We start from the raw sequence: 112,444 nt of genomic DNA, 5'->3' as shown, positions 1-112,444 counted from the left end.
CCAGGGAGCTCTTGCCCGCGCCGGACACGCCGGAGACGCAGGTCAGCGCGCCGAGCGGGAACCTCGCGGACTGGTCGACCACGTTGTTGCGCGTGATGGCCCGTACCTCGGCCCAGGGCGCGCCGGCCAGGTCGGTCCGTGTGCGCGACGGCCCGTCCGACGCCATCGCTGTCGCCGTCGGCGAGTCGCCGGAGGCCAGCAGGTCGGCGTACCGGCCCTCGAAGACGACCTCGCCGCCGCGGGATCCGGCTCCGGGCCCCAGCTCGACGATCCAGTCGGCGGCACGGATCACCGACTCGTCGTGCTCGATGACGATGACCGTGTTGCCGAGATCGCGCAGCCGTCGCAGCGAGGTGAGGATCTTCCCGGTGTCGGCCTCGTGCAGACCGGCGGTCGGTTCGTCGAGGACGTACATGACCCCGGTCAGGTCACTGGCCAGATGCTGCGCCAGCAGCAGCCGCTGCAGTTCGCCGCCGGAGAGGGTGGTGACCGGCCGCTGCAGCTGCAGGTGTCCCAGGCCGACGTCCTCGATGTTCGCGCTCTGTTTGACGATCGCGGAGGCGAGCTCGCGGACCTGTGCCGGCACGTCGCCGGTGGCGAGCCCGTCGCGCAACCGGGTGATCGAACGCGACAGCTCGTCGCCCTGGAAGTCGTGGAAGGTGTGCCCGGCCACCGTCGCCCTGAGCGACTCGGGGCGCAGCCTCCCTCCGTTGCACGCGGGGCAGACTTCCCGGCCGAGGTAGTTGGTGAAGGCGTTCTTGCGGGCGGCCGACGACGCGTTGCGGTACGCGCGTTCCAGGAAGCCGAGGATGCCCTCGAAGCGGAAGTCGTTGGTGACCTTGCGGATCTTGAGCGTGTAGATCGTGTCCGAACCGTGCAGCACCCGCTCGGTCTGCTCCGGGCTCAGCTTCTCGAACGGCAGGGCGAGGTCCAGGCCGATGTCCGCGGCCATCGCCTCGAAGGCCTTGCGCACGTTGGGAACGGCGAACGTTCCGGGGTCGGCACCGTCCCAGATCTCGGTGAGCGTCTTCGACCGGTCCGGGATGATCTTCTCCAGCGAGAAGCCGACGAGTTCGCCGATGCCGTCGCACTGAAGGCACTTGCCTTCCTTGCGGTTCGGGCTGAAGTGCTTCGCGGAGTGCGGTTCGGCGAAGCAGCCGCAGTCGTCGCAGAACAGGTCCGGGCCGGTCGGGCCGAGACAGGCCGGGCAGACCGGCCGGGACCCTGCGCCGAACAACAGCCGGTACAGCCCGTCGAGTCCGGTGAGGGTCCCCACGGTCGAGCGGGGGTTGGAGTAGCCGCCGTCACGCTGGCGCAGTGCCACCGGGGGCTGCGTCCCCGCGATCCGGTCGAACTGGTAGTCGCCGTCGCCCATGTCGAGGGACTTGCTGGACAGGGCCCCCAGGTAGAGCGTCTTCGAGTGTTCGAAGAGGGTGTCGATGACAAGGGACGACTTGCCCGACCCGGAGACGCCCGCGGCGACGACCAGCTTCCCCTTGGGGAAGGAGACGTCGACCGACTTGAGGTTGTGGGTCGTGACGCCCTCCAGCCGGATGCTGTCGAGACTCATGTGGTGTCGTTCCGCCCTTCGGCCAGATCGCGGGCCTGGTTTTCGCAGCGCTGCAGGTCGGGATATCGGGCATAGAGCATCGAGCGGACCCGGGCGGGATCACCGCGGTTCCACGTCTCGTACAGCTCCTGGCGCATCCCGAAACGGTCGACGGCCAGATCGGCGGCGAGCCGGAAGATCCGGGACTTCTCGTCCACGCTCATCTCGCGCCCGCACATGTAGGTGTCCAGTACCGCGCGCAGCTCCGAGGTGCCCAGGTCCGCGTCCGAGGGCTGCATGATCAGTCCGGACGCGCCGATCTGCCGGATGATCTCGGAGCCCCGCGTGGAGAAGCGTCCGGCGACGGCGTCGAGCGCGGCCGTCGAGCCGGGGGCGAGCAGCCCGGAGGAGGTGGGCCGGCACTCGGCGTCGATCGCGGCCAGGCCGAGCCTGACGATCTCGACGTACGAGGTGAGTTCGCCGAGAAGATCCGTGACCTGCCGGAACTTGTCGACGCCGATCGCCTGGGCCAGCAGCGACGCGACCCCGAGCAGGGTGCGCAGCCGGTGGTAGTAGCGCAGTTGACCGGTGTAGAGGGACCACTTGTTCAGCTCGCCGAACCCGCGGACGGCCGCTTGGGAGTCGTCGAGCAGGAAGACCCGGTTCATCGGGATGAACACGTCGTCGAACACCAGCATGGCGTCCTGCTCGTCGAAGCGCGCCGAGAGGCCGCCGGAGCCGTCGGCGTACGACCTGCGGCACAGGACGCGAAGGCCCGGTGTCGCCAGCGGAGCGGCGAACCAGCAGACGTAGCTGGGGTCTTCGCGCAGGTAGTTCGCGGGAGAGAGGTAGATGAGCACTTCGTGGGCGTACGGGGCGAGGGTGGCGATCTGTTTGGCTCCCCGCACGACGATGCCGTCGGCCCCGCGCCGCACCACCCTCAGTCCCAGTTCCGGCCGGTCGGCGGGGGTCGAGGAGCGGTCGATCTGCGGGTCGCCCAGGCCGTGCGTCAGCGTGAGGTCGTTCTCGCGGCAGTAGTGGTAGTAGTTCTCGGCGTTGCGCCCGAACTCGGGGTCGACTTCGGCCAGTTCGAAACGGTAGTCGTACAGGCCGACCACGACGTTCGACATGAAGTCGGGTATCCGGGAGAGCTGGCCGTAGGAGGCCTCCGCCCACCGGTGGGAGTTGGCCCACTTGCGGCTGAGGCCGTCCCGGTCGGCCGGCGCCAGGTACGACAGGCTGACGAGGTTGCCGGACGTGTCCGACCGGTGGAGCATCTCCTCGGCCCGGCCGGGCAGGTGCTGGGCGTCGTAGAGGCCGGCCAGCGTGGACAGCATGGGCCGGAAGCCCGGGTCGCCGGTCACGTCGACCCGGCGTCCGTCGCACCAGACCTCCCGCTCGTCCTTGAGGCTGGCGACGTACTCGCTCCCTCGCCAGGCTCCGCCGGAGGAGCCCGGCAGCAGGGTGATCTCGTCGGGGGGCATGACGCTGTCAGAGGGTTTGGATCCTGTGGTGGTCACCGTCCGCGCTCCTACGGGTTCCGCTCGGCCGCACCGGACCGGAACGGCTGGTAGCTCTGCTCTTGCACCTGGGGGAAGTACTCGCGTGTCGCCTCGCCCACGACCCGCATCAACTCGGAGTCCAGGGAGCTGGGATCGGTGATGAGCTTGGCCAGCGGCGAGTCCGGCACGGCGTTCGCCAGGGGCGTGCGGCGTGCCCGGTGGATCACGGCCAGTGAGTGCTGGGCGTTGGCCGCGTCCCGCATCTTGTAGACCGCCTGGGGCCCGTCCGGTATGCCGATCATGGACTTGGTGCCGCCGCTGCCCAGGCAGTTGCGGGGCATGTGCAGGTGCTCGTGCCGCCACTGCTGGTGAGCACAGTGCAGTTTGAACGCCTGGTCGACGACGGTGTGCCGCAGCCATGCCTCCGGGTCGTCGTGGCGGCGTGCGTCGATGTCCCGGACGGTCTCCTCCAGTGAGGCCTCCCCGAGCGAGTTCAGCCAGGTCTCCAGGTCGTTCCACATGTGCTTGAACAGGTCGCGGAACATGTGCTGTTTGATCGAGAGCGAGTGCGTGCCGCTCGCGGGTCCCAGGTTGGTCCGGAACCCGTGGTACTCCCCGGTTGCCAGGTGCTCGGCCATCACCCGCTGCGCGTCGACCACCGGACCGAGCAGTTCCCGGCAGGCCGTCAGGTGCTGCGCCGCCCGGCTCAGGGCCGAGGCCCGGATGGCCCGGATCGCGACCTCCAGGTGGTCGTTCGCCTCGGCGCAGAGAATCTCCGGTACCTGGTGCAGGGCGACGAACTCGCCGTGCAGGGTGTCCGCGTTCAGCTCGGTCGCGGCGACCGCTCGCGCCAGCGTCTCGGCGGAGATCAGCTCGTCGGTGCTCCGGCTCACCCCGATGGGTACGGCTGTGAGGTCGCTCTCCCACTTGGTCGCGTCGTGGCAGCCGGTCCGGATACCGTGCAGCACGCGGTACAGCGAGTCGTCGATGCTCTGGGTGGCGATCGTGGAGCGGGTCAGTTCGGGCGCACCGGCCAGCAGCGACCCCTTGGCGACGTCCTCCAGCCCCCGGAGCGCCTCGACGTAGGCCGCGTAGCCGGAGGACTCGGAGACGCTCACGGTCGTGGCCCCGGCGGACACGCCGGCCCCGAAGATGCCGCGGGCGCCGAACGTCACGGTGCCGAGCCCGCGCAGCAACCTGTGGAAGCCGACGGCCCACTGGACGTAGCGGGAGGCGGCCGGGATGTCGCCGGCCAGCAGGCACGCCTGGGTCCTGCGCGCCAGCCGGGCCAGGTTGAGCAGGCACACCTCCGACGCCTGGAGGACGGCGCACACCGTCGAGTCGTACGTGCCCTCCGGCACTCCCCGTGCGGCCCGCGCCTCGCCGAGCAGGTCGATGCGGTGCAGCTGGTCGTAGCTCTCGGCGACCGGTCCCAGTTCGGTCATCTGCCGTCGGCCGGCGCACATGTCGGCTTTTACTGGATCGTCCAGGCTTGACATAGCGCCATCACTCCCCGCTAGGTGCCGCTGAGTACCGGATCGATTCGGTGGGGCAGGATTCGAATGCGTCGAGGACCCGCTCCAGTTCGTCGGGTGTCTCGGGTTGTTTGCACACGTAGTGGACGTCGTTGTCGAGGTCGGCGTCGAAGTTGTCGGGCGCCAGGTCGTTGCAGAGCTTGCAGTCGATGCACGTGTCATCGATCTCGAAGCGCCCGTCGACCGGCATGCGCGTGGGAAGCGGCAGTTCAACCCTCACCGGCGGCCCCTCCTCCCCCGTAGGCACTGAAGTTGCGCATCGTCGGTTTGGCCGAGGTCCGCAGCGCCGTCTCGAACCGCTCGGTGTCCAGCGGCCGGAATCGCGCGGACGCTCCGAGACGGTCGCGGACACCGGCCGCGATCGAGGCCCGGGTCGCGTCGTCGGCGTCCGACGGCGGCAGGGCGATCTCCAGGACGTCCCCGTCGATGTCGAAGGCGAAGTAGTACGGCCCGGCGGTCATGGCGCCGAGGACGATGTCCTCGATCTCCAGCTGGGACGTCCAGCGGTCACCGACCGGGATCCGGTCACCGATCCGGCCGCGATGCTGCAGCCTGCGCAGCGGGGATCCGCAGCCGCACGGCGCCGCCTCGATCCGGCACACGTCACCGGTGCGGTAGCGCAGCAGCGGCATGGCCCGGCTCGCCAGCGTCGTCACGGCCAGCTCACCGACGGAGCCGTCCGGCAGCCGCTCGCCGGATCCCGGATCGACCACCTCGAAGAACGTCCGTGTCTCGACCAGGTGCAGCTCACGCTCGCGGCAGAACATGGCCAGCGTGTTGGTCTCGGTCATGCCGAACATCGAGTAGGCGACGGCGTCCCACTGATCGGCCAGGCGCCGCTTCTTGGCCGCAGAGGCGCCCTCGCCCGCCATGAGGATCTTCGTGACCGCGAGGTCGCGCCGCGGGTCGATGCCGCGGCGGCGGGCGATCTCGCCGAGGAACAGGGCGCGCGTTCCGGAGCACACCAGGGTGGTCGCGCCCGAACGCAGCAGGGCGTCGACCATCCGGTCCGGGGTGCAGGACGGGGAGGCCGCGCCGAGCGGCACGATGGTGCACCCGAGGATCTCTATGGCGCGGTCGAGGTCCTGGCCCACCCCGGCCAGTTCGTAGGGGACGGCGATGGCGGCGACGTCCCGCTGGTCCAGCACCGCTGCCAGCAGCCCGGCGACGGTGAGGTTGTTCTCCAGCCAGTCCGCCATGGTGAAGAACGCCGCGATCGGGCGCCCGTTGCCGGTACCGGAGCTCTCGTCGAACCGGATCACCTCCCGCCGCGGCACGGCGAGCATGCCGAGCGGGTAGGCGGCGGAGAGGTGTTCTCGCGTCGTGAAGGGGAGGGCCTCGAACGCGTGCGGGCGGCCCTGTACGACCGCCCGGGCGGCCTCGGCCGGGACGAGGCCGGCGTAGAACGGCGAGTTGCGGCAGGCGTGTTCCACGGTCGCGGCGAGCGCCTCGGCGGCCCACGCGTCGAGCGCCTTCCGGTCCAGTGACGTGACGGCGGCGACCTTCCGCGCGATGTCGACGCGGGAGACGAGGGTGTCGCGCAGCCTGCTGCGCGGGTCGTGCCCGGTCGGCCGGGCGAGGGTGGTCATCGGGACGCCTCCTCCAGCCGGGTCATCGCCGTGCGCTCCTCGGCCGCCAGGGCGTCGACGATGGCCGCGGCCTCGTCGAGTGATCGCCGGGCACCGGCGTCGTCGGCCTCGCGCAGCAGGTCCGCCACGTCCGTCCAGCGCCTGGCGATGCGGCGGTACTCGACGGCGGCCGCGTCGTAGGCCTCGATGCCGGTCAGTTCGTGCGCCTCTTCGAGGAACTGCGCCCACAGCGTCCGGAAGAGTCCGCCGCCCGTGCCGCCTTCCTCCATGCTGGTGCCGACGAGGCCCATCGCCTCGACGGGTCGGTCGAGCCGGTCGTGCCATCCACGCATGAGCGAGGCGGTCTTCGCGATGCCCTTGAATCCCATGTTGGTGATCGGCGGACTGAGGAACTCCTGTGCGGTGGCCAGGATCGAGGTCTGGCAGGCCTTCGCGAGGATCGACTCGTCGTATCCGCGCGGGTCCACCCGGACCGACAGGTTGCGTGAGGACATCGGTCCCTTGGCGGACCGGGCCCGGGCCAGGCTCTCCCGCGACGTCGACTGAACGCCGAGTGAGCGGGTCTCGACGACGACGAACCTGTCGTCCTCGTATCCGATGCAGGCGACGTAGTGTGCGGCGAAGTGGTGGTTCTCCCGCGCGTAGTCGAGGTGGTAGCGGTCGAGCTTGAGCCCCACGACGTCGCCTTCGTCGAGGGCGTTGATCAGGGTGGCTTCGGCCTTCGCCGGTGAGGACGTCTCCTGCGCTCCCAGCTGGAGCGATAGCGCGCCTGCCACGTTGCGCATCAGGTGGTCGGGCTTGACCCGGCCGGCGAGGAACGGGTTGGGCATCTGTTTGGAGTGCCAGTACAGGAACGACAGACCTTGTCCCAGCCCGAAGATCAGCGGCTCGCTCAGCTCGATGTCGTGGTTGCGGAGCATGTTGAGCAGCGCGGTGGATTCGCAGTGGTCACCGGAGTACGGCGAGATGTCAATGACCGCCATCGCCGTGCCCCGTTCCGCCGCGCGGCGCCTCGTGGACGATCTCCAGCACGGACCCGCTGTCGTTGTTGCGCAGGTGCCCGTAGGTGTGGCCGAGTTCGTCCGCCTCGGTGAACGCGATGTTCTCCAGGTGGTCGACATCGCGGTCGAGGACGTCCAGGAGGTAGCGGACGTCGGCGTCGGTGTGCACGTCGATGGCGACGTGCGACATGAGACGTCCGCGTTCGTCGGCGGAACGGTCCGCCCAGGGGCCGAACCGGCGGCACGCGAACATCTCGATGACGCGTCCGTCGGCGAGGGTGATCGAGTTCCACCATCCCGGCGTTCCGTACTGCCGGGGCGAGATGTACGACGGCCCCATCTCGACGGTGGTGATCCCGCCGGAGGCCCGGAGGTCGTTCAGGTAGGCGTTCCAGCCGAACACCTGGTCGTCGCTGTCGTAGTCGCCCATGTAGACGCCGACGTGGTTGACTCCGGCGAACTTCTCGACGACGTGGCCGGGTGCGTATCCGCACCAGGCCGACAGGTACTGCCCGCAGTCCAGGTTCCGCCAGGTACTCGACGTCTGCAGGAGTTCTTCCCAGGAGCGGTCGAAGCCGTGGCGGTCGGGGAAGCGCCCGTCGCGCGTGGCGGTGATGGCCGGTGAACTTCCCGCGAGTGCGTTCATGGCGCTTCCTTCCTGCCCGTGATGACGATCCCCATCTGCACTTGCGTCACGACGGCCGTGTCGAGCGCGGTGCCTCGCAGCAGTTCCTCGATCTCGCTCTTGACGTACGAGGACCGGATCGAGGTGCGGAAGCCGGGGCGCATGTCGGCCGCGATGTTCGCCTTCATGAACTGGAACGTCGTCCGGTCGACGTCCCGGCGCAGGTCGGAGACGCAGTAGCGGCCACCCGGCCTGAGCACGCGGTGCATTTCCGTGAGGGCGGTCGCCGGATCGGCCCATTCGTGCAGTGAGGACGCGCTGATGACGTGATCGAAGCGGTGGTCCTCGAACGGCAGGGCCAGCACGGTGCCGCATTCGTAGGCGCAGCGCTCGGCGACGCCGTATCCGGCGGCGTTGGCGCTCGCCCGCCGGAGCATCGCCGGTGAGATGTCGAGGCCGACGAGCCTGGCGGAGTCATCGGCCTGGGTGAGCCATTCCAGGCCCAGGTAGCCGGGTCCGCATCCCAGCTCCAGGACTTCCCCGGAGCGGATGTCCGCCGCCAGGATGTCGTCGATCTTCTCCTGGAGCCAGCCGTTGTCCCGGATGTGGCGTTGCATCTCGTCGTACTTGAGGGCCAGTTCGTCGCCCTGGAGGCCCTCGTCGGTTTCCGGCACCCGGGCGGCGACGGTGCCCCGCGCGCTAGCCACGGTCCGGCTCCGGTCGCCGTATTCCCACTGCTACACCTCTCATCGTCGCGCTCCCCATGTGCACGTCGGAACGGTCGTTGGTCGTCAGGAGATTGACCGAGGATCTGAGCGACTCGTCGGTCGAGGGCTCCCCCGGATACCACCAGCCGGCGTCCGCCATCACGACGTTCGGTGCGACGGAGTCGGAGATCTTGACCGTCATGCGCACCCCGCGCGCACCGGCCCGCGAGAAGAGGTCCACCTCTTCGCCGTCTGTCAGCCCCTCCCGCCGCGCGGTGTCTGGATGGACGGTCACCCGCGGCGTCGTCTGGCTGCGCGCGGTGGTCGGCAGTTGGTGGAACTCGGTGTTGTAGAACTGGCGCGGATGGGCGCTGGTCATCACGTACGGCAGGGCCGGGTCCGCCTCCGGTGGGCACCGGAAGACGGGGAACGGCTCGTAGTCCATGGCCCGCAGCCCGTTGTTCATGAGGTTCACGCGTCCGGACCGGGTCCCGAATCCGCCGTCGCGGTATTTGCGGTACCGCTTCTCGTTCCGGATGTAGCCGATCTTCGTGAACTGTTCCCAGGTGAGGTCGATGCCGGCCAGCTTGGCGTCGAGAGCGGCTTCCAGCGAGGGATAGAAGTGCCGTTCCAGGCCGAGCCGGGCGGCGAGTTCGAGGATGATCTCCTCGTCCGAGCGGCAGCCGCCGACCGTGGCGATCTTCTGCCGGGCGGCGATGTAGGAGTTGAACTCGACGATCTGGTCCCGCTCCAGCCAGCTGGAGGTCGGCAGGATCACGTCGGCGTGCCGGGCGGTCGGCGTCATGAACAGGTCGCACACGACGAGCAGGTCCAGCTTGCCGATCGCCTCGCGGACCAGCTCGGTGTTCTCGTGCGAGGCGAGGATGTTGCTGCCGAAGATCACCATCGAGGTGACCGGGTACGGAACCCCGGTCACGATGGCCTCGTGCAGGTCTCCCGGCGCGACCCAGCCGGACATCGAGAGGATCTTGTGCTTGTCGCCGCCGATCCGCTTCTTCGCCTGTTCCTCGGGCAGCAGGTCCGGGCGCGGGAAGGCACGCCGGCCCTCGATCGGCATCGGTTCCCAGATCACGTCGCCACCGGGAGCGTCGATGTTGCCGCAGATGGCGGCGAGGATGGCGATCGCGCGGTGGGTGTCGAAGGAGTTCTCGTTCTGCGACAGACCGGTTCCGGCCTCTATGCACGCCCGTGACGCGAGGGCGTAGGTGCGGGTCGCCTCGTGGATGAGCCCGGGTGTGAGTCCGGTGATCCGCGCGACCCGCTCGGTGTCGTACGCCTTCACGTGTTCGGTGAGTTCGGCGAACCCGGAGGTGTGCGCGGCGACGAAGTCGTGGTCGTACCAGCCCTCGTCGATGACGATCTTGATCATGCCGAGTGCCAGTGCGCAGTCGGTTCCGGGCTGGACCGGCAGGTGCAGGGCGGACCGGGCCGCGGTCTGTGTCCGTCGCGGATCGACGGTGACGACGCGGCTGCCCCGTTCCATGGCGCGCAGCAGCTTGACGCCGATCACGCCGTCCGAGTGGGTGCTGGGCTTGTTGCTGCCCCAGAGCAGGACCACCTCGGGATCGCCGTCGTAGTCGCAGAACGTGAAGGCGCCGTACGTCATGATCGAGGCCATGACCCGCGGGTAGAAGCACACGTGGGCCGGGCCGACGACGTTCGGCGTCCCGATCGCGTTCGCGAGCCGGAACACCCACTCCTGGTAGTTGCGGTCGGTCCCCTGGCCGAGGACGACGGACTCGGGCCCGTGCCGGCCGATGGTCGCGGCGAGTTCGCCGGCGATCCGGTCGAGGGCGGCTTCCCAGCTGACCGGTTCGAACGTCCCGGAGCCGCGCGGACCGGTCCGTACCAGCGGTGTCGTGAGCCGGTCCGGGCTGCGCAGCAGGTCGAGCGACGCCTTGCCCTTGATGCAGAAGTAGCCCTCGCTCGTCGGGTTGTCCGGGTCTCCGTGGATGTCGGTGGGAACGCCGTCCACGAGTTCGACGATGGCGCCGCATCCGCCGTGGCACATACGGCAGACGGACTTCAGCCGGGTGACGGTCAAACCGGCTCACCCGCCCGCTTGGCGGCCGGCACGAGCAGCTTTTCGAAGACGGCCTGTTCGGCGTCGGCGATCGCGTCCAGCCGGGCCGCGACGGCTTCGAGCTGCTTTCGCCCGTCGTCCGCGCCGCGGTAGGCCATCAGCATGTCGATGACCTCGTCCCACTGGTGCTGCACTTCGCCGAAGTCGCGGACGAACGGGTCGAGTTCACCGTCGCCGTACAGCTGCCGCGCCTCGATGAGGAACGCACGGTAGAGCTTCCGGAAGTTCGCTCCCCCGGTTCCCGCGAAGCGCCAGAAGCGGCCGACGCCTTGCACCATCTCGTCCGCGGGGGCGAGTGTGTCGCTCCATCCGGCGATCTCGGAAGCTGCCCGCCGCAGGGCGCCGATGCCGTGTCGCGGTCCGCGGTCACCGGTCATCCGCTCGGCGGTCAGCCGGATGGCGTTCCAGATCCCCTCGCGCAGGACGGCGTCGGTGTCGGTGGTCAGCCGTGCCGGCAACTGCTCGATGTACAGGTGCAGATGGGGTGATGGCATGAATCCTTCGCGGGAGGCGCGGGCGCGGCGCAGTGACTCGGTCGGAAGTGTCTGCGCGCCGCCCTGCTGACCGGTGTCGACCACGTGGGCGAGGGAGTCGTCGAGCCCGTACAGGGCGATGTAGTGCGATGCGAAGTGGCTACGGGACGAGAAGTAGTCGAGGTGGAAGATGTCGACGGACATGCCCACGACGTGTCCCGCGTCGAGGAGCTCCACCGCCGCGGCGAAGGCCGATTCCGGGTCGGGTGGTTGCGCTTGGTGAAGTTCCACACCCAGGGCCGAGCAGGCGTTGCGGGACACCAGGGCGGGCTCGATCCGGCCGGTGAGCATCGGCGCACCGCGTCCAGGGTCCGGAGCATCCCAGTACTGGAAGTCGATCCCCTGGCCGAGGCCGAACAGCATGGGTTCGGATATGCCGGCGCCGGCATGGTGGATCATGTTCCTGAGGGTGGTCGTCTCGCAATGATCGCCGAGCTGGGGCTGAAATGTCGCCAAGCGCATGTGGCTTCCCAATCGCAAGGTGCAAGATGCCGTGAACGATGGTGCGGCTATGCGTCGAGCAGGACTTCGCCGTATCCCTGCAGGTCGAGGAAGCCTGAGCCGCTGGCCAGGACCACGATGACCGGTTCGAGATTCTGCGCGTCGGCCTTGGCCACTACGTCCAGGGCCGCGGCGACCGCGTGGCCGGCCTCGGGGGCGAGCAGCAGGCCCTCGGTCTGCAGCAGGAGCCGGCCTGCCTCCAGCGCTGTCCGCTGGTCGAAGGCGACGGCGTCCAGGACTCCCTCCCGTCGCAGCAGGCTGACCAGGGCGGAGCTGTGGTGGTTGCGCAGGCCACCGACGTGGTTCGGCGGTGGGATGAAGCTCTCCCCCATCGTGTAGCCGAGTACCTCAGGCGTGAATCCGCCCAGGTCGGTGCGACCGTACTCGTAGACGCCCTGAGTGAGCCGGGGCGCCGCCGTGGATTCCGCGGCCAGGAAGCGCAGATCGGCTCCTTCGGCCCTGGCCCGCAGGTGGGGGCCGATGAGACCGCAGAGGTTGCTTCCGCCTCCCGAGCACGCGATGAGGTGGTCGCCGCGCCCGTCAACGCCCAGGTCCTCGCCATGGATTTCCCTGAGCTGCTTGGCCACCTCCAGTCCGAGCAGCGTCTGATGGAGGTACACGTGCGGCATCCCGCTGCCGGCGAGATAGGCGGCTGAGGGCTTGCCCAGGGCATGCTCGATCGCGTCGCTGATCGCGGTGCCGAGACTGCCGGGGTGGTCCGGGACTTCCCCGAGGATCTTCCGCCCGATCGCCGTGTGAGTCGACGGCGACGGCCGGACCTCGGCTCCCAGGAGCTCCATGTAGTGACGCCGGTAGGGCTTCTGGTCGAGCGAGCACCTGACCATGAAGATCTCGGCCCGCAGACCGAACATCTTCGCCGCCAGGGCGACACTCATGCCCCACTGGCCCGCTCCGGTCTCGGTGACGAGGGTGGTCCGCCCTTCCTCGGCCGCGTAGTACGCCTGGGCTATGGCGGTGTTCAGCTTGAAGCTGCCGCTGGGAAGGACGTCTTCACGCTTGAGGTAGATCCTCGCGCCCGTTCCGAGGTGCTTCTCCAGCCGGCGTGCCCGGTGCAGCGGTGTCGGCCTGCCGCATTGCCGCAGCCGCTCCACGACCGGTTCGGGTATCGCGACCCATTGCCCGTCAGGAGCGTTCTGCTCGATGAGAACTCGAGGCCGGACCTGTGCGGATATCTCCGCGGCGGTAGGGATTCCGGAGTCCCTGACCACGGGCATAGGGCCGGGCAGGTCTCCCAGGAAGTTGTACCAATGGGTCGGCATTTCCGGTAATTCCACATCGCTACGAATACCGGGTTGAGGCACGGGCGATTGCTCATGCCCAACACGGCTTGGGCTATACGAAGTCACGTTCCCCCCGCTCCCCCGCTTCACATTGTGTGCGTCATCGTACGAAGCGATCGAGCGCCGCGCAACCGTTTGAACCTCAGGTCGAAACTTCAACAATTGCATCTTTCATCGGGTGGGTCAGTTCCGGTTGATCAGCTTCCGGAAACCACCGGCAGGAACTCCATCGAAACAGACGTCGACATGGTGGAAGTGTTGCCGAATACGGCAACCCCGCGTATTGCGGCAAGTTCGCAAGGAGCAGGAAGGCGATGTCGACGGATTCAACCGGGGCGCCGAAACAAAGGCATTGGAAACGAGTCCGTCTGAAAGCGGCCGGACGCTACACGTCAGCGTCCCGGGAATTCATTCGCTCCGTCAAGGATTCCGCCAGGAGCTGCCAGCTCTCGGCGTGGTGCCGTGCCAGCTCGGCGATCAGGGGCGCGCAGTGGATCGGGAGGCTGCTCGCCATCGCCGCCCACTCGTGCGGCTGCGGGGCCGAGGGGTCCAGTGTCCGCAGCAGCTTGCGGCCCACCTCGGTGAAGCGAAGTGAGGGATCGGCCCGCAACCGCCGGACCGCCGGCGCGGGGTCTGTGCTCACCGGCTGCTCCCTGGGACGTTTCCCGATCGGGGGCCGGCCGACGGCCTCGCGCTCCTGGGCCGGCCCGGGGTTCTGCTGCACCGTCGCCTGCGGCTCTTCCCGAACGGTGCGCGCCCGCTTTCGCGCGTCCTTCGCCGTGGTGAGCGAAATGTGGGCGACGCGCGCCACCTCCTGCGCGGACGCGTCGGGATGCGCGGCGAGGTACGTCAGGGCGCGCCTGCGGCCTTCGCCCGCCGCGAGCGGGTAGGCCACCCCGTCACGCCCGAGTCGTACGGCGGTCGGGTGCGGAAGTTCCGCACCCGACCGCCGCCTGAGCGCTGCGATCGTCTTGTCCGACAGGCCTACGACCCCCGCCAGCCGCCGGTTGGACCACTCCGGGAAATCGGCGAGCATGTGGAGGGCGGCGGCCTTGCGGTCGGCCGGGGAGAGCGGCAGTCCGTGGTTGCTGTTCAGCTTGACCGCGAGCACGAAGGCTTCTCGCTCGTCGCCGTTGAAGAGCACGGCACTGATGTGCGTGGCACCGCTGTTCTCCACCGCCCTGAGCCGGTGCACACCGTCGATGACGGTCATCGTCCTGCGGTGAATAACGATCGGCGGCAGTGCGGAGCACACCTCGGCGAGCGCATTGATGTGCCGTGGATCCTCCCCGACGGTGCGGAGTGAGCCCACGACCACGATGCGGCTGATCGGTACCCGGGTGATCTCCGATAAGAGTCCGCCGAAGTAGGAATCCGGGTGACGGAAGTGTTGTCGTATCGGATTCTGTACGGATGCGGAGACACCGTCCATCGCTCTTCCTCCCCAGTGGGCCTACCGGCTGGCGTGAGATTCATCCGGAGCGGATGGCGTCAGGCAGCGGGGCCGGCCACCGGCCGTGGACAGAAAGAGCTTTCATGGGCCATCGGAAAGATGTACAACATCGAGTCTCCCCCGTGACGCAATGCCGAGAACCGACTCCCGAACCCTGTCAGGAGTATGGAGTTGGCGCAAGGGCTCTGCATGTCGACCCAGTTGGGGAAGTAGATCATTCCTCGAATGTTGATTAGGCAACGACTGGAGTGCAAAGCTCTCCCGTAGACGGAATGATCTGCTCCTCGTAGGCGGACTTGGAATATCCTCGCTGATGAACGCATGATCCGAATGGGTCGTCGGGATCACACGGCCCGTTCTCTTGGCCGGCGTGAAGAGCAAAGACGAGAAGTCCGGGTATGCCGCCTGCGACTGGACTGTTGCGTTCTCTGCATGCCGAGTCCGGATCCGCTCCTGGGGCAGGAGTGCGGGGAACGACGCGTGCGTCGGGGTTGAACGATCCAACGAGGAGCGGTTGGCCGCGATCGTCCCACAGTTCGCGACGACCACGGACTTTCCCCCGGTCGCCGGGCGCGGTCGCCACCGTGCCACCGTGCCACCGCATGCGTACCGGCTGTCGGCGCGAGAAAGGTCGGAGTCGCGGGCGCGGCGGGGGCGTGCTGTCCTGGGACAGTACGCAGGGAGTGCACCGATGCGGCATCTCCGGACTTCCGTCCTCCTCTCCGCCAGGTCGCCCGCGCCCACCGGAGCGGGCGGAGGGCTGATGCCGGCGCGGGAACTCGTGGTCGCCTGGTCCCTGGTCGTCCTGATCGCCGTGCCCGCCTGGGTGCTGACCGTCGCGCAGGCCCGGGACATGGGAGCCGAACCCGGCACGATGGGGCTGGCACTGCCGCTGTTCCTGCTGCTCTGGGTCACGATGATGGCGGCCATGATGCTGCCCTCCATGGCACCGGTCGCCCTCACCTGGGTGCGGGGGATCGGGCGGCAGACGTCCGGGTGGAGCCGGGCGGGGCGCACCGTGGAGTTCCTGGTCGGGTACCTGCTGGTGTGGACGGCCTTCGGGCTGCTCGCCCACGTGGCTCTGAACCTCACCGGCAACCTGGTGGGCGATCATCCGGCGGCGGGACGCTGGATCGGCTCGGTCGCCTTCCTGGTGGCGGGCCTCTATCAGCTGGGCCCCCTCAAGAACGTCTGTCTGCGGCACTGCCGTGACCCCATGGGTCAGCTGGTGCGCTACTCCGGGTTCCGGCAGCCGGCCCGCGATCTGCGGGTGGGCCTCCACCACGGCGCCTACTGCGTCGGCTGCTGCGCGGGACTGATGGTCGTCCTCATACCGCTCGGAGTGATGAACGTGGCGGCGATGGCCGGACTGGCGGTTGTGATCTTCGTGGAGAAGCTGTGGTCCAGGGGGCCGCTGCTGGCGGGAGTGGTGGGTGTTGTCTTCCTCGTCCTCGCGGCGCTGGCGCCGTTCCAGGACTCGCTGGGGCTGCAGGAATCTGCGCCGTCGATGGACGACATGTGAGTGTCCGCGGCAAGCTGGAAGAAAGGCCGCTTCGCGATCCGCGTGCGGCTCGGGACGTGCGGTCTCGCCATTCCGGAGGAGCTCCCCCGGCTCGACGGGAGGGAAGCGAGATGACGGAACAGGACGGCACCGGGACCCGCTGGCATCTGGCCGGCGACTGGTTCGACGTGTGCAAATGCGCCATACCGTGCCCCTGCACGTTCGCGCAGCCCCCGACCTACGGTGACTGCGAAGGCGTGCTGGTCTGGCACATCCGTGCGGGCAACTACGGCGACGTACGCCTCGACGGTCTCAACGTCCTGATGCTGGGCGCCTTCGTGGGCAACGTGTGGGCCGGCGAGCACACCGACGCGTACGCCGCGGTCTTCCTCGACGAACGAGCCGACGACCGGCAGCGCGCCGCGCTCGGGACGGTGTTCGGCGGCGAGGCAGGAGGCTGGCCGGCACAGTTCGGCCAGATGCTCCGGCCCGAGATGCGCGGCATGGACTTCGCGCCGATCCGCGTGAAGATCGACGAGGATCTGGCCACCTGGAGAGCCGAGATCCCCGGCCGGGTCACCGCCACCGCCGAAGCGCTCACCGGCCCGACGACATCGGAAGGGACCCGCGTCCAGGTCCACAACGCCCCGGGCGCCGAGGTCGGGCCGGGCCAGGTCGCCACCTGGGGGCGGGCCACCGCCGACAGGGCCGACGCGTTCGGCTTCTCCTGGGAACGCTCGGGGAAGTCGAGCAAGTACTTCCCCTTCGACTGGACAGGACCCGACTGAGCGCAGAGGCCGACCAGCACCGGACGGTGGGGTGTCGGCGGTCCCTCGCCTACGCGGCCGACGCGTGGGGCCGCACGTCCGAACAACACGACCGGCCCCCACGCCGTCCCCGCTCTACGCCGACCCGGCGTCGCTCATCGCCGCGCCGCCGAAGAAGCCGTTCATGAGCTTGTCCAGGTCGAGCTTCGTGGCACCGGCCGGAGCAGTGGGCTTGATGCCCTCGCGCATCCGCAGGGTCAGGCCCAGCTTCTTGACCTTGGCGCTCTCGGCCAGCTCGGCGAGGTCCACCTCCACTTGGGACAGCTCGCCGTTCTTCAGCGTGAAGTCCGCCGTCACCTTGGCGTCGGGAGCCTCCTTCAGGTCCTTGTCCGTCGGCAGTTCCACGCCCGGCGGCAGGTCCTTCACCAGCGGGCGGATCTCGCCGAACAGTTCGGTGACCAGCGTGCGCAAGGGGGCCGTCGCCGTGACGTGCTCGGTGCCGTTCCCGCCGTCGGCCGTCTTGAACTTCACCTCACGGGCGATGACCCCCCGGAGGGCCTTCACGAGCTTCTTCTGCGTCTTGGCGTCGAGGGACGGCGCGGGCGCGGGACCGCCCCTGGCCTTCCGGCTCTCGCCGGTGACCTTCTCCATCTCCTTGGTGTTGATCTTCACCCACTTGCCCTCGATGACGTCCTTCATCGCCCCGGCCTCCGGGGGCAGATCGTCTGCGTCCGGCAGAGGGCTGCCCGCCATCTCGCCCATCGCGGCCATGTCGGCACGGACGTAGGTGAAGTCACCGATCACCCGGTACTCGGCGAGTTCGCCGTCCGGGGTGCTGACCTTCAGGGCCGTGCCGAGGAGGTCCTTCTCACCGGACTCGTCGAGCGGCTTCTTCGACTGCACGGTCACAGTGATCTTCGCACCACTGAGCAACTCGGCGACGTGTTCCGGGATCTCGTCACCGGGCGCGGGGTCGGACTTGGCGTCCAGCGCCTTCAAGGACGCGACGTCCGTGTCCAGGTCGAGCTCGAAGGAGAGTGTCTTCTTCTTGCCGAGCTCCTCGAAGGCCCGGTCGAGCTTCTGGCCGGCGGAGAGCTGCTCCACCGTTCCGCAGGCGGCCGCGCCCGCGAGTACGGCACCGACGACGGCGGTGGCGATCAGGGTCTTGCGTATGGGGTTGATGATGGTCTCCTCGTGGCTTCGATCACGACGTGATCGATCAGAAGACTCGCAACGCGCCCACACGGTTGTGCCGTACAGGTGACGAGTGCTCAGGGAGCGGGGGCGCCCCACACCGAAGCACCTGGGACACCAGGCGCCGGAGCGGCTACGGCTGCCCACCGTGGGCGGATGCGGTGGCCCACGGCATGATGCCTCGGGTGGACGCGAGGAATGACACGTCGGACCGGCCCCGACCGCGTTGGGGAGTCTTCAGCCAACCGGATTTTCGCCTGCTCTGGGTGGGCGAAACCGTGAGTGGCTTGGGCAACAGCATCACCGTGGTGGCCTTGCCCTTGATCGCGGTCGTGGGGCTGGACGCCGGCTCCACCGCTGTCGGCCTGCTCACCGCGGCGGTGTGGCTGCCGTGGCTGCTCGTGGGTCTCCCGGTAGGGGCATGGGTGGACCGGAGGCGTAAACGACCACTGATGACGGCGTGTGACGTGACAGCCGCCGCGGCGCTGGTGAGCGTCCCGTCGGCGGCGTGGCTCGGCGCGCTGACCTTTGGGCAACTGGTCGTCGTCGCGTTGGTCTGCGGTACGGCGTCGGTGTGTTTCAGCACCGCCTACCACTCGTACATCCGCGTCGTTCTCGATGGCCGCGACCTCCTGGAGGGCAACGCCAAGTTGCAGGGCAGCGAGGCCGCCACCCAGATCGCCGGACCGGGAGTGGCAGGGCTCCTGGCCCAGGCACTCGGCGCGGTCACCGCGCTCGTGGCCGACGCCGTGACGTTCCTGGTCTCGGCGGTCTGCTTGCAGCGGATCAGCGTCGTCGAGCCGGACAGTGCTCCGGAAGAGGCACGTGCCTCTCTCCGGGGGCAGATCGCGGAAGGGCTCCGCTTCGTCGGCCGGGACCGGTACCTGCGGCCGATGGTCACCTGGGGCGCCGTGATCAACATGGCGCTGATGGGCTATCAGGCGGTCCAGGTCGCCTTCCTGGTCCGCACGATCGGGCTGAACGCGGGCCTGGTCGGGCTGCTGCTCACCAGCGGCAGCACCGGTGGCATCGTCGGCGCGCTGGTGGCCACCCGTCTCACCCGGCGTTTCGGCACGGCGCGAGGGCTGCTTCTCCTGCAGCTCGCCACCTCGCCGTTCGTGCTGCTGCTGCCGATGACCACGGCAGGGCCGGGGCTGCTGCTGTTCGCGACGGGGTCCTTCCTCGTAGGGATCGGGGTCTCCGTGGCCAACATCGTGGTGGGCACCTTCCGGCAGACCTACTGCCCGCCGCACATGCTCGGCCGGGTCGTGGCGACCGCCATGATGATCAACCACAGCACCATCCCGCTCGGATCCCTGCTGGGCGGCATGCTGGGGGATGCCGTCGGGTACCGGCCGGCCATGTGGATCATGACCGGTGTCGTCGCGCCCTCCTGGCTCATCCTCGCCATGAGCCCGATGCGCCGCATGCGTGATCTTCCGCGGACCGGGAAGCCGGAGCGGGCCCACCTCAGGGGCTGAATTCCCTTTCACGCGGCTCCTGGTGACGCATCCGATGGTGTCCTCGCCGCCCACCGCACATCCTGCTGGAATGCGCTTCTCCATCAACATCCCCAACTTCGGGGACTTCGCGGACCCGCGGAACGTCGCGACCGTCGCGGCTGCCGCCGAGCAGGCCGGCTGGGACGGGCTCTTCGTCTGGGACCATGTGCTGCACCGGCATCACCAGGGCCGTCCTTTCGCGGACCCGTGGATGCTGTTGACCGCGGCGGCGCTGGCGACCTCACGCATTCGGCTGGGCACCTTGCTGACGCCGGTCCCCCGCTACCGTCCGCAGCAACTCGCCCGCCAAGTCGCCACCCTGGACCGGCTCAGCGGCGGCCGGGGGACCTTCGCCGCAGGTCTGGGCGGTCCGGTCGAGGACGAGTACCACAGTTTCGGCGACACCGCCGACCCGCGCCGGCTCGCCGAGCGCCTGGACGAGGGGCTGGAGCTGCTGAGGCGCTTCTGGACCGGCGAACCGGTGAACCACCACGGCCGGCACTACGCGGCCGAGAACGTGACGCTGCTGCCCGCCACCGTGCAACAGCCGGGCCCACCGGTGTGGATCGGCGGATTCTGGCCACGCCGCCCGCCCATGCGGCGGGCAGCCCGCTGGGACGGCGCGGTACCGCTCTTCGAGACGGCCCGGCATGGTCACGTGCCGGATGTGGCCGAAGTCCGAGAGGTGGCCGCATACCTGCGCGAGCACCGGCAGGCCGGCAGCGAGCGCCCCTTCGAGTTGGTGCTGGGCGGCGCCACACCCCAGGACGCGGCCAAGGCCAGGGACGTCATCGGTCCGCTGCGCGACGCGGGCGCGACCTGGTGGGACGAGCGGCAGGTCCAGACCGGCCCCGATCTGGACCGACTGCCACCGGTACTGCGCCGCACGGAGGCCGGCCCACCTGCACTTCAGGTGATCTTGTGCGGCCTCAATCCTCAAGGGCGAACGCCAGCACCCTGCGCAGATCCTCCGGCTCGCGATAGTGCACACCCGTCATGCCCAGCGCCACAGCGGCCTCGACGTTCTCCAGCCGGTCGTCGACGAAGAGGCAACGCTCGACACCGGTCTCCGCTCGCGCGGCGGCGATTTCGTAGATCTCGCGGTCGGGCTTGGCCACTCCGACCCGGGCACTGCTGACGACATGGTCCGCCAGGTCGGACAGTCCCAGGGATTCGAGGTCGCTCTCCAGCTCCAGGGTCGCGTTGGTGACCAGGACGAGCGGCATGTGTTCCCGTATCCGGCGAAGCATCGTGACCACCACGTCGTCAGCCCGGAAGGGCGCCTCGGCCAGTGCCGTTCCCAGCTCACGGGCCTGCGGCTCCGAGACCGCAGAGACCAGACCCCGCACGATGGTCTCCACCCACTCCTCCTTGCCGATCTTTCCGAGGAGCAGCGGCAGGTCCGTCTCCGGCGCATAGGCCACCCTCGTGGTGGTCCCCTCGGCCAATCCGGCCAGCTGTTCCAGCCCCGCCAACCGGGTCAGGTCATAGAACCGGATCACGTTGTCGAGGTCGCACAGCACCGCGTCGAACGGCCGGCCACAGGGTTTGATCAGCGTCATCGCCCTTGAATAGCACAGGGACTCCTACCGGCCGGCCGGCTCAGCGGAACCTGTGGGCATTCTCCGCGGCCCACCGCCGGAACGGCCTGGCGGGGGAACCGGTGATCTGCGGCACCGTGTCGCGCACTGCCAGCAGTTCGTCATTGACGTCTCCGCCCGTGACATCGAGCACCGCGTCCGCGGCCTCCTCCCCGAAGACCGCGGCCATCCCACGACGGGCCTCCCGCCGGCTGATCTCGATGAACGGCACATCCCGCCCGAGCACTGCCGCGATGGCATCGACCTGCTGCCGGGCGGTCACCGGCTCCGGACCGGTCAGGGCGTACGTCCGCCCCCGGTGGCCGGGTTCGGTCAGCGCGGCCCGCGCCACCGAGGCGATATCCGCGGGGTGGATCGTGGGCAGCCCGGTGTCCGCATACGGCGCGCGGACCGCCACACGGTCCCGAATCGGCCCGGCCCACATCAAGGCGTTCGAGGCGAACTGCGTCGGCCGGAGGATCGTCCAGTCCATGCCGCTGTCCTTGAGCAGCCGCTCGACCGCCAGGTTGTCGGCGGCGGGACCCAGGTGCGGATGGGTCTGGACGGTGATGGACGACACCAGCACCACGTGCTCCACACCCGCCTGCCGGGCCGCCGCGAGGATGTCCGCGTCCGGGCCCGTACGCGACAGGAGGAACAGCGAGCGCACCCCGCCCAGAGCGGGCCTCAACGTCTCCGCCACCGCGAAGTCCCCCTCCACGGCCTCGACTTCCTCGGGGAACGCCGCCCGTGAAGCGTCACGGGTGAACGCTCTCACCGGCCCCGCACCGCATGCGTGCAACTCCCTCAGCAGCGCACTGCCGATATGTCCGGTGGCTCCGGTCACGAGGATCATGAGCGCGTTCTCCCGCCGTCAGAGATCAACTCCCGGACACGCTAGAAGCTCAATCGGACTTCAGGTCAAGGAGGCGGGCGCCCGTCCCGTACCGGCATCCCAACTCATCGACACATCAATGGGTGTGAGGGCCGACGGCTTTCAACCGGCCCGAGTCCGCCTTGGGTTGATCGAGCCGCCGCCCAGTCGGTGCGCCGAGGACCGGTCCCGGGCCGTCACCGACGGGCCGTGTCCTGCTGTGCGTCACCCGTTGCCCCCGGGAAGAAGTCGGCGCCTTGGACGTACGCCATCGCTGCGGTCCACTTCGGGTCGTGGAGGCGGCGTTCCATCTCCTCCGGGCTGACGTCCTCCACCCGCGTCTGGAGCCACCACAGGTTGCCCAGCGGGTCGCGTACCCGCCCGATTCGGTCGCCGAAGAACAGATGCGTCACCTCGGTGACGGACGTGCCGCCGGCCGCGACGGCCCTGCGGTGCGCGGCATCGGCGTCCTCCACGTAGAGACGCAGGAAGGCGGGCGTCGGCGGCCAGTTGGGCGGTGCGTCGAAGGGCATGACGACCGAGCCCGATCCGCACCTCCGCGTGCCCGATCCGGCCGTCCTCGCCGACGACGCAAGCGATCTCCTCGGCGTCGAACGCCTCCTTCAGATAGTCGATCAGCCCGGCCGTGTCGCGCGAGATGATCCAGGGCGTGACGGTGTGGTAGCCGTCCGGGATCGGTTTCACGGTCATCCGCTTTCCTCCTGAGTGGGTGCTGCTCCTTCCGAAGCTATGGGGGCAGTAGGTCAGGTCCTGACCTACAGGTTCAGTCGTCGGGAAGTGACTGCTCCGCCCAGATGACCTTGCCGTTGGGTATCTGACGGCTGCCCCAGCCCTGGGTGAGCTGGGCGACGAGAAGCAGGCCGCGTCCGCCTTCGTCGAAGGTGCGGGCCCGGCGCAGATGGGGTGCGGTCGTGCTGCCGTCGGAGACTTCGCAGATGAGGGTGCGGTCGTAGATCAGTCTGAGCTCGATGGGCGGGCGGCCGTAGCGGATGGCGTTGGTCACCAGTTCGCTGACGACCAGCTCGGTGACGAACACCGCGTCGTCCAGGTTCCACGCGGCCAGTTGCCGGCAGGCGGCTTTGCGCATCTCGGCGACCGCGGCGGGATCCGGCGACACCGGCCAGGTCGCCACGTGGGAAGCGTCGAGGGCTCGCGTCCTCGCGACGAGGAGCGCCACGTCGTCGGAGGGGCGGTCCGTGAGGAGGTTGCTCAGCAGGGCGTCACAGGTGGCCTCCAGATCATGTGCCGGTCGCCGCAGCACCTGGCGCATGGCCGCGATTCCTTCGTCGATGTCACGGCCGCGGGTCTCCACGAGCCCGTCGGTGTAGAGGACGAGAAGGCTGCCCTCGGCCAGCTCCAGCTCGGTCGACTCGAAGGGCAGGCCGCCCAGGCCGAGAGGTGGCCCTGCTGGGACTTCGAGAAACTCGACGGTGCCGTCAGGTGTCACCAGGGCGGGCACGGGGTGGCCTGCCCGTGCGATGGTGCAGCGGCGGGAGACCGGGTCGTAGACGGCGTACAGACAGGTGGCGCCGATGGCCCCGTCGAGCTGCGCCGTGCTGTCCCGCCCGCCGGCCAGGCGGTTGACCTGGTCGTCGAGGTGGGTCAGCAACTCGTCGGGGGGCAGGTCGACATCGGCCAGTGTGCGCACGGCGGTGCGCAGCCGCCCCATGGTCGCCGAGGCCTGGATGCCGTGGCCCACGACGTCACCGACGACGAGAGCGACCCGGGCACCGGAGAGCGGTATGACGTCGAACCAGTCGCCGCCCACACCGGCCCGGGCGCTGGCGGGCAGATAGCGGGAGGCGACGTCCAAGGCCGCTTGCTCGGGGAGGTGTTGCGGCAGCAGGCTGTTCTGCAAGGTGAGCGAGGTGTCCCGCTCGCGGGTGTAGCGGCGGGCGTTGTCGATGCACACGGCGGCGCGGGCGGTGATCTCCTGACCGAGCAGCAGATCGTCCTGCTCGAAGCGCTGGGGCCGCTGATGGCGGGAGAACGTGGCCACTCCCAGGGTGAGACCACGTGCGCGCATGGGCACGGCCAGGACCGAGTGGAATCCGAACTGCCGCATGCGTGCGGCCCGTTGCGGGGCCGTCCGGTCCAGATCCTCCAGTGCGCGGGGGGTGATGTGCTCGATGACCGGCCGACCTTCCGCCAGGCAGCGTGCCGCTGTGGAACGCTCCGGGTAGTTCGCCACCGTCCCGAGCGGCACCACGGCTTCGGGGCAGCCCTCCAGTACCGACCGGGAGGCGACCCGGCGCATCATCACCGGACCGTGCGGAGGACCCTGCGGCGGGTCCTCGCCCCCTTCGATCGACGGCAGGAGGTCGACCGTGACGAAGTCCGCGAACCGGGGGACGGCCACGTCGGCGAGTTCCTGAGCGGTACGGGGCAGGTCCAGGGTGCTGCCGATCCGCAGGCTGGCGTCGTCCACCAGAACCAGTCGCTGCCGTGCGAGGAACTGCTCCGTGACGTCGTGCGCCGACAGCAGGACGCCTTCGAGTCGCCCGTCGGAGTCGCGCACCGGCACCAGGGACACCGACCACACGCTTTCCTGCTCCTGGCCTGCGAGGTGCAGCGCGGCTCCGAGTTCGTGGGGACGCCCGGTCCGCAACACGGTGCGCATGCCCTCCTCGGTCCGCTCGCTCTCCGGGTCGAGGACGATCTCCGTCACCCGAAGACCGCGCATCTCCGCCTCGGACAGGCCCATCACACGTTCCATGTCCCCGTTCGCCCAGCGCAACCGCAGTCCGGTGTCGTACAGGGCCATGGTGTAGGGAGCCTGCGCGAAACTGCGCCGCACGAACGCGTCGTCCAGCGGCGTAGGTGCCGGCCGGGCCGCCGGAGACACCAGGAGCCAGTCGTCGTCTCCGTCGCTCTCCCGGTGATGGGCCAGCAGGGCGACCCTGAGCCGGTGACCGTCCCGGTGCAGCAGGGTGGCGGTCCCGCTCCACCTCCGCAGGCCGGTCAGCGAGTCCGGCACGTGAGGGTGAGCGGTGTCCGCGAGAAGCCGGGCCCCACTCCTGCCGATCACTTCGGGGGCCCGGTACCCGAGCAGCCGCCGGGCCCCTTCGTTCCACGCGGTCACGACACCGCGGCCGTCGACGACGACCCTGGCCGTGGCCGCCTCGTCGACGCGTTCCGGCGACCCGTCGCCCGACGGGCCCTCGTCCCGGGCGGACGCGGATCCGATCATGACCTCATCCCGCCTCCCGCCTGGGGCCGTCCGCCGGGGTGCGCCCTGAACCCGAGGTGCGCCGCACCTTCACTTTTCATGACACTAGATAGCAAGCGTGACAGATGCGCGCGAACAGGTCCTCAGCAGGACGTGCTCCTCGTGGCGGGGCGGCGGTCCTCACGGCAGGGCGGCGGCATCGGTCCCGGACGGAGGGTGGCATCCATGGCTGTCATCGGCGAGAGGTGGCCGGACCGGGCCGAGTGGACCGGAAAGATCTACAGCTCGGGCTGGCGAGAATCCGAGGGCGGTACCCGTCAGGTGATCGAACCGGCGACCGGGGAGACACTGGCCGACGTCGGCATCGCGTCGCCCGCGGACGTCGCCCGGGCCGGCGCACGGGCCGCCGGGGCCGCCGGGGAGTGGGCCGCGACTGCTCCTTCTGATCGTGTCGAACTGCTGCTCAGGGCGTCCGGCGCCTTGCGGGAACGCAGCGACACCTTCCGCGAGTGGATCGTCCGGGAGTCGGCCGGCGTCCCCGCCAAGGGCGACTACGAGATCGCCGCCGCCCTCGCCCAGCTGACGCACGCCGCCGGACTCGCCTCGATGCCCCGGGGTGAGGTTCTGGCGCCGCAGGCCCCCGGTGGCACGAGTCTGGCGTGGCGGGTGCCGCTCGGTGTCGTCGGTGTCATCAATCCCTGGAACGCTCCGCTCCTGTTCGCGATGCGCGCGCTGGCGCCCGCGCTCGCGCTGGGCAACACCGTGCTGCTCAAACCCGACCCGCTCACGCCGGTGTCCGGGGGCGTCCTCGTCGCCCGGCTCTTCGAGGACGCCGGCCTGCCCGACGGGGTGCTGCACGTCCTGCCGGGCGGCGCTGAGACCGGGCAGGCGATCGCGGCGGACCCTCATGTCGCCATGGTCGTGTTCACCGGTTCCACGGCGGCCGGGCGCGCGGTGGCCCGTGTGGCGGGTGAAGGGCTGAAAAGGGTCCTGCTCGAGCTCGGCGGCAAGAACGCGCTCGTGGTGCTCGAGGACGCGGACGTGGAGGCGGCCGCCCTGGCCGGAGCGGTGAGCACCTTCGGGTACCAGGGGCAGGCATGCGTAGCGGCCGGCCGCCATCTGGTCCACACCGACCTGGTCGAGGCGTACACCGACGCTCTGGTCCGGCACGCGCGGGCCGTACGTGTCGGCGACCCCCGTGAGGAGGGTGTCGGCGTCGGCCCAGTCATCAGCGTGGGGCAGGCCGCCCGGATCGAGCGCATCGTCGACGAGAGCGTCGCCGCCGGGGCGCGGGTCCTCACGGGCGGCCGACGCGAGGGGTTCTTCTACCCGCCCACCGTCCTGGACCACGTCGACCGGGCCATGCCCGCGTACACGGAGGAGATCTTCGGTCCCGTCGCCCCCGTCGTGCCCTTCCGCAGCGACGCGGAGGCCGTCGAGATCGCCAACGACACCCCGTACGGTCTGGCGGCCGCCGTGCACTCCGGCTCCGTACCGAGGGCGAGGGCTGTCGCCGAGCAGCTGCGCACCGGCATGGTCCACATCAACGACGTCTCCGCCAAGGACGCCGCGAACGCCCCCTTCGGAGGCATGGGCGTCTCCGGCAACGGCGCCCGCATCGGCGGCACGGCCAGCCTGGAACAGTTCACCCAGTGGCGCTGGATGACGGCACCGGGACCGTCGTGACACCGGGCGCACTCCTCCGGGCGGCATCCCCGCCGGCCGCCCGCGCGGGGAACGGCCCGAAGCCCCTCCCCGAGGAAGGAGTGCCACCATGACGAAGCCGGTGGTGGCGGGAGTCGACGGTTCACCGTCAAGTCTGCACGCGGTCGAGGCGGCGAGCCATGAGGCCGCCGTCCGCGGGGCGCAGCTGCGGCTGGTGCACGCCTTCGGACGCTCGTCCTCACACCTCCCGGCCGGGGGACCACCGTGGAACCCCGCCGGGGCAGGGGTGCGCGAGCTGCTCGACGGCACACTGGCGGCGGCCGAGCGGCGGGCCCGCGGCGTGGCACCCGAGGTGGACATCACCCGCGACGTCACCGTGGGAGAGCCACTGACGGTGCTCGAGATCGCCTCGCGTTCGGCCTCGCTCGTGGTGGTCGGCAGCCGCGGTCTGGGCGCCTTCAGCAGCCTGCTGCTGGGCTCCACGTCCGGGCACCTCGCCGCACACGGCCGCTGTCCCGTGCTGGTGGTACGGGGACGCCCACGCCCCGCGGGTCCCGTCCTGCTGGCGGTCGACGACTCGTCCGCCTCCGAGGAAGCCGTACGTTTCGCCTTCACCGAGGCGTCCCTGCGCGGCGCGGACCTCACGGCGATGTACGTGTGCCGGCCAGGGAGTCCGGATGTCTACGACGGTCCGGCCGATCCCCCCTTCGTCACCTATGACGAGACGCACCTGCGGGAGCACGCCGGGCGCGTCCTGGACACGGCGCTGGCCGGCCGGGAGGAGAGGCACCCGGACGTGACGGTGGTGCGCAGACCGGTGGTCGGCCGCGTGCGGCATACTCTCATCGACGCGAGCACGGACGCGCAGCTGCTCGTCGTCGGAGCGCGGGGGCGGGGTGGCTTCAGGGGCCTGCTGCTGGGCTCGGTCAGCCAGGCCGTCCTGCATCACGCGCAGTGCCCGGTCGCAGTGGTTCGTCACCGGGGCGAGGGCCCCGGAACGGCAGAAGGCGGTGAAGGGGATCACCCGTAGACTGCAATGGGAAGACGCGCCCGCGAGCGCGTGGTGACGGTGGACATCGACTTCACGGCCTTCTTCGACATCACACCGAGCCCGTACCTGGTTCTGGACACGGGCCTGGTGATCCGCTACGTCAACCGGGCCTACCTGCAGACGACCGGCCGGACGAGCGGCGAACTGCTCGGGAAGTACTTCTTCGACGCCATGCCGCCGCGCCCTGGCTTCCCCGGCGACCCGCAGCAGGACGTGAAGGCGTCACTGTGCCGCGCCATGGACACCGGGGAACCGGACGTCCTGGTGCTCCAGCGCTACGACATCCCCGCCGCCGGCCGGCCGGCCGGATTCGAGGAACGATGGTGGTCGAAGATCCACACTCCGCTTCCCGGGCCGGACGGCAGGGTGAAGTGGATCGTCCAGCGGGCCGAGGACGTCACCGCCTTCTTCCACTCGGGCCGGGCCGGGCAGCTCGGCGCGGAATTCACCCCGCATGAGAAGGGCCTGGCCGCCGAGCTGTACGCGCGCACCGACGAACTGCACCGGCTGAACCGGGAACTGCTCCAGGCCCATACCCGTGAACGGCAGGTCGCGGTCGCGCTGCAGGAGGCCATGCTCTCCGCACCCGATCTGAACCGCCACGACAACATCGCCATGCGTTACCTGCCGGCGACCACCTCCTTGAACGTCTGCGGCGACTGGTACGACGTCGTCGACCTGCCGCCCGACCGCTATGCCGCGGCCGTCGGAGACGTCGTCGGCCACGGCCTGCACGCAGCGGCGGTCATGGGCATGCTGCGCAGTGCGCTGAGCGCCGTCATCCGCGCCATTCCCAGCCCCGCGCAAGCGCTCGAGGTCCTCGGCCTGTACGCCCGGTCCGTGGACGGCGCGATGGCGGCCACGGCGGTCAAGGTGCTCATCGACACCCGAAGCAGACTGATCATCTACAGCAACGCCGGGCACCCTCCGCCCGTTCTGCTCCACCGGGACGGGACCTTCGAGCTGCTGGACAAGGCCACCGACCCGCCACTCGGCGCACGCGAGCACCATGTCCCCCGCCCCCAGGCCGGCCTCACCTACACGCCGGGCGACACCCTCGTGCTCTACACCGACGGGCTCATCGAACGCCGCACCGAGGACATCGACGCCGGTCTGGCCCGCCTGACGACGGCACTGAGCGCGGGACGCACGCTCCTTCCCGGCCCGCTGGCCGATGCGCTGCTGGCAGACCTCGACGTCACCGAGGGCGGTCCTGACGACATCGCCCTGATCGTCATCCGCCTGTAGTTCCGTGCGCGTGCCCACCCGCTGGGCGGCCGACGAGGCGGGGCGGTCGCGGTCGGTCGGGTGGCCGATGGTCACATTCGGGTTCCTCCACGGTCCGGGAGGGTCCTGAACACGCCATTCCGTGGTGCAGTCGGGTCATGGCCTCACCGTCCACGGATGACCAGGACTCCCCGACGCCGACCCGGCGCGAACGCCCCTCCCGGCTGACCGACATCGCCGTCGCCCTGCTGCTCCTGGTCGCGGACGCCGTCATCGTCGTCGTCGCCGGGCTGCTGCTCGTCGCGGTCGGCATGGGAACCGCGCCGTCGCCACACTCCTCGTCGGCCTCGCACACCCGCGACACCCCGCCTGTCACCTGGCTCATCGTCTGGGGCGGTCCGGTCCTGGCGGCAGCCGGCGCCTTCGTGCACGCCCGTCTGAGGATGCCCGTCACCGCCGTCGTGCAGGGCCTGTTCACGCTCGCCTGCGTCCTCCTGGCCGTCGCGTGGACGCGCATGCTGCTGTCGTGACGCGGTGCTCTGCCCACCCGGCGATCCCACGCCTTCGGCGCGGGGGCCGGTAGGCGAGGAGTAACCCCGCACGGGGCGAACCGGCTTGTAGGTTCCGATTTCAGTTGTCGGCCGGTGGCGACGTGACCTGGTGTTTTGGGATGCTGTCCAGGCTTCTTGTCGGGGCTTTGTCCGGCCGATCTGTCGGATTCTTCAGGCCGCGTTGCGGTGTTGGGCTTCGTGGCGGGCGGCGCGGTGGCCCTCGGCTGTGAGGGTGTAGTAGGTGCGGCGCTTGCCGGGCCCCCGGCCTGGGGTGGCTCTGCTCATCCAGGTGGCGTCGTCTTCGAGCCGGCTGGTGAGCCAGCCTGCTCGTTCGAGCCGCTTGAGCTTGGGATAGACGGTTCCTGGGTCGAGTCCGGTGCGTGCGATGACCTCGGCGCCGTAGAACTCCTGTTGCGGGCGGGCGAGCAGATCGTGCAGGAGGGCGAGCGTTGGCTTGGTGACGCGGATGCGTTCGACGGCGATGTCGTCGAAGGGGGTGGGCGGGCCGGGGTTGCGGCGGGTCTGGAACTTGGCATGAGCGGCTTCCAGGACGTGGTCGTCGGGTGGGGCGGGGGTGTGGTCGTGCGGGAGCGAGGTGGTCATCAGGGCCTGGACGCGGTCGGTTTCGAGGTGCCGAAGTAGTCGTCGGCCCCGTGGGGTGGGCTGTTGAGGGCGGCCGAAGGCTGCCCTGGCGAAGAGGCGTGTGCCGATGTCGCGTTCCAGCCGCTTGCACTGTGTGACCAGCGCGTTGGGCTCGGTCTTCAGGTGGTGGGCGGCGCTGTCGAGGGACGGGAAGCGCATGGCGATCTGGAAGCGGTGGAGGCGGAGCCAGCCGTGAAGGGTGCCTTCGACGGCGGATCGGACGTCGCGGGGGAGGCTGGTGTCGATCTTGGCGGTCATGATGGTGCGGCTGTGCACTCCTGGGGGCCGGAGGGGGATGTTCAGGTGCTTGAGGCGTCGGCGGACCGTCTCGTCTTCGGTGCCGAGTTCTTCGGCGATGTCGAGGGTCGAGCGCTTGTGGGTGAGGTATTGCTCGCGCAGCCAGGTCTCGTCGATGGGGAAGGGTTTGCGGGTGCGGCGGACGGTGAAGCCGAGGGTGCGGGCTTGGACGACGGCGATGTGGCGGGGGATTCCGGTTTCTTGTGCGATGCGGGTCAGGGTTTTGTCGCGGTCGACGTACTCGCGTTGCAGGAAGCCGGCGGTGAGGACGTCCTTGGCCTGCTGGTGGAGGCGCCAGGAGCCGACACTGGATGACCTGCCCCACTCGCGGGGTTCGCGGGGGACCTGTTCGAGTGCGAACCGGATATGGGTGAGGGTGGTGTCCAGCTGCCTGGCCGCTTCTCGGGGCGCCCGCTGTTCGGTGATGACGATGCGGCGTACTTCTTCCAGGTCGATGTCGTCGAGGCGTCGGCCGGGGAGGTCGAGTCCATCGGCGCATTCTTGCGGCGGTTCCCAGGTCAGGGGCTCGTCGATGTTCAGGTCGTGCAGGATGCCGATCGCGTGCTGATGCAGAGCGTCTCGCTGGTCGAGGGTCAGGGAGGGCGGGAAGGCGAAGTACCGGGATCGGTCGGGTGCCGACCGCAGGACGAGGGGGTGGCGTGGATCGGTCAGGTCGGAGCCGGTGAGGAGCTGGTTGAGGTAGCGCTGGGCATTGAGGTAGCGGGGGGCCTGGGTGGTCTTGTTGTTGAGCTGTTCACCGGGCTGGGTGCCGGTGCGGAAACAGAGCTCGCGCCATTGGTCGGGGCTGATCGGGGCCGCGGGGACGAGGCGCCGGCGACGCTCGTAGTCGATGGGGCTGCCGTGGTCGTCGAGGTGGTGGGCGAGGTTGCAGAGTGCGGTGAGCACGTCCGGGTGGCCGGACTTGAGGGCTCGCTGCAAGGTGAGGGTCATGGCGTTCGGCAGGTGGGGTCCCAACCGGTCGGTGACGCCGCGTGCCCGCAGGACGGGTTCTCCGGGCAGCAGGAGCAGTGCGGCGGCGATGCCGCGGAAGAGGTTCTCCTGCATTCCCTCCCGGGGCATGAGCCGCACTGTCCAACCGGGCCAGAGGAGCTGCGGAACGTGCCGGATGCGTGCACTCGCGCTGTGATCACCGGGCTCGGGGACGCGGGCGTGTGGGGTGGAGGAGGAGAAACGGATGCGGTCCAGGGCGCCCATGATCTGGTCGCCGGCGTGCAGGAACCGGTGCTGTGTGCCAGGTGAGAGCTGGGACCACTGTTCGGCGGTCATGCCTCGGGGGATCACCTTGTTCGGGGTGTCGTGCCGGGCTCGCAGGACGTGGAGAGTGTGGGCGGCGAAGGTTTCATCGGATGTGTCGAGGAAGGGCAGAGCCGCGTGAGCGATGACGCCACTCACGACGGCGCCGAGCGGCTTGGCCCGGTCGGCGGGAGTCCGCGTAGCCAACGGCCTGCGGTGCCACTGTTCTCGGACCACCGGGCCCATCGCCTGGATGTCGTTGCCGTCGATCGTGTGCATCAGCCATGACGTGCACTGGTTCAGGTCGGCCAGCACCGTGTGGGCCGTGGACGGGCCGACGAGCAGGATGTCGACGCGGCGCTGGGCGGCGAGCAACGGGTGATCGGAGTCCAGCTCAAGGAGCTTGGCACTGGTCAGGTCGGTGCCGCAGACCGACGCGAGCCGGGAGCCGAGGGTGCAGGTTCCCGCCGGGAACCGGAGGGTGTGGCCCGGCAGCCTGACGCGTACTCCTTCGCCGCAGCCGGGGCAGGTGTCGTGCAGCATGGCCTGGTGGACGGTGCAGGCGAATGTCCAGGGCAGCCACCACTTCAGCAGCCAGCGTCCTTCCCGCTCGGCGAGGCACTGGGGACAGAACCGGCATCGTCGCTGCCGCCTGGGGCTGAAGGGGAAACCGCTGTCGATCACCGCGTGATCGAGACGGCCGGCCGGAAGACCGGTGCGGACCTCCAGCTCGCGCAGCACGGAGACGGGCAGGTCGCTGACCAGCAGGCGGGTGAGGTAATGCCGGGACAGGCCAAGGACGCGCAAGAACGTGGAGAACGTCAGGCCGTTGCGGCGGCTCATCGCCTCCAGCCAGCTGTCCAGACCCTCGCCGTCCAGGATCGGCATCCGCAGGGGCAGCACACGTGTTTCGGTCACGAGGCATCACCGAGCGCGGAAGTGATCTTCGCGTGGGCCATGGTGGCGGCCAGCTGCTTGCGGGCCTGCTCGGATGCCTCATCGAGTCGGATGCCGTCGAGGACCTCGCGGGTGACGGCTTCCGTGCCGGTGCGGATCGCGCGGTAGCAGCCGCGCATGAGCAGCGTGAAGTACGACCCGATGTGCCCGCTGGTGCGTTCGAAAAGGTAGTCGGCGTTGCGCAGCAGCATCCCGGGCCGGTGTTCGGCGAGGACGAGTCGGCGTTCAGGGGACTTGATCAGGCTCCGCCAGTGGCGTCGGCCCTGCTCGATGTCGAAACGGAACGGATCGACACCCAGGCGGGTCCAGCGGCGGGCGGTCTGGGCCAGGGCCACGTTCTTGCCGGTCAGGCCGTCGGCGAAGAACCGCCGCTCGGCCAGGCCGACACCGACATAGATGAAGGTGACCGGCAGCTCGTTGGCGAGCCACTTGAGATGGTTCGACACCGCCAGGCCGTCGCGGCGGTCCAGATCGATGAAGTGGATGTCGTCGATGATGCCGAGCTGGGTCTCGCAGGACAGGACGCAGTCCAGAGCGTGACTCGCCAGGGCCGCGGCGTTCGCCCGGTCGGTGGCAGGGTGGCCGTAGTACTCGCAGATCATCCGGTTCAGAGTTCGCAGGGTGGTGTTGGAGGTCAGACCGACACGGAAGACGGGGATGCGTTCGTGTCCGGCCTCGGTGACCGTGGACAGGCGGCGCATCTGCTGGCGGTCCAAGTCGCGGCCGAACAGGTTGGCGATGGTGGTCTTGCCCAGGCCCGGCAGCGCGTCGATGACGGCGGCGGAACGGATGCGGTCGCCGTCCTGTCGGTTGCTGGCGACGATCTGTTCGAGTTCGTCGTGGATGCCCGCGAGCTGCGGCGTCTGCACGATGCCGAAGTTCGCGTGCCAGTCGTGCCGCGAGTCGTTGTAGTCCTCGGCTGCCGCCTCGCCCAGCGCGGCCAGTTGGGCCCGGGTCAGGGTCTCGGGCCGCTGGCGCGGCGGGGCGTCGGCGAAGCGGCGCCAGCCCTCCTTGCGGGAGAGGCTGAACAGTTTGGGCTGCCTCACTCGATCACCTCGAAGGCGTCGGCGTAGAAGTCGTCGCCCTCGGGGGCGTCGAACAGCTCGTCCTCCTCGTCGCTGTCCCCGGCCGGCAGCTCGGGCACCAGCCTCAGCTCCGGGGGCGTCAGGGGGCCCGCCTGCTCGGGCAGCACCGGCAGAGACAGAGCGCCGCGTTCTGCCGACAGCCGCACCGCCATGCGGCGTTCGCGCCGGTCGGTGACCATGCCCTGGTCCCAGCGGGCCAGAAGATCCGCGAGCGCCTGCGAGGCGTCGACGTGCCGGCCTCGCGAGCGGCCAGACGGCGGGCGTATGCTGCGGCCTCTCCGCTGAAGGCCATCTTCAGCGCGGGAGCGTGTTCCCAGTGCAGCGGATGCCAGGAGTCGTCGGCCGGGTCCTGGAAGTAGACGAAGCGCACGTCGTCGGGGTTGACGTGGATCGGCCACTGCCGTCCAAGGCCGGTGTAGGGGCTGGGTGCGTTGCGGTAGCCGTCCAGCGAGGGACCGTTGTAACGCAGGCCATCGACCTCGACCCCGTAGTGCTGGATCGTGCGCGGTTTGACCGCGAGAAACTGGAAGGCCAGGTCCGGCGAGGCCGGCATGCGGAGACGCCCGGCGCGGGCCAGACCGATGCGCAGCATCTCCAGCGGCGACAGCGACAGCCTCGGCCACTGCGGGATGACCAGGCCGTCGTGCTCACGACGGTGGTAGACCTCAGTGATCCACTCGCGGATGACCTCCTCCACCTCGTGGATGAAGAAGAACGCCGCGTCCTCGACCGCCTGTCCGCGGCTGTGGACGTCGGGCCCCTTGTAGGCGGGAAGGTGCTGGATCAGCCCCTCCCGCAAGGTGCGGAAGAAGCGTTCGACGGTCGGCTTGTCCGTGGGCTTCTTGGGCTGGGCCGGCTGAATGGACATCCCCAGCCGCGTGCAGACCCCGATCACGTGCGCGGACATGAACGCCCGACCGTGGTCGATGACCAGCGTTTCCGGCGGACACAGCCCGCCGCCAGGGGCGGGCCCGTCCTCGGTGAACACCACCTCGTCCCACAGCCCGTGGTAAGGAGACAGCGCGGGCTGGATCGTGTCATCCAGCGGAGGGCAGACCGCCTCGAACAGCACGCCGGCGACGTCCACCGCCTTCGTCGAGCAGGCCGTCACCCGCAGGCCGACGATGCAGCGTGAGAACAGGTCCTGGGCGACGGTGAGCTGGAGCGGAACCCAGCGGCAGGTCACCGGTTCCATGGCGTAGATGTCCAGGTCCTGGGTGTCGAGCACGACGTACTCACCGGGCCGGGTGGCCCGCAGCCGCCCGTAGGTGCCCTGCGGCCTCTCCGCGATCGAGCGGCGGGCTTTAGCGCTGCCGGAGACCGCGTTCGTGCCCTTGGCCAGCCACGCGAGCCGGGCGTAGGCCGTGCTCCGGGACGGGACACGAACCGTCCCCTTCCCATACTCGCCGTTCAGCCGTTCCTCAGCCTGCAGCAGCAGAGCCGACCTCGTGGGAGTCGAACCGGCCACCGACTCCGCCATCACCCGACGCACCGCCTCCTCCCAACGGGGATCGACGCTTGAGACCCTCCCCGCGCGGGCATCGACGAGGCCGGCCTCACCGCTCTCCCGGTAGGCGGTCAGCCACCGCTGAAGCGTGCGAGTCGAGTTACCCAGCTCAGCGGCCTTGGCCGCAGTCCGGTCCTGCAACGGAAGACCGGGATCGTATGTGGGCCTGGGCTCCGTCGGCAGAGCACTGCCGGGGTGCCCGGACCGGTAGCCGCTGAGCACCTCGCGGACGTGCCCCGCCCGTTCCTCCAGACGCTGACGCTGGTTGGCCGACAAGCTCGCCAGCAGCATGCCAACCCCCTCCGCGGAAGCAGGTGCGGCCTCACCGATCGACCGGGCCCCGGCTGCGAGCCGCCCGAGCGGAACGGAGCTGTACTCACCCGTCCGTTCATTGCGGACCGTCGTCCGCAGACCCTCGACGTCCACGACCTCGACTACATCACCGCCGAAGAAGACCCGGGCCCCCGGGAACAGGGTCATCGCGTACGCGTTCATGCCGCCACCCCGATGCGGCTCGCACGGCTCAGCGGAGCACGCAGGTCGGTGACGAGCTGACCGGACCAGACCAAGTACAGGACGACCGGCCGGACGATCTCGCACGGCTGTCCGTCCAGCGCGGCCTCGATGCCGCCGATCGTCGGCTGGTCCACGGCAACCTCCAGCACACGCGCGAAGAGCGAGGTCTCCACCAAGTCGCGGCGCCGGTAGCCAGCCAGGAAGCGCACGTTCTCCACGACGGCAGGTTCGGCCCCCGACCAGGTCTCATAGACCCAGCCGCGGCGCGAACACACCTGACGTGTCCAGTCGAACTGAGCGATCACCTTGGGATCCTTCATGTGTGAGGGGGCTTTGACGTCCACGACGGTCACCAGACCGTCGGCATGGACGAGGAACAGATCGGGAACGTGGCGGCGGATGCGCGTACCGTCCGAGCCGACCAGTTGGAAGGGCTGGGCCGCGATCTCCGTGACGTCACTGGCGAAGTCGGCGATCAGGATGCGGGCGAGTTCCAACCGGCTCTCGTAGGCCACCATCCGGCCCGTCGTCGCGGCGTGGTACCAGCCCGAATAGTGCTTCTGGCCCCGGTACCAACGGAACTCGCGTACGGGCAGTCCTCTGGCGACCTCGTCCACCGGGACCCGGTCGAGCGCAGCCTCGACCAGCCGTCCGTTGCCCCGTCGATACGTGACCCGGACCGTCCGGCTATCTGTCGCGTCCTCGTCGCCCGTTCCAGACCCCATGGTCGCCCCTTCGTGTCCGATGTCTTCGACACCAGGACACTGGCCGCCACCAGCGCTAGCCTGAGCGGAAAGGCGGACAAACCAAACGAAAGACTGGACCGCGGACGGCCAGCGTGACGCTGGCGCCGAGGTGGGGGCGGCACGGGGCCGGAGAAGCTGCGAAGGTGCGGGATGTTAGCTTCCTTCCCATGGTGGAGCACCAGGAACAAACCAGGGCGGCCTACGACGGAGTCGTCGAGTTGTATGCGTCGATGTTCGCCAATCGGCTGGAGACGCAGCCGTTCGCGCGGAACATGATCGGCACCTTTGCCGAGCTGGTGCGCGGGACGGGAATCCCAGGGGCGGCCGACGTCGGGTGTGGGCCCGGACATCTGACGGCCATGCTGCACGACTTGGGGCTGGACGCCTTCGGACTCGACCTCTCCCCGGCTATGGTCGACCACGCCCGCCGGGCCCATCCGGCGCTGCGGTTCGACGAGGCGCGGATGGAGGCTCTGCCGGTCGAGGACGGCGCGCTCGGCGGCGTGCTGGCCCACTACTCAATGATCCATACCCCGCCTGGGGAACTGCCCGCGCTGCTTGCCGAGCAGGTACGTGTCCTGGCGCCTGGGGGCCTGCTCTTGGTCTCATTCTTCGCGACCGACGGACCGGAGCCGGTCCGCTTCGACCACAAGGTGACGCCTGCCTATAGCTGGCCGGTGGACCGGTTCGCCGAATTGCTGGCTGGGGCTGGGCTCGTCACGGTCGCCCGGCTGATCCACGACCCGGCCTCCGAGCGGGGCTTCCTCGATGCCCACTTGCTGGCCCGCCGCCCCTAGAGCGGGGTAACGACAGCGCATCGTGGGCGTCGCCTCGATCCGCATCTGGCCCCCAGACCCGGTCATATGGTCACGGGACAGGCCGCAGTAGAGACTCAGCTGAACGAGTCGGACGACAAGTCGATGACAAATCACTTGGACAACGACATCTCTATTCGGAACCTACACGGCTGACCGCTCGGGCGCCGCGAACCAAGATCGATTGTCAGTGGTGGGTGAGAAGGTAGAAGCATCAAACCGGAACACCGGAACGAGGGGGAGTTGTGATGTCCGGAAGCCAGAACTACATCAATCACGTTGCTCTAGTGCTCGATGCCAGCTCGTCCATGTCGCACCTGAGCCACAAGGTCGTCGAAGTCGCCGATCAGCAGATCGCGTACCTTGCCCGCCGGTCGAAGGAACTCGACCAGGAAACCCGTGTCACGGTGTACGTCTTCGCCGACAAGGTGAGTTGCGTCATCTACGACAAGGACGTGCTGCGCATGCCGTCGCTGAAGCAGCTGTACCGGACCGGTGGGATGACGGCCCTCCTGGCGGCCGCCCTGAAGTCGCAGCACGAGCTGGCCCAGACGGCCCAACTGTACGGCGACCACAGCTTCCTGACGTTCGTGCTGACCGACGGACAGGAGAACGCGAGTCACCGCTGCCCGGACTCCCCCGCCAGGGATCCCCGCGAACTGGTCCAGGCCGTGGCCCGGATGATCGAGACACAGCAGGACAACTGGACGCTGGCCGTCCTGGTGCCCGACCAGATGGGCAAGCGCGAGGCCATGCAGTGCGGATTCCCCAGGGACAACATCGCGATCTGGGACGCCACGAGCACGCAGGGCCTGGAGGAGGCCGGGCAGGTCATCCGTCAGGCCACCGAGAACTTCATGATGGGCCGCACCCAGGGCATCCGGGGATCGCGCGCGGTGTTCTCCACCGGTGCGGAAGCGGTCAACCAGGACACCATCAAGGCGGCCGGCCTCACGCCGGTCGATCCGTCGAAGTACCAGCTGATACCGGTGGCCCGCAACGCGGCCATCAAGGAGTGGGTCGTCGAATGCGGGCACACCTACCGGACCGGTGCGGCGTTCTACCAGCTGAGCAAGTCGGAGAAGATCCAGGCGCAGAAGCAGATCGCGGTGCTGGAGAAGAAGACGGACCGCGTGTTCACGGGACCCGAGGCACGAACCCTGCTCGGCCTGCCCGACGCGGAAGCCCGTGTCAAGCCGGACCACAATGACCACTTCACCATCTTCGTGCAGAGCACCAGCGTCAACCGGAAGCTCGTGCCCAACACGCGGCTGCTGCTCATGCTCTGACATGCCGTGAAGGTGATGGGGTGCCGGAGGCCCGCCGCCCCCGGCATCCCCTCTCGGCAACGCAGTCGGCCTTCGTCGGCGGTGACAGACCGAGCGTCAGTGCATCAGGGGTGACAGCCCGAGTTCGCGCTCGCCGAGCGGGGTGAAGAAGCGCTCGACATCGGTGTCGGTGACCTCGGCCAGGGTCTTCGGGGACCAGCGCGGCCGGCGGTCCTTGTCGACGACCTGGGCGCGGATTCCCTCCACCAGGTCGGGCATGTCCAGGGCAGCGCAGGAGACGCGGTACTCCTGGTTCAGGACCAGCTCCAGCGGGCCGAGCTTCCGTGCGCGGCGAAGGGAGGCGAGGGTGACCTTGAGGGCGGTCGGCGACCTGGCGGGCAGGGTCTCCGCGGCCTCTTCGGCGGCGGGGTCGCCGTGCGCGAGCAGCCGACGCACGATCTCCTCGACGGTGTCGGCGGCGTAGCAGGCGTCGATCCAGTCGCGCCGGGCGGCCAGGACGCCCTGCGGGGGTGTCCGCACATGGCCGTCCAAGGCGTCCTCCACGGGCAGCTCGGCCAGGGCGTCGAGGAACTCCGGCAGTGAGGCCGTCGGCACGTAGTGGTCCGCGAGTCCGCACCACAGCGCATCGGCAGCCCCGACCTGAGTGCCCGTCAGGGCGAGATGCGTACCCGACTCCCCGGGGGCCAGGGCGAGCAGATGGGTGCCGCCCACGTCCGGCACGAAGCCGATGCCGGTCTCCGGCATGGCGACCCGGGACCGCTCGGTGACGACACGGACGCTGCCGTGCGCGGAGACACCGACGCCGCCTCCCATCACGATGCCGTCCATCACGGCGACGTACGGCTTCGCGTAGCGGGCGATGCGCGCGTTGAGGCGGTATTCGTCGCGCCAGAACGCGGCGGAGGCCGTGCCGTCGCCGTCGCGGGCGTCGTCGTGGATGGCCCGGATGTCACCGCCGGCACAGAGGCCGCGCTCCCCCGCGCCGGTGATGACCACGGTCTCCACGGCAGGGTTCCGCTCCCACTCGGTGAGGGCCTCGTCGATGCGGCGGACCATGGTGTGCGTCAGGGCATTGAGGGCCCGGGGCCGGTTGAGTGTGATGTGGGCGGCGCGCCCGCTGGTGTGGAAGACGACCGGTTCCGGTTCTTCGGCTCCGCTCCCCGGGACGCCTCCCCGGGGCTCCGCGCCCCGATGGCGCGCATGGCTTGTCGATTCCCTTCCCATCACGTGGGGCTCCTTCGTCCGCCTCTGCCGGCGCCGGATCATCTCGCCGCCACCGCGGACCCTACGGTGCCTGACGACCGAGCGTGCCACGGGCCCCGCCTCGGGCCCGAGAGCCGGCGCGTCACCGTCCCGGCCCGGCGCTCCGCATCGAGGGGCGGAGGACCATGAGGGAGTGTTCCGAGGTCGCCACCATGGCGAAGGGGAACCGGTCGAGCTCGAGACAGAGCGCGACGTCATCGGGGTGGACGCCCCGACGCACGCCCTCCGCCAACTCGGAGGCGGCACGCGACTCACCGGCACGCCGGAGGAAGCCGGCTGCCTCCGTCCCGGCCTCGGTAGCCCTCATGGCGATGTACTGGGCGCACGCCAGGTCCTCATCGGCCTGCCCGTCCTCGCCGGTGACCACGAACGTGACGCGGTCGCACTCGCGCGTCCGCAGGACCCGGGCCGTTGCCTCCGCCACCACGAAGCCGGCGCACAGCACCAGCGACGCCTCCCTGACCGCGAGGGCGCCGACCGTCCCTGCCGTGGTCTTCTGCACGACGGTCCGCCCGGCGAGGTCGGCGGAGCGGAGCAGTCCCGGTGAGTTGACGGCGTCGAACCCGGGCGCGGGCGGACCGTCCTTGAGCGTCACCCAGTCGGGGTTGCGGGCCTTGAGCGCCAGGGCGTCGTCCAGCGACTGCGCGAGCACGATCTTCTCCGCCCCTCGGCCGAAGGCCCAGGCGGCCACCGTGAAGGCACGCATGACGTCGACCACGACGGCCACGGACGGGGCTTCGGCGAGCTCCGGAATGCCTGAGAACTGAGTCTCCATCGGATGATGATCGCGCATGCCCTTCCCGCGTCGTCCAGGATGCGGAGAACAGGCCGGCGTCATGGATGACCGGGCGCCGATCAACGGACTGAAGGTGTGCGCTACATTTTGCCTCTCCTTGATCTCTACGCTTCGGAGTTGGCAACCCCATGAGCGACATCGTCAACGGACTCGGGCGGGCCACCGCGTACGGCGGTCTGGGACTGGTCCTGTTGCTCCTCGGCATCGTCCTGGTCGACGTGCTGACGCCTGGAAAGCTCGGGCGGCAGATCTGGGAACAGCGCAACCGGAACGCGGCCACCGTCCTCAGCTCAGCGCTGCTCGGCATCGGCGGCATCGTGTTCACGTCGATCTGGACGACGTACGAGGACTTCGGCAAGGGGCTGGTCTCGACCGCGGCGTTCGGGCTGCTGGGACTGGTGATGATGGCGCTGGCGTTCCTGCTCGTGGACCTGGTCACACCGGGCCGCCTGGGTGCGACGCTGGTCGAGACGGAGCCTCACCCCGCGGTCTGGGTGACGGCCTCGTGCAACCTCGCTGTGTCCGCGATCATTTCGGCGTCCATCGCCTGAACCGCCGACGAGGCGATTCTCGACGCACAGTGAACGCACCGGCACTGTTCCACCTCTTGAAGGGCGGAAGCCCCCAACGGAGAGGAACGTGCCGTGCGTTCACCCAGACGTATACGCTCACGCCTGTACCCGGCCGGGTCGGTGGTCCTGGCCATGGCTGCCGCCGGATCCGTGCTCGCGGGGCCGGCCGGCTCCGCCGTCGCCGCCGAGACGGGCGTACGGGCCGATCTGCGGGCGGATGTGAACCGCGACGGGCGGGTCGACGTCACCGGGGGCAGCGACAACAAGGGTGAGGACAGCTGGTCCGTCGACCGCGGAGCCGTGTTCCTGCCCAACATCGATGACGACTCCAAGCGGTGCCCGGCGACCGCGCCCGATGGCGAGCCGCTGTCCGACGCCGAGCTGGCCGCGTGCAACGACGGCTCCGACACGAAGGTCAACGGCACCGCGGACGCGGCCGACCTCGCCCGGGTCCGTTCCGTGCCCCTGCCCGGCCTTGCCGCGGACGCCACGGGCAGTCTGAAGATCGGCACGGGAGGCAAGCACGCGCACCTCTTCCTCAAGCGTGCCGGCAGGTGGATCCCGGTGACGTCCGGGACCCGGCTGACGGCCGCCGAGTTGCGCGCCGGCGCGGAGTTCGGTGTCGAGGCCACCGACGTCGTCCGCGACACCGCGCAGTGGGACGGCCGTGCGGTGGTCCGGCTGACGGTGACGTCCGGACGGAAGTCCGCCTCCGACGCCGTGACCCTGCGCGTCGCGCCGCTGCTGACGCAGCATCACCTTCAGGACACCCGGCAGGTGATGGTGTCCAAGGTCCAGGGCGACGGCCCGGACAGCCGTCTGCAGCGCGAGTTCGTCAGCGCGTTCGAGAAGGAGGTCAGGAAGGCCGGGGTCACGACGCCCCTCATCACCTTCGAGATGTACGCCGACCGCTGGGCCCAGGACTTCGTCGAACCGGCCTACGTCAGCATGACCGGGCCGGGTGGTCAGCGGCAGGTGATGCGCGTGATGCTGCGTTCCGCCCAGCCGCACCGTGATGCGGGCCGGGAGCTGTTCGAGAGGATGCGCGGCCGGGACATGGGTGTCGTGGAGGTGACCGACGGGGCGGAGCCCGACGACTGGTCGCTCAATTCCATGGGGAACCTGGAGACCATTCCGCCCTACGCACACGGCGGACGCTCCTTCCCGGCCGGGCGGATCATCATGGGCGAGCGCAAGGACAGCGGGGCGCGCCCGTCGAAGGTGATGCGGACGATGCTCACGGCGCAGGGGTTGCAGAACCCGCTGCTGCTGGACACCTCCTGGCTGGGCGTGGGGCACGTCGACGAGTTCGTGCAGTTCCTGCCCGCCGACACCCCGCGCGGCTGGCGCATCGGCATCGCCGACCCGCGGTCGGGGCTGCAACTGCTCCGCGACGCCCAACGCGACGGCCACGGCACAACGAAGATGTTCTCCGTCCCGGGCCGCAGTGACACTCCGGCGCCCAAGGAAACCATCGACCAGGCGCTCGCCTCCCGTCACCTGGTGGCGGACAACGAGATGGCGGCGCGTCGCATCGCGGCCAACCTGGAGATCCTCAAGCGCGAGACAGGGGTCACCGACGAGGAGATCGTGCGGGTACCCGCGCTGTACACCCGTGACTCGGAGGCTCTGACCGCCGACGGACAGGAGGTTCCCGTGCCGCGTCTGACGCGCATGGGCGCCGGTTCCGACCTCGTGGACAGCCTCCGTGAGCAGGGCCAGCAGAAATGGCTCGCGGAGAACCCCGCCCGGCGGGCGGCGGCTCCGGCGACGGTGAGGACCAGCGCATACGTTCCCGGTGCGGTCAACGGCGTGCTCCTGGCGCGCGACCGCTACCTCGCGCCCCGCCAGTGGGGACCGGTCATCGGCGGCCAGGACATCTTCACGGAAGCCGTCACCGCCGCCTACCAGCGGGCCGGCCTGAAGGTCTCGTACATCGACGACTGGTACACGTACCACCTCGGTATGGGCGAGGTGCACTGCGGCACCAACACCCTGCGCGACGCGACGGCCGTATGGTGGCAGCGACCCGTGGCGAGTCGCAACGAGGCGTAGGCAGCGGCTGGTCACCGGCTGCGGATGCCGTCGGCTCGTCACCGCGCCGGATCAGTGCCCGGCCGCCGCCTTCACCAGGGCGACCGCCACACCGATCACCGCGTCCGCGAGGCCAGCCACAACCGCCGCCAGGACGCCGCCTCCCATCCGCAGCCCGCCCAGACAACCCCACAGGAAGAGGGAGAGGACACACACCCCCGCCGCCGTCAACAGCGCTGTGTTCAGGGACAGGACGTCCAGCGCGGCCAGAGCGATCAGTACGGCCGGGCCCACGGCGCAGGACAGCAGCGGGCTGCTGACGTACAGCATGCGGCGCAGCTCACGGCCGGTGGCGAGGTGGCGGTGGACCGTCCGGTGCGCCTGCTGGTCGGCGACGAACGCCGCGAGCCACAGGCCCAGTGCGGTCGTCAGTACCGTGGCGACGGCGCCGAGGGAGCCCACGTCACCGAGGGACAGTCCGACCACGACGGCGATCATCGTGATCGTCGCGTAGATCCGCTCCTTGAGACGGTCCGCCAGTACACCGGCCTCCGTGCCGGGCGGCACATCCGCTCGCCGGTCGTCCACCACCTGGTGCCCCTCACCTGTTTCAGGACGCGGGTCACGCGCGCCCGCTTCGTCGTCGCGGCATCCGCGTCGCGCGTACGCCGGTCGCGGCTACCAGCATGCCTCCCGCCGCCGCCCGGGACCGGTAACGCCGCTGCGTCCGGGCGGTGGAGCTACAGCTCTGCGGGGCGGGTGAACCCGTAGGCGCGCTCGACCTCGGCCACGTGGAGCGCGAACGAGGCGTACCAGCGCTCGCGTCCGCGCGCACGGGCCAGGATGTGCTCCGCGTGATTCCGCCAGGCCGCGATCGATTCCTCGTCCCTCCAGTACGACACCGTGATCCCCAGGCCGTTCGCCCCGCGGGCGGAGCCGACGCCGAGGAATCCCGGCTGGTCGGCAGCCAGTCTCATCATCCGCTCGCCCGTCTCCGCGTAGCCGTTGTCGCCTGCGGTCCGCACAGCGGTGAACACCACGGCGTAGTAGGGCGGGGCGGGCAGCGACGCGGGCGCGGCATCGGTCACGGGGGTCCTCCAACAGTGGTCGGCCGGCCGTGCCGACGGCCCCGAGGGCACCTTCACCCGCGCGTCCTGTCACACGGCTGAGACGACCCACCGGGCACTGTGCGCGGTCGCACCTCAGTGGCGGACCAGACAGAACGGATGCCCCGCCGGGTCGGCACAGATCCGCCAGCTCCGCCCGCCCGTACCGGCGTCCAGCAGCGTCGCTCCCCGGGCCAGCACCTGCTTCTCCGCCAGGTCCAGGTCGGCGACGGTGAAGTCGAGGTGGAACTGCTGCGGCCTGGCCGGGTCGGGCCACACGGGCGGCCGGTAATCCGCCGCCCGTTGGAAGGCCAGGACGACACCGGACGCCGTGTGCAACGTCGCCCAGGCGTCGCTCACCGCCCACCGCCGGTCCGGCTGGTTGACGGTGCCACCGAGAAGCGACCGGTAGAACGAGGCCAGCTCCAACGGTTCCGGGCAATCCAGCACCACGCACTGCAGATCAGCGATCACGGACCGATCCTAGGGCGGAGCGCTTCGCCGGCTCTCGGCAGGTCGAAGAGCCACCGCCCGGGTGAGACCGGGCCCGGGGGTGTCACCGGGTGCGGGATGCGAGGTACTTCTCGACACCCGGCGCGGTGTGGGCGTCCTCCACGTTCACCGCGGCTCCGACCGCCTTGGCATCCGGCTTGTGCACGTATGTCGAGGTGTTCGCGGGCCGCGCCTTGTCGGAGAAGTTCTGTGCGGTGCCGAGGCCGACGTCGACGCTGGACTGGGAGCGGTGGGCCTTGACCACGCCCTCGCGGGACAGGCTGCCGTTCTCACAGGCCTTCTTCAGATCCGTGCCCATCAGCTGAGCGGCGTTGTAGCCGGAGAGCACGCCGGAGTCGACGAGGGAGTCCGGGTACTTCTTCTTGTAGGCGGCGACCATCTCGCGCACTCCGGCCAGGTCGGAGCTGACCGCGGGTGCCGCGCTGACCACGTTCAGCAGGGCCGCCAGGGCGGGGGCGGCCGGAGTCTTCATCAGCTGCGGGGCGTAGCCGGGGGCGCTGCTGACGACGGGAACCTTCAGGCCCCGGGAGGCCGCGACGCCGACCAGTGAGGCCGTCTGGGCCGGTCCCGCGCTGATCAGGATCGCCTTGACGCCCTCCTTGCGCAGGGCCGAGACCTGCGCGGACAGATCGGTGTCCGTGGCCTTGATCTTCTGGCCGGCCAGCTTCAGTCCCGCCTTCTCCGCGGCCCATCGTGAGCCTTCCAGCGCGTTGGCGCCGTAGTCGCCCTCGAAGTAGACGTGGCCGATCGTGTCGCCCTTGGCGAGTCCCTTGGTGCGGGTGAGGAAGTCGACCGCGGCGATCATGTCGATGTCGTAGGTGGTGCCCAGGACCTGGACCGCGTCGCGGTCGAGCAGGGAGGCGGCCCAGGCCTGCGGGAAGGTGAGCACCCTGTCCCGCTCGATGTCGTCGAGCAGCGCGGCCATCACGGGCGAACCGATGACCTGCGGCAGTGCCACGACGTCCGCGGAGAGGTCGGCGTAGGCGGTGACGGCCTTCTGGACGTCGTAGCCGTGGTCCTTGACGACGATCTCGATGCGCCGGTCGCAGATGCCGCCGCGGGCGTTGACCTCGTCCGCCCACATCTGCTGGGCCTGCACGATGCTCTTGCCGAGGGTCGCGTAGGGGCCGGTGAGGTCCGTCAGGGCGCCGAGCCTGATGGTCTTGCCGGTCACTCCGGGGCCGGTCTTGATGCCGTCGGCGCCGTCGTCGGCGCTCCCGGAGGAGCCGGCCTTGGAACTGCATCCGGTGCCCGCGAGCAGCAGGGCGGCGAGGGCCGCGGCCAGGAGCGTTCCGGTGCGCGGTGCGGCGCGGTGCGTGTGGTGGTGCGTGGGCTTCACGGGGTGGGCTCCTTGGCTCGTACGGCCGACGTGGGCGGATGGGACGGGAAGGTGCTGCCGGCGGGTGATGGCGCGGCCCGGCGGCCGCGCAGGCGCGCGCGCAGGCGGCGGACCAGGCCGTGCAGGCCGTCGGGGGCGAAGAGGAGGATGAGGACGATCGCCGCTCCGTAGAGGTAGCGGGCGGCCTCGGTGGGGCCGACCGTGCCGTCGGTGGTGCCGGGCGCGGCCACCAGTGGGAGTTGGTCGGCGTAGCGGGTCATCAGCAGGGGCAGCGCGGTGACGAAGACGGCGCCCGCAGTGGCTCCGGCCACCGATCCCAGCCCGCCGATGACGATCATGGCGAGGTAGTCGACCGACAGCACGAGGCCGAAGTAGTCGGGCACGACGCGGCGGAAGGAGAGGGCGAGCATCACTCCGGCCAGGCCCGCGTACATCGACGACACCACGAAGGCCGCCGAGCGGTAGCGGGAGACGTTCACGCCCATCACGGCGGCCGCGGTCTCGCTGTCGCGCAGCGCCACCAGGGCGCGTCCCGGACGGCCGCGAAGCAGTCCGCGGGCGGTGAACCAGGTGACCGCGAACAGCGCGAGTCCCAGGTACCAGAGCCGTTCCTCGGCGCCGAACGGGACGCCCAGCAGGGTCAGTTCGGAGTCCGCGGAGAAGGAGAAGCCGCCCAGTTCCAGCGGCGGCACCGAGCGGCCGTTGAATCCGCCGGTGACGGAGTCGGCGGTCAGCAGGACGTGGTGGCCGAGGAAGACCAGGGCGAGGGTGGCGACGCCCAGGTAGATGCCGCGCACCCGGCCGGCGACGGGGCTGAAGATCCCGCCGGCCGCACCGGCGAGCAGCACCGCGAGCACGGCGGCCACGGCGGTCGGCAGGCCCGGTCCGGGCTCACCGGCCAGCCAGACGTACCCGTAGGCGCCCACGGCCAGGAAGAAGGCGTGACCGAGGGAGAGTTGGCCCGCAGTGCCGGACAGCAGGCCCAGGCCCACCGCGCCCACGGCCGTCGCCATGGAGAACAGGCCGATGCGCAGCCAGAACGCGTCGAGGTAGAAGGGCAGGGCGCACAGGACGGTGACGGCCGCGAGGATCAGGCCCGGGCGGATCGCGCCGGCGCGCGGGAGTCGCTCAGACACGGACCGCCGCCTTCCCGCCGAACAGCCCCGTCGGCCGCACGAGCAGCACCAGGACCATCACCGCGTAGGGGGCGACGTCGCCGAACCCCTCGCCCAGGACGTGCAGTTCGGACTGGTAGCCCGCGACGAGCGCCTCGGTCATGCCGATCAGCAGACTGCCCGCGAGGGCGCCTGGCGGTGAGGCCATGCCGCCGAGGATCGCCGCCGGGAACGCCTTCAGGGCGATCTGGCCCGTGGTGCGCTCCAGGCCCGGCGCGGGGAACGCGGCGAGGAAGACCGCCGCCAGGGCGGCCAGCGCTCCGGCCAGGCACCAGGCCGTCATGCGGACCCGCACCAGCCGTACGCCCATCAGGGAGGCCGCCTCGACATCCTCGGCCGCGGCGCGCAGCGACAGGCCCCACGTGGTGTACCGGAACAGGGCGAAGACACCGGCGATGACCACGGCGGAGACCACGATCGCGGCGATACGGCTGTCCGCCACGGTCACCGGCCCGAGCCCGCTGACCGAGTCGCCCCACGGGTCGCCGAGCGAGAGCAGATCGCCGCCGATGCGCCGCGACAGGTCGGTGAGGATGAGGATGTCGACGCCGATGGTGACGATGGTCTGCACATGGGCGGTGTGCGGGTCCGGCCCGCCGGCCTGGAGCAGGAAGCGGTCCATGGCTCCGGCCACGGCCGCCGTCGCCAGGACGGACGTCGCCAGGGCCCCGGCGAAGCCGAGGTCGTCGTGGAGTACGGCGGTGAGGTAGCCACCGAGCAGGAGCAGGGAGCCGTGGGCGAAGTTCATGACGCCGGAGGCCTTGAAGATGATGACGAAGCCGAGGGCGACGAGGGCGTAGACCGAGCCCAGGGCGAGGCCGTTGAAGACGTTGTCGAGGAGGGAGGTCATGCCGCGTCCTCCTGCTCGGCGCCGGTGCCCAGGTAGGCGCGCAGCACCTCGGGGTCGCTGCGGACCTCGTCCGGGGCGCCGTGCGCGATGCGGCGGCCGAAGTCGAGGACGGTGACCTCGTCGGCGAGCCGCATCACCAGGCCCATGTCGTGCTCGACCAGGACGACGGACAGGCCGAGTTCGGCCCGTACGGTGTGCACGACCTCGGCCGTGCGGGAGCGTTCGGCCGCGTTCATCCCCGCGACGGGTTCGTCCAGCAGCAGGACGCTTGGCTCCAGGCAGAGGGCACGGGCGAACTCCACGCGTTTGCGGTCGCCGTAGGAGAGCAGGGCGACCGGGTGGTCGAAGTGCTGCGCGAGGCCGGTGAGTTCGGCGATCTCGCGGGCGCGGGCGAGGTGCTCGCGCTGCTCGCGTCGGGCGTGGGGCAGGCGCAGTGCGGTGGCGGCGAACCCGGAGCGGGACAGGGCGTGGCGGCCGAGCATCAGGTTGTCGGCGACCGTGCCCTGGGTGGTGACGATGTTCTGGAAGGTGCGGGCGACGCCGAGGGCTGCGATGCGGTGCGGGGCGAGCCTGGTCAGGTCGGCGTCCCCGAGCCGTACGGTGCCGGTGGCCGGGCGGCACAGTCCCGAGAGCACGTTGAAGCAGGTGGACTTGCCCGCTCCATTGGGTCCGATGAGGGCGTGGACGGAGCCCGGGGCGACGGTGAACGACACCGCGTCCAGGGCGGTGAGTCCGGCGAAGCGGACGGTCACGTCCGTCACGGTGAGTTCGGGCGGTGCGGTGGTGCGGACGGTCACGCGGCTCCCTGCCCCTCGGTGGTTCCGGCTCTCTGCGCTGTCTCGGTCGCTTCGCCGGTGGTCTCGCCCAGGTACAGGCGCTTCACGGCGTCCGTGCGGGCGAGGTCGGCGGCGGGTCCGGAGAGCCGGACCTCGCCGACCTCCAGGACGTGGGCGGTGTCGGCGAGGGACAGTGCCATGCCGGCGTTCTGCTCGACGAGCAGGACGGCGGTGCCCTGGGAGTTGATCTCGCGCACGACCTCGGCGATCCGGTGGACCATCTGCGGGGCGAGGCCCAGGGAGGGCTCGTCGAGCAGGAGCAGACGGGGCGCGGCCATGAGGGACCGGCCGATGGCGAGCATCTGCTGCTCGCCGCCGGACAGCAGCCCCGCCGCCTGCCGGGTGCGTTCGGCGAGGCGCGGGAAGAGCGTGAAGACCCGCTCCCTGGCCTGGGCGACCTGGTCGGGGCGGCGCCGCCCGAGGCCGAGGCCGCCGGAGCGCAGGTTCTCGTCGACGGTGAGCCCGGCGAAGACCCGGCGCCCCTCGGGGACCTGGACGACTCCGGCGCGCACCGCGGAGACCGGGTCGCGCCCGTCGAGTTCCGTCGCGCCGTAGTGGATACGGCCGGCCGTGATCGCGCCGCGGTGCAGGCGCAGGGTGCCCGACACCGCCCGCAGCAGGGTGGTCTTGCCCGCGCCGTTGGCGCCGAGCAGGGCGACGACCGTGCCGTGCGGGACGGTCAGGGACACGGAGCGCAGGGCGGACAGGGCGCGCCCGTAGGTCACGTCGAGGCCCTCGACGTGCAGGGCGGGCTCGTCGTCCGGTGGTGCTTCGGGCATCACGGCTCCTCGGATCCGTGCCGTCGGGCACGGGTGCTTCGGGGGAAGGGCAGCTCACGACAGCACGGGCGTGGGTGGGCGGTACAGGCGTTCGAGCCGGGTGGCTGCGTGGTCCCAACGGGGTCCGGCGGGGATTGTGCGGCTGCCCAGGGCGGGGCCGCGCGGCACGGCAGGCCCGGGTGCGGGGCCGCGAATCCCGACCTGCTCGGGAGCCGGGCCGCAAGGCCCGGCCTGCCCGGGTGCGGGGCCGCGAGGCCCGGCCGACCCAAGGGCGGGGCCACGAGACCCGACCTGCCCGGGTGCGAGGCCGCGAGAGCCGGGCGGATGCCGGGCGGATGCCGGGCGGATGCCGGGCAGGGGTGGGCGCTGCCGCGGGGCGTCGGCAGGCGGTGGCGGCGCTGCCCTGGCTGAGGGACCGGCGGGACGCGCGCGGCGTGACCCTGCGAGGTGCGCGCCGGGGAGATTCGCCCACCGGCGCCGCGGCGCCGGTGGAAGTCCGGTCAGCCGCGCAGGAGCCGTCGGGCCGTCAGGGCGAGGCTGATCTCCACCACGTCGTGCGGACGGGCCAGGGAGCGGCCGATGAGCTGTTCACAGCGGCGCAGCCGGTTCAGAACGGTGTTCCGGTGGCAGTAGAGCCGTTCACCGGCGCGCTGGGCGGAGCCCTCGCAGGCGAACCAGGCGACCAGGGTGTCCAGCAGGACGTCACGGTCGGCCGGTTCCAGGCGCAGCAGGGGGCCGAGCACCCTCTCGGTGAGGGTGGCGCCGAGTTCCGGGCAGGAGACGACCAGCGCCTCGGGCAGATGCTCGCCGAGCCGGACCGTGCCGCCGTCGGGCGGGCAGATGCTCAGGGCCAGGTCGGCCAGGCGCCGGGCGTCGCTGACGGCGGCGAGACCCGTCACGGCGCTGCCGACGCCGATCCGGCAGACCGCGGAGCCGTCGGTGGACAGGGTCAGTGCCGCGAGGGGGTCCCGGTCGGCCTCGCCGTCCCCCTCGTCGCCGACCAGGACGATGCCGTGGTCCACCTCCGCTCCCGCGTGCCAGTAGGCGCCACCGCCGGGCGGAGGGTCCTGCGGTCGGCCTCCGGCGACCGCGACGACGACGTACCGGCCGTGCTCCGGCAGGCACAGTCTCTCGGCCGTCTCGGGCAGGTCCGCTATCCGGCTCGTCCCCTCCAGGAGCGCCGCTGCGAGCAGGCGCACCCTGTTCTCGCGCCGCCAGGCAAGCTGCCGCTCGGCCTGCCGGTAGGCGTCCGCGACGACGGTGCAGTGCTCGTCGACGAAGTTCCACACGTCGGTGGCCACGTGCACGAGCAGCCGGATGTCCTCGGGCTCCGAGCGGGTGGTCTCCTCGACCAGCCGCTGCCAGACCAGGGACCCGCCCAGCCGGAACGCGTGCAGCAGGGCGTCCAGCGGCAGTCCCTGCTCGGCCCTGGCGACGCCGATCCGCCAGGTGCAGCGGTGGGCGGCCTCGCGGGTGCCACGCGGGTCGAGCAGGGAGGTCACGCTGTGCCGCAGCGAGCGGTAGACCTCCTGCCAGGTGGCGGCGTGGTCGTTCTCCAGCGCCGCCCGGTACGCCGGTTCCTGCTCGCGCAGGACCGCCAGCAGCCGGTCGGTCAGATCCGGCAGGCCGTCGAGCAGGACGCGGGCGGCCCGGTGCAGGACGCGCAGCGCGTCGGCGTCGATCAGCGACCGGATCCGCCGGGACCGCGGCTGCGGGACGGGTGTCGGCCCGGCGCGGAACGACGTACGTGTGCGTGCGGCAGGATGCATGGCGGTCCTCCCCCGGCTTCGGCCCCACGGCAGCCCCCGTGCCGTCCGGGCGCAGCGGCGTCCGGCGGGTGCGCTGCCCTGTTCGGCGTCGTCACCCGTGTAGTGCTGCTTGGAAGAATGGCATACCGTCCGGTCGGTCCCCAGAGTCGTGCGGTGTCTTCTCCGTGCGGTCGCCGGCATTTCCCGGGGTTCAGGGGTGCTCTTGGTCGACCATGCGGGCCAGCTCGACGCGGGAGCGCACGCCCAGGGCGGCGAAGACATTCCTCAGGTGGTAGTCGACGGTGCGGGTGCTGACGGCGAGCCGCTGGGCGACCTCCCTGTTGGTGGCGCCCTCGGCCACGTGGCGTGCGATACGCAGTTGCTGCGGTGTCAGCCGTGCGAGTCCCGCGGCGGGCTCCTTCCCGGAAGCGGCTCCGTGGGCGCGCAGTTCGCCGCGCGTCTGGTCGGCCCAGGCGCCGGCGCCGCAGCGTTCGAAGGCGACCAGAGCGGCGCCGAGCCTGCCACGGGCCTCCCGCAGCCGGCGGCGGCGCCGGAGCCACCGGCCGTACAGGAGCTCGGTCCGCGCCCGTTCGAAGTCGCCGCCCGGCCCGTCGTGCAGGGCGAGCGCCCGCAGGTAGAGGTCGTCGGCTTCGCGGTCGTCCGCGGCGAGCAGGGCTCGGCATCGCGCGAGCTGGGCGGACGCGTGTGGATCGGCGCCGAAGGCCGCCCACTGGGCGAGGTCGCCGACGGGCCCCCGGGCGTCCTCCGGCTGCCCGGCGAGTACCGCGGCCTCGACGAAGCAGGGCACGGCGAGCATCCAGACGGCGAAGTGACCACGCCGGGGGCCGGGTCCGACGAGCGGGCCGAGCCGGTCGGCGGCGTCCAGGGGGCGGCCGCGGGCCAGGTCGGCGCGGGCGGTGGCCCACTCGGCCAGGGTCGCGGCCTGGGCCAGGCCGTGGCGGCGGGCGGTGGCCAGGGCGGCGGAGGCGTATCCGGCGACGGCGGCGGTGTCGCCCTCGATCGAAGCGGCCAGGGCGAGCATCGCGTGGTGGCTCGCCGCGGTGTTGCGATGGCCGGCCAGCAGCGCCGCGCGCACGCCCTCCTCCGCGTGGGCGCGCGCCTGCGCGTGGCGGCCGGCGCGCAGTTCGCCGTACGCCAGGTACTCCAGGGCCCGCGCTTCGCAGGCGACGCACTCCGCGGTGCGGGCGACCGCGAGGGCGCGGGCTCCGGCGGCGCGGGCGGCGTGGACGTCCCCCAGCAGCAGGGCCGCCGACGCGGCGCGCAGCAGCCGCTCCGGCGGGTCGTCGTGGCGCACGTGGCTCAGTACGCGACGCAGCGGACCGGTGGCGTGCTCCGGCCGCCGGGCCAGCAGGGCCCGCATACCGTCGCGGTAGTCCCGGAGGAAGGAGTCGCGGTCCCGCCCCGGCCCCGGTCCGGGAACGGGCGACTGCGGCTGCCCGCCCCCGGCGGGAGAGGCGGTGACATGCATGGCGTCGGACGACGGCGACCCACCGACGTCGCCCACCCCCGCCGGAGCGCCACCGCCCCCGCCGGCCGCCGAGCCACCGAGACCGATGCCGTCGGACGACGGCGACCCACCGACGTCGCCCACCCCTGCCGGGGTGCCGCCGTCCCCGCCGGCCGCCCGGGCGCCGGGACCGCGGGCCGGATCGCCGGCCGTGACGGGGTCCGGTGCGGCGTGCCCGCCTGCCGGCCCCGGGTTGTCCGCGCTGTCGAGGGCGGCCAGACAGGCCGTGACGTCACCCGACGCCCAGGCGGCGTCCGCCGCGCAGAGGCGTGCGGTCTCGGCCCCGTCCGGGGCACCGCCGTCGAGCAGGGACGCGGCCAGCAGCAGGGTCTCGCGGGCGTCGTCGACCGAACCGTCGAACAACTGCCTTCGGCCGCGTGCGAGTTCGGCGTGCCCGGGGTCCTCCGCGGACGACCGGCCGGCGTCCCGTCCGTACCGGCTCCCCGCCCGGGGATCCGTCCGCACCCTGCTTCCGTCTCGTGTCACCCAACGGAGGTTACTCGCGCGTAAGGAAGACCGGAAGGTTGAACTCCGCGCCTCCCGGCGGGCGGATCCCCGGCCCCACCTGCGCGTTGACCGGGTCCGGCCCGGTGACGCGCTGTGCCCCGGCCCAACGGCCGGCCGTCTCGCATGTGCCCCGGCACGGCCCGGCGGCGACGCGTCGCACACGCCCGCCGCCGGGCCCCTCGCTGCCGCGGCTCCGCAGCACGGGGGCGGGGTGTCAGGAACCGTGGGGGCAGTTGCCCCGGTACTCCTCGATGGTCAGGCTCGGCCGGGGCAGCGGGCACAGGAACTGCTCGTAGCGGGTGTCGTTGTCGATGAACCGCTTGAGCCAGGAAATGCTGTACTTCGCGATCGTCGTGTTCGACGAGTTGGGCGTGAAGTGCGTCGCCGAGTTCAGCTCCAGGTAGCCCCGGTCCAGCGAGGAGGACAGGCTCGAGTAGAAGGGCTCGGAGTGGGAAGAGACGGGGGCGATGGAGTCTCCGTCGGCTCCGAAGACGAGGGTCGGCGTGGTGACCTCGGGCCAGGTCTTGTCGAGGTTCCACGGGGTCAGCGGGATCGCCGCCTGGAGGGCCGGACGCGACTTGGCCGCCTCCAGGCTGCCGCCGCCGCCCATCGAGTGGCCCATGACGCCGAGGCGCGATGCGTCGACGCGGCCTCGCACCGAGCTGCGCTGGGTGAGGTGGTCCAGGGCGGCCAGCAGCTGGCGGCCGCGGGAGTCAGGCTGGTCGAGCGTGGTGAGGGTGTCGATGGTGAACACCACGAAGCCCTGGGAGGCCAGGCGCGGTCCGAGCCAGGCGATGGACGACTCGTAGGCGGTGTAGCCGGGCGAGATGGCCACTGCGCCGAACGTGCCGTCGCTGGTGCTCGTCGGGTAGTAGATGGTGCCGCCGCCGAATCCCGTGACGGACAGCGAGGAGACGGACGTCTGCGACACGGCGTACGGGCCGCGGACCGCCTCGATGCTGGAGGTGGTGGGGGCCGGGCCGCGCTCGAAGGGGTTGCCGGCCGCGTGGGCGCCCGGGCCGGACAGGGGTCCCAGGCCGACGGCGAGGGCGAGGGCCGCGGCGGCACCGGCCAGGCGTCCGGCGCGGTGCCGGAATCGGCGGCCGAGGGAGTCACGGGTGCGGGCGGGTGAGCCGGTGTGGGGGTGGAGTTGCACGACGAGTCGTCCTCTCGGTCGTGGCGGGTGGCCGTTCGCGGGCACGCGGGACCTGGGGCGTCCGCCGCGTGCCCGCGGTGGGCACCGCCGTCGGGCTGGCCGTGCCACTGTCGGTGACCGGACACCGTGCGGGGACCGGCAATGTCACCGGTCTCGTACGGCCGCCGCGTCAGCGGGCAGGCCGGCAGCGGCGAGGCCGAAGCTGCGGCACCACGCCCGTGGTCGGCCCGAGCACCTGGTGGGGGCGCAGCTCGTGGAGGACCGGCCCGGCCTTGGACAGGAGGAGCACGCAGCCGCCCAGCCAGACGAGGGGGCGGGTGGCATGCAGTGGAGCACCATGGCCCGGGCAGCGGGCAGTTGAGGCGGGACCGGCGCACCCGCCCTGTCTTCACGGTCGTCCGTCAGGGCCGCGGCCGGCATCCCGCCGTCCTCGCGTGCCGCGACGCCCTCCACCGCGTGGCCGGACTCCGCGCCCGCGAGGAATGAGGCGCCGCGGCTCACCGTCGGCCGGACAGCGGGGAGACCTCTTCCGCGGGGGCCCGAAGCGGCTGCTGCCGCTGCTGATCGACGGTGAGCGGTCAAGCGAGAGTGGGGACCGTTCTCACGCGTGCCGCCGCACGCGTCAGTCCACGATCACCTCCGCACGCCCCGCTCGGCGAGCACGCCGCCGAAGTTCCGCTCGACCGCCGCCTTTTCCGCCGCGTTCGGGTACGGGTTGGTGCACGAAGTGCCCGCGGTGGAGCCGGACATGAGGCTGGAGCACGGTCCGGGCTTGCGATCCGGCAGACCCAGGATGTGCCCGAGTTCGTGCGACGAGATGCGGATCGTGTCGTAGCCCTGGTCGACGGCCTGGCGCCCGATGTACACGGTGCCGTTGCCCAGGGTGGTGGGCAGGGCGCGCGGCCAGCCGTTGTCCGCGAGGACCCGGATGTTCGCTCGCTGCCCGGCCGCGACCGGCCGCAGCTCGACGGTGTCGACACTCTCGTTCCAGATCGCCGCGCCCCGGTTGACGGCGCTCCTGAACTCCGCGGAACCGCCGGCGTCATAGGTCAGGACACGGGCGGCGAACGGGGCATCCGCGGCTCGGGGGATGGCGGCCACCGCCTGGCCACCCGTCAGGGACAACGACACCAGACAGGCAGCGGCGAGGCCGCCGGTCAGCATGCGGACGTGCATGATCGACCTCCTTGTGGGGAAAGGGCAGTCGTGCTCATGACATTCTTTAGCCCCCTGCCCGGCAAGGTCACCGCCGAATCCGTCAAACGGCGTATGCGTCTTCTCCGCGGGCGTCGGGCGTCAGGCCGCGGTCGCGACCGAGACGGCAACGGTGACGGCGATGGCAACGGCGACAGCGACAGCGACAGCGACAGCGACAGCGACAGCGACGAACAACCAGCCCTCGTCCGGCCGAATCCCCCGCGGCCGACGCCCGTTGGCACCGCAGGGCGAAGGCCAAGAGCCGGCGGCACCGACGAGCACACCCCTGCGGGACGCCCGGACTGCCCGACCGCCGGACGAGGGTGTAACCGGTGCCCGGACGGGTGTGATCACGGGCGTTGACCTCGCGTTCACGACACGAGCACAATCTGCGGGCCTGCGTCGTTCGCCGGCGAACAGGGGGGAACCATGGGCGACGAGTGTCCTGACCGCAAGACGATCGATGCCATCGCGCGCAACCCGGCGGCACCGGTCGAGGTACTGACCCGGCTGCTGCACGAGGAGGCCATCGGGGCCTGGGACGCCCTGGCGTGGCGGGAGTTGCCCGATGAGGTGGTCGACGGGATCGTCGCGCACCCCGACCACAGGTTGCGGTCGGCCTTCGCCGCGAACCCGTCGGTGACGCCGCAGCAACGCGCCCGCCTCATCGACGATCCCGACGCACGGGTGCGCGAGGCCCTGGCCTACGGACCCGACTGGTTCCGGGTCCCCGTGGAGCCCCTTCCCGTTTCCGCCCAGGAGCGCCTGCTCGCCGACCGCGAAGCACGGGTGCGCCGGGGCGCGGCCAGGTGCCGGTTCACGGCTCCGGACCTGGTAGCCGGTCTCGCCGACCACCAGGACGCGGAGCTCCGGCAGGCAGCCTGCCGCCAGTGGTCCCTGCTGCCCGGCACCACCCGGAACCGTCTCCTCCACGACGCCGACGAGAAGGTGCGCAGGGCAGCCGTGCTGGAGGCCTGCCGCGACGACGCGGGCTGCACCGACCTGCTGCTCGACGCGGACCTCGGTTCCTTCACCCGGCAGGAGGTGATCCGCTACGGCGCCATGAGCACGGCGACCGCCGAACGGCTGGCGACAAGCAGCGACGAGGCGGACCGTCGCGAGCTGGCGTCCAACCTCGGCGTGGCCATCGAACTCGTCCGGACGCTGGCCGACGACGACGCGCACAGCGTCCGGCTGGCCGTGTCGGTGCGACCCGAGCTGACGGAGACCGAACGGGCCGCCGTCGACATCACCATCAGCCCGGACGACCGACTGTCACTTGTCGAGTGGGTGCTCCGCTGCGCCGATCCGGACCGGCTGCGCCGATGCGCCCGGTCGGCCCACATCCTGCTGCGCCGCAGCGCCGCGTGCAGCCCGCACCTGCCCGCCGACGCCGTCGAACTGCTCTCCCACGACGACGACTACCCGGTGAGGCTCCTGCTGTGCGAGAACCAGCCGACCGTCGACGGTGAGATCGTGCTGCAGACCTACCTGGACTGCGAGGTCATCACCAAGGGCGCTCTGCTCGGCCACCCCGACTTCCCCCGTGCGGGCGCGGGCCGGCGCTTCGCCGACGACCCGGACCCGGAGAGGAGATGGCTGGTGGGACTCGACGGGCAGGCTCCGGCCGCCGTGGTGGTCCGGCTGCTCGCCGACCCCGAGAAGCGGGTGCGTTGCATGGCCGCCGCGCACCCCGCCCTGCCGGTCGGCCTCGTCCTGGAGTGCTGTGAGGACCCGGAGCTCTCCTCCTGGGCCCTGAGCAACCCCGGCCTCCCCGCACAGTCCATGCACCAGTACCTGGACGCCGTGGGCATCCCCCGCTGACGGCTACGGCGCGCGGCCCCGCTGAGCTCCCTACCGCCCCGGCGGCGAGCGTCGCGCCGCCGATCGCGATGTCGCCCTCCCCCGGCTCGGCCCGCGACCGCTCGATCTCCTCCGCCACGCCGCCGTGCATCACACGTGCTCCTCGGGAACCGGTCCGACCCATCAGGTCACACCCCGCTCACCGCACCTGCCGCACCACCGGCACCTGGCCGGCACACGGGCAGCCTCGCCACGGACCGGACGGCGGGCGGACGGCTTGCAGGAATTTTGCGGCGCCGCGGACGGCCGCTGTGTGCGGGGACGGGACGATGCGCAGGGGTGCCTTCGCGCGAGCGGTGAGGGGGTAGGTGATCTCGGGGCGAAGGGCTCCCCCGCCGGCCACGAGGATGCCGCGCCGCTGGGCGCCGGCGGTGCGCGAGGTGCGGTCGTGGCGGCGCACGGCGGTCAGCATCGTGACCACCGCTTCCACGATCTGCTCGGGCGTGGTCGCCTCGTCGAGGTCGCTGGTCCCCAGAGCCGTGCGGTGCGCGTCGGTGACGGCGCCGTCGCACAGCAGCACCACCTCGGTGAGGTGTGCGCCGATGTCCACCACCACCAGCGGCCGGGACATGTCCGCGTCGGCGGCCAGGGCGATGCCGCGGGCACTGGGGACGGTCAGGACGCTGCGCGGCCGCAGCACCTCCACCGCGGCACGGGCCCGGGCACGGTAGGCGACGCCGTCCAGGACGGGAGTGGTCACGATGACCACGGGGCGGGTGAACCGGGGCAGCCGGTTGCCGAGCAGGCGCCGCAGCATCCGGGAACACCCCGGGGTGTCGATGATGGTGCCGCGCTGGACGGGGTGGATCGCTCCGGCGCCGCCAAAGGTGACGGTGGGCACGTCGACGACCGTGCCCTTGCCGGCGAGCCAGACGCGGGTGCGGGCGCTGCCCATGTCCAGGGCGATGCAGCAGCGCCGGCACAGGGACCACGGCCGGTGACGGGCCGCGTCGCCGGACAGGTCGTGGGCGCCGGTCACGGCTGCGCCTCCTTGACCTGCTGGCAACGGGCGCAGTAGCGGGCCTGCGGCACGATCATGAGCCGTTCCCGTTCGATCGGGCACCGGCACAGGTGGCAGGCGCCGTACGAGTCTTCGTCCATGCGGGCCAGGGCCGCTTCGACGTCGGTGAGGACCATGCGGGCGGAGGCGGCGAGTTTGACGCGGACCTCGATCTGCGCGGCGGCCCGCTGCCGGAGCCGGTCCTCGGCCCGGGAGGCCACCGGTGCGGCGAGCAGGCGCAGTTGCTCCCGGCGGAAGAGGCGCTGCTCGTGGAGGTTCTCGCGCAGAGCGGCGAGATCCTCGGCCGACAGGTGCGTCGTGCTCTCGTCGACGGTCTGGTGGTTCACCACGTCACCCCTTTGCGGCAGGGCGTAGGAGGTCGGTACGGGCGGGGTCAGGCGGTGCGACGCAGGCAGGCGACGCAGTGGCTGGTGTGGGGCAGGATTTCGAGTCGTTCCGGGGGGACGGGCTTCGCGCAGCCCACGCAGATGCCGTAGGTGCCGTCGTCGATGCGGGTGAAGGCTTCCTCGATCTCTTCCAGCGCCCGCTCCATCGCGGCCTTCTGCGCGGACAGCAGGTGATCGTCCGAGCTGCGCTCGGTCGCATCGAGGGCGCGCAGCTGGGCCAGGCGGGAGGTGCGGGCGTGTTCCAGGCGCCGGCGCGCCTCGTGCGGGTGGGGCTCGGTGCGGGTGACTTCGAGCGACATGGTCGGTCCCTCTTCTCGATGGCGGACGGCGGGTGCGCGGGTCGGTCATGCGCGGCGGGCGGCCCGGCGACGTGGCCGGGCCGCCCGTCCGCTGTCGGGTGGTCGTGTGAGTTCCAGCCTGGCCCGGTCCGCGGCGGATACCCATCGGGCGCGGGCCCCATTTGCACCGGTGCGAGGGACCCATGCGGCCGCGCCATGGGTGGTGCGTGCCCGGGGAAATGGGGGTTGGGTCCCATGGACGGGACGCGCGGGAAGGGGCAGCCTGGCCGCAGGCTTGCTCGAACGCCCGGCCCGCGAACGCGGTGGGCTCCGCGATGCCCGACAGTGGAGGTGAGACAGAGTTCGTAAAAGGGGAGGCGCGGGGACGGTGTCCTTGTTCTGGCGGATCTTCGCGCTCAACGCCGTGGTGCTGGGCGCGGCCACGGCCTTGCTGCTGTTGGCTCCGGTGACCGTCTCGGTGCCGGTGCTGCTGACCGAGGCGGTGATTCTGGTCGGCGGCCTGGCCGTGATGCTCGTCGCGAACGCCGCGCTGCTGCGGTTCGGTCTGGCCCCGCTGGACCGGCTCACGAAGCTGATGACCACCGTGGACCTGCTGCGCCCCGGCCAGCGCCTGCCCGCTTCCGGCGGCGGCGGGGTCGCCGAGCTGATCCGTACGTTCAACGCCATGCTGGAGCGGCTGGAGCAGGAACGGGCCGCGAGCAGCGCCCGGGCCCTGCTGGCCCAGGAGGCGGAGCGCCGGCGCATCGCCCAGGAACTGCACGACGAGGTCGGCCAGAGCATGACCGCGATCCTGCTGGGACTCAAGCGCTGCGCGGACGACGCCCCGGAGCCGCAGCGCGCGGAGTTGCAGGAACTTCAGGAGATCACCCGGGAGAGCCTGGACGAGGTGCGCCGCCTGGTGCGCCGGCTGCGGCCCGGCGTGCTGGACGATCTGGGCCTGGTCAGCGCGCTGACCTCGCTCAGCGAGGACTTCGCCACCCATACCGGGCTGCTGGTCACGCGCCGCTTCGACGCCGACCTGCCCCCGCTGGATCCGGAGACGGAGCTGGTTCTCTACCGCATCGCGCAGGAGTCCCTGACCAACGTCGCCCGCCACGCGGACGCCGGACGGGTCACCGTCGCCCTGCGCCGGGCCGACGACGGCGTGGTGCTGACGGTGACCGACGACGGCAGCGGCATCGAGGCACCCCGCGAAGGCGCCGGCATCCGCGGGATGCGCGAGCGGGCCCTGCTCGTCGAGGGCAGCCTCGAGATCACCCCGGCACCCCGGTCCGGCACCCGGGTCCAGCTCACCGCGCCCCTCGCAAGGAAGCAGTTCTGACCATGCCCGACACGGCCATGCCCGCTCCGGCAGATGCGAGCACGATCCGCATCCTGCTCGCCGACGACCACGCACTGGTGCGCCGCGGTGTGCGGCTCATTCTCGACCAGCAGCCGGACCTCGAAGTGGTCGCCGAGGCCGGTGACGGGGCCGAGGCCATCGAGCTGGCCCGCACCCGCGATGTCGACCTGGCCGTGCTCGACATCACCATGCCGCGGCTGACCGGTCTGCAGGCCGCCCGCGAACTGGCCACCGCCAGGCCGGGCTTGCGGATCCTGATGCTCACCATGCACGACAACGAGCAGTACTTCTTCCAGGCTTTGAAGGCCGGCGCGAGCGGGTATGTGCTGAAGTCGGTGGCCGACCGTGACCTGGTCGCCGCCTGCCGGGCCGCCATGCGGGACGAGCCCTTCCTGTACCCCGGCGCGGTCACCGCCCTGATCCGCAACTACCTTGACCGTGCCCGCCAAGGCCAGGAAGACCCCGACCGGATTCTCACGCCCCGCGAGGAGGAGGTCCTCAAGCTGGTCGCCGAGGGCAACTCGTCCAAGGAGATCGCCGATCTGCTGTTCATCAGCATCAAGACCGTCCAGCGCCATCGCGCCAACCTGCTGCAGAAGCTCGGCCTGCGCGACCGTCTCGACCTGACCCGCTACGCGATCCGCGCCGGACTGATCGAACCCTGACCGGGAGCCGGGCCCGGCCGACACGCCACGACGAGAGGGGGGGGCGACGGTGCACCACAGCGCGCGCACAGCGCCCGTTGTCAGCAGCACTCGGCCCCGCTCCCGTATCGCGGCGCTGCCGGCGCTCCTTCTCCTGACGGTGCTCGCCGCACTCGGTATCGCCGCCCCGTCGCCCGGCCCAGCGGGCCCGGAGGTGGCGGCCGCGACCGCGGCGGCGGCACAGCACCGGTACGACGAGACGCGCGCCGACGACGGATGTGACCCGGCAGGGGGTGACGTCCACGCTCCGGCCGCAGACGCCGAGGTGTCCGCGCGGGCCCGGGTGCTCGCCGTGCTGCTCGTGGCGGGTGGCCGCCCATGTTCAGCGCCCTGGTCGTCAGTCGGCTGCTCGCCGAGTTCGCCGTGAGCCGACCGGGCGTCCGCCGTCGCCCCCGGCTGACCGGCGTCGCCACCACCGGCGTGGTTCGCGACCGCCTCACCCGCCGCAACCCGCTCCTGATGCGCCGCCCGCGCCGCTGGCTGGCCACCTCCGCGGCGGTACTCGTGCTGGCCGGCTCGGGCCTGGCGGCGCGCGGCGTCGACCTCGGCGTGGAGTTCACCGGGGGTCGCCTCATCGAGTACTCCACCAGCAGCCCCGTCGATCCGGGCCGGGTCCGGGCCGCCCTCGCCGACGCCGGGTTCCCGGGCGCGGTGGTGCAGTCGTCCGGCGACACAGGTCTGACGGTGCGTACCGATCACCTGACCGACGCCGAAGAGGCAAAGGTCACCGGCACCCTGCGCGACCTCGCCGGCCCGGCGGACAAGGTCCGCGACGAACTGATCGGCCCCAGCCTCGGCAAGGAGCTGCGCCAAGGCGCGCTGATCGCGCTCGCCGTCGCCCTGGGGGCGCAGTTCGTCTACCTCGCGGCGCGGTTCCGCTGGGTGCTGGGATCCGCCGCGGTCGTCGCCCTCGTCCACGACGTGGTCATTCTCCTCGGGGTCTTCGCCTGGCTGGGCAAGCCCGTCGACGGGGTGTTCCTGGCAGCTCTGCTCACCGTCATCGGCTACTCCGTCAACGATTCCGTCGTCCTCTTCGACCGCGTCAGGGAACTGGACCGGCGCGGCTCCGGGCTGCCGTTCTCCGGCGTCGTGAACGAGGCGATCCTGCAGACCCTGCCCCGCACGGTGAACACCGGCATGGGCGCGGCGTTCATGCTCACCGCGCTCGCCCTGCTGGGCGGCTCCTCGCTCACGGACTTCGCCCTGGCGCTGCTCATCGGCCTCGCCGTCGGGACGTACTCCTCGGTCTTCACCGCGGCTCCCGTGGCGATCGGGATGCAGGCCCGCTCACAGCGCGCGAAGCCGTCTCGGGAAGGCGCGGCGGTCACGACGTGAGACGGTCCAGCGCGGCCAGGACCGGGGCCACGCCGTCCTCCTCGGCCAGGCCGCGGGCCAGCTCCCGGGCGTGGCCGCGGTGTCGGGGGTCGCCCGTGGCGCGGCGCAGGGCGGGGGCGAGGGTGCCGGCGGTGAGGCGCCGCAGGGGGACGGCGCACGGGGCCGTCCCCAGGACGACCAGGCGCGCCGCCCAGAAGCCGCCGTCGAACTGCACCGGTACCGGGATCGTGGGGACGCCCGCGCGCAGGACGGCGGCGGTGGTGCCGGCTCCGGCATGGTGGACGACGGCGGCCGTGCGGGGGAACAGCGGGGCGTGCGGCACGTCGCCCACGGTGATCACGTCATCGTCGTCGCTGTGGGTGGCGAGGCCCGCCCAGCCCTGCTGAACGATGCCGCGCAGTCCCGCTGTCCGCAGGGCACGCACGATCTCCGCGCTGAGGTGCCCGGGGTCCGACACCGTGGCACTGCCCAGTCCGACGAACACCGGTGGTGGCCCGGCGGCCAGGAACTCCTCCAGTTCGCCGGGCAGGGTGCGGGTGTCGTGGGGCCACCAGTACCCGGCGATGTCCAGCCCGGGGCGCCAGTCCCCGGGGCGAGGCACCACCCGCTCGCTGAATCCGTGCAGCACGGGCCAGTGCGCCCGCTCGTGGGCCCGGCGGCTCGCGGAGGGGCTGCGCGGCGCCATGCCGTGCCGCGTGCGCAGCCGGTGCATGGCCTGGGTGAAGACCCGGTCGACGGCGGAGAGGACGGCTCGTCCGCCCAGGTGGTTGCCCACCGTGCCGAGCGAGCGTCCGCCGAGCATGGGCGCGCCGAACTCGCGCGTCGGATGCTGAGGTTGGAGGAACAGGCCCAGGCTGGGCAGGTTCAGTCCCTCGGCGATGGCGCGGCCCAGCGGCGCGACGGCTCCGGCGGCCAGGACGATGTCCGCGCCGCGGGCCGCCTGGACCAGGGAGTCGGTCATCTCCTCGGCCGCGGACCGGGCCATCGACGCCACACGCAGCAGCTTGCCGAGGCCCGTGGTGCTGGCGTGCAGGCCGCGGCCGCGGTCGGAGTGGGACACGGCGTGCGGGTCGACCGGGGTCGGATGGAAGCGCACCCCCGTTCCGGCGGCCAGGGGTTCGAACAGGCCGTGGGTGGCCAGCGTGACCTCGTGCCCGCTCCGCGCCAGCCCCGCGCCCAGCCCGGTGTACGGCGCAACGTCGCCGCGCGATCCAGCCGTCATGATCACCACGCGCATGGGTCCAGTGTGGACCGGTCGGGCGGGCGACACGCGGTACATGACCGCACGTGGACGAAAATCGCCGGTGCGGGTCCTCTGCGGCCGGTTCCGCTCATGGCGGGCCGGAGCCCTGCATGTCGAGGAGGCGGGTGGTTGCCTGGCGCAGTCGTGGGGAGGCGCCCTCGGTCGGGGCCGCCGGCCGGCCGCGGGCCGTCTCGCTGTCCCGGCTCCGCCGCCGACGCCCGAGCCGGCGCCGACGCTCCGGCCCGAGGCTCCGACAGCCGGTCAACGGCCCCGGAGCCGGGTGCTCCGCCGCGGTGGGGCGGAGCACCCGGCTCCCGGTGGGGCGGTGGGTCAGGACGACTGGGCGCTCTGGTACAGGTTCTGGGCGTCCGCGCCGAAGTAGGGGCCGTACATGGCGTTCGGCAGGAAGTTGTACTTGAAGCTGTTCACCGAGGACTGCAGGCCGGTGCCGGTGGCCTCGCTGAACTGGGTGAACCAGGGGCCTCCGCTGGAGCCGCCGGTCATGTTGCAGCTCAGACCGTGGTCATTGGACAGCAGGAAGTCGCGGGTCGTGGTGCCGCTGCAGTAGATGAACTTCTCGCCGTCGTAGGGCGCCGCGGCCGGGAAGCCGAAGGAGTACATGGCCTTGTTGTAGCCGGTGTTGAAGGCCAGGCCCTGCCCGCCGACGACGTCGGTCAGCTTCTCGCCGTCCAGCGGGGCGACCACAGCCGCGCCGATGTCGTAGTTGATGTCCTCACTGGCCGTCCACTGCGGCGTGGACAGGGTCTTGGACGCGGCCCAGGTGCCGTACGGGCGCTGCCCGTCGTGGTAGCCGGGTACGAAGACCCAGTTGGTGTGCCAGGCGCCCTCCATCTTCACGCAGTGGCCCGCGGTGATCACGGTGCTCTTGTTGGCGCTGGTGACGGCGTTGCCGGAGCAGGACGCGGTGCGGCCCTGGTAGCTGAAGAACACCCGTCCCGCGGTCTTGGTCACCGCTCCCCCGCCGGACCAGGGGCCGCCCCTGTGCGGGAAGGCCAGGGGGCCCGTGGCGGAGGCGGGCGCGCTGGGGGCCACGACGGTCGCCTTGCCCGTGCGCGGTGCCGGTGCCCGTACGTCGGAGCGGTCGACGGAGAGGAGGTCGAGCGGGGTGGCCTCGCGCATCCGCTGCGGGGTCCAGAAGGCCAGGGCGCGTTCCTGCGCCGAGGCGGTCGTCGCGCCGGGGTCCGGTGCGGCGCTCGCCGGTGCGGCGGTGACGCCGGTCGCCAGGAGCGCGGCGATGCCGGCGAGCGCGCCGAGGACGGAGCGGCGGACGGGGGTGCCGCCGCCGGACGGGCGGGGGCTGCGGGGTCGGCCTATCACGCGGTCTCCTTCTGCTGTGGGGGCCGGGCGGCGGGAAGCCTCCGCCCGGTCAGGCAGGGGTGTCACTGCGGACAGTCAGGGGGCAGCGTGCCACCAGGAGGCCGATATGGACAGGTGCATGTCATGACGTTGGCCGAAACCGCACGCACCCAGCACGCGAGCGGGACATCCGGGCACAGAAGAACCCGGCCTCACGGTGGAGACCGGGTTCCGGGAGTGCGGCTGGTGTCAGAGGATGGGGCCGGAGCCGCTGGGACCGCCCGGCTGGACGCGCCCGCGCCATGAGCCGGACTCGACTCCGCGCTCCTCGATGTACTGCTTGAAGCGCTTCATGTCGCCCTTCACCCGGCGGTCGATCGTGCCCATCATGTCCGCGGCCTTCTCCACGGCTCCGCTGGGCTCGACGTCCATGACGAGCTCCACCCTGGTGTGGGTGTCGTCGAGGCGCTCGAAGCGGACGGAGCCCCTCTGGTGCGTGTCTCCGCTGGTCGTGCGCCATGTGACCCGCTCGTCGGCCAGCTGGTCGACGATCTCGGTGTCGAATTCGCGCCGTACCCCACCGATCTTGGTGGTCCAGTGGTTGTGGCGGTCGTCCAGCTGCCTGACCTCCTCGACGCCCTCCATGAAGTTCGGGAACTCCTGGAACTGCGTCCACTGGTTGTAGGCGGTGTGGACGGGGACGTCGACTTCCACGGTTTCCTTGATGGTGCTCATCTGAATGCCTCCGTTTTCACTGATCGACTGCAGGAGGCCCATCGGCCCACAGGTCCGGGCCCGGGAGGGCCGAGTACCCGGGATGCTCCGGTTGCCACATCTCAAGTGATCAGCGAGCTCGGGGTCAGCGGCACCGCGGGCGTGCCGCAGCGATCCGGCCCGGGGATCAGAACCGGTCGTGCTGCTGCGGCTGCCCGTGCGTCCGGCCGCTCGTGCCGCTCGTGCTCTGGCTCTGGAGCTGCTCCGCCTGCTCGCCGGTCACCTTCTGTTCCGCTCCGCAGAAGGTGCACTGCGTCAGGTACTTCGTGGAGATCGGGAACAGCGGGACGAAGAACAGGGTGAACTTCGTGACGCGCTTCCTGAGCGTGTGAGCGGCGGGGTTCCCGCACTGGCCGCACACCAGCGTCAGTATCGCCAGCTGGTACAGGTAGCCCTTGGTGCCGAAGATGATCACGTGTCGGTCCTTCCCGGTCGGATCTTCACCCAGTGTCCTGCATCGCGGACACGCCGGGTGTCCGGGCCCCTCGTTCGTGTGGAGAGCCCGGCGCGGGCTGGGCCGGTCGGGTGACGGCGGGGCGGATGCCACACGGTACGCCGATACGGTTCCGCGGTGACCTCGATCTCACCCGAAACGCAGTCCGTGCCCGCCGACGACCTGGGGTCCCTGGTCGTCCAGTCCTGGCGGGGCACGACCCCCGACGGGGACGTCCCCTACCTCCTTGCCTGCTCCCTCGGAGACGGTGCGAACGGCCCGGAGGGCACGTCGAAGGCCATCGAGCAGCTGCTGCTGAGCGCCGGGCTGCCCCTGGGCGAGGGCCTCGTCCACGCGGCCCAGCGGCCCAGCATGCCGGTGAGCCTGCTCGTCGTGCCCGGGTCGGCCGTCCTCACCGTGCAGCACCTGAAGTCGCAGTTCGTCCCGCCGGAGACCTGGCTGGAGGCGGTGGGCGAACTCGGCTACGCCTACCTCATCTTCACCACCCGGCCGTGGCCGCAGGGCGCCGAGCCCGGTGACGTCGGAACGCTCGCCGCCTTCACCTCCGACGAGGACGCGATGGCCTCGGCGGCGCACGTCGTCCTGCCCGCCCGCAGCCTGCGCGGCTGAAGCGCGTACAGCCCGGGCCGCGTGAGGGTGGCCCGGGCTGTGGTGTGCCCGGGGTCAGCCGGACAGGGCCGTCAGCACCACGGACTTGGCCTCTTCCTGTACCCGGCCGAGGTGGTCGGGGCCGAGGAACGACTCGGCGTAGATCTTGTAGACGTCCTCGGTGCCCGAGGGGCGCGCCGCGAACCAGGCGTTGTCGGTGGTCACCTTGATGCCGCCGATGGCCGCCCCGTTCCCGGGGGCCTCGGTGAGCACCGCCGTGACCGCGTCCCCGGCCAGGGTGTCGGCGCTGACCTGGGCCGGGGAGAGCTTGGCGAGCAGGGCCTTCTCCTCGCGGGAGGCGGGGGCGTCGATGCGCGCGTACGCCGGTTCGCCGAAGCGGGCGGTGAGCGCCGCGTAGTGCTCGGAGGGGGTCTTCCCCGTGACCGCCGTGATCTCGGAGGCGAGCAGGGCGAGCAGGATGCCGTCCTTGTCGGTGGTCCACACGGAGCCGTCCCGGCGCAGGAAGGACGCCCCGGCCGACTCCTCCCCTCCGAAGCCGATGGTGCCGTCGGCCAGTCCGTCCACGAACCACTTGAAGCCGACGGGCACCTCGACCAGCTCGCGGCCCAGGTCGGTGGCGACGCGGTCGATCATGGCGGAGGAGACCAGGGTCTTGCCGATGCCGGTGGTGGCCGGCCAGCGGTCACGGTGGGCGTAGAGGTAGGAGATCGCGACGGCCAGGTAGTGATTGGGGTTCATCAGGCCGGCGTCCGGGGTGACGATGCCGTGCCGGTCGGCGTCGGCGTCGTTGCCGGTGGAGATCTGGAAGCGGTCGCGCTGTTCGATGAGCGAGGCCATCGCGTACGGCGACGAGCAGTCCATGCGGATCTTCCCGTCCCAGTCCAGCGTCATGAACCGCCAGGTGGGGTCGGTGTTGGGGTTGACCACGGTGAGGTCGAGGCGGTGCTGCTCGGCGATACGGCCCCAGTAGGCGACCGACGCCCCGCCGAGCGGGTCGGCCCCGATGCGGACTCCGGCCGCGCGGACCGCGTCCAGGTCGAGCACTGCGGGCAGGTCGGCGACGTAGGTGCCGAGGAAGTCGTAGGGGCCGGTGGTGGGGGCCGCGAGGGCGCGGGCGCAGGGGACACGCCGTACGTCCTTCAGGCCGCCCCTGATGATCTCGTTCGCCCGGTCCTGGATCCAGGAGGTCGCGTCGGAGGCGGCGGGGCCGCCGCTGGGCGGGTTGTACTTGAACCCGCCGTCGGCGGGCGGGTTGTGGGAGGGCGTGACGACGACGCCGTCCGCGAGGCCGGTGGTGCGGCCCCGGTTGTGGGTGAGGATGGCGTGCGAGACGGCCGGGGTCGGCGTGTAGCCGTCCGCGTCGTCGATCAGCACGGTCACCTCGTTGGCGGCGAACACCTCCAGGGCGGTCACGCGCGCGGGCTCCGACAGGGCGTGGGTGTCCGCGCCCAGGAAGAGAGGGCCGTCGATGCCCCGACCGGCGCGGTACTCGCAGATGGCCTGGCTGGTCGCGGCGATGTGGTCGTCGTTGAACGCGCTCGCCAGCGACGATCCGCGATGCCCGGAGGTCCCGAACGTGACGCGCTGGCCCGGATCGTCCAGGTCGGGGCGGCGCGCGTAGTACGCGGTGACCAGCCGAGCGACATCGACGAGATCCTCGGGTCCGGCCGGACTTCCCGCTCGCTCGTGCTGCATGGGCCCGCTCCTCCGTAGGGGTTGATCGTTCGCTTGCGCTCTCATCCTTCCTCTTCACCGTGGTGCCGCGCGAGAGGGGCACCCCTGTGAGGCCTGGATGTGCGCCGGCCCACGGGACAGGAGGCGGTCCCGAGCACGAGGAGGCGGCGCCACGGACCACCGGAACCCCGGTGGCGCGCCGCGCCGCCTGCTCCCCTCGTGCCGGCACGTCCGTCGCGCCGGCCGTGCTCAGATCCGCCCGCCGGTGAGCCGGGTGAGGGGGCCGTGCGCGCCGCGCTCCGAGCGGCGTCCGACGGCGTAGGACGCGGCGCTCAGGGCGGTCAGGCCCGCTCCGACACCCGCGGCCACGAGCTTGCGGTGGGCGATGACCGTCCAGGCCGTCTTCGCCGTGGTGGCGACGTGGCCGGAGGCCGTGACGACCGCCTGGCGGCCCGCCTCGACGCCCTTGGCCGCGGTCTGTGCGGCCGCCTTCGCCGTCTCGGCGCTGCGCTCTGCTCCGGACCTGGCCGCTGACGCCGCGTCACCGGCCTTGTCCGCGGCACCCTTGGCCGCCTGGGACGCGGGCGCGGTCGCCTTGTCCGCCGTGCGGCGGGCCTTGGACTCGGCGGTTCGTACGGTGGCCGGCTTCTGATTCGTGCGCTTGTTCTCTTCAGTCATGGACACCGACTTGCCTCTGACTCCGGCGGCAAACACATTCGGTCGCGCACCGACCGGGCGGGAGCGGGCCTGAGCACCGTGCCGGAGGGGTAGGGGCACTACAGACAAGCCACGTCACCACCGGAAGGAAGCCGCGTCATGGCCGGAATGCTGGATCGCATCAAGCAGTTCGCCCGGAGCCCGCAGGGGCGACGGGCCGTGGAGCAGGCACGCCGGGCCGCCGCCGACCCCCGCAAGCGGGCCCAGGCCCAGCGTCTGCTCGGCAAGCTCAAGGGCCGCCGCTGACGGCGCGCGCCCATTCCTCCCGGTATCCAACTCCTCGGACGTACAGGTGTGTTCATGCCCGGATTGGGCACTTGGGCCGCACCACAGGCACCTGAGAGGAGCTGATTCGATGGGCAGGGCGGGAAACGGCAGGCGGGTCTGTGCCTTAGGCGTCGCCGGGGCCCTGGCGGGCACGGTGCTGGTCGGCTGCGGCGACGACGGTGACTCCGGCGACGGCGCGCGGGGCACCTCGGCGGCTTCGAGCGACGGCGCCCGGGAGCAGGGTACGCAGGCGGTGCGGTCGGCCTACGACAGGACGGCCGAGGAGGACACCGCCAAGGTGAAGCTACGCGTGCGGACCTCGGCCCAGGGCGCCTCGCAGACCGCCAACGGGCAGGGCGCGGTGGACCTGGACGACGGCGACAGCGTCATGACGCTCACCGTGCAGGGGCAGCGGATCGAGCAGCGCGTGATCGACCAGGTCCTCTACCAGAAGCTGCCCAAGGGGCAGGCGCCCGGCGGCAAGCCCTGGATCAAGATCGACCTGGGGAAGGTCGCCGCACAGCAGGGCGTGGACGGCCGGTCCATGAGTGATCCGGCGCAGTCCGCGGCGTACGCCAAGGCGATCACCGACAAGGACGTGACGAAGAAGGGCACGGCCACGGTCAACGGCGTGAAGACCACGCACTACCGCGTCTCCGTCGACGTCGCCGGGCTTCCGGGCGGCGACACCCTGCGCAAGCAGGTCGGCCCCAGTCTGCCGATGGACGTGTGGCTGGACGACGAGGGGCGGATGCGCCGTCAGCAGATCGACATGACCGTCAAGGCCCCGGAGGCGACGCAGCGGTCCTCCGCGTCCGCCTCGTCCGCGCCCGGGAAGGTCACCGTGCGCACGGTCATGGACTTCACCGACTTCGGTACCGAGGTGGAGGCCGACGAACCGCCGACCGGGCAGGTCACCGACATGACCGGCAAGGCCCTGGAGCAGGGCAAGCGGAAGAGCTGACCGGGTCACCCCGCCGCACGGCCGCGGAGGCGTCGTACGAGGTCGTCCGCGGCCTGCGGCCACTCGGGGCGCTCGAAGGCGAAGCCCGCTTCGAGCAGGCGGCCCGGGACGACTCGGCGGCTCTTCAGCAGCAGTTCGGTGTCCGAGCGCAGGACGAACGCGCCGATCTCCGCCATCCAGCGCGTCGCGGGCAGGCCCACCGGGATTCCCGACGCGGCCCGCAGGGCGCGCATGAAGGCGCGCTGCGGCACGGGGCCCGGCGCGGCGAGGTTGACCGGTCCCTCGATGTCGTCCCGGGCGACGAGGAACTCGACCGCCCGGACGAAGTCCCGGTCGTGGATCCAGGACACGTACTGGGCGCCACCGGCGACCGGGCCGCCGAGTCCCAGCCGGGCCAGCCGCAGCAGGACGTCGAAGACGCCTCCGCGGTCCGGGCTCATGACCATGGCGGCGCGCAGTGCCACCTTCCGGGTGTGCGGGGTCCCGGCCACCTCCTGCTCCCGCTCCCAGGCCTTGGCGATGCCGACGCTGTACCCCCAGTAGCCGGGGACGTCGGGTTCGGTGCCGCCGATCACGCCGGTGACCTCGTCGTTGGCCGCGTCGAAGCGGTGGGCGTACACGGTCGCGGTGCTCATCTGCAGCCAGAGCCGGGGCGGCCGGTCGGCCGCGGCGATGGCCTCCCCCACGACCCGGGCGGAGTGGACCCGTGAGTCCATCATCTGCCGGAGGTTGCCGGGCGTGTAACGGCAGTTCACGCTCCGGCCGGCCAGGTTGACCACGACGTCACAGCCGTCGATCTCGGCCGCCCAGGGCCCCGGGCTCACGCCGTCCCAGTGCACTTCGCCGGGCCCGGAAGGGTGCCTGCTGAGCACTACGACATCATGTCCGGCCGCGCTCAGCGCGCGCTTCAGGACCGTGCCGACCTGTCCGGTACCACCGGGCATCACGAACTTCATGAAGGTCTCCCCCTCGACGTGTGAGAACGACCCTAGCTCATTTTGAACGCGTTCAAAACCTTGTGAGAGGGCAGGGCTTGGCCTGCGCCGATGCGCCATCGGGCAAGATGGGGCCCATGAGCGTAGTCAAGATCAACGTGCTGACCGTGCCGGCCGAGCAGCGGGAGACGCTGGAGAAGCGGTTCGCCTCCCGTGCGCACGCCGTCGAGAACTCCGACGGGTTCGAGTGGTTCGAGCTGCTCCGCCCGGTGGAGGGCACCGACACCTACCTCGTCTACACGCGGTGGCGTGACGAGGAGTCCTTCCAGGCCTGGATGGAGGGGCCCATGAAGTCCGCGCACCAGGGCGGCGGCGAGGGCGGCGAACGGCCGAAGCCGGCAGCGAGCGGCTCGACGCTGTGGTCCTTCGAGGTGGTGCAGCAGGCCGGGCCGAAGGAGGCCTGACCGACGGCGAGACGTACGAGGTCCCCCGTGCCGCGGGCGCGGGGGACCTCGTACGTCTCGTGGGTGCCTCGGCACTCAGGTCCGGCGGGAACGGGTGGGCACGGCGGTGCGGCCGACCGCGGCCGCCAGTTTGCGCAGCCGGCGCCAGTCGAGCCGCGGGGGTGCCTCGGGTACTCCGGGCCGGTCGCGTGGCACCCGCACCCGCAGGGCGCGGCGGGCGATGCGGCAGTGGACGGGGGCGGGCATGGTGAGCGCCTCGCCGTCCAGGCCGACCTCCAGCTGCGGCTCGTCGGCGTCGATGACGACGCGCTGGGCGGTGAGCACGGTGAGGCCTTCCGGGCGCGGGGACAGCAGGAGTTCGGCCGCCTCCACGGCGCTGTCCACGCGGACGGCGAGCACGCCCAGCCGCCCGGCGTCGAGCCGCTCGCGCCGGCCGAGTCCGAAGGGGTCGTCCATGCGGTAGGCGTTGTTGCTGACCAGGATCGCCTGCGGGTCGGCGACGATGATGCCGTCGGCGGTGGCCGTCAGACGCGGACCGCTCTGCCGGGTGAGCAGTTCGGGCAAGCGCTCCAGGGCCGCGCCCACCTTGTCCTCGCGGTAGCCGGGGCTCTGGACGACGGCCCCGTACACGCCGAACGAGGCGTTGTTGACGAACGGGCGGTCGTCGGCGAACCCGAGGTCGACGCGGAGTTCGACGCCGTCGGTGAGGGCGTCGAGGCAGGTGGAGGGGTCGTCCCGGTCCAGGCCGAGGTCCATGGCGAAGTGGTTGCGCGTACCGGCGGCGATGACGAGGAACGGCAGGCCGTGTTCCGCGGCGACGGCGGCGACCAGCGCCTGGGTGCCGTCGCCGCCCGCGACGCCCAGGAGGTCCGCTCCGTCGGCCACGGCGGCTTTGGCCAGGGCGGTGACGTCCTGGTGCTGGTCCGGGTCGAGCAGGACGACCCGGGCGCCGAGCGCCTCGGCCTTCTCCTGCAGGTTGAACTTCCCGACCTTGCCGCCGCCGGAGCGCGGGTTGAGCAGCAGGAAGGGACGCAGTGGCGGTGGCGTGCGGTACTCCTTGACGCGCACGGCCCGCAGGCCCGTGCTGCGCAGGGCGTAGCGTCCGCTCCAGACCGCCGCGCACCACAGGAGCAGGGACAGGACGACCACCCACAGCAGGTTCGCCGCGGCGAAGGCCGTGACGAGGCCGGCGGGCGCGACGACGGCCAGCGCGGCCGACGCGATGCGGGCCGCTCCCCGCCGCGACAGGGCCCACCAGACCGCGGCCGCGGTCAGGGCGAGTCCCGCGAGGCCCGCCGCCAGCAGGAGCAGCCCTCGCAGGCCGCCGGAGACGAGCGGCAGCAGGGCCGCCAGGGCGGCCGCGGCCAAGGCGCCCCTGGCCGCCCATCTCTGCCGGCGGTGAAACCGTTCGTCCATCGCCGATCCCATCTCGTCCCTCCGCTCGAAGGCCGGCGCGGGCGGATCCCCGAGACCGTGCCCGGCCGTGACCATCGTGCCCGCCGACGCGTCGGCTCCGCCACTGCCGTCCTGGATGGCTCCCCCGCAGCGGGGCACGTCAGACGCGAAGATCCACCGGGGCGGAGCCACCGGTAGCGTACGCGGCCTCGTGAGCGCGTTTCCCCGCGCCGGGGGGCGTTGGCCTCCGGCATCGAAAGCCGCAACCCGGTGGCGTGCGGCGTGAGGATCAGGAAGGCTCGCACGCATGGTCTCGGTACTGCAGAACGTGGCGATCGACTGTGCGGATGCCTACGAGCTGGCCCGCTTCTGGAGCAGGGTGACCGGCCGTCCGCTGCATCCGGAGGACAGACCGGGTGACCGGGAGACTCAGGTGGTGCTCGCGGAGGGGCCGGTGCTGCACTTCAACCAGGTCCCCGAGGCCAAGACGGACAAGAACCGGATCCATCTGTGCCTGCGCCCGGAGACCTCGCGCGAGCAGGAGGTGGACCGGCTGCTGGGCATCGGTGCCACCTTCGTCTCCGATCACCGCAACCCCGATGGTTCGGGCTGGGCGATCCTCGCCGATCCCGAGGGCAACGAATTCTGCGTCCTGCGCAGTGAGTCCGACCGGGCCGCCATGAACTCCTGATCACCCGGCCGGAGAAACCCCGGCCCGGCACGAGGGCGGCCGGGTAAGCTCACCTGCTGATCATCGGCCGACACGAACAACAGGGGGCTCCGTGCGGGCCATGGCCACCGTGACGACGACCGCGTTCTGCCTGCTGGCGAGCACGGCCCTGGCCGGGTGCGGAGCCGGCGGCACCGGTGAGACCAGATCCGCCGGCGACCTCCTCGACGATGCCAACGCGACGATGCGGAAGCTGAAATCGGTCACCGTCGACATCACCAACCGCACCACCGGCGGCGGCACGGTCACCAGCCACCTCGTGACGGACCTGGACGACCGGTGCAGGTCCACAACCACCTGGTCCGGCGGCGGCGTCCTGGAGCAGATCCGGCTGGGCACGACCGACTACGTCCGTCCGAACCGTGCCTACGTGCAGAAGTGGAAGAAGAAGCCGGGCGTCACCGGCGAGCAGAAGCTGTGGGTGAAGACGCCCGTAGACCCGAAATCCTCGGGCGGCGACGGACTCACCTCCTGCGAACGGCCCTTCGACTCGTTCGGTACGGCGAAGAAGGGGGACTCCACCCGCGTCGGTGACACCAGGGCCATCGAGGTGATCGTGACCGACAAGGCGGACAAGGAAGGGACGTACACCTTCTACGTGGCCGAGGAGGGCGAGCCGTACGTGCTGAAGACGGTGTACAAGAGCGCCGCGCAGCTCACCACCACGTCGTTCAGCGGTTTCGACGAGCCGCTGGACCTGCGGGCGCCGCGGCCCGGTGAGGTGCTGAGCGCCGGGAGCGTGAACACCCGCTGAACGGCAGCGCTTTCCGACGGACTCCAGGCGGCAACCGGCCGAGTGGGACGAATCGTCACACCAGGGCTTGACGGGGCGGAGCCGGGCTCGGCCTACTGGAAGCCGAAGCCGGCCGAGTCGGGGGTCTGATGGTGCGGCGGCGTTGGGCAGCGGCGGTGGGTCTGGTGGCCTGCCTGCTGATGCTGCTGCACGTCATCACCCCCCGTCTCGCGGACGCGGCGCGCTCGGCGGTGCCGGTCCTGACGGCGGACGCAACGCGGCCGGGCGCGGTTGTGAGTGCCGGGGCCGAGACGGCCGAGGAGCCGTGTCCGTGTGAGCAGGAGCCGTCCGGGCGGCAGCTCGCGGCGCGGGTGCCGCGGGCCGCGGCGACCGGGGTGGGCCCGGTGATGACCGGGGCGGCCGTGCCGGGCGGGAGTGGGCCGCACCTCCGTGCGGCGGGCACGCCTCGGTGTCCGGTGGCGGCCGGAGCCGCCCCGAGTACCGCCCGGTTGCAGGCGTTCCGCTGCTGAGTGACGGCAGTACCGCCAAGGGCCTGCGCCGCGCGGCCCGAGTACTGCCCGGTGCCGGCACGCGGTGAGGTGCGGGCCTTCATGTGTCCCCATGCCGATGACACAGGAGGCAGAGATGCCTGGAAAGCGCGTTCTCGTTCTGAGGCCGGACGAACTCGGCCCCAACGACCAGAAGATGTGGCGCGAGATCCGGACCGAGTCCGGCGCCCCGGCGAATCCCTTCCTCGACCCGGTGTTCACCGCTGCGGTCGGGCAGGTCAGGCCGGCTGCCAGAGTGGCGGTGTTGCAGGACGACGGTTCCCCGGTCGGATTCTTCCCCTACGAGACGGGGGTCTTGGGGCGGGGCCGGGCCATCGGGCTGGGGGTGTCCGACAGTCAGGGGGTCGTGCTGCGCCCCGGAGTCCGGCTGGACGCCCGCCGGCTGTTACGGGTGTGCGGGCTGTCGTCCTGGGAGTTCGACAACCTCGAAGCCGGTCAGGACGCGTTCGTGCCGCACGCGGTCGAGGAACTCGCCTCCCCGGTCGTCGACATCGGCGACGGTTTCGAGGCGTACGCGCGACGGCTGCGGGCGCAGTCGCCGGGATTCCTCAGACAGACCCTGGCCAAGGAGCGCAAGCTGGCCCGGCAGGTCGGCGAGGTGCGCTTCGTGTACGACGCCCGGGACCCCGGTGCGCTGCGGGCTCTGATGGAGTGGAAGTCGGCGCAGTACCGGCGGACCGGCCGGCGGGACCGGTTCGCCCAGGAGTGGATCACCCGGCTGGTGGGGCTGCTCGGGAGGAGCGAGGACCCGGAGTGCCGTGGAGTGCTGTCCGTGCTGTACGCCGCGGACCGGCCCGTGGCCGCGCACTTCGGGCTGCGGTCGCGCACGGTGCTGTCCTGGTGGTTCCCGGCGTACGACCGCGCCTACGCCAAGTACTCCCCCGGTCTCGTGCTCCAGTTGAGGATGCTGGAGGCAGCGGCGACCGACGGCGTCGAGACCTTTGATCTGGGCAGCGGTCCGGCCCGCTACAAGGAGTCGCTCAAGACGCGTGACCTGCGTGTGTACGAAGGCGCGGTGGTACGGGCGGTGCCGGGGGGAGCCGTTCACTGGCTGGGCCGGGAGCCCGCCCGGGCGGCCCGCCGCTACGTCCGCAACCGGCCCGGCCTGGCCGCCGCGGCGGCGCGGACCCTGGAGGAACTGGGCCGGCTGCGCGGTGGCTGAGCAGGGCGCGCCCGGCTCCTGGGAGCCGGGCGCGGTGCGGGGTCCGGTCAGCCCGTGGCGGTCCAGCTGTGGGCGACGTCCACGACGACGCGGTCGTCGAGCTGTTGCACCCGGAAGGGCAGCCGGGCGCGGACGCCGAGGCCGATCTGGGTGTCACCCTCGAAGCTGCCGGCGAACCGGGTGTCCCGGAAGGTGCGGTAACCGGTGAGGTCCACGCCCGGCAGCGGGCGCGACACCCGGCCCGGGTACGTGGCCGCTCCGGTATCCGGGTCGTACGCGGGCGCGGTCACCCGTACCTCGAGGACGGCCCCGCCTGCCACGGGGATTTCGCGGCCGGAGCCGTCCTGGTAGAGCCGGGTGACGTACTGGACGGTGTAACCGACGCCGCTGCCCGCGCCGGGCACGTCGACGACCATCCGGTCGAAGCAGGTGTGACGGCCGGTCCTGACGTTCGTCACCGAAGCGACCGTGGCGGCGGCCTCGGTCTTGGCGAGGCTTCCCCAGCCGGTCGGACACGTCGTGGCCTGCGTGGTGGACCGCGGGCTGGCGACAGCTGCGGCACCGGCCGGGACCGCCGCCACACCCACCGTCGCGCCCACGAGTGCGAGAGTCGCGCATGCTCTTCTGATTCGTACCATTGCCGCCCCCGAGGCTTGCATGTGGTTGTTGCCGGGTGAGACGACCGGGCGGACCGAAAGGTTGCACTTGCCGCGCCGGACCGCCGGGCATGGCACATCCTGGTGGGGAGCTATTGGTGTCCGGTGCGTCCGTACCGGGAGGACGCGACATGGATGAGGCAGCCGCCGTACCGGACGGGCCGCGGTCAGCCGACGGCCGGAGCCGGGACGGGGCTGAGAGCCGGGCCCCGGGCCAGGGCCCGGGCCGGATCGAGGATGCCCTGACGGACCCGCTGGTGGAAGCCGTGCGGGATCTCGACGGCTACGGCGGACTGGTCTACCTGCGCTCCGTTGACCGGCGCTCGCTGGTGCTCACGATGGTCACCGGCGTGCCCCGCTCGCTGCTCAAGAGCTGGTGGCGGGTGCCGGTGGGGGGTGCTCTGCCCATGGCGGAGGCCTACCGGCGGGACGAGACGCTGTGGCTGGCGGACGAGCGCGCCACCATGGTGCGCTTCCCGCACTTCACCGCAGGGCTGCCCTACTCCTTCGGCTCCGCCTACCAGCCCGTTCGCACCGGCGGTGAGGTGGTGGGCGTCCTGGTCGTGCTGCGCTCGGCCAGCCGGGCGCCGATGGACGCGGAGACGGTGGACCGCGCGCTGCGTCCTTCCGAGCGGGCCATGGAAGAGCGCCTGGACCGCCTCGCCGCACGCCCGCCCGGCACCGGCGCCGCCGACCGTCGCGTCGAGTACGACGACGAGCCGATCAGCGTGCGGCTGCCCACCTCCGGCGCCCACCCGGTCCGGGTGGGACTCATCGACTGGGACCTGGACAGCGACCGGTGCACGGCGGACGACGAGGCCCTCGCGCTGCTGGGCATCGACCGGGCGGACTACGGCGGCACCATCGCGGACGTCGAGTCCCGTGTCAGCCGGGACGACCTGCACGAACTGCGGGAGAGCCGGCACGACGCGCTGGCCGGCGGCCGGGTCAGGTCCCGGCACTTCCGCGTGCGGGACGAGTCCCGCGGCGAGGAGGAGACCGGCTACCGGCCGGTCGAACTGTGGGGCCATCTCGTGCACGGCGGCGCCGGCTCCCCGCGGATTCTGGTGGGCGCCCTCGTCGACGCGGCCGGCGGACTCACCGCGGCCGAGGCGGCCGAGCGGCTGCCCGACGGGATCTTCTCGCTGGACCAGGACGGCCGCCTCACGTACGCCAACCGCCGCTGCGAGGAGCTGCTGGGCTCCGGCCGGGAAGAGCTCTTCGGCCACTACCCGTGGGAGGTGATCACCTGGCTCCGGGACCCCGCGTACGAGGACCGCTACCGGGCGGCGATGCTGTCGCAGGAGCAGGTGTCCTTCCTCATCCGGCGTTCCGCGGGGAACTGGCTGAGCTTCGTGCTGTACCCGGACGTGCACGGGCTGACCGGCCGGGTCTTCCCCACCGGGCCGCCCACCGGGGCCGAACAGGGGCCGGAGGCCGGGACCGCCGCCGGCCCCGACGTCGCGGCCGTCGCGCCCCCGCCCGGGCCGGTCGCCGCCGCGCGTGCCGGAGCGCTCTACCACGTGGTGCAGATGGCGAGCGTGCTCACCGAGGCGGTCACCGTGCGGGACGTCTGCCGGGCCGTGTCCGAGCAGCTGCTGCCGGCCTTCGGCGCCCGGGAGCTGGCGCTGTACACCGTCCGCGAGGGCCGGATGTACCTGCTGTGGGAGTCGGGATACCCGGAGGGCTTCCTCACCCCCTTCGAAGGCGTCACCCTGGACACACAGCTGCCCGGCGTCCACGCGCTCACCACCCGGCTCCCCCTGTTCTTCGAGTCGCCCGAGGATCTCTCCCTCGCCTATCCGGGCATCACCCTGGACCGGATGAACGCCTGGTCGTTCCTGCCGCTGATCGCCTCCGGCCGTTCCGTCGGCTCGTGCATCCTCGGCTGGGAGGCCCCGCACCGCTTCACCCCCGACGAGCGCTCCGCCCTCACCGCGCTGAGCGGACTGGCCGCCCAGGCGATGGAGCGGGCCCGGCTCTACGACTCGGAGTCCGCCGTCGCCCGCGGCCTCCAGGAGGGGCTGCTGCCGCACCGCCTGCCGGCCGTCGAGGGTCTGCGCACGACCGGCCGCTATCTGCCCGGTACGCAGGGCATGGCGATCGGTGGCGACTGGTACGACGTGATCACCACCGGGCGGGGCGTGGCCCTGGTCATCGGGGACGTCGAGGGTCACAGCGTCGGCGCCGCAGCCGTGATGGGCCAGCTGCGCAGCGCGGTGCACGCCTTCGCCGCGAGCGAGCGTCCGCCTCAGGAGGTCATCACGCACACCAACCGGCTGCTGACCGACCTGGAGTCGGACGTCTTCGCGACCTGCTGCTACATCGAGCTCGACCCGGGGACCGGACGGGCTCTCGCCGTGCGGGCCGGTCACCCCCCGCCGCTGCTGCGCCACCCCGACGGGCGGGCGGAGACCCTGGATCTCGCGGGCGGCGTCATGCTGGGCGTGCAGCCCGACTCGGTGTACCCCGTCACCGCGCTCACCCTGGCCCCCGGCAGTGTTCTCGCCCTGTACACCGACGGGCTGGTGGAGCGGCCCGGCAGCGACATCGAGACGGGCATCGACGCGGTCCGGCGCCGGCTGTCCGAGACCCCGGCGGACTCGGTGGAGCATCTCGCCGACCGGCTGGTGGGCACCGCCCGGCGGGCCCGGGAGCGGCCGGACGACGTGGCGCTGCTGCTGACGGCGTACCGGTGAACCCGGTGGGTGCCCGGTTCCGGGCGTGCTGCCGGGAGGCCCGCCGCACGGACGAACGGCCGCACGGACAGACGGCCGCACGAACACCCCGATGAACGGCCGTCCGGACGAACGGCCGTACGAAGCGGCGCGGGGTAGCGTGGGCGGGACCGGCGAGCGAGGCGGTGGTGGCGGTGGAGTGGCAGCGGTACGCCGAGCAGATGGCGCGGCTCGCCCGGGATCTGGTCGCCCAGGAGTCGGTGCAGGCGACGCTGGACGCGGTCTCGGCGGCGGCGGTGGAGCTGGTCGAGGGCTGCGACGCGGCGGGCATTCTGACGGTTTCGAAGGGCCGGGCCGTGACGCTGGCGGTGTGCGGCGACATGGTCGCGGAGTCGGACCGGCTGCAGGGCGAGCTCGGCGAGGGCCCCTGCTTCGACGCCGCGCGCCGCGTGGACGGCGAGCGGCTGTTCCGCATCGCCGACATGACCCGGCCGCAGCCGTCCTGGCCGCGCTACAGCCGGGCGGCCCGCGATCTGGGGATCGGCAGCATGACCGGCGTACTGCTCTACACCGACGAGGAGGACTTCGGCGCACTGAACCTCTACTCGCGGCGCCCCGGGGCCTTCGGTGAGGACATCGAGACCGCCGGCTGGCTGCTCGCCTCGCATGCCGCGGTGGCGCTGGCCACCGCCCGTACCGTCGACCAGCTGGAGCACGCCCTGGAGACCAGGCACGCCATCGGCGAGGCCATGGGCATCCTGATGGAACGCCATCGGCTGAGCGAGGACGAGGCCTTCGGCGTGCTGCGGCGCATCTCCCAGAACCACAACCTCAAGCTGCGCGACGTGGCCCGGCGGGTCCGGGCCGACTCCCCGGAGCGCGGTTGACGTCTCACACCGGACCGTCGCTCAGGCGGCACGCAGGAGGAGCACCGCGATGTCGTCGTTGTGCTGTCCGGTCGGTGCGGTGTGGCGGACGAGCCGGTCGATGAGCCGTTCCAGGTCCGCCCCCTCGGCGGCGTCCAGCTGCCCGGCGAGGTCGGTCGTGGTGCGGGTGACGTCGGCGCCGGGGAGTTCGACCAGGCCGTCGGTGTAGAGGGCGAGGGTCGTGCCGGGGAGCAGGGGCACGGTGGTCACCGGGTAGTGACCGCCGGTGTCGATGCCCAGCAGCGGGCCGGGGTCGACGTCGAGGACCCGCGCGGGGTGCCGGGCGTGACGCAGCAGCGGCGGCACGTGTCCCGCGCTGGCGAAGGACGCCTGCCGGCCGGCCAGGTCGAGGTGGACGTAGAGGCAGGAGACGAGCAGTTCGCAGTCGAGGTCGGCCAGGAGCCGGTTGGTGCGGGCCAGGACCTCGCCGGGCGCGGCGCCGGAGGTGGCGTGGGCGTGGACGGCGGTGCGGACCTGGCCCATGAGGGCCGCGGCGGCGACACTGTGGCCTTCCACGTCGCCGATGACGGCTGCCGCGGTCGTGGCGTTCACGCGCAGGACGTCGAAGAAGTCGCCGCCGACCTCGGTGCCGTGCCCGGCGGGCAGGTAGCGGGCGGCGACGTCGAGGCCGGGCAGGCGCGGCAGGGCCCGGGGCAGCAGGGCGCGCTGCAGTTCGTGCACGAGCCGGTGTTTGGTGTCGTAGAGCCGGGCGCGGTCCAGGGCCTGGGCGATCAGGCCGGACAGCGAGGTGAGAACGGCTCGTTCGTCGGCGGTGAAGGTGTGCGGCCGGGCGTAGGACAGGATGCAGCAGCCGACGGGCCGGCCGGAAATGATCAGGGGCAGGAACGCCCAGGCCTGCTTGCCGCTGATCTGGGGTGCTCTGGGGTAGCTGGCGGCCAGTTCCGCGGGGTGGGCGAAGAAGGCGGGGGTGCCGCTGGCGAGGACCTGCCCGGCGGGCGTGAGGCCGGTGTCCAGGGAGAGGGCGTCGAGGCGCTCCACGACCTCGGCCGGGTAGCCGTGGTGGCCGGTGATCTTCAGCCGTCCGGCCTCGACGCCGGACAGCACCAGGCCCTGGGCGCCGAAAGCGGGCAGGATCTCGTGGGCGATCAGCGCCACGAGGTCGCGTACGGTCACCGACTCGGTGAGCGCGGCGGCCAGGTGTACGAGTTGGTAGAGGCGTCCCGTCGGTGCCGCGACGGGCGACCGCGCGCCGGCGGGCGGCGGGTCGCCGGTCTGCTCCGTGCTCGGCAGGACGCGGACGCTGATGCCGCTGGGGTCGGGATAGAGCTGGAAGGTCAGCGGCTGGTCCGGCGGGCGGAACGCGCTGAAGGAGACGGGGGTCCGGCTGACGACCGCCGTGCGGTAGTGGTCCTCGTAGACGGGGTCGTCGAGCCACGCCAGGGACTGCCAGGGTCTGGTGCCCAGCAGCCGGTCGGCATCACGGCCGAGGAGGCGGGCCGCGGTGGCGGTGATGAAGGTGACGCGGCCTTCCAGATCGAGGGCCAGGGCGCCCTCCGGAAGGCGTTCGAGGTAGTCGGCGGCGGCCAGGCCGGTCTGCACGGGGTGGCGAGCGGCGTCCACGGGGACGACCCGCGGCAGGTCGGGCAGGGACGGCGGCTGGGTGGCGTCGTCCAGGATGCGGGCCATGCGGCGGGCGCTGGAGGTGATGTGGCCGCGTTCCCGTGGCGTGACCCGGCGCGGCCGGCCGGCGGGCCACATCAGCACGAGGCCGCCCCAGGAGCGCCGCACTCCGGTCAGCGGGACGGCGACGAGGGCGAACGGGTAGGGCAGGACAGCGGCGGCGCGGGGGTAGCGGCGGGCCATGTCGTCCTGGCCGGCGACGCTGACCAGGGTGTCGTCGTGGATCGCGTCGGCGACCGGGACCGGTGCGGTCAGGGGCAGCCGCCGCCAGGGGGCGCTGAAGGCCACCGGCAGGCCGCACAGGGCCACCAGGCGCAGCACCGGCTCGGCCTCCTCGGTGAGGTAGAGGCCGCCGATCGAGGCGCCGGTGCCGCGCACGGTGTCGGCCAGGGCCACCCCCAGGGCGTCGTCCGGTGATCCGGCGCCGCCGGGGTGCTCGTTGCTCCCGGGCATGGTGTCCTCCCGCTCCTACCCGGACGCTACGCCTGGCGGAGCGTCCGGGCACGCCATACGGATGTCCGGTTCGACGGCGATTGCGCAGGTCTTGGCCGGGGGCCGCAGGAGTGCCCGGAGGATGTTCCGGCCGTTTCGCGCGGGTGGGCGTGCGAGAGGACGCCGGCTGGCAGAATCGGGAGCCCTGACGGCAACGGGAGGCCGGCTTGCAGACGCTGACATCGCAGGACCCGCTGGCCGTCGCCGTCACGGAGGCGATCCGGGCCGGGGATCTGCCCGGGCTCCGGCGGCTGCTCGCCGACCACCCCGGTCTCGCCACCGCGCGCATCACCGAGCAGGGTGAGGACGGCAGGGGCACGCGCAGTCTGCTGCACATCGCGGCCGACTGGCCCGGTCACTTCCCCAGGGGCCCCGAGGTGGTCGCGGTCCTGGTCGCGGCCGGGGCCGATCCGCAGGCCCGCTTCGAAGGTGCGCACGCGGAGACGCCCCTGCACTGGGCCGCCAGCAGCAACGACGTGCCCCTCCTGGACGCGCTCATCGCGGCCGGAGCCGACATCGAGGCACCCGGGGCGGTGATCGGCGGTGGCACCCCGCTCGCCGACGCCCGGGGCTTCGGCCAGTGGCGCGCCGCCCACCGGCTCGTCGAGCACGGAGCCCGCGTCACCCTCCAGGACGCCGCCACGCTCGGTCTGCTCGAACGGGTCCGGGCCTGCGTCGAGGCGGACGAGGCGCCGTCACCGGACGAGATCACCAGCGCCTTCTGGGGCGCCTGCCAGGGCGGCCACCTGCTCAGCGCGCAGTACCTCCACCAGCAGGGCGCCGACCCCGACTGGTGCGGCTACGACGGCATGACTCCGCTGGACGTCGCCCGCGCCCAGGACGCCGGCGACGTCGTGCGATGGCTGCGCGACCTGGGCGCGGAGAGCCGCGCCTGACGGGCCCTTTCACCCTGCCCGTCCGGGTCGCGCAGCCTGGCGCCAGGGCGCCTCACAGGCAGTAGCGCACGAGCCATTCGTCCTGGTTGTAGGCGGTGCGCGCGGGGTCGGGCACGCTCGCCGCCCGCTCCTCGACCATGTCCTCCACGCGCACCGGCTCCGGCAGTGCCCCGAAGCGGGCCCGGCGGGCGTCGCCCTCCGCCTCGCTCCCCTGCTGCGACGTCGCCTCGTCCACGGCGATTCCCCTCTCCGGCTGGTCGGTCCGACCGTTCGGCCCTTGCTGGGCAAAGAGTTGACGTTCGGGAGAGCCTCTGGGTTCCCGCGACGTCGCTCAGCCGTGAAGTCGCGCCGCCACCGGCGCCCGGCGAGGGCCCGGCCGGTCGTCCGTGAGCGGGCTGTCGTCACTCAGGGCGGTGGTGCGGCCGGCGGCTGCGCCGATCCTGGCGATCACGCCGCGCGGCCCGGGACGCCGCGTCACCACATCGGCTGACCACCACCGGTCCGGGCGGGAATTGGTCCACCAAGCGGGCACGGAAGTGGACCCCTTCCCGGGCCGCCCGGCTGTCTAGCGTCACCTCCATGAACGTCACGACCACGCGCGGCGCCCTGCTCGCCGCGCTCGCCTGTGTCCTCGTCGGAGGGTCCTTCACCGCCAACAGCGTCCTGGGCGACTACCCCTACGCGGGCGGCCAGTTCCTGCGCTACGCACTGGCCTGCCTGCTGCTGGTCCCGGCCGCCGGGAAGGGCGCGGCCCGTCGGCTGCGGGCTCTGGCACCCCGCCAGTGGGGTCGTCTCGCCCTGCTGGCGGCGGTCGGCATGGTCGGTTTCAACCTGGCCGTCATCGCCGCCGAGCGCACGGCGGAACCCGCGGTGCCCGGCGTGTTCGTGGGCTGCGCGCCGGTGGCCGTCGCCGTGCTCGTGCCCCTCCTGGACGGGCGCAGACCCCAACGGGTGGTGCTGTACGGGTCGCTGCTCGTGGCCGTCGGCGCCTTCACGGTTCAGGGCTGGGGGCGCACGGACGGCACGGGCATCGCCTTCTCCGTGTGTGCCCTGGCCGGAGAGGTCGGGTTCGCCGTGCTCGCGGTGCCCGTCCTGCGGCCGCTCGGCCCCCGGCTGCTGTCCGCCACGGTGTGCGCGGTCGCCGCGCTGGAGTCGGCGGTGGTCGGGCTGCTCGTCGACGGCGCCGGGTGGCTGCGGCGTCCGGACACCGTCGAGACGGCCGCGCTGCTGTGGCAGGCGGTGGTGGTCACCGTGGTCGGATTCGTGTGCTGGTACATCGGCATGCAGCGGATCGGTGCCGAACGCGCCACCCTCTTCTCCGGCCTCATCCCGGTCGCGGCGGCCTGCACCGCACCGCTCGTCGGCACCGGCTCCTACGGTCTCGCGCAGGCGGCGGGCAGTGCGCTGGTGGGGCTCGGTGTGGCGCTCGGGTCGGGGGCGCTGCGGCGGGTGGGGCGGGAGCGGGGCGCGCGGGGCCGGGCCTTTCGAGGGAACGGACGACCGGAGTCCCGGGCGGTCCGCGTGCCTGAAGCGCCTCAGTGATCCCGCGCGCATCTAATGGGCGCGATCGCACCTCCCGGACGACACAGGAGACGACGTCCATGCCGCACAGCCGCACCGGTGAAGGGGAGCAGAAGGCCGCGCGTGGGGGTGTGCTGCGGCGGCTGGGCGAGTGGTGCGCACGCCACTTCGTGATCGTGATCATCGCCTGGCTGGTGGCGCTGGTGGCGCTGCAGGTCGTCAGCCGGGCATTCGGCGGGGAGTACTCCGACAACTTCTCACTGCCCCAGGCACAGTCCCAGAAGGGCCTGGACGTGCTGAAGGCGCACGACCCGCAAGCAGGCGGATACAGCAGCCAGATCGTGCTGCACGACGACCAGCAGTCCCTGACCGCGATCAGTTCCCAGATCTCGGCCACGGTCGCCGACCTGGAGAAGCTGCCCCACGTCCTGTCGGCCCAGAACCCGCTGTCCGCGCAGGGCTCGTCCTCGGGGCAGTCGCAGCAGCAGAATGTCGGGCCGTTGTCCGACGACCAGAAGACGGCCTACGTCACCGTCCGATTCGACGTGCAGCCCTCGACGCTCGGCGACGACTACCTGAACGGGGTCGACAGTGCCGTGCAGCCGCTGCGGTCGGCCGGTGCGGAGGTCGAGTACGGCGGGCCGCTCGGCGAGCTCGCCCGGCCGGCGGCCGACGACCGGGTGAGCGAGCTGATCGGTTTCGGCGTGGCCGTCATCGTGCTGCTGGTCGGGTTCGGGTCTGTCATCGCCGCCGTCGTCCCGCTGCTCACCGCGCTGATCAGCGTCGTCGGCGGTCTGGCGATCCTCGGGCTGCTGGCCGCCGCGTTCACCTTCGCGACGGTCTCCCCCACCCTGGCCACCATGATCGGGCTCGGAGTCGGGATCGACTACGCCCTGTTCATGATCACCCGCCATCGGCAGAACCTCATCGACGGCACCGACCCGGTGCGGGCCGCCGGGCAGGCCACGGCCACCAGCGGTCACGCCGTCCTGGTCTCCGGCTGCACGGTGATCGTCGCGCTCGCGGGCCTGTCGGCCTCCGGGGTCGGATTCATCGGCCTGCTCGGGCTGGCCGCGGCGGTCACCGTCGTCTCGGCCGTCGTCGGCGCGCTCACCCTGGTCCCCGCTCTGCTCGGGCTCATCGGCCGGCGCATCGACCGCTACCGGGTGCGCCGTCCCGTCGCCGAGACCGACACCGGGGCGGGCGAGACACCGCAGGGCACCTGGCACCGGTACGCGCAGCGGGTGGAGCGCAGACCGCTGTGGTTCCTGTCGGCGGGTGTCGCCGTCGTGGTGGTGCTCGCGATCCCCGTGTTCTCCATCCAGCTCGGCCATATCGGCGACGGCGCCGATCCGGCGTCCTTCACCGACCGGCGGGCCTACGACCTGATGACCGACGCGTTCGGGCCCGGATCCAACGGTCCGCTCACCGTCGTCATCGACCAGACGAACGTGTCCTCCTCACAGCGTTCCGCTCTGGCCTCGAAGGCCCAGCAGTCACTCGACTCCGTGCAGGGGGCCGCCGTCGTCACCCCGCTGTCGCCCACGCAGGACGGCGACGTCCTGATCGGCACCGTCTACCCGGCCCGGTCGCCGCAGAGCGCCACCACCACGGACCTGACCAACCGTCTCGTCGACGACACACTGCCGGACGTGGTCCAGGGCACGGACGCCAAGGGCTATGTCACCGGTACGACGGCGGCCCAGGTCGACTTCCGCGACATCGTCGCCTCCCGGCTGATCGTGATCATCCTGGTCGTGGTCGCACTGGCTTTCCTGATCATCCTGGCCGTGTTCCGGGGGCTCCTCGTCGCCGTCAAGGCGGCCGTCCTGAACGTCCTGTCGATCGCGGCCTCGTACGGTGTGGTCGTCGCGGTGTTCCAGTGGGGCTGGGGCGGTCCCGCGCTCGGCGTCAACGGCACGGTGCCCATCGAGAGCTATGTGCCGATGATGATGTTCGCCATCATCTTCGGCCTCAGCATGGACTACGAGATCTTCCTGCTGTCCCGCGTCCACGAGGCATGGCTGCGCACCGGGGACGCCAAGGCCTCCGTGGCGCACGCCCTGGAGATCACGGCCCGGGTGATCACGTGTGCCGCGCTGATCATGGTGAGCGTGTTCGCGGCGTTCATCGTCAGCGACAACGTCGTGGTCAAGATGCTCGGGCTGGGCCTGGCCGTCAGCGTGCTCATCGACGCCACCGTCGTACGCCTGCTCATGGTGCCCGCCGTGATGACACTGCTCGGGCGGCACGCCTGGTGGATGCCGCGGTGGCTGGACCGGGTGGTGCCGCACATCGACGCCGAGGGCGCACCGGCCGGGGTGCGTTCGGCGACTCACTGAGGGGCGACTCCCACCGCTGCCCCAACTCGCGTACGGCATCGGCTGCTTGCCACGCCTTCGCGCTTCATTGCGAACCTCTTGGACCGGAAAATACCCATTTTCCCGTTTTGACCTAGTGGGTGTGGTTAATCGAGGAGGGTGCGGGCGGGACGGCAGCCGGAGCACGAGAAGCCGGCGGCGAGCCCCGTTCCCGGCCGGGCGCGCTGACGCGCGGTGGTGGACGGCGTATGCCGTCGCCGCGGGCGGCCCGGTTCCCGACGAGACCGAATCCACGGGCGGTGCTTGAGGGAGAGGACCCATGAGCGATATGGCGAACGAGAGCACCGGTCGTGCCCAGCAGGCCGGGCAGACGGCGAAAGAGGAGGCGTGGACCACCGCCGGACAGGCCGGGGAAGGCGCGAGTCGGGTCGCCGGCACCGCCACCGACCAGGTCAGAGCCGTCACCGGTGAGGCCAGGGCGCAGGCCGGTGCGATGGCCGGTGACCTGCGCACGCGGGTCACCGAGGAGGCCGAGAACCAGACGCGGCGCGGGGCGCGGGTGATGCGGCAGTGGGCGGACGACCTGTCCGGTCTCGCGGACAGTGCTGACGCCGACTCACCCGCCAGGAGCCTCGTGACGCAGGCGGCCGACCGCGGTCACCGCGCCGCCGACTACCTGGACTCACGGGGCGTAGGCGGCCTGGTCGACGACCTGCAGCACTTCGCCCGCCGGCGCCCCGGCGCCTTCCTCGGCGGAGCGGTCGTGGCCGGGTTCGCCGTCGGACGGCTCGGCAAGGCCGGCAGCGGCGCCGACGGTTCCGGCTCGGACCGGTCGGCGCCGCGCGCCTCCGGTACCCAGGACCTGCCCGGGGACGCCGCGCCGCCGGAGCTGCCGGTCCACGGGGAGGTCTGAGATGTCCTCGCTGACGCCACACGCCCCGCGGCGACCCGCTCCGAAGCACCGCGGACAGGAGGACGGCTCGATGGGAGAGCTGCTCTCGACGGTGACGTCGGACGTGCAACAACTGCTGCGCCAGGAAGCGGAACTGGCCAAGGCCGAGATCAGGGAAGAGGCCGGCAAGGCGGGCAAGGCGGCAGGGATGTTCGGCGGAGCCGGTTTCGCCGGCTACATGGTGGCCGTCCTCCTGACCCTGGCGGCGATGTTCGGCCTGGCCAACGTCATGGACCTGGGATGGGCCGCGCTGGTCGTCACCGGAGTGTGGGCGGTGATCGGCCTGATCCTCTACCGCCGGGGCCGCGCACGGATGCGCACCGTGTCGCCGAAGCCGGAGCAGACCATGCAGACGCTGAAGGAGGACATGCGATGGGCACGGCACCCGACCGGATAAGGGCCGATATCGAATCCACTCGGGAAAGACTGTCCGAGGACGTCTCCCGGCTGGCCGACCGCGCCCGCCCCCGCAGGATGGTACGGCGTCGCACCCGGCGCGTCCGCGGCGCTCTGCACGGGGTCAGGGTACGCGTGATGGGCAGTGCTTCGGAGGTTTCCGGGCAGACCGCCGACCGCACCCGACAGACCGCCCAGTCGGTGCAGGAGTCCACCGGTCAGGCCGCGGACACCGCGCGCCAGGCCGCCGGGAAGGCCGTCGGCGCCGCTCGTCAGACGGCCGGGCAGGCCGGTGACGCGGCACGGCAGGCCCCTGAGCAGGCGATGCGGCAGACGCAGGGCAACCCGCTCGCGGCCGGCCTGATCGCCTTCGGCGCGGGACTGCTGACCGCCTCACTGCTGCCCACCTCGCAGGCCGAGGAGCAGGCCGCGGAGCGGGCCGGACAGGCCGTCGAGCCGGTGAAACAGGCCGCGTTGGAGTCCGCGCAGCAACTGAGGGAGGACGCGACCCAGGCCGGCCGCCAGGCCGCCCAGGAGGTCAAGGACACCGCCTCCGAAGCCGCCCGCGCCACCAAGGAACAGGCCGGAGAACAAGCCGGGCACGTCACCGAACAGGCCCGCCGCTCCGCGCAGACCACGGCCGACGAGGCGCGCGGGCAGACCGGCGGCACCGGACCGTAGACACCCCGCCGCCGGACCGGCCCGCCGTACTCGGACACCGGCACAGCCCGAACCCGACAGCCGCAATCCCATCAATGTCAAGAACGCAGGAGATACCAGGATGATCACCCGAGAGCAGATATCCACCGTGCTGGACCACCCGGTCCATGACGCCAGGGGCGACAAGATCGGCAATGCCGGGCACGTCTTCTTCGACGACGTCACCGGCGAGCCCGAGTGGGTCAGCGTACGGACGGGCCTGTTCGGCTCCAGCGAGTCCTTCGTACCCATCCACGACGCGGCCCTCGTCGAGGACCACCTCGAGGTGCCGTACGCCAAGGACCAGGTCAAGGACGCACCCAACGTCGACGTGGACGCCGGCGGTCACCTGTCCGAACAGGAGGAGCAGCGCCTGTACCAGTACTACGGCGTCGACTGGGACGCCGGCCGGACGGACGCACATTCCGGTACCTCCGGTACCGGCCGGGCGACCGGCACCACCGGCACCACCGGCACCACCGGCACCACCGACGACGCGATGACGCGGTCCGAGGAGGAGATGCACGTCGGTGTCGAACGCCGCGAGGCCGGCCGGGCGCGGCTGCGCAAGTACGTCGTCACCGAAGAGCAGCAGTACACCGTCCCCGTACGCCACGAAGAGGTCCGCGTCGAGCGCGAGCCGATCACCGACACCAACCGGGACACGGCGATGTCCGGGCCGGACATCACGGAGGCGGAGCACGACGTCACGCTCTACGAGGAGCAGCCCGTGGTGGAGACCAGGGCCGTACCGAAGGAGCGGGTCCGCCTGAGCACGGAAGAGGTCACGGAGGAGGAGACCGTCACCGGCGAGGTCCGCAAGGAACGTATCGAGACCGAGGGAACCGACGAGCAGGGCGACCAGCGGCGCCGTCGCTGATCTCCGGCGGGCGCCCGGGCGGGAGGGCCACGGCCGTCCTTCCCGGGCGCCGCCCTGCGTGCGCGCCGGGCCGGGATCAGTGGAGCATCAGGTGGACTAGGGCGACGGTGCCGACCGACACGATCAGGGTGCGCAGGACGGCGGGGCTGAAGCGGCGGCCCGTTCTGGCTCCGATGAGGCCGCCGAGCGCTGACCCGGCGGCGATGAGCACGACGGCCGTCCAGTCGAAGTCGGCGAAGAACAGGAACAGCAGGGCGGCGACCGTGTTGACGACGGCCGCCAGCACGTTCTTCACGGCGTTGAGCCGCTGGAGCGTCTCGTCGAGCAGCATGCCCATCAGGGAGACGTAGATGATGCCCTGCGCGGCGGAGAAATAGCCGCCGTAGACGCTGGCGAGCGTCAGCCCGGTGAACAGCAGGGGGCCACCGTCGCGGCGGACGGGACCGCCCTCGGCGCGACGGCGGCGCACCCGCTTCGCGATCAAGGGCTGGCACGCGACCAGCACCAGGGCGAGGCCCACCAGGACCGGCACGATCCGTTCGAACGCCGACGCGGGCAGGGTCAGCAGCAGCACGGCGCCCGCGAGGCCGCCCAGTACGGCGCCGATGCCGAGCAGCAGGACACGCCGGCGCTGCCCCCGCAGTTCCTCGCGGTAGCCGAGGGCCGCGGTGATGGAACCGGGCACCAGGCCCAGCCCGTTCGACACCGTGGCCGTGACCGGGGGCAGTCCGGTCGCCAGCAGAACCGGGAAGGTGATCAGCGTTCCCGAGCCGACGACGGCGTTGACGGCCCCGGCGCCCGTGCCGGCGGCGAGCACGGCGGCCATCTCCCACGGCGTCACGCCGCCGCTCCGCCGCGTGTGCCGTTCCACATGAGGTTCATGCGGTCACGCTAGAGGGTGGACCGTTCGGCACCCGCCGCAGGGTGCCGGAGCAGGGCCTCGGCCCGGGACGCGCGACGGCGGCGGGATCCGGTGGGGATCCCGCCGCCGTTCACGGCTCATGTCCGGGTGTGCCTCCTTGGGCTGCGACCGGAAAGGTTCACCGGCTTGCGACGCCCGGCACGGCACCTCGCCGCGTTGTCGCATCACCCGAGTACATCCAGTACGCGGGCGATGCTCCGCCTTGCGATGCACCGCACCGGACGCCGCAAGCCTTCCGGCAAACCTGTCCGGTCACAGCGCTAGCCGCGCCGCACCCGGCGCAGGACGACGAAGCCCGCGATGACCAGGACTGCGCCCGCCGCCGCCGGCCAGAGCTGGGCGCCGGTGTCGGCCAGGCCGCCCTCGCCGACCGCCTGCGGCTCGGTCCGGGACGGTGCCGACGGGGTCGGCGGGGTCGGCGGGGAACTGGTCGCCGTGCCGACGGCCTGGGACTGGCCGAGGCCGTCCGTGTCGTCGCCGGCGCCGTCCTTCGAACCGCCGTCCTGCTCACCGGCCTTGCCGCCGTCCGCCGAAGCGGTCGCCTTCACCGCGGGACCGGCGCCGGCGGGAGTCGTGGAGGCGTCGCCGGGCTCGGGTTCGGGGGCCGGCTTGTCCGCCGGCGGCTTCGGGGCCTGGCCCTTGCCCTCGTCACCGCGGTCGCCCTGGTCACCGGGCTTCCCGCCGGCGTTCCCGCCCTGCGGAGCGCCGGGCGTCTTCGTCGGCTGCTCCTGCGGGGCTTCAGGGGCCTTCGTCGGCTCTTCCTGAGGAACCTCGGGTGTCTTGGTCGGCTCCTCCTGCGGGGCCTCCGGCGTCTTCGTCGGCTCCTCCTGGGGCTCCTCACCCGGGGCCGGGTCCTGCCCGCCGCCCGCGCCGGCGCCGCACCTGCGGCCGTCGTTGATGCAGTCGACCATCTCCCCCATCAGCTTCTCGTCGAAGATGTTGATGAAGTCGCCGTGGTCCGTGACCGGTTTGTGCAGCTGCTCCGGGAAGGAGTCGACCGCGAACAGCGGTGTCGTGCGGCCGCCGTCGTTCAGGCTCGGCGCGTCGATGTCGTAGACGATGCGCTGAACCAGCTGCGGGATGGGGCGGAAGCCGGACGGGCAGTTCCCGGCGGCGTCCGCGAACGCCACGTGGGTGCGGTGGTTGGCGCTGTCGATGTTGCGGCCGTCCCAGCAGCTCTGGAACTCGAAGGTGCGGACGACGTCGCTGCCCTGGGGGCACAGCGGGTACTTGTCCTTCAGCTGCCGGTCCTCGAAGCCGGTGCAGCTCCAGGAGGCGTTGGCGTTGGCGGGGCCGTTGACGAACGACTTGGCGTCGCCCGTGATGATCCGCAGCAGGCGCGGCATGGCCGTGACCTTCTCGCGGGGGTTGCCGACGAACGTCAGCGTGACCTGCTTCGGCGTGACGATCTCGCCGGCGTTGCCCTCGATGCCGCCGCCGGGCTTGTCGGCGTCCTTCTCCTGGGTGCCGTTCTGCAGGCGTACGACGGGCCAGTAGTAGGACGACTTGTCGCCCTGGTCGTCGCAGCTGGTCTCGGCGTCGGCGAGGTCCTGGTCGCTGGCGAAGGCGTTGTTGCCCTGGTTGCCGACGTAGTCGTGGAAGTGGTGGGCTCCGTTGGTGACGCCCGGGGCGGCGATGATGTTGTCGGAGTTGAACAGGCCGTTCTCGTTCACGCCGCAACTGGTGGCGAAGGAGCCGCGGGACGCGTCGCCCTGGGGGCGGGGGTCGTTCACGTTGGGCTGGATGCTCTTGATGTCCGCGAAGTCGGCGGCGACGGGGCCGTTGCCCGCCTGTCCGCCGTTGGCGCCCTGGCCCTGGCCGTTCCCCTGTTCCTGGCCGGCCTGGCCCTGCTCCTCGCCGGGCTGCCCGCCGCCGTCCTGGCCTTCGCCCTGCGCGGTAGCCTGGTTGCCGTCCTCCACGGTGCAGGCGGCCAGGGCCTCCAGCCCCTCGGGACGGTCCCCCACACGGTCGATGGCGATCGCGATGCGTTCGAGGGTCGCGCCCCGCTTCTCCTTCAGCGGACTCACGATCGCGTTGTCGGCGAAGCCGGGATCCTGCTGCGTCCGCTGTGCGGACTCGCTCAGCTGCTGATAGGCCTTGGCGATCTGCTCGTCCAGGAGGGCGAGTTCCTTGTCGACCTCCCCCCGCGCCTGCTCGGGGACCGAGGTCAGCTTGCTGCCGACGTCCGGGCAGTCGATCGTGGCGCCCGCGGTCCGGACCCCCGCGCCGGACCGCGTCGCGGCGGAGTCACCGCCCGAACCGCCGTCCGTGGCCGAGGCGTAGACGTTCGCGGCCATCAGGCCGCCTCCGCCCAGGATCAGTGCGAATGCGGCGAACGTCGCGCGGCGTGGGCCGGTAGGGCGTCTTCGCGTGTTGCGTCCCAAGGGTGCTCTCCTGCGCTTGTGGCGTGCCGGGCATGAAAATCCCCTCGCCCCATACGTACGGGAGCACCCGCGTGTTCACCCCGCTCGAAAACTTTCGGAGAACTCTCATGAGGCGCGAGGCGGCCCGGGCCCCGCCGGACGCCCTGTCCGGCGGGGACACGCAGGTCAGCGGAAGTTCACGTCACTGCACAGGAAGTAGGTCTGGTCCATGTGCGAGGCCTGCCAGATCGTGTACACGACGTGCCGGCCGCTCAGCCCCGAAGTGCTCACCGGGATCTCGTAGTTCTGGCTGGGCGCGTACCTGCCGGTGCGCTTGACGAGCTGGAGGTCGTTCCACGTCAGCGGCTGGGTGGTGGGGTCGAAGCCCTGCCGCGTGACGTAGACCAGGAAGTAGTCGGCGCCATGGCTTGCCTGGTCGTACAGCTTCACCGTGAAGTCGCCGGCGATGTCCGTGGTCTTCCAGGCGCCGACCGCGTCGAGGGAGTTGTACCGGCCCCCCTCGGTCCGGCCGCCGCTGCACAGCTGGCCGTTGGGGACGACGGCCTGGAAGTTCCCGCCGGAGCCGTTGCGGTACAGGCCGTTCCAGTTCCACATGGCGTTGGGGTTGTCCCGCCAGGCCTGCCAGCACATGGGGTCCAGACGGGCCATCTCCGGGTTCTGGAAGTCGCTTCCCCAGCGCAGCCAGCAGCCGTAGTTGCGGGAGGCAGGGTCGACGACCGAGCCGTGGGCGACGGCGGTGCCGCTCCACGGGATCAGGCTGAGCAGCGCGGCGACGAGCACGCTCAGGAGGAGTGTCAGGCGGGACCTGAGCCTGGGGAGGCGCACCCCAGGACGCATATCATGACCATGACAATTCATGATCTCTCTCTTTCGGGTGTGGGGGTTGTCGTGCTTTCCCTCGTACTTTCGATCATGTTTCGAAGCGGGAGCACTGAGAGTGGGAGCGCTCCCATATCACACAGGCTGTACCCGATGGCACGACTCGGCAATACTCGATTGCGCCACTTCCGCGACGGTCAGAGCCGGTCCGGTTCCTTCGTGATGCGTCCGAGGTAGGTGACCTCGCCCGGCTCCGGCACCTCGATCTCCTCGAAGCCCATGCGGTCGTAGAAGGTCCGGGCCCGGGTGTTGGCGGTCGCCATGGCCAGATGCACGGCCGGCACCCCTCTGCCCTGGAGCGCTCGCAGAAGCGTCCGCATGAGACGACCTCCGTAGCCACGGCGCTGCCAGTCGGGCAGCAGATCGATGTGCAGGTGCGCGGGATGGTCGGCCAGTTCGGGCAGCACCATCCGCTCGGGGTCGTGCAGGAGGCCCGCCATCGCCTCGTCCGGGGTGCGCGGCGGCCGGGGTGGCTCCGGATAGCGGCCGGCGACCAGGGGAAGCCACGTGGCGCGGAAGGCTTCGGCGAAGCGCGCGGTGTCGGCCGTGCCGAGGATGTAGCCGACCGCCCGCCCCTGCCCGTCGTCCAGCACGAAGGCCAGTTCCGGCTCCAGATGGACGTACGGCGCCGCGAAGGTCGCCGGGAAGATGCCCGGGTCCGCATAGTGGGGGCGGCTGTCCTCGCCGTGGTGGGCGGTGCGGATGCAGATGTCGTCGAGAGCCGGGCGGTCCTCGGGCCGGTACGGGCGGATGGCGGGTGACGTGGTCATGGCCGCATCGTGCACGGAGCGGGAGCGCTCCCTCAAGTCCGATTCCACATCGGCCGGGGCGCCGGCCGGTCCGCCGCAGGGCGTCGCGGACCGGCGCCCCTGGACCGGTTTGAACGAGCGCGGCTTAAGGCCCCCGCCCGGGGTTACCCGGCTCACATGGTGAAGCTGCATATTCCGGGACGAAAAGAACAGCACGAGACCGGGGCCCCGCCTCCGGAGAGCCCACGCCCGGGGCTTGAGGCCGAACGCCGGGAAGCCCGTGAGGCGGACGGCCGGGAGGCTTCCGAGGCCGAGGGCCGGGAAGCTCGTGAAGCGGAACGCCGGGACACTTCCGAGGCGGGACGCCGGGGAGCTCCCGGGGCGGAGGGCCGGGACACTTCCGGGGCGGAGGGCCGGGAAGCTCCCGCGCCCGCTTCCGAGGAGCCCGGGCCGGACCCCGCCGTGGAGCGTTCGGCGCCGGACACGCCGACCGACCTGCCCCGTAAGTCCTGGGTCGCGGTCCTGAAGGGCAGCGTGCGGGAGTTCAAGGACGACGAGCTGACCGACCGGGCGGCCGCACTGACCTACTACGGTGTGCTGGCGCTGTTCCCCGCACTGCTGGTGCTGGTGTCGATGCTGGGCCTGACCGGCAGGTCGACCACGGACAAGGTGACCGAGAACGTCCGTGAGCTCGTGCCCGGCTCGGCGGGCGACATCATCACCCGGGCCGTCGACCAGTTGCAGGGCAACGCCGGCATCGGCTCGCTGATGGCGATCGTCGGTCTGGTCCTGGCGGTGTGGTCGGCGTCGGGCTACGTGGGCGCGTTCATCCGCTCGGCCAACGCCGTCTACGACATGCCCGAGGGCCGGCCGGTGTGGAAGCTGCTGCCGATGCGGGTGGGCGTCACGGTCGTGCTGCTCGTGCTGGCCGTCATCAGCTCGCTGATCGTGGTGTTCTCGGGCGGACTGGCCAAGCAGGCCGGAGACGCACTGGGTATCGGCGACACCGCGCTGACGGTGTGGTCGATCGCCAAGTGGCCGGTCCTGGTACTGCTGGTCGTTCTCATGATCGCGATCCTGTACTGGGCGGCCCCGAACGCCAAGGTGAAGGGGTTCCGCTGGATCACGCCCGGCAGTCTGCTGGCGCTGCTGATCTGGATGATCGCGTCCGCCGGTTTCGCGGTCTACGTCGCCAATTTCGCCTCGTACAACAAGACCTACGGCACGATGGCCGGTGTCATCGTCTTCCTGGTGTGGCTGTGGATCACCAACCTGGCGATTCTGCTGGGGCTGGAGTTCGACGCGGAGACGGTCCGGCAGCGGGCCATCGCCGGTGGGCATCCGCCCGAGGAGGAGCCGTACACCCAGCCGCGTGACACCCGGGCGTGGGACGAGCAGGACCGCCGTCGGCTGGAACAGGCCTGATCGGTCCGGACACTTCAGCCCGTGAGTCCGGCGGCTACCGTCGCACCCAGTTCCCAGCACCGTTCGAGGTCGCCCTTGTCCGGCTCGCCGGTCACGGTCACGGCCTCGGCGGTGCGACGCCAGCCGAGGCCCGTCGTCACCGACTCGATCCCGCGCACCGCTCCGGTGACGTCGTTGCCGCCGTGCACCCAGTAGCCGAAGGGGCGGCCGCGGGTGGCGTCCAGGCACGGGTAGTAGACCTGGTCGAAGAAGTGCTTGAGAGCGCCGGACATGTAGCCGAGGTTCGCGGGAGTGCCGAGGAGGAAGCCGTCGGCGGCGAGGACGTCCGAGGCGGTGGCGGAGAGTGCGGGCACGCGGACGACCCGGACGTCCTCGATCTCGGGGTCCGTCGCCCCGGAGAGGACGGCTTCGAACATCGCCTGGCAGTGGGGCGAGGGCGTGTGATGGACGATCAGCAAAGTGGCCACGGCACCTGACCTTGCCGTGCGGGCCCCCGCCACCGCAAGCGGCGACGGGGGCCGGGTGTCGCCGACGCTCAGCGCTTGCCGCGACGGCGGATCAGCAGGCAGGCCACGAGTACGGCACCGGCGCCCGCCAGCAGGGCGGCCCGGTGGTCGCGCACCTGCTGCGGGGCCTTGTCCTGCCAGACCTGCTCGGCCTGGGCGGCCTTCTCCTTCGCGCCCTGAGCAGCGGCGGTGCCCTTCTGCTTCACCGGCTCGGGCAGCTTCTCCTCCACGGTGTGGGCCATATGCGCGGCCTTGGTCCTGGCCTGCCCGCTCCACGCCTGGGCCTTGGCCCCGGCCTGCTCCCTGACCGCGCCGGCCTTCTCGCGGGCACGGGTCTTGACGTCGGCCCGGTCCGCCAGTGCCTGCACCGTGTCGCCGAGTTCGTGGCGGGTGTGCTCGACCTGCTCGCGCAGCTCCTCCTGGCTGCGGGCGGTCGGCTCGTCGTGCGGAGGCTGGGTCATCGCTGTGCACTCTCCTTGATCTCGGCCACGTCGGCCTTCACGTTGTCCATGGTCTGCTGCGGGGCGGGCGGGCCGGCACTGCGCACCTGCTTGCGGCCGGCCAGCGCCGCCACGCCCGTGGCGACGGCCAGCACGCCGGTGACGATCAGCGCCGCCGCCCACACCGGCAGCGGTACGGCCAGGGCGGCGATCGCCGTGGCGACCAGGGCCTGCAGGGTGACGAAGCCGAGTACACCGGCGCCGCCGAACAGGCCGCCGCCCTTCCCGAAGCGTTTGCCCTTCTCGGTCATCTCCGCCCGGGCGAGGCGCATCTCGCCGCGCACCAGGTCGGTCAGTTGCTCGGTGGCCCGCTGCACCAGCTCGCCCACCGGCTCCTCTCCGGCCGCCGGCGCGCTTCCCGTGCGGGGAGCGGCGTAGGCCGTGCGGTGCGTGTCCGTCATGGCGATCACCTCCCGGTCCGTGGTTGCGGGCCGGGTACCCCGCGAGAGGCGGATAGGACACCTGGCCGGACAACTTGTGATGACGATGAGTGAGCGCCGCGAGATCTGGTACCCGGCCGCCGCTCACGAACGAGAAAGGGAGGTATCGCCTTGTCGCAGGTAGAGGAATCCATCGAGGTCCGCGTGCCGGTGCACACCGCGTACAACCAGTGGACGCAGTTCGAGTCCTTCCCCGAGTTCATGGACGGTGTCGAGCGCATCGAGCAGCGCACCGACACCCTCACGCACTGGGTCACGAAGGTCGGCGGACAGGCGCGGGAGTTCGACGCCGAGATCACCGAGCAGGTCCCGGACGAGCGCGTCGCCTGGACCACGGTGGGCGGCGAGGCACGGCAGGCCGGTGTGGTGACCTTCCACCGCCTTCAGGACGACACGACCAAGGTCATGCTGCAGATGGACTTCGATCCCCATGGCGTGGCCGAATCCGTGGGTGACAAGCTCGGCTTCGTGAAGCGGCAGGTCTCCGGTGATCTGCGGCGCTTCAAGGAGTTCATGGAGGCCCGCGGGGCGGAGACGGGCGCCTGGCGCGGCCAGGTCTGACCGGGCGCGGGAGGCCGCCACCACTGCACGTGGTGGCGGCCTCCCGCTGTGCTCGCACCCCCCATCTCATCGCTGCCTCCAGCTGTGCTCGCCCCCTAGGCCACCGGGGCGGCGATCCCGCTCTCGAAGAGCTGCCGGGCGTGCCGGACCAGGTCGTTGAGGCGCGGGGCGAGTCGTGCCGCGGAGTCGTAGAGGGCGTGGACCGCCGGGAGGCGCTCCAGACGGGGAGCCAGGGCCGACAGGGCGATGGCCAGGGCCACGCCGGCCCAGGCCACGGGCCCGAGCGGGGTGCAGCCGAAGAAGTGGCTGACGCCGGGAGTCTGGACGAGGGCGGCGAGGACGGCGGCCGAGCCGAGGGCCGTGACCCAGACCAGGGTGCTGTGGCGCCGTCCGGAGAGGGTCTGCACGAGCTGCGCGCCGACCACACCGCACAGGGCCATGGTGGTGGACCGGCGTTCGGTGCCGGGGGTGAGGCGGCCGATGAGGTAGGCCGTGATCGCGCCGAGGCAGGTGGTGACGCCGCGTCGGCGGATGGAGCGCAGCAGGGGTGCGCCGAGGACGTCGAGGCTCATGGGACCGGTCGCGGCGTGTTCCGCGGTCGAGGGGTCGTTGCTGGGTGTGACCGCCACGGCCATGGCCGGGAACATGTCGGTGAGCAGGTTGACCAGCAGCAGCTGACGGGTCGACAGGGGCGAGGCGCCGGCGAGCAGCGTGCCGAGGACGCTGAAGCCGACCTCGCCGGCGTTGCCGCCGATGAGGATGCTCACCGCGTCGGCGACACTGCGCCACAGGGCGCGGCCCTCGGCGACCGCGTCCACGAGGACGGACAGGTCGCCGGTGGTGAGCACGAGGTCGGCGGCGTTGCGGGCGGCGGCCGAGCCGCGGGACTCGATGCCGACCCCGACGTCGGCGGCCCGGATGGCGGCGGCGTCGTTGGCGCCGTCGCCGGCCATCGCCACGACCCGCCCAGCCTGTTGCAGGGCCTCCACGACGTGCAGCTTCTGCTCGGGTGCGACACGGGCGATGACGCCCGCGCCGCGCAGCACCCGGACGCGTTCGCGGCGCTCCATGGCGACGAGTTCGTCGCCGGTCACGGCCTCGGTCTCCTCCGGCCAGCCCAGTTGCAGGGCGATGGCGCGGGCGGTCTCCGGGTGGTCGCCGGTGAGCATGACGGGCAGGATGCCGGAGCGGCGCAGTTCCGCGAGCAGGGCGTGCGAGGTGTCGCGCGGGACGTCGGCGAGGGCGACGAAGCCGCTGAACTCCAGGTCGGCGAGCGGCAGGTCGAGTTCCGCCTCGGCGGCATCGGCCCGGCAGGCGCGGCGCGCGACGGCCAGGACGCGCAGTCCTTGCCCGGCCAGTTCGTGGGCGGTGTCCCAGGCGTGGGCCGGAAGGTCCCGGCAGGCGGGCAGGATCGTCTCGGGTGCGCCCTTGACGACGAGAAGTTCTCCCATGTCCGGGTCGCCGTCGCGGCCGATCGCGGCGGCGTAGCCGCGGCGGGTCTCGAAGGGCAGTTCGCCGGTGGGTGCCCAGCCCTCGTCGGGCGGGGCTACGTCGAGGACGGCCTCGTCGGTGGCGTGCGCGACGCGGCGGCCCTCCCCCGTCTCCTCCTGCGGGCAGGCGCGCGCGGCCAGACGCACGATGGGGGTGGCCTCGTCGGTGTCCGTGGCGAGTACGGTGCCGTCGGCCGTGGCGACGCGGACCAGGCGCAGCTTGTTCTCGGTGAGGGTGCCGGTCTTGTCGAAGCAGACGGTGTCGACCCGGCCGAGTGCCTCCAGGGTGCGCGGGGTGCGGACCAGGACACCGCGGCGGGACAGCCGGCGGGCCGCCGCCATCTGCGCGACGGTCGCGACGAGCGGGAGCCCTTCGGGTACGGCGGCGACGGCGACCGCGACGCCGCCGCTGACGGCGCGCCGGACGGGGCTGCCGCGCAGCAGGGACAGCCCGGTCACGGCGGCGCCGCCGGTGAAGGTCACCGGCAGTGCCTTGCGGGTCAGTTCCTGGAGCCGTGCCTGGACGCCGGCGGGCGGCGGGGTACGGGCGGCCAGGGAGACGGCCCGGCCCGCCTCGGTCCGGTCGCCGGTGTCCACGACGAGGGCGGTGGCCCGGCCGGCCACGACGGTGGTGCCCTCGAAGATCATGCAGGTGCGCTGCGCCACGGGCGCGCCGGGTGTGGCCTCGACGGTCTTGGTCACCGGCAGGGACTCGCCGGTGAGCGCCGACTCGTCGACCTCCAGACCGTCGAGGTCCAGCAGCCGGGCGTCGGCGGGTACGACGTCGCCGGGGCCGAGGCTGATCTCGTCCCCGGGCCGCAGCCGGGCGGCGTCGACGGTGACCGTCCGTTTGCGGCTGTCCTGCTTGCGGGCCTTGGGCTGCTGCCGGGCGGCGAGCCGGGCCAGGGCCTGTTCGGCGCGCAGTCGCTGGAGTCCGCCGGTCACGGCGTTGAGGTCCATGGCGCCGACGACGAGCAGCGCGTCGACGACCGAGCCGAGCAGGGCCGAGGCGACGGCGCCCGTGGCGAGGACAGGGGTCAGCGGGTCGTCGAGTTCGCGGCGTACGGCGCCGGCCGCCTGCCATGTCCAGCGGGCGGGGGCGGCGGCCGGGTGCCGGGCCAGGCGTGCGGCCTGCTGCCGTGAGCGGCCGGCGAGCAGGGCGAGCCCGCGGGGCTCGCCGTCGTGGTCGGCGCGCCGCAGCCGGTCGCGGGCCTCGTGGGGTTCCAGGGCGTGCCAGGGAATGTGCAGGCGGGGCTGGGGCGGGGTGGCCCGGGCGACGCGGACGGCTTCGACCCAGCCGGTGATCAGGGCGCCGGCGGCGGCGATGTTGACGGGGGCGTGCCGGGTGAGAGGCCACAGGAGGCGTCGGCCGGGGGGCTGCCCGCCGCGGGCGACCAGGAGCCCGGAGAGGGCCGCTCCGGCGCGGGCGAAAGTCTGCGACCGGCGTCCCACGCGCCGGGCGGCGGGGATCGCCGTGAGCAGCCGCCAGACGTCGGCGAGGCCGCCGGGGACCAGCGCGTCGACGCCCCAGCAGACGGCACCCCCTCCGTCGGTGAGGGCGATGGCCACGTCACCGGCGGGCAGTCCGGCCACGACGTGCCCCTCGCCGGACTCGTCCAGGCGGGCGACGGTCACGACGACGTGCCCGTCGTCCTGCAGGGCCCGTACGACGTCTTCGAACGGCTCGGCGCTCGGGGCGACCTCGTCGGCGAGCCGGGTGATGTCCTTCAGGTCGGAGCCGCCGGCGATCACGACGTGCAGTCCTGCCCGGCGGGCGGCGTCCAGGACGGCCTCGGCGAAGGGGTGGACCGGGTCGTCGGGGAGGCCGTCGTCGGTGTCGTCCTGCCGCAGGCTGCGCAGGGCGTCGGCGTGCAGGACGAGGGCGTCGGCGATCTCCAGCTGGCGCAGGCGCTCCCCGTCGCGCAGGAGGATCCCTGCGTGGGCGAGGAAGGTGCCGAGGGTCGCGCCGAAGGCGGCCGGTCCGTACCGGGCCGCCTTCGGGGACCCGGCGAGGACCGCTTCGGCGGCGTCGTTCGCGCTGTGTGTGACGAGGAGGGTCGCGGCGGCACCGGCGAGGCTGCCGGTGCTGGCGTGCGAGGCGTACTCCGCGGCGGGGGTCACCTTGAGCGGCGGCCGGGCGTCCGTGGGGCAGGCCAGGCTGGTGCGCTCGGCGTGGCAGACGTCGTCGTGCAGCGCCTCGAAGGCCGCGGCCCTGGCCACCGCCTCCGTGAGCTGGTTGCCGCGCAGGATGCCGTCGAGCACGAGCGCCAGCGGGGTCTGGCCGATGCCGTGGGTGGCGGCGTTGGCGGCGGCGAGGAGGAGTTCCATGCCGGACGTGCCGAACCGCTGCCGGAGCAGGGCCCGGAAGCGGGGGTTCTCACGCAGCAGCGTGACGGTGGCGGTGACGACGCGCGAGGTGGGCGGCAGCCGCAGGGACCGGCCGGCCAGGGCTCCGGCCGCGCCGGCGGCGTCCAGCAGGATCGCCGCCGCGGTGACGCGCACCTCGGCGGGGTCGCCGGGGTGGCGGGTGTCGCGGACGTTCGGGTCGGCGCCCTCGGCCAGGCCGAGGCGGGTGGCGAGTGCGGTGGCCAGCTCGGTGACGCGGTCGGTGGCGGCGTCCTCGGCCACGGTGACGACCAGGCGGGCCAGTCCCCCGTCCCAGTACGCCGTGAGCACGTCCGGGTGCTCGACGAGTTCCTGGGCGACCTTGTGGGCGATCGCTTCGGCGTCGCCGCCGGAGTGCCGCAGTGCGAGGTGGAGGCGCCGGCCGGCCGTCCAGTGCCGGTCGCCGGTCAGGGCGTTGCGCGCGACGTTGCGGACGCGGCGGGTGGTGTCGTAGGCGGAGGTCACCGATCGGGCGGCGCCGCGGGCGGCGCCTGCGGCCGCGCCGGCCACCGCCCCGACGAGTGGGGTGACGTCGAAGCGTGTGAGCATCTGCTGCTGTCCCGACTCAGCCGGTGGGGCGGCTGTCGTGTGTCTGCCCGTGGGGCTGCTCCTCACCGTGGTGCGCGGTGGCCTCGGCGACCTGCTTCAGCGCGGAGGCGGTGGCGGTGTCGCCGACCTTGGCGGGCTGTTCATGGACGTGCTGTTCCGGCCGGTCGTGCCGGTAGTGGGAGGCGGCGAGTCTGCCGCCGGGTCCGTACGCGGAGGTGTCCTCGTCGTCCCGGGCGGAGCGGCGGTCCCCGTCCTCGCCGGCCGGTGTTCCGCCGTTCGGGGACGCGTGGTCGGGCCGCTGCCCGGGGTGCGGCTGGGTGAGCCAGGCGACGGCCGCGCCGGTCACCGCCACCGGCCATTCCACCAGTCCGGCCACGCCGAGCACTCCGGCGCCGGCGTAGACGGCCATCCGGCGGCCGCGCGGCGAGACCGCGCCGATCCTGTCCAGCGCGTCCGTGGCCACCTTGCCCACCTGCTCCGCACCGGGCAGGTGCCTGAGGCCCGAGGCCATGGCCCGCAAGGGCTGCGGAAGATCGGGCGAACGAGATGTCTCCTGGTTCATGTCGACCTCCACGTGCGCGTTGTCCTGCGGCCTCATCCGGTTTCCCAGCTCCTGGCCCCATATTCCGCTTTTGTAGGGGGACGCGCTTGTCTTGTTCGGCCGGGGTGTCAGAGCACCGTCTCGCCGTCGTGGACCCCGCCCATGCAGCGCTTGGTGTAGGACGGCGAGCCGTCACCCACGGCGGAGATGACGATCATGCCGCCACCGGCGACGCACTGGCTCGCGGTGACGTCTGCCGGGAGGGCGGCGGCAGCAGCCGGCACGGCGAGTGCGGTGGCGGTCAGGGCAGTGAGCAGGGCGTACGACAACGTGCGCATCAGGGCTCCCTCAGGGGTGAACGGCCGGGCGGTCCGGCCCTGCCCCAGGCTGGGCAGGGAACGAGCGAGCCGCCACCCGGGAAAGGGCCGGCCGCCCGGCGCATCCGGTCGTCACCGGGGGCGGCCACGTGGACGTCGCCGGGCGTCCGGCGGGGGCGGGGGCGACGAGCGGCCGGTCGCCTGCGACGACGCGCCGGACGAGAAGGCCGACGGCCCGCGGGGCGAGGCGGATCCCGTGCCGCTGGGCGGCCCGTCGGCGGCGGTACGCGGGACGGCGCGGATCCCGTGCCACTGGACAGCCCATCCACGCCGAAACGCGGGACGGCGCGGAGCATGCAGCGGGCGCGTCCATGTGCCGCACGTTCCCGCGGGCACCGCACGCTCCCGCGGCGGCCCGGGAGTCGCGAGGCTGGTCAACCGGCCCTGGAGGGAGGCGACATCGTGCGGGGCCGACGGCCTTCGGAAGCCGTCCGTGTCGGGTCGGGAGCGCCGGGTACTCAGTGCAGGCAAACAGGCCGTCTCGGGTCCGGGCACCGCACGGAGCGGAGTGTCCGGTTCGGCGAAGGAGTGGTCATGACGCAGAACGGTGATGACGCGACGCTCGTCCGGCGACCGGGGATCCCCGACCTCCGGACGGCTCCGGAGGGAGCCGAGCCCGCGCCACCACAGGACCCGCAGGCGGACCAGCCGCCGCAGGAGCTGCCCCTGGACCGCAACCAGGCGATCCTGGAGGCGGCCAAGCAGGTCGGCGCTCTGCTGAAGCGCAAGGGGCACCTGTTCGCCCTGGCCGGCAGCGTGGCCGCGTACGCCCACGGCGGCGAGAAGAACATGCAGCACGACGTCGACTTCGCGATCCGCCCCGAGGACGCGGACGCGGTGGCGGCGACGCTGCGCGAAGCCGGGCTGACGGTCTACACGCCGCCGGAGGACTGGCTGATCAAGGCCACGTGTTTCGGGCAGCCGGTCGACATCATCTTCGAGTTGGCGCACCGGCCGGTCGGCGCGGACATGCTGGAGCGGGCCGAAGAGCTGTCGGTCGACTCGGTGCGCATGCCCGTGCTGGCCCCGACCGATCTGCTGTGGAGCCTGACCGCCGCGTTCTCCGAGCACCACTGCGATTTCGGGGCGGCCCTGCCCATCGCGCGTGCGCTGCGGGAGAAGGTCGACTGGGAGCGGGTGCGGCGCGAGTGCGGGGACGAGCCCATGCCCGCGGCGTTCTTCTTCCTCCTGGAGCGCCTGAACGTCATCTGAAGGAGCACCCACATGAGCACCCTCGGTTCACAGGACGCGGGCGGCGGGCCGCCCGCCGAGAACCTGGAGTACCGCATCGCCCACCTCCAGGACCGTCTCGCCTCCGGCGAACTCGGTGAACTGGGCGTACGGGTCGAGGCCCGTGGCAGGGCGGTGCTGCTCACCGGCACCGTGCCCTCGGCGCCCTGCCGCGAGGAGATCGTGCGCACCGTGGAGGAGGAGCTCGCCGGCTTCCCCGTGCACAGCGACCTCGTGGTCACCGAGGCGTCCTCCCCCGACCATGCGGAGGAGCTCTCATGATCCGCATCGCAGCCGTCGGAGACATTCACATGGGGCCCGAGAGCCAGGGCGTGCTCCGCCCCGCCTTCGAGACCCTGCCCGAGTGCGCCGATCTCCTGCTGCTGGCCGGGGACCTCACCCGGCACGGCACGCCCGAGGAGATGCGGGTGGTGGCCCGGGAGGTCCAGGACCTCGCCGTTCCGGTCGTCGCCGTCCTGGGCAACCACGACCACCACGACGACCGTCCGGACGAGGTCACGGCCATCCTCCGGGATGCCGGCGCGCAGGTGCTGGAGGGGCAGGGGACAGTCGTGGAGAGCGGCGGCGCGCGGATCGGCGTCGCCGGGACCAAGGGCTTCGGCGGCGGTTTCGTGGGCCGCTGCGCCGGGGAGTTCGGCGAGCCGGTCATGAAGGAGTTCGTCCGGTACTCCCGCCGGAGCGCCGACGGGCTGCGGACCGCACTGGAGCGACTGGGCGAGGAGGGCTGTGACGCGCGGATCGCGCTGACCCACTACTCCCCCGTCGCGGACACGCTGGCCGGCGAGCCGCTGGAGATCTACCCCTTCCTGGGCAGCTATCTGCTGGCCGAGGCGATCGACACCGCCGGCGCCGACCTCGCGGTGCACGGGCACGCGCACGCCGGCACCGAGCACGGCATGACGAGCGGCGGTGTGCGGGTGCGCAACGTCGCCCAGCCGGTCATCGGCCGGGCCTTCCACGTCTACCACCTGCCGGTCCGGGAGCCCGCCGCGACCGGCGCCGCCGCACAACAGGCCCGCTGAGCGGGCTCCTTCCCCTCCGCCGCCGGCGTTCGCCGGCGGCGGTTTGCGTTGTCCGCCGCCCGGCGCACCGCAGCACCCGGGTACCGCCTGTGGTGTGAACCCCCCGCACGTCGTGCCCGCTTCAGGCATTTTGTCTGCTTAGCATGCGAACTCCGCGCTCCGCACGTCGGCGATGTCCCCACGCGTCCACTCGGGGCGCACGTGCCCCGTACGAGAGGACATCAGATGGCGCTGACGGGCCGTCAAAGACCACCCTCCGAGCATGCCTTCTCCCCTCATGACGCCGTACTGCGCAGCGCGGCGCCGCACCTGGCCCGCCGTCGCTTCCTGACCGTCACCGCGGCCGCCGCGATGCTCGCCTTCAGCACCAACCGGCCGGCGCGCGGTGCCACCGCCGCCCGCGAACTCGACGCGGCACGGATCACCGACAACCCGTTCACCCTCGGCATCGCCTCCGGGGACCCGCTGTCCGACTCCGTGCTGATCTGGACCCGGCTCGCGCCCCAGCCGTTCGCGGAGGACGGCGGCCTCGGCCAGGAGCGGGTCGCCGTCTCCTGGGAAGTGGCCCTGGACGAGTGGTTCGTCATCGTCGAGCAGCAGGGGACCGCCACGGCCCATCCCGAGTACGCCCACAGCGTGCACGTCGACGTCAAGGGGCTGAGGGCGGACAGCGAGTACTACTACCGGTTCCGGGTGGGCACCTGGATCAGTCCCGTGGGCCGCACCCGCACCGCACCGGCCATGGGCGACGACACCGACAGCCTGCGGCTGGCCGCCGTCGCCTGCCAGGCCTACCAGGACGGCTACTACACCGCCCACCGGCATCTGGCGCAGGAGGACGTCGACGTGGTCTTCTTCCTCGGCGACTACCTGTACGAGTACGCCGTGGACTCCGCGGGCGGGGCCCGCCGCTACACCGACCGCAAGCTGCCCGACGTGTTCAACCGCGAGGCGACCACGCTCGCGGACTACCGGCTGCGTTACGCGCTCTACAAGAGCGACCCGGACCTGCAGGCCGCACACGCCCAGCACCCGTTCGTCGTGACCTGGGACGACCACGAGACGGAGAACAACTACGCGGGCGCCTACGACGAGAAGGGCAGCGCCCCGGAGGCGTTCCTGGTGCGGCGGGCCGCGGCCTACCGGGCGTACTGGGAGAACCAGCCGCTGCGCGCCGAGCAGTTGCCGAACGGGCCCGACGCCCGGCTCTACCGGCGGCTGGGCTGGGGATCGCTCGCCCAGTTCGACATCCTCGACACCCGCCAGTACCGCTCGGACCAGGCCTACAGCGACCGGCCGCACGCGCCGGGCGCCGAGTCGGACGACCCGGCCCGCACGCTCACCGGCGCCGATCAGGAGCGCTGGCTGCTGGACGGCTGGCAGAAGTCGAACGCGCTGTGGCACGTACTGCCCCAGCAGGTGTGCTTCTCCCAGCGCAAGTTCGACCTGACCGAACCGGCCCGGGTCTCCATGGACGCCTGGGACGGCTACCGGGCCTCCCGCAGCCGCGTCATGGCGGGCGCGAAGGCCGCCGGCGTCGACAACTGGATGGTCCTCACCGGTGACGTCCACGTCGGATACGCCTTCGACATCAAGGAGGACTTCGACGACCCGGCCTCCAGGACGGTCGGCACGGAGTTCACCTGCACCTCCGTCGCCAGCGGCGGCAACGGCACCGCGAAGCCGGGCGAGTGGGACACGTACATGAAGGCCAACCCCCACATGAAGTACTTCGACGGCCGGCGCGGCTACGTCCGGGTCGACATGGGCCGCGAGAACGCCCAGGTCGACTTCCGGACCGTCTCGGCCATCACCACGCCCGGCGGGGGCATCTCCACGACCGCGTCCTTCGTGACCGAGGTGGGTTCGCCCGGCCTGAAGTCCGTGTGAGGCGTCCGCCCGTACTGCACATGGCGCCGTTCCCCGCACCAAAGCGCGAAACGGGGCGGCCCGGGGCATCGCACCGGGCGGTTCCGGCAAGGCCTGTGCGGGAGCTCACCACGATCGACACCCGAAACCGAACGCTGAGATCGAAGGAGACGCATCGCATGGTCCACAGACATGCCGTGACCGGTCGCCGGGTGGCGCTGACCGCGCTCGGCGCGCTCGTCGCCACCGGGATCCCCGCCGCCGTGGCGGCCGAGCCGACGCCCGCGGCGGGCCCCCTGCCCACGGCCGCCCAGACCCTCGGCGCCGACCGGCCCTCGGCTCCGGTGCTGCGTGCCATGGAGCGCGACCTCGGGCTGACCCCTGCCCAGGCGTCCCGGCGTCTGGTCAACGAGGCGGAGGCGGGCACCCGGGCAGGGCTGCTGCGCAACGCCCTGGGTGACCGCTTCGCGGGGGCCTGGCTGCGCGGCACGACATCGCAGGAACTCGTGGTGGCGACCACGGACGCCGCTGACGTGCCGGCCATCACGGCGCAGGGCGCGAAGGCGACCGTCGTGAAGAAGGCGCTGCGCGACCTGCGGGCCGCCAAGCAGGAGCTGGACGCGGCGGCCGCCCGGGTCAGCACCCGCGAGACGCCGCTGTGGTACGTCGACATCCCGGCCAACCGGGTCGTGGTGGAGGCCGGGAGCAAGGCCGCCGCGGCGGCGTTCGTCAAGGCCGCGGGTCTCGACGGCAAGAGCGTGAGCGTGCGGGTCACGGCGAACCGGCCGCGGCTCATGGAAGATCTCACCGGCGGGGACGCCTACTACATCGACGGCGCCGCCCGCTGCTCCATCGGCTTCTCCGTCACCAAGGGCGAGCAGGAGGGCTTCGCCTCGGCGGGCCACTGCGGCAAGCAGGGCGCCAAGACGACCGGGCACAACCAGGCGGACCAGGGCACGTTCCAGGCCTCGACCTTCCCCGGCAAGGACATGTCGTGGGTGGCCGTCACCGACCCGTGGAAGGCCACGCCGAACGTGAAGGGCGAGGGCGGGCAGACGGTGCAGGTCACCGGCTCGGTCCAGGCGCTGGTCGGGGCGGCGGTCTGCCGCTCGGGGTCCACCACGGGGTGGCACTGCGGCAAGGTCGAGCAGCACGACACCAGTGTCAGCTACGCCGAGGGCCGGGTGGACGGGCTGACCCGGACGACGGTGTGCGCCGAGCCGGGCGACTCCGGCGGGCCGTACGTCTCGGGCGTCCAGGCCCAGGGCGTGACGTCCGGCGGCACCGGCGACTGCACGACCGGCGGCACCACGTTCTACCAGCCGGTCAACCCGCTGCTCAGCGAGTTCGGCCTCACCCTGAAGACCGCCGAGGCCGAGTCCCCGGCGCCGCAGGGCAACGCCGCCCCGACGTGGGCCGCGGGCCGCGTGTACGAGGCGGGCGTCACGGTGACGCACGCGGGTGTGCGCTACCAGTGTCTGCAGACGCACCAGGCCCAGGGCCCCTGGGTCCCCGCCCGCACCCCGGCCCTGTGGCAGCGGGTGTGACGAGGGGTCAGGGCTGTCCGGCGCCGGCGCGGCACGTGCCGTCGGCGCCGGGCGGGTCCGGCCGGTCCTCCGCGAGCAGCGCGTACGCGGTGGCGACGAACGGGTCCCGGGCGCGGAAGCGGCGGGTGCAGACGGCCGCCAGTGCCGTGCCTGTGTCGGGGCGGAAGCCCAGGAACGCCTGCTGGCCGAGGGTGGCGCCGCTGTGGAAGAACATCGGCCCGCCGCCGGTGGGGTGACGGAACCAGGCGATGGTGTGCACGTGCCGGTGCGTCAGGCCCCGGCGGAGCACGGGGCGGCGTACCGCGCGCAGGGCGGGGGCGAGGTCCGGTGGCGCGTCGTCCGGCCGCAGGTGGGCCTCCAGAAAGGCGAGCAGGTCGTACGGCGTGGCCCGTACGGCACCGGCCGCCTGGAAGCCGCCGGCGTCGAAGGGCGGCACGGGTGTCCTGCCGTCCCTGCCGTGTCCGACGGCGTCGAGTCCGGAGTCGTCCGCGCGCAGGGTCGTGCCGTCGAGGCCGAGCGGGCGCAGCACCTGGCCGGTGATGAGGTCCTCCCACGGTGTGCCGGTCGCGGCGGCCAGGGCGTGTCCGAGGACGGCGACGCCGAAGTTGGAGTAGCGCCAGCGGGTGCCCGGGCGGTGCCGTTGCCGGTGGCGCAGGTAGGCGTCGACGACCCGGGTGGCCGGGAAGCGGGCGTAGGGGTTGGTGCGCCAGGCGGGCAGGCCCTGGCGGACGAAGCCGGACGGGAGGGCGGGCAGTCCGGAGGTGTGGGTGATCAGGTGGGCGAGCGTCACCGGGGTCGCGCCGACGGGCCGTCCGCCGTCCAGGAGAGCGGTGGCCGGTTCGCCTCCGGACAGCACGCCGGCGTCGGTCAGCCGGGCCAGGAGGAGGCCGGTGAACGTCTTGCTGGCGGAGCCGATCTCGTAGCGCAAATCCTCGCGGGGCAACGGTGAGGGCGGGGCGGTGCCGCCGCTCAGGATGGTGCGGCGGCCGCCGCGCGAGAGGGCGAAGACGACGTCGGGGGCGTCGGACGCGGTGACGGCGTCCGCGAGCAGCCGGTCGTCGGGGCCGGCTTCGGCCGCCGGGGGGCGCGGGGTGCGGATCGCGGAGGCGGCACCGGGGCCCGCGGCCGGGGCCGCCGGTGCGGGCGTGCGCGGACCCGGCCCTTCGGCGCCGAGCGGTCCGCCTTCGCCCGGCCAGGGGGGCGGCCGACGGGTCGTCATGACGCGTGCGCCAGACCGGACAGGGCCCGGGAGGTGGCCAGGACCGAGGCGAAGGCGGCCACCAGGGTCGGATGGTAGACGATGTCGAACACCTCGTCGGGTGTGCCCTCGGGCATCGTGCGGATCGCGGGCATCGCTCCGTCGGGCTGCTGCGCGGCGGCGAAGGCCTGCCAGGCGCGTTCGTCCAGGGTGGGGCGGGGCAGGCAGGCGTCGACGACGAGGAGTTCGCCGAGCAGGTCCCAGCGCTCCAGGTCCAGCCAGTCGTCGATCCACACCGGCAGCCAGGTGGCGAGGTAGTCGGCGATGCCGGGCGGCAGGCCGTCCGGGTTCTCGCCCCAGTCGGTGAGGTGGAAGACGGTGTGGGTGACGTCGTAGGCGATGTGGCCCTCGACCGTCCAGGGTTCCGGGGTGCGGGCCAGCCAGGTCGCGCCCACGAGGTCGGCCTCGGGCGGGCGCGGGGTGAGTCCGTAGCGGCGCTGGAACGCGGAGAGGCCGAGCCGCCGGGTCGGGGTCGTCTCGAACGCGACCCAGCTGTCCAGCCGGTGGTTCAGTACGGCGGCCCGCTCGACGTCGGGCTGGCTGTAGCCGAGTTCCCTGAAGGGGAGGTACACCTCGAACGGGATGGGGGAGATCGGCTCGGTCCGCTGTCCGCGGACCAGCATGGTGCCGCCGTCCAGGGTCTCGCGCCAGGCGTGGTCGAGCAGTTGGCGGGCCAGCTGGGCCTGGCGGGAGCCGGCCACTCCCTCGCGGAACAGCACCTTGCAGATCAGTGCCAGTTCACCTACGGGCTTGAAGCGCTCCAGG

99 protein-coding genes and 5 pseudogenes (2 of these 104 cut by a window edge) are annotated in these 112,444 nt (G+C 71.8%); 42 read left to right on the top strand and 62 right to left on the bottom strand.

From position 1 onward, the window contains the following. The 12 genes from ACFY9S_RS31910 to ACFY9S_RS31855 form a co-directional block, all read right to left on the bottom strand. Positions 1-1,570 carry the 5' portion of a flavin reductase gene (locus ACFY9S_RS31910; protein ID WP_391135256.1) on the bottom strand. The gene continues 1,463 nt to the left of window position 1, outside the view, so 1,570 of the gene's 3,033 nt are visible here — the first part of the coding sequence; its start codon is at positions 1,568-1,570; the stop codon falls past the left edge of the window. Next, positions 1,567-3,069 carry a 4-hydroxyphenylacetate 3-hydroxylase N-terminal domain-containing protein gene (locus tag ACFY9S_RS31905; protein WP_391135254.1) on the bottom strand — a complete coding sequence of 501 codons (1,503 nt, stop codon included), beginning with the start codon at positions 3,067-3,069 and terminating at the stop codon, positions 1,567-1,569. Before ACFY9S_RS31905 ends, ACFY9S_RS31910 begins: the two co-directional genes overlap by 4 nt. Positions 3,070-3,080: 11 nt before the next feature. Then, the gene (locus tag ACFY9S_RS31900; RefSeq protein ID WP_391135251.1) at positions 3,081-4,550 is read right to left on the bottom strand and encodes a hypothetical protein; all 1,470 of its coding nucleotides are present in this window, start codon (positions 4,548-4,550) and stop codon (positions 3,081-3,083) included. Positions 4,551-4,557: 7 nt separating this feature from the next. Then, positions 4,558-4,806, bottom strand: coding sequence for a 4Fe-4S domain-containing protein (locus tag ACFY9S_RS31895; protein ID WP_391135248.1), 249 nt, complete (start codon positions 4,804-4,806; stop codon positions 4,558-4,560). Further along, positions 4,796-6,175, bottom strand: a complete 1,380-nt coding sequence (locus tag ACFY9S_RS31890) for a phenylacetate--CoA ligase family protein (RefSeq protein ID WP_391135245.1) — start codon at positions 6,173-6,175, stop codon at positions 4,796-4,798. The genes ACFY9S_RS31895 and ACFY9S_RS31890 overlap by 11 nt, the downstream gene beginning before the upstream one ends. Continuing rightward, positions 6,172-7,158, bottom strand: coding sequence for a DUF4872 domain-containing protein (locus ACFY9S_RS31885; protein ID WP_391135243.1), 987 nt, complete (start codon positions 7,156-7,158; stop codon positions 6,172-6,174). The genes ACFY9S_RS31890 and ACFY9S_RS31885 overlap by 4 nt, the downstream gene beginning before the upstream one ends. After that, a complete protein-coding gene (locus ACFY9S_RS31880) occupies positions 7,145-7,822 on the bottom strand; it encodes a hypothetical protein (RefSeq protein WP_391135241.1) in 678 nt (225 codons plus the stop codon). Before ACFY9S_RS31880 ends, ACFY9S_RS31885 begins: the two co-directional genes overlap by 14 nt. Further along, positions 7,819-8,508, bottom strand: a complete 690-nt coding sequence (locus tag ACFY9S_RS31875) for a methyltransferase domain-containing protein (protein WP_391135238.1) — start codon at positions 8,506-8,508, stop codon at positions 7,819-7,821. The genes ACFY9S_RS31880 and ACFY9S_RS31875 overlap by 4 nt, the downstream gene beginning before the upstream one ends. Continuing rightward, positions 8,501-10,573, bottom strand: coding sequence for a molybdopterin-dependent oxidoreductase (locus tag ACFY9S_RS31870; RefSeq protein WP_391135235.1), 2,073 nt, complete (start codon positions 10,571-10,573; stop codon positions 8,501-8,503). The genes ACFY9S_RS31875 and ACFY9S_RS31870 overlap by 8 nt, the downstream gene beginning before the upstream one ends. After that, positions 10,570-11,607, bottom strand: a complete 1,038-nt coding sequence (locus ACFY9S_RS31865; protein ID WP_391135232.1) for a BtrH N-terminal domain-containing protein — start codon at positions 11,605-11,607, stop codon at positions 10,570-10,572. The genes ACFY9S_RS31870 and ACFY9S_RS31865 overlap by 4 nt, the downstream gene beginning before the upstream one ends. Before the next feature lie 47 nt (positions 11,608-11,654). Next, positions 11,655-12,926, bottom strand: coding sequence for a TrpB-like pyridoxal phosphate-dependent enzyme (locus ACFY9S_RS31860; protein WP_391135229.1), 1,272 nt, complete (start codon positions 12,924-12,926; stop codon positions 11,655-11,657). A gap of 406 nt (positions 12,927-13,332) precedes the next feature. Continuing rightward, the gene (locus tag ACFY9S_RS31855) at positions 13,333-14,379 is read right to left on the bottom strand and encodes a ParB N-terminal domain-containing protein (RefSeq protein WP_391135226.1); all 1,047 of its coding nucleotides are present in this window, start codon (positions 14,377-14,379) and stop codon (positions 13,333-13,335) included. Positions 14,380-15,091: 712 nt separating this feature from the next. On the opposite strand from ACFY9S_RS31855, the gene ACFY9S_RS31850 reads away from it, so the two are divergent. Further along, the gene (locus ACFY9S_RS31850) at positions 15,092-15,922 is read left to right on the top strand and encodes a DUF2182 domain-containing protein (protein WP_391135223.1); all 831 of its coding nucleotides are present in this window, start codon (positions 15,092-15,094) and stop codon (positions 15,920-15,922) included. Between the two features lie 110 nt (positions 15,923-16,032). Next, positions 16,033-16,689: a DUF1326 domain-containing protein gene (locus ACFY9S_RS31845; protein ID WP_391135220.1), complete on the top strand. Its 657-nt coding sequence runs from the start codon at positions 16,033-16,035 to the stop codon at positions 16,687-16,689. A 114-nt stretch (positions 16,690-16,803) separates the two neighbouring features. Here ACFY9S_RS31845 and ACFY9S_RS31840 read toward each other — a convergent pair whose 3' ends face one another. Continuing rightward, entirely contained in the window at positions 16,804-17,913 is a 1,110-nt protein-coding gene (locus tag ACFY9S_RS31840) for a hypothetical protein (RefSeq protein WP_391135217.1), read from the bottom strand. A gap of 122 nt (positions 17,914-18,035) precedes the next feature. On the opposite strand from ACFY9S_RS31840, the gene ACFY9S_RS31835 reads away from it, so the two are divergent. Both ACFY9S_RS31835 and ACFY9S_RS31830 read left to right on the top strand, forming a co-directional pair. After that, a complete protein-coding gene (locus ACFY9S_RS31835; RefSeq protein WP_391135214.1) occupies positions 18,036-19,343 on the top strand; it encodes an MFS transporter in 1,308 nt (435 codons plus the stop codon). Positions 19,344-19,413: 70 nt separating this feature from the next. After that, positions 19,414-20,274, top strand: a pseudogene (locus ACFY9S_RS31830) (LLM class flavin-dependent oxidoreductase); the annotation flags it as partial. A 19-nt stretch (positions 20,275-20,293) separates the two neighbouring features. Here ACFY9S_RS31830 and ACFY9S_RS31825 read toward each other — a convergent pair. The 3 genes from ACFY9S_RS31825 to ACFY9S_RS31815 all read right to left on the bottom strand — a co-directional run bounded on the left by ACFY9S_RS31825 (position 20,294) and on the right by ACFY9S_RS31815 (position 22,351). Beyond that, positions 20,294-20,926, bottom strand: coding sequence for an HAD-IA family hydrolase (locus tag ACFY9S_RS31825; RefSeq protein WP_391135212.1), 633 nt, complete (start codon positions 20,924-20,926; stop codon positions 20,294-20,296). 40 nt (positions 20,927-20,966) lie between these two features. After that, complete coding sequence (locus ACFY9S_RS31820; protein ID WP_391135209.1) at positions 20,967-21,800, bottom strand: NAD(P)H-binding protein; 834 nt, start codon at positions 21,798-21,800, stop codon at positions 20,967-20,969. Positions 21,801-22,015: 215 nt separating this feature from the next. Further along, positions 22,016-22,351, bottom strand: coding sequence for a VOC family protein (locus tag ACFY9S_RS31815; RefSeq protein WP_391135206.1), 336 nt, complete (start codon positions 22,349-22,351; stop codon positions 22,016-22,018). Here ACFY9S_RS31815 and ACFY9S_RS31810 point away from each other — a divergent pair. Next, positions 22,350-22,544 (top strand): hypothetical protein, encoded by a 195-nt coding sequence (locus tag ACFY9S_RS31810; RefSeq protein ID WP_391135203.1) that lies wholly within the window; start codon positions 22,350-22,352, stop codon positions 22,542-22,544. The two genes, ACFY9S_RS31815 and ACFY9S_RS31810, sit on opposite strands and share 2 nt — an antisense overlap. 58 nt (positions 22,545-22,602) lie before the next feature. Here the strand turns inward: ACFY9S_RS31810 and ACFY9S_RS31805 are convergent, their stop codons facing one another. Next, on the bottom strand, positions 22,603-25,029 hold the full coding sequence (locus tag ACFY9S_RS31805; RefSeq protein WP_391135200.1) for a SpoIIE family protein phosphatase: 2,427 nt from the start codon (positions 25,027-25,029) through the stop codon (positions 22,603-22,605). Between the two features lie 204 nt (positions 25,030-25,233). Here ACFY9S_RS31805 and ACFY9S_RS31800 point away from each other — a divergent pair, with 204 nt between their 5' ends. The 4 genes from ACFY9S_RS31800 to ACFY9S_RS31785 all read left to right on the top strand — a co-directional run bounded on the left by ACFY9S_RS31800 (position 25,234) and on the right by ACFY9S_RS31785 (position 29,481). Continuing rightward, positions 25,234-26,694, top strand: a complete 1,461-nt coding sequence (locus ACFY9S_RS31800) for an aldehyde dehydrogenase family protein (protein ID WP_391135197.1) — start codon at positions 25,234-25,236, stop codon at positions 26,692-26,694. 88 nt (positions 26,695-26,782) lie between these two features. After that, the gene (locus tag ACFY9S_RS31795) at positions 26,783-27,703 is read left to right on the top strand and encodes a universal stress protein (RefSeq protein ID WP_391135194.1); all 921 of its coding nucleotides are present in this window, start codon (positions 26,783-26,785) and stop codon (positions 27,701-27,703) included. A 6-nt stretch (positions 27,704-27,709) separates the two neighbouring features. Next, positions 27,710-28,972, top strand: coding sequence for a SpoIIE family protein phosphatase (locus ACFY9S_RS31790; protein ID WP_391135192.1), 1,263 nt, complete (start codon positions 27,710-27,712; stop codon positions 28,970-28,972). Between the two features lie 137 nt (positions 28,973-29,109). Beyond that, positions 29,110-29,481 (top strand): hypothetical protein, encoded by a 372-nt coding sequence (locus tag ACFY9S_RS31785; RefSeq protein WP_391135189.1) that lies wholly within the window; start codon positions 29,110-29,112, stop codon positions 29,479-29,481. A gap of 192 nt (positions 29,482-29,673) precedes the next feature. Here the strand turns inward: ACFY9S_RS31785 and ACFY9S_RS31780 are convergent, their stop codons facing one another. The 4 genes from ACFY9S_RS31780 to ACFY9S_RS31765 all read right to left on the bottom strand — a co-directional run bounded on the left by ACFY9S_RS31780 (position 29,674) and on the right by ACFY9S_RS31765 (position 36,485). After that, on the bottom strand, positions 29,674-32,613 hold the full coding sequence (locus ACFY9S_RS31780) for a TniQ family protein (protein WP_391135186.1): 2,940 nt from the start codon (positions 32,611-32,613) through the stop codon (positions 29,674-29,676). After that, a complete protein-coding gene (locus tag ACFY9S_RS31775; protein WP_391135183.1) occupies positions 32,610-33,698 on the bottom strand; it encodes a TniB family NTP-binding protein in 1,089 nt (362 codons plus the stop codon). The genes ACFY9S_RS31780 and ACFY9S_RS31775 overlap by 4 nt, the downstream gene beginning before the upstream one ends. Positions 33,699-33,816: 118 nt before the next feature. Further along, positions 33,817-35,739: an integrase gene (locus ACFY9S_RS31770; RefSeq protein WP_391135181.1), complete on the bottom strand. Its 1,923-nt coding sequence runs from the start codon at positions 35,737-35,739 to the stop codon at positions 33,817-33,819. Next, entirely contained in the window at positions 35,736-36,485 is a 750-nt protein-coding gene (locus ACFY9S_RS31765; protein ID WP_391135178.1) for a TnsA-like heteromeric transposase endonuclease subunit, read from the bottom strand. The genes ACFY9S_RS31770 and ACFY9S_RS31765 overlap by 4 nt, the downstream gene beginning before the upstream one ends. Positions 36,486-36,673: 188 nt before the next feature. On the opposite strand from ACFY9S_RS31765, the gene ACFY9S_RS31760 reads away from it, so the two are divergent. Both ACFY9S_RS31760 and ACFY9S_RS31755 read left to right on the top strand, forming a co-directional pair. Beyond that, positions 36,674-37,303, top strand: coding sequence for a methyltransferase domain-containing protein (locus ACFY9S_RS31760; protein WP_391135175.1), 630 nt, complete (start codon positions 36,674-36,676; stop codon positions 37,301-37,303). Between the two features lie 266 nt (positions 37,304-37,569). Next, positions 37,570-38,610, top strand: a complete 1,041-nt coding sequence (locus tag ACFY9S_RS31755) for a vWA domain-containing protein (RefSeq protein WP_391135172.1) — start codon at positions 37,570-37,572, stop codon at positions 38,608-38,610. Between the two features lie 96 nt (positions 38,611-38,706). On the opposite strand, the gene ACFY9S_RS31750 is transcribed toward ACFY9S_RS31755, so the two are convergent. Together ACFY9S_RS31750 and ACFY9S_RS31745 are read right to left on the bottom strand one after the other, a co-directional pair. Further along, positions 38,707-39,834, bottom strand: a complete 1,128-nt coding sequence (locus ACFY9S_RS31750) for a 3-hydroxyisobutyryl-CoA hydrolase (protein WP_391135169.1) — start codon at positions 39,832-39,834, stop codon at positions 38,707-38,709. Positions 39,835-39,955: 121 nt separating this feature from the next. After that, a complete protein-coding gene (locus ACFY9S_RS31745; RefSeq protein ID WP_391135166.1) occupies positions 39,956-40,648 on the bottom strand; it encodes a 2-phosphosulfolactate phosphatase in 693 nt (230 codons plus the stop codon). A 149-nt stretch (positions 40,649-40,797) separates the two neighbouring features. Between ACFY9S_RS31745 and ACFY9S_RS31740 the strand changes: the two genes are divergently transcribed. Together ACFY9S_RS31740 and ACFY9S_RS31735 are read left to right on the top strand one after the other, a co-directional pair. Then, positions 40,798-41,220 (top strand): DUF350 domain-containing protein, encoded by a 423-nt coding sequence (locus tag ACFY9S_RS31740; RefSeq protein ID WP_391135163.1) that lies wholly within the window; start codon positions 40,798-40,800, stop codon positions 41,218-41,220. Between the two features lie 153 nt (positions 41,221-41,373). Then, a complete protein-coding gene (locus ACFY9S_RS31735) occupies positions 41,374-43,296 on the top strand; it encodes a protein-arginine deiminase family protein (RefSeq protein ID WP_391135338.1) in 1,923 nt (640 codons plus the stop codon). A 51-nt stretch (positions 43,297-43,347) separates the two neighbouring features. Here ACFY9S_RS31735 and ACFY9S_RS31730 read toward each other — a convergent pair whose 3' ends face one another. The 12 genes and pseudogenes from ACFY9S_RS31730 to ACFY9S_RS31675 all read right to left on the bottom strand — a co-directional run bounded on the left by ACFY9S_RS31730 (position 43,348) and on the right by ACFY9S_RS31675 (position 55,988). Further along, complete coding sequence (locus ACFY9S_RS31730; RefSeq protein ID WP_391135160.1) at positions 43,348-43,863, bottom strand: hypothetical protein; 516 nt, start codon at positions 43,861-43,863, stop codon at positions 43,348-43,350. A 152-nt stretch (positions 43,864-44,015) separates the two neighbouring features. Then, entirely contained in the window at positions 44,016-44,363 is a 348-nt protein-coding gene (locus ACFY9S_RS31725; protein ID WP_391135157.1) for an antibiotic biosynthesis monooxygenase, read from the bottom strand. A 114-nt stretch (positions 44,364-44,477) separates the two neighbouring features. Next, positions 44,478-44,855 carry a VOC family protein gene (locus ACFY9S_RS31720; protein WP_391135154.1) on the bottom strand — a complete coding sequence of 126 codons (378 nt, stop codon included), beginning with the start codon at positions 44,853-44,855 and terminating at the stop codon, positions 44,478-44,480. An 82-nt stretch (positions 44,856-44,937) separates the two neighbouring features. Further along, a complete protein-coding gene (locus ACFY9S_RS31715; RefSeq protein WP_391135151.1) occupies positions 44,938-46,233 on the bottom strand; it encodes an ABC transporter substrate-binding protein in 1,296 nt (431 codons plus the stop codon). Beyond that, positions 46,230-47,369 carry a branched-chain amino acid ABC transporter permease gene (locus ACFY9S_RS31710; RefSeq protein WP_391135149.1) on the bottom strand — a complete coding sequence of 380 codons (1,140 nt, stop codon included), beginning with the start codon at positions 47,367-47,369 and terminating at the stop codon, positions 46,230-46,232. The genes ACFY9S_RS31715 and ACFY9S_RS31710 overlap by 4 nt, the downstream gene beginning before the upstream one ends. Continuing rightward, on the bottom strand, positions 47,362-48,258 hold the full coding sequence (locus tag ACFY9S_RS31705; RefSeq protein ID WP_391135146.1) for a branched-chain amino acid ABC transporter permease: 897 nt from the start codon (positions 48,256-48,258) through the stop codon (positions 47,362-47,364). The genes ACFY9S_RS31710 and ACFY9S_RS31705 overlap by 8 nt, the downstream gene beginning before the upstream one ends. After that, the gene (locus tag ACFY9S_RS31700; protein ID WP_391135143.1) at positions 48,255-49,055 is read right to left on the bottom strand and encodes an ATP-binding cassette domain-containing protein; all 801 of its coding nucleotides are present in this window, start codon (positions 49,053-49,055) and stop codon (positions 48,255-48,257) included. Before ACFY9S_RS31700 ends, ACFY9S_RS31705 begins: the two co-directional genes overlap by 4 nt. Then, on the bottom strand, positions 49,052-49,873 hold the full coding sequence (locus ACFY9S_RS31695) for an ATP-binding cassette domain-containing protein (RefSeq protein WP_391135140.1): 822 nt from the start codon (positions 49,871-49,873) through the stop codon (positions 49,052-49,054). The genes ACFY9S_RS31700 and ACFY9S_RS31695 overlap by 4 nt, the downstream gene beginning before the upstream one ends. 500 nt (positions 49,874-50,373) lie before the next feature. Next, a complete protein-coding gene (locus tag ACFY9S_RS31690; RefSeq protein ID WP_391135137.1) occupies positions 50,374-51,642 on the bottom strand; it encodes a helix-turn-helix domain-containing protein in 1,269 nt (422 codons plus the stop codon). A gap of 190 nt (positions 51,643-51,832) precedes the next feature. Then, positions 51,833-53,074 (bottom strand): annotated as a pseudogene (locus ACFY9S_RS31685) (LuxR C-terminal-related transcriptional regulator); the annotation flags it as partial. 796 nt (positions 53,075-53,870) lie between these two features. After that, positions 53,871-54,812 carry an alpha/beta hydrolase gene (locus ACFY9S_RS31680; protein WP_391135134.1) on the bottom strand — a complete coding sequence of 314 codons (942 nt, stop codon included), beginning with the start codon at positions 54,810-54,812 and terminating at the stop codon, positions 53,871-53,873. A gap of 633 nt (positions 54,813-55,445) precedes the next feature. Further along, a complete protein-coding gene (locus ACFY9S_RS31675) occupies positions 55,446-55,988 on the bottom strand; it encodes a snapalysin family zinc-dependent metalloprotease (RefSeq protein WP_391135132.1) in 543 nt (180 codons plus the stop codon). 450 nt (positions 55,989-56,438) lie between these two features. Between ACFY9S_RS31675 and ACFY9S_RS31670 the strand changes: the two genes are divergently transcribed. Then, positions 56,439-57,833, top strand: coding sequence for a hypothetical protein (locus ACFY9S_RS31670; protein WP_391135129.1), 1,395 nt, complete (start codon positions 56,439-56,441; stop codon positions 57,831-57,833). On the opposite strand, the pseudogene ACFY9S_RS31665 reads toward ACFY9S_RS31670, so the two are convergent. The 4 genes and pseudogenes from ACFY9S_RS31665 to ACFY9S_RS31650 form a co-directional block, all read right to left on the bottom strand. Beyond that, positions 57,808-57,972, bottom strand: a pseudogene (locus ACFY9S_RS31665) (dihydrofolate reductase); the annotation flags it as partial. The gene ACFY9S_RS31670 and the pseudogene ACFY9S_RS31665 sit on opposite strands and share 26 nt — an antisense overlap. 39 nt (positions 57,973-58,011) lie before the next feature. Next, a complete protein-coding gene (locus ACFY9S_RS31660) occupies positions 58,012-58,767 on the bottom strand; it encodes a rod shape-determining protein (protein ID WP_391135335.1) in 756 nt (251 codons plus the stop codon). Positions 58,768-58,847: 80 nt separating this feature from the next. Beyond that, on the bottom strand, positions 58,848-59,222 hold the full coding sequence (locus ACFY9S_RS31655) for a TraR/DksA C4-type zinc finger protein (RefSeq protein ID WP_391135126.1): 375 nt from the start codon (positions 59,220-59,222) through the stop codon (positions 58,848-58,850). Between the two features lie 44 nt (positions 59,223-59,266). Continuing rightward, on the bottom strand, positions 59,267-59,578 hold the full coding sequence (locus ACFY9S_RS31650; protein ID WP_391135123.1) for a TraR/DksA C4-type zinc finger protein: 312 nt from the start codon (positions 59,576-59,578) through the stop codon (positions 59,267-59,269). Between the two features lie 367 nt (positions 59,579-59,945). Here ACFY9S_RS31650 and ACFY9S_RS31645 point away from each other — a divergent pair, with 367 nt between their 5' ends. From ACFY9S_RS31645 to secF, 4 genes and pseudogenes are all read left to right on the top strand, one after another. Beyond that, positions 59,946-60,899, top strand: coding sequence for a histidine kinase (locus ACFY9S_RS31645; protein ID WP_391135120.1), 954 nt, complete (start codon positions 59,946-59,948; stop codon positions 60,897-60,899). A 2-nt stretch (positions 60,900-60,901) separates the two neighbouring features. Further along, positions 60,902-61,585, top strand: coding sequence for a response regulator transcription factor (locus ACFY9S_RS31640; RefSeq protein ID WP_102914085.1), 684 nt, complete (start codon positions 60,902-60,904; stop codon positions 61,583-61,585). 49 nt (positions 61,586-61,634) lie between these two features. Further along, positions 61,635-61,991: a hypothetical protein gene (locus ACFY9S_RS31635; RefSeq protein ID WP_391135116.1), complete on the top strand. Its 357-nt coding sequence runs from the start codon at positions 61,635-61,637 to the stop codon at positions 61,989-61,991. After that, positions 61,943-62,959 (top strand): annotated as a pseudogene (gene secF / locus ACFY9S_RS31630) (protein translocase subunit SecF); the annotation flags it as partial. The gene ACFY9S_RS31635 and the pseudogene secF, both read left to right, overlap by 49 nt. Here secF and ACFY9S_RS31625 read toward each other — a convergent pair. The 4 genes from ACFY9S_RS31625 to ACFY9S_RS31610 all read right to left on the bottom strand — a co-directional run bounded on the left by ACFY9S_RS31625 (position 62,949) and on the right by ACFY9S_RS31610 (position 66,708). After that, positions 62,949-64,196 carry a nucleotide disphospho-sugar-binding domain-containing protein gene (locus ACFY9S_RS31625; RefSeq protein WP_391135113.1) on the bottom strand — a complete coding sequence of 416 codons (1,248 nt, stop codon included), beginning with the start codon at positions 64,194-64,196 and terminating at the stop codon, positions 62,949-62,951. The pseudogene secF and the gene ACFY9S_RS31625 sit on opposite strands and share 11 nt — an antisense overlap. 336 nt (positions 64,197-64,532) lie before the next feature. After that, positions 64,533-65,540 (bottom strand): trypsin-like serine peptidase, encoded by a 1,008-nt coding sequence (locus tag ACFY9S_RS31620; RefSeq protein ID WP_391135110.1) that lies wholly within the window; start codon positions 65,538-65,540, stop codon positions 64,533-64,535. 228 nt (positions 65,541-65,768) lie between these two features. Further along, on the bottom strand, positions 65,769-66,254 hold the full coding sequence (locus ACFY9S_RS31615) for an SRPBCC family protein (RefSeq protein WP_391135107.1): 486 nt from the start codon (positions 66,252-66,254) through the stop codon (positions 65,769-65,771). Positions 66,255-66,420: 166 nt separating this feature from the next. Next, positions 66,421-66,708 (bottom strand): zinc-ribbon domain-containing protein, encoded by a 288-nt coding sequence (locus ACFY9S_RS31610; RefSeq protein WP_391135104.1) that lies wholly within the window; start codon positions 66,706-66,708, stop codon positions 66,421-66,423. 156 nt (positions 66,709-66,864) lie between these two features. On the opposite strand from ACFY9S_RS31610, the gene ACFY9S_RS31605 reads away from it, so the two are divergent. After that, positions 66,865-67,356: a DUF5949 family protein gene (locus ACFY9S_RS31605; protein ID WP_391135101.1), complete on the top strand. Its 492-nt coding sequence runs from the start codon at positions 66,865-66,867 to the stop codon at positions 67,354-67,356. 54 nt (positions 67,357-67,410) lie between these two features. Here ACFY9S_RS31605 and pgm read toward each other — a convergent pair whose 3' ends face one another. Both pgm and ACFY9S_RS31595 read right to left on the bottom strand, forming a co-directional pair. After that, positions 67,411-69,051: a phosphoglucomutase (alpha-D-glucose-1,6-bisphosphate-dependent) gene (gene pgm, locus ACFY9S_RS31600; protein WP_391135098.1), complete on the bottom strand. Its 1,641-nt coding sequence runs from the start codon at positions 69,049-69,051 to the stop codon at positions 67,411-67,413. A 228-nt stretch (positions 69,052-69,279) separates the two neighbouring features. Next, positions 69,280-69,708, bottom strand: coding sequence for a hypothetical protein (locus ACFY9S_RS31595; protein WP_102912976.1), 429 nt, complete (start codon positions 69,706-69,708; stop codon positions 69,280-69,282). Between the two features lie 138 nt (positions 69,709-69,846). On the opposite strand from ACFY9S_RS31595, the gene ACFY9S_RS31590 reads away from it, so the two are divergent. Further along, complete coding sequence (locus ACFY9S_RS31590) at positions 69,847-69,993, top strand: hypothetical protein (RefSeq protein WP_102912975.1); 147 nt, start codon at positions 69,847-69,849, stop codon at positions 69,991-69,993. A gap of 109 nt (positions 69,994-70,102) precedes the next feature. Continuing rightward, positions 70,103-70,978, top strand: a complete 876-nt coding sequence (locus tag ACFY9S_RS31585; protein ID WP_391135095.1) for a hypothetical protein — start codon at positions 70,103-70,105, stop codon at positions 70,976-70,978. A 5-nt stretch (positions 70,979-70,983) separates the two neighbouring features. Here the strand turns inward: ACFY9S_RS31585 and ACFY9S_RS31580 are convergent, their stop codons facing one another. Then, positions 70,984-71,934, bottom strand: a complete 951-nt coding sequence (locus ACFY9S_RS31580; protein ID WP_391135092.1) for a DUF1731 domain-containing protein — start codon at positions 71,932-71,934, stop codon at positions 70,984-70,986. Positions 71,935-72,050: 116 nt separating this feature from the next. Between ACFY9S_RS31580 and ACFY9S_RS31575 the strand changes: the two genes are divergently transcribed. Next, positions 72,051-72,377 (top strand): antibiotic biosynthesis monooxygenase, encoded by a 327-nt coding sequence (locus ACFY9S_RS31575; RefSeq protein ID WP_031113632.1) that lies wholly within the window; start codon positions 72,051-72,053, stop codon positions 72,375-72,377. Between the two features lie 75 nt (positions 72,378-72,452). Here ACFY9S_RS31575 and ACFY9S_RS31570 read toward each other — a convergent pair whose 3' ends face one another. Further along, positions 72,453-73,805 (bottom strand): diacylglycerol kinase family protein, encoded by a 1,353-nt coding sequence (locus ACFY9S_RS31570; RefSeq protein ID WP_391135332.1) that lies wholly within the window; start codon positions 73,803-73,805, stop codon positions 72,453-72,455. Positions 73,806-74,079: 274 nt separating this feature from the next. On the opposite strand from ACFY9S_RS31570, the gene ACFY9S_RS31565 reads away from it, so the two are divergent. From ACFY9S_RS31565 to ACFY9S_RS31555, 3 genes are all read left to right on the top strand, one after another. After that, positions 74,080-74,463 (top strand): VOC family protein, encoded by a 384-nt coding sequence (locus ACFY9S_RS31565; RefSeq protein ID WP_391135089.1) that lies wholly within the window; start codon positions 74,080-74,082, stop codon positions 74,461-74,463. Positions 74,464-74,563: 100 nt separating this feature from the next. Continuing rightward, positions 74,564-75,256, top strand: coding sequence for a hypothetical protein (locus ACFY9S_RS31560; protein WP_391135086.1), 693 nt, complete (start codon positions 74,564-74,566; stop codon positions 75,254-75,256). 624 nt (positions 75,257-75,880) lie between these two features. After that, positions 75,881-76,966, top strand: coding sequence for a GNAT family N-acetyltransferase (locus ACFY9S_RS31555; RefSeq protein WP_391135083.1), 1,086 nt, complete (start codon positions 75,881-75,883; stop codon positions 76,964-76,966). A 47-nt stretch (positions 76,967-77,013) separates the two neighbouring features. On the opposite strand, the gene ACFY9S_RS31550 is transcribed toward ACFY9S_RS31555, so the two are convergent. Continuing rightward, positions 77,014-77,604 carry a hypothetical protein gene (locus tag ACFY9S_RS31550; protein ID WP_391135080.1) on the bottom strand — a complete coding sequence of 197 codons (591 nt, stop codon included), beginning with the start codon at positions 77,602-77,604 and terminating at the stop codon, positions 77,014-77,016. A 149-nt stretch (positions 77,605-77,753) separates the two neighbouring features. On the opposite strand from ACFY9S_RS31550, the gene ACFY9S_RS31545 reads away from it, so the two are divergent. Both ACFY9S_RS31545 and ACFY9S_RS31540 read left to right on the top strand, forming a co-directional pair. Continuing rightward, positions 77,754-80,321: a SpoIIE family protein phosphatase gene (locus ACFY9S_RS31545; protein WP_391135077.1), complete on the top strand. Its 2,568-nt coding sequence runs from the start codon at positions 77,754-77,756 to the stop codon at positions 80,319-80,321. Positions 80,322-80,521: 200 nt separating this feature from the next. Next, entirely contained in the window at positions 80,522-81,187 is a 666-nt protein-coding gene (locus tag ACFY9S_RS31540; protein ID WP_391135329.1) for an ANTAR domain-containing protein, read from the top strand. 21 nt (positions 81,188-81,208) lie between these two features. Here the strand turns inward: ACFY9S_RS31540 and ACFY9S_RS31535 are convergent, their stop codons facing one another. Then, positions 81,209-83,320, bottom strand: coding sequence for a SpoIIE family protein phosphatase (locus tag ACFY9S_RS31535; RefSeq protein ID WP_391135075.1), 2,112 nt, complete (start codon positions 83,318-83,320; stop codon positions 81,209-81,211). Between the two features lie 206 nt (positions 83,321-83,526). Here ACFY9S_RS31535 and ACFY9S_RS31530 point away from each other — a divergent pair, with 206 nt between their 5' ends. Beyond that, entirely contained in the window at positions 83,527-84,255 is a 729-nt protein-coding gene (locus ACFY9S_RS31530; RefSeq protein ID WP_391135072.1) for an ankyrin repeat domain-containing protein, read from the top strand. A gap of 52 nt (positions 84,256-84,307) precedes the next feature. Here the strand turns inward: ACFY9S_RS31530 and ACFY9S_RS31525 are convergent, their stop codons facing one another. Then, positions 84,308-84,490 (bottom strand): hypothetical protein, encoded by a 183-nt coding sequence (locus tag ACFY9S_RS31525; RefSeq protein WP_391135069.1) that lies wholly within the window; start codon positions 84,488-84,490, stop codon positions 84,308-84,310. A gap of 344 nt (positions 84,491-84,834) precedes the next feature. Between ACFY9S_RS31525 and ACFY9S_RS31520 the strand changes: the two genes are divergently transcribed. From ACFY9S_RS31520 to ACFY9S_RS31490, 7 genes and pseudogenes are all read left to right on the top strand, one after another. Further along, complete coding sequence (locus tag ACFY9S_RS31520) at positions 84,835-85,797, top strand: EamA family transporter (protein WP_391135066.1); 963 nt, start codon at positions 84,835-84,837, stop codon at positions 85,795-85,797. Positions 85,798-85,856: 59 nt separating this feature from the next. Continuing rightward, on the top strand, positions 85,857-88,118 hold the full coding sequence (locus tag ACFY9S_RS31515) for an MMPL family transporter (protein ID WP_391135063.1): 2,262 nt from the start codon (positions 85,857-85,859) through the stop codon (positions 88,116-88,118). A gap of 298 nt (positions 88,119-88,416) precedes the next feature. Further along, complete coding sequence (locus tag ACFY9S_RS31510; protein WP_391135060.1) at positions 88,417-89,010, top strand: hypothetical protein; 594 nt, start codon at positions 88,417-88,419, stop codon at positions 89,008-89,010. Positions 89,011-89,080: 70 nt separating this feature from the next. Further along, positions 89,081-89,446 carry a phage holin family protein gene (locus ACFY9S_RS31505; RefSeq protein WP_391135057.1) on the top strand — a complete coding sequence of 122 codons (366 nt, stop codon included), beginning with the start codon at positions 89,081-89,083 and terminating at the stop codon, positions 89,444-89,446. Continuing rightward, positions 89,422-89,502: pseudogene (locus ACFY9S_RS31500) on the top strand (DUF3618 domain-containing protein); the annotation flags it as partial. The gene ACFY9S_RS31505 and the pseudogene ACFY9S_RS31500, both read left to right, overlap by 25 nt. 81 nt (positions 89,503-89,583) lie before the next feature. Further along, positions 89,584-90,126, top strand: a complete 543-nt coding sequence (locus tag ACFY9S_RS31495; protein WP_391135343.1) for a hypothetical protein — start codon at positions 89,584-89,586, stop codon at positions 90,124-90,126. 100 nt (positions 90,127-90,226) lie between these two features. Continuing rightward, a complete protein-coding gene (locus ACFY9S_RS31490; protein WP_391135055.1) occupies positions 90,227-91,024 on the top strand; it encodes a DUF2382 domain-containing protein in 798 nt (265 codons plus the stop codon). Positions 91,025-91,100: 76 nt separating this feature from the next. On the opposite strand, the gene ACFY9S_RS31485 is transcribed toward ACFY9S_RS31490, so the two are convergent. The 4 genes from ACFY9S_RS31485 to ACFY9S_RS31470 form a co-directional block, all read right to left on the bottom strand. Beyond that, the gene (locus ACFY9S_RS31485; protein WP_391135052.1) at positions 91,101-91,865 is read right to left on the bottom strand and encodes a TSUP family transporter; all 765 of its coding nucleotides are present in this window, start codon (positions 91,863-91,865) and stop codon (positions 91,101-91,103) included. Positions 91,866-92,206: 341 nt separating this feature from the next. Beyond that, entirely contained in the window at positions 92,207-94,243 is a 2,037-nt protein-coding gene (locus tag ACFY9S_RS31480) for a DUF1996 domain-containing protein (RefSeq protein WP_391135326.1), read from the bottom strand. 252 nt (positions 94,244-94,495) lie between these two features. Next, positions 94,496-95,188 (bottom strand): lytic polysaccharide monooxygenase, encoded by a 693-nt coding sequence (locus ACFY9S_RS31475; protein ID WP_391135049.1) that lies wholly within the window; start codon positions 95,186-95,188, stop codon positions 94,496-94,498. Between the two features lie 158 nt (positions 95,189-95,346). Beyond that, complete coding sequence (locus ACFY9S_RS31470) at positions 95,347-95,979, bottom strand: GNAT family N-acetyltransferase (RefSeq protein ID WP_391135046.1); 633 nt, start codon at positions 95,977-95,979, stop codon at positions 95,347-95,349. A 156-nt stretch (positions 95,980-96,135) separates the two neighbouring features. Between ACFY9S_RS31470 and ACFY9S_RS31465 the strand changes: the two genes are divergently transcribed. Next, a complete protein-coding gene (locus ACFY9S_RS31465; RefSeq protein WP_391135043.1) occupies positions 96,136-97,383 on the top strand; it encodes a YhjD/YihY/BrkB family envelope integrity protein in 1,248 nt (415 codons plus the stop codon). 14 nt (positions 97,384-97,397) lie between these two features. On the opposite strand, the gene ACFY9S_RS31460 is transcribed toward ACFY9S_RS31465, so the two are convergent. The 3 genes from ACFY9S_RS31460 to ACFY9S_RS31450 form a co-directional block, all read right to left on the bottom strand. Beyond that, positions 97,398-97,850, bottom strand: a complete 453-nt coding sequence (locus ACFY9S_RS31460) for an NAD(P)H-dependent oxidoreductase (protein ID WP_391135040.1) — start codon at positions 97,848-97,850, stop codon at positions 97,398-97,400. 68 nt (positions 97,851-97,918) lie between these two features. Next, a complete protein-coding gene (locus ACFY9S_RS31455; RefSeq protein ID WP_102910639.1) occupies positions 97,919-98,350 on the bottom strand; it encodes a DUF3618 domain-containing protein in 432 nt (143 codons plus the stop codon). Continuing rightward, the gene (locus tag ACFY9S_RS31450) at positions 98,347-98,790 is read right to left on the bottom strand and encodes a phage holin family protein (RefSeq protein ID WP_391135038.1); all 444 of its coding nucleotides are present in this window, start codon (positions 98,788-98,790) and stop codon (positions 98,347-98,349) included. Before ACFY9S_RS31450 ends, ACFY9S_RS31455 begins: the two co-directional genes overlap by 4 nt. Positions 98,791-98,940: 150 nt before the next feature. On the opposite strand from ACFY9S_RS31450, the gene ACFY9S_RS31445 reads away from it, so the two are divergent. Further along, complete coding sequence (locus tag ACFY9S_RS31445; RefSeq protein WP_391135036.1) at positions 98,941-99,390, top strand: SRPBCC family protein; 450 nt, start codon at positions 98,941-98,943, stop codon at positions 99,388-99,390. Between the two features lie 95 nt (positions 99,391-99,485). Here the strand turns inward: ACFY9S_RS31445 and ACFY9S_RS31440 are convergent, their stop codons facing one another. From ACFY9S_RS31440 to ACFY9S_RS31430, 3 genes are all read right to left on the bottom strand, one after another. Then, a complete protein-coding gene (locus tag ACFY9S_RS31440; protein ID WP_391135034.1) occupies positions 99,486-103,814 on the bottom strand; it encodes an HAD-IC family P-type ATPase in 4,329 nt (1,442 codons plus the stop codon). 16 nt (positions 103,815-103,830) lie between these two features. Continuing rightward, positions 103,831-104,412, bottom strand: a complete 582-nt coding sequence (locus tag ACFY9S_RS31435; protein WP_391135032.1) for a hypothetical protein — start codon at positions 104,410-104,412, stop codon at positions 103,831-103,833. A 71-nt stretch (positions 104,413-104,483) separates the two neighbouring features. Further along, on the bottom strand, positions 104,484-104,693 hold the full coding sequence (locus ACFY9S_RS31430) for a hypothetical protein (RefSeq protein WP_102912215.1): 210 nt from the start codon (positions 104,691-104,693) through the stop codon (positions 104,484-104,486). Between the two features lie 573 nt (positions 104,694-105,266). Between ACFY9S_RS31430 and ACFY9S_RS31425 the strand changes: the two genes are divergently transcribed. The 5 genes from ACFY9S_RS31425 to ACFY9S_RS31405 all read left to right on the top strand — a co-directional run bounded on the left by ACFY9S_RS31425 (position 105,267) and on the right by ACFY9S_RS31405 (position 110,421). Next, entirely contained in the window at positions 105,267-105,944 is a 678-nt protein-coding gene (locus ACFY9S_RS31425) for a nucleotidyltransferase family protein (RefSeq protein WP_391135030.1), read from the top strand. Between the two features lie 12 nt (positions 105,945-105,956). Then, positions 105,957-106,244 carry a BON domain-containing protein gene (locus ACFY9S_RS31420; RefSeq protein ID WP_102912213.1) on the top strand — a complete coding sequence of 96 codons (288 nt, stop codon included), beginning with the start codon at positions 105,957-105,959 and terminating at the stop codon, positions 106,242-106,244. Continuing rightward, positions 106,241-107,005 (top strand): metallophosphoesterase, encoded by a 765-nt coding sequence (locus tag ACFY9S_RS31415; RefSeq protein WP_391135027.1) that lies wholly within the window; start codon positions 106,241-106,243, stop codon positions 107,003-107,005. The genes ACFY9S_RS31420 and ACFY9S_RS31415 overlap by 4 nt, the downstream gene beginning before the upstream one ends. 225 nt (positions 107,006-107,230) lie before the next feature. Further along, positions 107,231-108,895, top strand: coding sequence for an alkaline phosphatase D family protein (locus ACFY9S_RS31410; protein WP_391135024.1), 1,665 nt, complete (start codon positions 107,231-107,233; stop codon positions 108,893-108,895). A gap of 158 nt (positions 108,896-109,053) precedes the next feature. Then, on the top strand, positions 109,054-110,421 hold the full coding sequence (locus ACFY9S_RS31405; RefSeq protein WP_391135022.1) for an alpha-lytic protease prodomain-containing protein: 1,368 nt from the start codon (positions 109,054-109,056) through the stop codon (positions 110,419-110,421). Between the two features lie 7 nt (positions 110,422-110,428). Here ACFY9S_RS31405 and ACFY9S_RS31400 read toward each other — a convergent pair whose 3' ends face one another. Together ACFY9S_RS31400 and ACFY9S_RS31395 are read right to left on the bottom strand one after the other, a co-directional pair. Next, complete coding sequence (locus ACFY9S_RS31400) at positions 110,429-111,640, bottom strand: serine hydrolase (protein ID WP_391135019.1); 1,212 nt, start codon at positions 111,638-111,640, stop codon at positions 110,429-110,431. Further along, a protein-coding gene (locus ACFY9S_RS31395) for a DUF6895 family protein (RefSeq protein ID WP_391135016.1) crosses the window boundary here: on the bottom strand, positions 111,637-112,444 show its 3' portion. Its footprint extends 110 nt past the window's final position; 808 of the gene's 918 nt are visible here — the last part of the coding sequence; its start codon lies beyond the right edge, outside the window; the stop codon is at positions 111,637-111,639. The genes ACFY9S_RS31400 and ACFY9S_RS31395 overlap by 4 nt, the downstream gene beginning before the upstream one ends.

It is taken from the genome of Streptomyces sp. NPDC012474, from assembly GCF_042955185.1.
Classification (GTDB): domain Bacteria; phylum Actinomycetota; class Actinomycetes; order Streptomycetales; family Streptomycetaceae; genus Streptomyces; species Streptomyces cahuitamycinicus.
Note: the sequence above shows the minus strand (reverse complement) of the source record. Positions and strands in the feature narration are given on the sequence as shown.

Excerpts from the sequence above, each read along its gene's own strand:
- ACFY9S_RS31595 (WP_102912976.1), bottom strand. The coding sequence starts at position 69,708 with ATGACTGAAGAGAACAAGCGCACGAATCAGAAGCCGGCCACCGTACGA.
- ACFY9S_RS31425 (WP_391135030.1), top strand. The coding sequence starts at position 105,267 with ATGACGCAGAACGGTGATGACGCGACGCTCGTCCGGCGACCGGGGATC.
- ACFY9S_RS31745 (WP_391135166.1), bottom strand. The coding sequence starts at position 40,648 with ATGGAGACTCAGTTCTCAGGCATTCCGGAGCTCGCCGAAGCCCCGTCC.
- ACFY9S_RS31565 (WP_391135089.1), top strand. The coding sequence starts at position 74,080 with ATGGTCTCGGTACTGCAGAACGTGGCGATCGACTGTGCGGATGCCTAC.
- ACFY9S_RS31675 (WP_391135132.1), bottom strand. The coding sequence starts at position 55,988 with ATGCACGTCCGCATGCTGACCGGCGGCCTCGCCGCTGCCTGTCTGGTG.
- ACFY9S_RS31515 (WP_391135063.1), top strand. The coding sequence starts at position 85,857 with ATGCCGCACAGCCGCACCGGTGAAGGGGAGCAGAAGGCCGCGCGTGGG.
- ACFY9S_RS31580 (WP_391135092.1), bottom strand. The coding sequence starts at position 71,934 with ATGAAGTTCGTGATGCCCGGTGGTACCGGACAGGTCGGCACGGTCCTG.
- ACFY9S_RS31475 (WP_391135049.1), bottom strand. The coding sequence starts at position 95,188 with ATGAATTGTCATGGTCATGATATGCGTCCTGGGGTGCGCCTCCCCAGG.
- ACFY9S_RS31400 (WP_391135019.1), bottom strand. The coding sequence starts at position 111,640 with ATGACGACCCGTCGGCCGCCCCCCTGGCCGGGCGAAGGCGGACCGCTC.
- ACFY9S_RS31740 (WP_391135163.1), top strand. The coding sequence starts at position 40,798 with ATGAGCGACATCGTCAACGGACTCGGGCGGGCCACCGCGTACGGCGGT.
- ACFY9S_RS31880 (WP_391135241.1), bottom strand. The coding sequence starts at position 7,822 with ATGAACGCACTCGCGGGAAGTTCACCGGCCATCACCGCCACGCGCGAC.
- ACFY9S_RS31615 (WP_391135107.1), bottom strand. The coding sequence starts at position 66,254 with ATGAGCACCATCAAGGAAACCGTGGAAGTCGACGTCCCCGTCCACACC.
- ACFY9S_RS31670 (WP_391135129.1), top strand. The coding sequence starts at position 56,439 with ATGGGCGACGAGTGTCCTGACCGCAAGACGATCGATGCCATCGCGCGC.
- ACFY9S_RS31470 (WP_391135046.1), bottom strand. The coding sequence starts at position 95,979 with ATGACCACGTCACCCGCCATCCGCCCGTACCGGCCCGAGGACCGCCCG.
- ACFY9S_RS31695 (WP_391135140.1), bottom strand. The coding sequence starts at position 49,873 with ATGCCCGAAGCACCACCGGACGACGAGCCCGCCCTGCACGTCGAGGGC.
- ACFY9S_RS31660 (WP_391135335.1), bottom strand. The coding sequence starts at position 58,767 with ATGGGCAGCGCCCGCACCCGCGTCTGGCTCGCCGGCAAGGGCACGGTC.
- ACFY9S_RS31540 (WP_391135329.1), top strand. The coding sequence starts at position 80,522 with ATGGCGCGGCTCGCCCGGGATCTGGTCGCCCAGGAGTCGGTGCAGGCG.
- ACFY9S_RS31815 (WP_391135206.1), bottom strand. The coding sequence starts at position 22,351 with ATGCCCTTCGACGCACCGCCCAACTGGCCGCCGACGCCCGCCTTCCTG.
- ACFY9S_RS31750 (WP_391135169.1), bottom strand. The coding sequence starts at position 39,834 with ATGGGAAGGGAATCGACAAGCCATGCGCGCCATCGGGGCGCGGAGCCC.
- ACFY9S_RS31535 (WP_391135075.1), bottom strand. The coding sequence starts at position 83,320 with ATGCCCGGGAGCAACGAGCACCCCGGCGGCGCCGGATCACCGGACGAC.
- ACFY9S_RS31735 (WP_391135338.1), top strand. The coding sequence starts at position 41,374 with ATGGCTGCCGCCGGATCCGTGCTCGCGGGGCCGGCCGGCTCCGCCGTC.
- ACFY9S_RS31510 (WP_391135060.1), top strand. The coding sequence starts at position 88,417 with ATGAGCGATATGGCGAACGAGAGCACCGGTCGTGCCCAGCAGGCCGGG.
- ACFY9S_RS31705 (WP_391135146.1), bottom strand. The coding sequence starts at position 48,258 with ATGACCTCCCTCCTCGACAACGTCTTCAACGGCCTCGCCCTGGGCTCG.
- ACFY9S_RS31555 (WP_391135083.1), top strand. The coding sequence starts at position 75,881 with ATGCCTGGAAAGCGCGTTCTCGTTCTGAGGCCGGACGAACTCGGCCCC.
- ACFY9S_RS31480 (WP_391135326.1), bottom strand. The coding sequence starts at position 94,243 with ATGGCCGCGAACGTCTACGCCTCGGCCACGGACGGCGGTTCGGGCGGT.
- ACFY9S_RS31570 (WP_391135332.1), bottom strand. The coding sequence starts at position 73,805 with ATGGGATCGGCGATGGACGAACGGTTTCACCGCCGGCAGAGATGGGCG.
- ACFY9S_RS31755 (WP_391135172.1), top strand. The coding sequence starts at position 37,570 with ATGTCCGGAAGCCAGAACTACATCAATCACGTTGCTCTAGTGCTCGAT.
- ACFY9S_RS31865 (WP_391135232.1), bottom strand. The coding sequence starts at position 11,607 with ATGCGCTTGGCGACATTTCAGCCCCAGCTCGGCGATCATTGCGAGACG.
- ACFY9S_RS31900 (WP_391135251.1), bottom strand. The coding sequence starts at position 4,550 with ATGTCAAGCCTGGACGATCCAGTAAAAGCCGACATGTGCGCCGGCCGA.
- ACFY9S_RS31440 (WP_391135034.1), bottom strand. The coding sequence starts at position 103,814 with ATGCTCACACGCTTCGACGTCACCCCACTCGTCGGGGCGGTGGCCGGC.
- ACFY9S_RS31800 (WP_391135197.1), top strand. The coding sequence starts at position 25,234 with ATGGCTGTCATCGGCGAGAGGTGGCCGGACCGGGCCGAGTGGACCGGA.
- ACFY9S_RS31825 (WP_391135212.1), bottom strand. The coding sequence starts at position 20,926 with ATGACGCTGATCAAACCCTGTGGCCGGCCGTTCGACGCGGTGCTGTGC.
- ACFY9S_RS31430 (WP_102912215.1), bottom strand. The coding sequence starts at position 104,693 with ATGCGCACGTTGTCGTACGCCCTGCTCACTGCCCTGACCGCCACCGCA.
- ACFY9S_RS31820 (WP_391135209.1), bottom strand. The coding sequence starts at position 21,800 with ATGATCCTCGTGACCGGAGCCACCGGACATATCGGCAGTGCGCTGCTG.
- ACFY9S_RS31765 (WP_391135178.1), bottom strand. The coding sequence starts at position 36,485 with ATGGGGTCTGGAACGGGCGACGAGGACGCGACAGATAGCCGGACGGTC.
- ACFY9S_RS31625 (WP_391135113.1), bottom strand. The coding sequence starts at position 64,196 with ATGCGCGTGGTGATCATGACGGCTGGATCGCGCGGCGACGTTGCGCCG.
- pgm (WP_391135098.1), bottom strand. The coding sequence starts at position 69,051 with ATGCAGCACGAGCGAGCGGGAAGTCCGGCCGGACCCGAGGATCTCGTC.
- ACFY9S_RS31550 (WP_391135080.1), bottom strand. The coding sequence starts at position 77,604 with ATGGTACGAATCAGAAGAGCATGCGCGACTCTCGCACTCGTGGGCGCG.
- ACFY9S_RS31810 (WP_391135203.1), top strand. The coding sequence starts at position 22,350 with ATGACGACCGAGCCCGATCCGCACCTCCGCGTGCCCGATCCGGCCGTC.
- ACFY9S_RS31585 (WP_391135095.1), top strand. The coding sequence starts at position 70,103 with ATGGGCAGGGCGGGAAACGGCAGGCGGGTCTGTGCCTTAGGCGTCGCC.
- ACFY9S_RS31590 (WP_102912975.1), top strand. The coding sequence starts at position 69,847 with ATGGCCGGAATGCTGGATCGCATCAAGCAGTTCGCCCGGAGCCCGCAG.
- ACFY9S_RS31785 (WP_391135189.1), top strand. The coding sequence starts at position 29,110 with ATGGCCTCACCGTCCACGGATGACCAGGACTCCCCGACGCCGACCCGG.
- ACFY9S_RS31795 (WP_391135194.1), top strand. The coding sequence starts at position 26,783 with ATGACGAAGCCGGTGGTGGCGGGAGTCGACGGTTCACCGTCAAGTCTG.
- ACFY9S_RS31545 (WP_391135077.1), top strand. The coding sequence starts at position 77,754 with ATGGATGAGGCAGCCGCCGTACCGGACGGGCCGCGGTCAGCCGACGGC.
- ACFY9S_RS31575 (WP_031113632.1), top strand. The coding sequence starts at position 72,051 with ATGAGCGTAGTCAAGATCAACGTGCTGACCGTGCCGGCCGAGCAGCGG.
- ACFY9S_RS31790 (WP_391135192.1), top strand. The coding sequence starts at position 27,710 with ATGGGAAGACGCGCCCGCGAGCGCGTGGTGACGGTGGACATCGACTTC.
- ACFY9S_RS31885 (WP_391135243.1), bottom strand. The coding sequence starts at position 7,158 with ATGGCGGTCATTGACATCTCGCCGTACTCCGGTGACCACTGCGAATCC.
- ACFY9S_RS31760 (WP_391135175.1), top strand. The coding sequence starts at position 36,674 with ATGGTGGAGCACCAGGAACAAACCAGGGCGGCCTACGACGGAGTCGTC.
- ACFY9S_RS31860 (WP_391135229.1), bottom strand. The coding sequence starts at position 12,926 with ATGCCGACCCATTGGTACAACTTCCTGGGAGACCTGCCCGGCCCTATG.
- ACFY9S_RS31465 (WP_391135043.1), top strand. The coding sequence starts at position 96,136 with ATGGTGAAGCTGCATATTCCGGGACGAAAAGAACAGCACGAGACCGGG.
- ACFY9S_RS31890 (WP_391135245.1), bottom strand. The coding sequence starts at position 6,175 with ATGACCACCCTCGCCCGGCCGACCGGGCACGACCCGCGCAGCAGGCTG.
- ACFY9S_RS31405 (WP_391135022.1), top strand. The coding sequence starts at position 109,054 with ATGGTCCACAGACATGCCGTGACCGGTCGCCGGGTGGCGCTGACCGCG.
- ACFY9S_RS31855 (WP_391135226.1), bottom strand. The coding sequence starts at position 14,379 with ATGGACGGTGTCTCCGCATCCGTACAGAATCCGATACGACAACACTTC.
- ACFY9S_RS31490 (WP_391135055.1), top strand. The coding sequence starts at position 90,227 with ATGATCACCCGAGAGCAGATATCCACCGTGCTGGACCACCCGGTCCAT.
- ACFY9S_RS31690 (WP_391135137.1), bottom strand. The coding sequence starts at position 51,642 with ATGCATCCTGCCGCACGCACACGTACGTCGTTCCGCGCCGGGCCGACA.
- ACFY9S_RS31455 (WP_102910639.1), bottom strand. The coding sequence starts at position 98,350 with ATGACCCAGCCTCCGCACGACGAGCCGACCGCCCGCAGCCAGGAGGAG.
- ACFY9S_RS31415 (WP_391135027.1), top strand. The coding sequence starts at position 106,241 with ATGATCCGCATCGCAGCCGTCGGAGACATTCACATGGGGCCCGAGAGC.
- ACFY9S_RS31850 (WP_391135223.1), top strand. The coding sequence starts at position 15,092 with ATGCGGCATCTCCGGACTTCCGTCCTCCTCTCCGCCAGGTCGCCCGCG.
- ACFY9S_RS31450 (WP_391135038.1), bottom strand. The coding sequence starts at position 98,790 with ATGACGGACACGCACCGCACGGCCTACGCCGCTCCCCGCACGGGAAGC.
- ACFY9S_RS31495 (WP_391135343.1), top strand. The coding sequence starts at position 89,584 with ATGGGCAGTGCTTCGGAGGTTTCCGGGCAGACCGCCGACCGCACCCGA.
- ACFY9S_RS31770 (WP_391135181.1), bottom strand. The coding sequence starts at position 35,739 with ATGAACGCGTACGCGATGACCCTGTTCCCGGGGGCCCGGGTCTTCTTC.
- ACFY9S_RS31410 (WP_391135024.1), top strand. The coding sequence starts at position 107,231 with ATGGCGCTGACGGGCCGTCAAAGACCACCCTCCGAGCATGCCTTCTCC.
- ACFY9S_RS31640 (WP_102914085.1), top strand. The coding sequence starts at position 60,902 with ATGCCCGACACGGCCATGCCCGCTCCGGCAGATGCGAGCACGATCCGC.
- ACFY9S_RS31650 (WP_391135123.1), bottom strand. The coding sequence starts at position 59,578 with ATGTCGCTCGAAGTCACCCGCACCGAGCCCCACCCGCACGAGGCGCGC.
- ACFY9S_RS31805 (WP_391135200.1), bottom strand. The coding sequence starts at position 25,029 with ATGATCGGATCCGCGTCCGCCCGGGACGAGGGCCCGTCGGGCGACGGG.
- ACFY9S_RS31435 (WP_391135032.1), bottom strand. The coding sequence starts at position 104,412 with ATGAGGCCGCAGGACAACGCGCACGTGGAGGTCGACATGAACCAGGAG.
- ACFY9S_RS31560 (WP_391135086.1), top strand. The coding sequence starts at position 74,564 with ATGGCCACCGTGACGACGACCGCGTTCTGCCTGCTGGCGAGCACGGCC.
- ACFY9S_RS31420 (WP_102912213.1), top strand. The coding sequence starts at position 105,957 with ATGAGCACCCTCGGTTCACAGGACGCGGGCGGCGGGCCGCCCGCCGAG.
- ACFY9S_RS31835 (WP_391135214.1), top strand. The coding sequence starts at position 18,036 with ATGATGCCTCGGGTGGACGCGAGGAATGACACGTCGGACCGGCCCCGA.
- ACFY9S_RS31520 (WP_391135066.1), top strand. The coding sequence starts at position 84,835 with ATGAACGTCACGACCACGCGCGGCGCCCTGCTCGCCGCGCTCGCCTGT.
- ACFY9S_RS31845 (WP_391135220.1), top strand. The coding sequence starts at position 16,033 with ATGACGGAACAGGACGGCACCGGGACCCGCTGGCATCTGGCCGGCGAC.
- ACFY9S_RS31505 (WP_391135057.1), top strand. The coding sequence starts at position 89,081 with ATGGGAGAGCTGCTCTCGACGGTGACGTCGGACGTGCAACAACTGCTG.